The organism is Janthinobacterium sp. GW458P (genome assembly GCF_002127585.1).
Classification (GTDB): Bacteria; Pseudomonadota; Gammaproteobacteria; order Burkholderiales; family Burkholderiaceae_D; genus Janthinobacterium.
Genome location: NZ_NEGZ01000009.1, coordinates 1 through 113,306, shown reverse-complemented (window position 1 = coordinate 113,306; position 113,306 = coordinate 1). Strand labels below are relative to the sequence as shown.

98 protein-coding genes, 1 tRNA gene, 1 rRNA gene and 1 pseudogene are annotated in these 113,306 nt (G+C 62.5%); 36 read left to right on the top strand and 65 right to left on the bottom strand.

Annotated elements, in window-relative coordinates; translation table 11 throughout:
- Nucleotides 1-168, bottom strand: a 168-nt coding sequence (locus tag CBW50_RS08760) for a DUF4124 domain-containing protein (RefSeq protein ID WP_139842445.1), incomplete at its 3' end; no start/stop codon positions are given.
- Between the two features lie 184 nt (nt 169-352).
- Nucleotides 353-1,768, bottom strand: a complete 1,416-nt coding sequence (gene glnA, locus CBW50_RS08755) for a type I glutamate--ammonia ligase (protein ID WP_070219258.1) — start codon at nt 1,766-1,768, stop codon at nt 353-355.
- Between the two features lie 385 nt (nt 1,769-2,153).
- Here glnA and CBW50_RS08750 point away from each other — a divergent pair, with 385 nt between their 5' ends.
- The 3 genes from CBW50_RS08750 to CBW50_RS08740 all read left to right on the top strand — a co-directional run bounded on the left by CBW50_RS08750 (nt 2,154) and on the right by CBW50_RS08740 (nt 3,403).
- Nucleotides 2,154-2,615, top strand: coding sequence for a rhodanese-like domain-containing protein (locus CBW50_RS08750; RefSeq protein WP_086145165.1), 462 nt, complete (start codon nt 2,154-2,156; stop codon nt 2,613-2,615).
- A 156-nt stretch (nt 2,616-2,771) separates the two neighbouring features.
- A complete protein-coding gene (locus CBW50_RS08745; protein WP_086145164.1) occupies nt 2,772-3,122 on the top strand; it encodes a type II toxin-antitoxin system RelE/ParE family toxin in 351 nt (116 codons plus the stop codon).
- A complete protein-coding gene (locus tag CBW50_RS08740) occupies nt 3,119-3,403 on the top strand; it encodes an XRE family transcriptional regulator (protein ID WP_086145163.1) in 285 nt (94 codons plus the stop codon). The genes CBW50_RS08745 and CBW50_RS08740 overlap by 4 nt, the downstream gene beginning before the upstream one ends.
- 13 nt (nt 3,404-3,416) lie before the next feature.
- On the opposite strand, the gene CBW50_RS08735 is transcribed toward CBW50_RS08740, so the two are convergent.
- Entirely contained in the window at nt 3,417-4,775 is a 1,359-nt protein-coding gene (locus tag CBW50_RS08735; RefSeq protein WP_086145179.1) for a TAXI family TRAP transporter solute-binding subunit, read from the bottom strand.
- A 131-nt stretch (nt 4,776-4,906) separates the two neighbouring features.
- Between CBW50_RS08735 and CBW50_RS08730 the strand changes: the two genes are divergently transcribed.
- Nucleotides 4,907-5,512 (top strand): glutathione S-transferase family protein, encoded by a 606-nt coding sequence (locus CBW50_RS08730; protein ID WP_086145162.1) that lies wholly within the window; start codon nt 4,907-4,909, stop codon nt 5,510-5,512.
- Between the two features lie 7 nt (nt 5,513-5,519).
- Here the strand turns inward: CBW50_RS08730 and CBW50_RS08725 are convergent, their stop codons facing one another.
- From CBW50_RS08725 to CBW50_RS08695, 7 genes are all read right to left on the bottom strand, one after another.
- Complete coding sequence (locus tag CBW50_RS08725; protein ID WP_139842444.1) at nt 5,520-5,906, bottom strand: hypothetical protein; 387 nt, start codon at nt 5,904-5,906, stop codon at nt 5,520-5,522.
- Nucleotides 5,907-5,963: 57 nt separating this feature from the next.
- On the bottom strand, nt 5,964-9,092 hold the full coding sequence (locus CBW50_RS08720; RefSeq protein WP_086145160.1) for a transglycosylase domain-containing protein: 3,129 nt from the start codon (nt 9,090-9,092) through the stop codon (nt 5,964-5,966).
- Between the two features lie 364 nt (nt 9,093-9,456).
- Nucleotides 9,457-10,242 carry a molybdopterin-binding protein gene (locus CBW50_RS08715; RefSeq protein ID WP_086145159.1) on the bottom strand — a complete coding sequence of 262 codons (786 nt, stop codon included), beginning with the start codon at nt 10,240-10,242 and terminating at the stop codon, nt 9,457-9,459.
- Nucleotides 10,243-10,273: 31 nt separating this feature from the next.
- Entirely contained in the window at nt 10,274-11,101 is an 828-nt protein-coding gene (locus CBW50_RS08710; protein ID WP_086145158.1) for an EI24 domain-containing protein, read from the bottom strand.
- A complete protein-coding gene (locus tag CBW50_RS08705; RefSeq protein ID WP_086145157.1) occupies nt 11,101-12,141 on the bottom strand; it encodes a sterol desaturase family protein in 1,041 nt (346 codons plus the stop codon). The genes CBW50_RS08710 and CBW50_RS08705 overlap by 1 nt, the downstream gene beginning before the upstream one ends.
- The gene (locus CBW50_RS08700) at nt 12,138-12,983 is read right to left on the bottom strand and encodes a polysaccharide deacetylase family protein (protein ID WP_301178801.1); all 846 of its coding nucleotides are present in this window, start codon (nt 12,981-12,983) and stop codon (nt 12,138-12,140) included. Before CBW50_RS08700 ends, CBW50_RS08705 begins: the two co-directional genes overlap by 4 nt.
- A gap of 8 nt (nt 12,984-12,991) precedes the next feature.
- Nucleotides 12,992-13,963 carry a cytochrome D1 domain-containing protein gene (locus CBW50_RS08695; protein ID WP_086145177.1) on the bottom strand — a complete coding sequence of 324 codons (972 nt, stop codon included), beginning with the start codon at nt 13,961-13,963 and terminating at the stop codon, nt 12,992-12,994.
- Nucleotides 13,964-14,160: 197 nt separating this feature from the next.
- Between CBW50_RS08695 and CBW50_RS08690 the strand changes: the two genes are divergently transcribed.
- The 3 genes from CBW50_RS08690 (at nt 14,161) to CBW50_RS08680 (ending at nt 15,489) form a co-directional block, all read left to right on the top strand.
- On the top strand, nt 14,161-14,517 hold the full coding sequence (locus tag CBW50_RS08690; RefSeq protein ID WP_034760263.1) for an FKBP-type peptidyl-prolyl cis-trans isomerase: 357 nt from the start codon (nt 14,161-14,163) through the stop codon (nt 14,515-14,517).
- Between the two features lie 200 nt (nt 14,518-14,717).
- Complete coding sequence (locus CBW50_RS08685) at nt 14,718-14,972, top strand: acyl-CoA-binding protein (protein WP_070219266.1); 255 nt, start codon at nt 14,718-14,720, stop codon at nt 14,970-14,972.
- Between the two features lie 46 nt (nt 14,973-15,018).
- Nucleotides 15,019-15,489 (top strand): GNAT family N-acetyltransferase, encoded by a 471-nt coding sequence (locus CBW50_RS08680; protein ID WP_086145156.1) that lies wholly within the window; start codon nt 15,019-15,021, stop codon nt 15,487-15,489.
- A 91-nt stretch (nt 15,490-15,580) separates the two neighbouring features.
- Here the strand turns inward: CBW50_RS08680 and proX are convergent, their stop codons facing one another.
- The 4 genes from proX to CBW50_RS08660 form a co-directional block, all read right to left on the bottom strand.
- The gene (gene proX, locus CBW50_RS08675; RefSeq protein ID WP_099374729.1) at nt 15,581-16,639 is read right to left on the bottom strand and encodes a glycine betaine/L-proline ABC transporter substrate-binding protein ProX; all 1,059 of its coding nucleotides are present in this window, start codon (nt 16,637-16,639) and stop codon (nt 15,581-15,583) included.
- Between the two features lie 12 nt (nt 16,640-16,651).
- Nucleotides 16,652-17,758 (bottom strand): glycine betaine/L-proline ABC transporter permease ProW, encoded by a 1,107-nt coding sequence (proW, locus tag CBW50_RS08670; protein WP_086145155.1) that lies wholly within the window; start codon nt 17,756-17,758, stop codon nt 16,652-16,654.
- Entirely contained in the window at nt 17,755-18,987 is a 1,233-nt protein-coding gene (gene proV / locus CBW50_RS08665) for a glycine betaine/L-proline ABC transporter ATP-binding protein ProV (protein WP_086145175.1), read from the bottom strand. The genes proW and proV overlap by 4 nt, the downstream gene beginning before the upstream one ends.
- A gap of 589 nt (nt 18,988-19,576) precedes the next feature.
- Nucleotides 19,577-19,861 carry a polyhydroxyalkanoic acid system family protein gene (locus tag CBW50_RS08660; RefSeq protein WP_086145154.1) on the bottom strand — a complete coding sequence of 95 codons (285 nt, stop codon included), beginning with the start codon at nt 19,859-19,861 and terminating at the stop codon, nt 19,577-19,579.
- Nucleotides 19,862-20,059: 198 nt separating this feature from the next.
- On the opposite strand from CBW50_RS08660, the gene CBW50_RS08655 reads away from it, so the two are divergent.
- From CBW50_RS08655 to CBW50_RS08640, 4 genes are all read left to right on the top strand, one after another.
- Nucleotides 20,060-21,457 carry a hypothetical protein gene (locus tag CBW50_RS08655; RefSeq protein ID WP_086145153.1) on the top strand — a complete coding sequence of 466 codons (1,398 nt, stop codon included), beginning with the start codon at nt 20,060-20,062 and terminating at the stop codon, nt 21,455-21,457.
- A gap of 79 nt (nt 21,458-21,536) precedes the next feature.
- Nucleotides 21,537-21,824, top strand: coding sequence for a protealysin inhibitor emfourin (locus tag CBW50_RS08650; RefSeq protein ID WP_086145152.1), 288 nt, complete (start codon nt 21,537-21,539; stop codon nt 21,822-21,824).
- Nucleotides 21,825-22,156: 332 nt separating this feature from the next.
- Complete coding sequence (gene fdxA / locus CBW50_RS08645) at nt 22,157-22,480, top strand: ferredoxin FdxA (RefSeq protein ID WP_010395176.1); 324 nt, start codon at nt 22,157-22,159, stop codon at nt 22,478-22,480.
- Nucleotides 22,481-22,753: 273 nt separating this feature from the next.
- A complete protein-coding gene (locus CBW50_RS08640; protein ID WP_086145151.1) occupies nt 22,754-23,974 on the top strand; it encodes a polyhydroxyalkanoate depolymerase in 1,221 nt (406 codons plus the stop codon).
- A gap of 67 nt (nt 23,975-24,041) precedes the next feature.
- On the opposite strand, the gene CBW50_RS08635 is transcribed toward CBW50_RS08640, so the two are convergent.
- The 3 genes from CBW50_RS08635 to CBW50_RS08625 all read right to left on the bottom strand — a co-directional run bounded on the left by CBW50_RS08635 (nt 24,042) and on the right by CBW50_RS08625 (nt 28,193).
- The gene (locus CBW50_RS08635; protein WP_086145150.1) at nt 24,042-24,719 is read right to left on the bottom strand and encodes a DOPA 4,5-dioxygenase family protein; all 678 of its coding nucleotides are present in this window, start codon (nt 24,717-24,719) and stop codon (nt 24,042-24,044) included.
- 42 nt (nt 24,720-24,761) lie between these two features.
- Entirely contained in the window at nt 24,762-27,326 is a 2,565-nt protein-coding gene (locus CBW50_RS08630) for a TonB-dependent siderophore receptor (RefSeq protein ID WP_172404715.1), read from the bottom strand.
- A gap of 126 nt (nt 27,327-27,452) precedes the next feature.
- Nucleotides 27,453-28,193 carry an ABC transporter substrate-binding protein gene (locus tag CBW50_RS08625; RefSeq protein WP_086145148.1) on the bottom strand — a complete coding sequence of 247 codons (741 nt, stop codon included), beginning with the start codon at nt 28,191-28,193 and terminating at the stop codon, nt 27,453-27,455.
- A 330-nt stretch (nt 28,194-28,523) separates the two neighbouring features.
- Here CBW50_RS08625 and rsxB point away from each other — a divergent pair, with 330 nt between their 5' ends.
- Nucleotides 28,524-29,282: an electron transport complex subunit RsxB gene (gene rsxB, locus CBW50_RS08620; RefSeq protein ID WP_086145147.1), complete on the top strand. Its 759-nt coding sequence runs from the start codon at nt 28,524-28,526 to the stop codon at nt 29,280-29,282.
- Entirely contained in the window at nt 29,279-29,926 is a 648-nt protein-coding gene (nth, locus tag CBW50_RS08615) for an endonuclease III (protein ID WP_086145146.1), read from the top strand. The genes rsxB and nth overlap by 4 nt, the downstream gene beginning before the upstream one ends.
- A gap of 57 nt (nt 29,927-29,983) precedes the next feature.
- Here the strand turns inward: nth and proB are convergent, their stop codons facing one another.
- The 5 genes from proB to rplU all read right to left on the bottom strand — a co-directional run bounded on the left by proB (nt 29,984) and on the right by rplU (nt 33,415).
- Nucleotides 29,984-31,102, bottom strand: coding sequence for a glutamate 5-kinase (proB, locus tag CBW50_RS08610; protein ID WP_086145145.1), 1,119 nt, complete (start codon nt 31,100-31,102; stop codon nt 29,984-29,986).
- A gap of 27 nt (nt 31,103-31,129) precedes the next feature.
- Nucleotides 31,130-31,540: a hypothetical protein gene (locus tag CBW50_RS08605; protein ID WP_086145144.1), complete on the bottom strand. Its 411-nt coding sequence runs from the start codon at nt 31,538-31,540 to the stop codon at nt 31,130-31,132.
- 13 nt (nt 31,541-31,553) lie between these two features.
- On the bottom strand, nt 31,554-32,663 hold the full coding sequence (obgE, locus tag CBW50_RS08600) for a GTPase ObgE (RefSeq protein WP_086145143.1): 1,110 nt from the start codon (nt 32,661-32,663) through the stop codon (nt 31,554-31,556).
- A 114-nt stretch (nt 32,664-32,777) separates the two neighbouring features.
- Entirely contained in the window at nt 32,778-33,050 is a 273-nt protein-coding gene (rpmA, locus tag CBW50_RS08595; protein ID WP_070219281.1) for a 50S ribosomal protein L27, read from the bottom strand.
- Between the two features lie 53 nt (nt 33,051-33,103).
- Nucleotides 33,104-33,415: a 50S ribosomal protein L21 gene (gene rplU / locus CBW50_RS08590; protein ID WP_038500602.1), complete on the bottom strand. Its 312-nt coding sequence runs from the start codon at nt 33,413-33,415 to the stop codon at nt 33,104-33,106.
- A 304-nt stretch (nt 33,416-33,719) separates the two neighbouring features.
- Here rplU and ispB point away from each other — a divergent pair, with 304 nt between their 5' ends.
- Nucleotides 33,720-34,709 carry an octaprenyl diphosphate synthase gene (gene ispB / locus CBW50_RS08585; RefSeq protein WP_086145142.1) on the top strand — a complete coding sequence of 330 codons (990 nt, stop codon included), beginning with the start codon at nt 33,720-33,722 and terminating at the stop codon, nt 34,707-34,709.
- A gap of 51 nt (nt 34,710-34,760) precedes the next feature.
- On the opposite strand, the gene arsH is transcribed toward ispB, so the two are convergent.
- From arsH to CBW50_RS08570, 3 genes are read right to left on the bottom strand one after another with little or no spacing between them, the layout of a single operon-like run.
- Nucleotides 34,761-35,486: an arsenical resistance protein ArsH gene (gene arsH, locus CBW50_RS08580; RefSeq protein WP_086145141.1), complete on the bottom strand. Its 726-nt coding sequence runs from the start codon at nt 35,484-35,486 to the stop codon at nt 34,761-34,763.
- Nucleotides 35,487-35,909, bottom strand: a complete 423-nt coding sequence (gene arsC, locus CBW50_RS08575; protein WP_086145140.1) for an arsenate reductase (glutaredoxin) — start codon at nt 35,907-35,909, stop codon at nt 35,487-35,489.
- The gene (locus tag CBW50_RS08570; protein WP_086145139.1) at nt 35,906-36,280 is read right to left on the bottom strand and encodes a helix-turn-helix transcriptional regulator; all 375 of its coding nucleotides are present in this window, start codon (nt 36,278-36,280) and stop codon (nt 35,906-35,908) included. Before CBW50_RS08570 ends, arsC begins: the two co-directional genes overlap by 4 nt.
- A gap of 133 nt (nt 36,281-36,413) precedes the next feature.
- Between CBW50_RS08570 and CBW50_RS08565 the strand changes: the two genes are divergently transcribed.
- From CBW50_RS08565 to CBW50_RS08555, 3 genes are all read left to right on the top strand, one after another.
- Complete coding sequence (locus CBW50_RS08565) at nt 36,414-38,507, top strand: AsmA family protein (protein ID WP_086145138.1); 2,094 nt, start codon at nt 36,414-36,416, stop codon at nt 38,505-38,507.
- 54 nt (nt 38,508-38,561) lie between these two features.
- Nucleotides 38,562-38,638: transfer RNA gene (locus CBW50_RS08560), tRNA-Pro, on the top strand.
- A 127-nt stretch (nt 38,639-38,765) separates the two neighbouring features.
- Complete coding sequence (locus CBW50_RS08555; RefSeq protein WP_086145137.1) at nt 38,766-40,160, top strand: GntP family permease; 1,395 nt, start codon at nt 38,766-38,768, stop codon at nt 40,158-40,160.
- 1 nt (nt 40,161) lies between these two features.
- On the opposite strand, the gene CBW50_RS08550 is transcribed toward CBW50_RS08555, so the two are convergent.
- The 4 genes from CBW50_RS08550 to CBW50_RS08535 form a co-directional block, all read right to left on the bottom strand.
- A complete protein-coding gene (locus CBW50_RS08550) occupies nt 40,162-41,565 on the bottom strand; it encodes a sodium:solute symporter family protein (protein WP_086145136.1) in 1,404 nt (467 codons plus the stop codon).
- Nucleotides 41,566-41,696: 131 nt separating this feature from the next.
- Nucleotides 41,697-42,500 (bottom strand): 3-oxoadipate enol-lactonase, encoded by an 804-nt coding sequence (pcaD, locus tag CBW50_RS08545; protein WP_086145135.1) that lies wholly within the window; start codon nt 42,498-42,500, stop codon nt 41,697-41,699.
- A 12-nt stretch (nt 42,501-42,512) separates the two neighbouring features.
- A complete protein-coding gene (catC, locus tag CBW50_RS08540) occupies nt 42,513-42,803 on the bottom strand; it encodes a muconolactone Delta-isomerase (RefSeq protein WP_086145134.1) in 291 nt (96 codons plus the stop codon).
- 9 nt (nt 42,804-42,812) lie between these two features.
- Nucleotides 42,813-43,922 (bottom strand): muconate/chloromuconate family cycloisomerase, encoded by a 1,110-nt coding sequence (locus CBW50_RS08535; RefSeq protein WP_086145133.1) that lies wholly within the window; start codon nt 43,920-43,922, stop codon nt 42,813-42,815.
- 102 nt (nt 43,923-44,024) lie between these two features.
- Here CBW50_RS08535 and CBW50_RS08530 point away from each other — a divergent pair, with 102 nt between their 5' ends.
- Entirely contained in the window at nt 44,025-44,939 is a 915-nt protein-coding gene (locus CBW50_RS08530; RefSeq protein ID WP_086145174.1) for a LysR family transcriptional regulator, read from the top strand.
- A 6-nt stretch (nt 44,940-44,945) separates the two neighbouring features.
- Here the strand turns inward: CBW50_RS08530 and CBW50_RS08525 are convergent, their stop codons facing one another.
- The 10 genes from CBW50_RS08525 to CBW50_RS08480 all read right to left on the bottom strand — a co-directional run bounded on the left by CBW50_RS08525 (nt 44,946) and on the right by CBW50_RS08480 (nt 56,904).
- Entirely contained in the window at nt 44,946-45,329 is a 384-nt protein-coding gene (locus CBW50_RS08525) for a hypothetical protein (RefSeq protein ID WP_086145173.1), read from the bottom strand.
- Nucleotides 45,330-45,385: 56 nt separating this feature from the next.
- On the bottom strand, nt 45,386-46,726 hold the full coding sequence (locus CBW50_RS08520; protein ID WP_086145172.1) for a PepSY domain-containing protein: 1,341 nt from the start codon (nt 46,724-46,726) through the stop codon (nt 45,386-45,388).
- A gap of 8 nt (nt 46,727-46,734) precedes the next feature.
- A complete protein-coding gene (locus CBW50_RS08515; protein ID WP_226936060.1) occupies nt 46,735-48,849 on the bottom strand; it encodes a TonB-dependent receptor in 2,115 nt (704 codons plus the stop codon).
- A gap of 77 nt (nt 48,850-48,926) precedes the next feature.
- Nucleotides 48,927-49,325, bottom strand: coding sequence for a DUF2946 domain-containing protein (locus CBW50_RS08510; protein ID WP_226936058.1), 399 nt, complete (start codon nt 49,323-49,325; stop codon nt 48,927-48,929).
- Between the two features lie 47 nt (nt 49,326-49,372).
- Nucleotides 49,373-49,969 (bottom strand): membrane integrity-associated transporter subunit PqiC, encoded by a 597-nt coding sequence (locus tag CBW50_RS08505; RefSeq protein ID WP_226936056.1) that lies wholly within the window; start codon nt 49,967-49,969, stop codon nt 49,373-49,375.
- Entirely contained in the window at nt 49,966-51,603 is a 1,638-nt protein-coding gene (locus CBW50_RS08500; RefSeq protein ID WP_086145131.1) for an MlaD family protein, read from the bottom strand. Before CBW50_RS08500 ends, CBW50_RS08505 begins: the two co-directional genes overlap by 4 nt.
- Nucleotides 51,596-52,927 (bottom strand): paraquat-inducible protein A, encoded by a 1,332-nt coding sequence (locus CBW50_RS08495; protein WP_086145130.1) that lies wholly within the window; start codon nt 52,925-52,927, stop codon nt 51,596-51,598. Before CBW50_RS08495 ends, CBW50_RS08500 begins: the two co-directional genes overlap by 8 nt.
- A gap of 89 nt (nt 52,928-53,016) precedes the next feature.
- Nucleotides 53,017-54,378 (bottom strand): amidase, encoded by a 1,362-nt coding sequence (locus CBW50_RS08490; protein ID WP_086145169.1) that lies wholly within the window; start codon nt 54,376-54,378, stop codon nt 53,017-53,019.
- A 64-nt stretch (nt 54,379-54,442) separates the two neighbouring features.
- Complete coding sequence (locus CBW50_RS08485) at nt 54,443-55,675, bottom strand: M20/M25/M40 family metallo-hydrolase (protein WP_086145129.1); 1,233 nt, start codon at nt 55,673-55,675, stop codon at nt 54,443-54,445.
- Nucleotides 55,672-56,904: a urate hydroxylase PuuD gene (locus tag CBW50_RS08480; RefSeq protein WP_086145128.1), complete on the bottom strand. Its 1,233-nt coding sequence runs from the start codon at nt 56,902-56,904 to the stop codon at nt 55,672-55,674. The genes CBW50_RS08485 and CBW50_RS08480 overlap by 4 nt, the downstream gene beginning before the upstream one ends.
- Nucleotides 56,905-57,035: 131 nt before the next feature.
- Here CBW50_RS08480 and CBW50_RS08475 point away from each other — a divergent pair, with 131 nt between their 5' ends.
- The 3 genes from CBW50_RS08475 to CBW50_RS08465 all read left to right on the top strand — a co-directional run bounded on the left by CBW50_RS08475 (nt 57,036) and on the right by CBW50_RS08465 (nt 61,091).
- Nucleotides 57,036-57,974 (top strand): LysR family transcriptional regulator, encoded by a 939-nt coding sequence (locus CBW50_RS08475; RefSeq protein ID WP_034754583.1) that lies wholly within the window; start codon nt 57,036-57,038, stop codon nt 57,972-57,974.
- A gap of 73 nt (nt 57,975-58,047) precedes the next feature.
- Nucleotides 58,048-59,811 carry an allantoate amidohydrolase gene (locus tag CBW50_RS08470; protein ID WP_086145127.1) on the top strand — a complete coding sequence of 588 codons (1,764 nt, stop codon included), beginning with the start codon at nt 58,048-58,050 and terminating at the stop codon, nt 59,809-59,811.
- 5 nt (nt 59,812-59,816) lie between these two features.
- Nucleotides 59,817-61,091 carry a DUF445 family protein gene (locus CBW50_RS08465; RefSeq protein ID WP_086145126.1) on the top strand — a complete coding sequence of 425 codons (1,275 nt, stop codon included), beginning with the start codon at nt 59,817-59,819 and terminating at the stop codon, nt 61,089-61,091.
- Between the two features lie 3 nt (nt 61,092-61,094).
- Here the strand turns inward: CBW50_RS08465 and CBW50_RS08460 are convergent, their stop codons facing one another.
- From CBW50_RS08460 to CBW50_RS08430, 7 genes are all read right to left on the bottom strand, one after another.
- A complete protein-coding gene (locus CBW50_RS08460) occupies nt 61,095-62,330 on the bottom strand; it encodes a Zn-dependent hydrolase (RefSeq protein WP_086145125.1) in 1,236 nt (411 codons plus the stop codon).
- 15 nt (nt 62,331-62,345) lie between these two features.
- Entirely contained in the window at nt 62,346-63,737 is a 1,392-nt protein-coding gene (gene hydA / locus CBW50_RS08455; protein WP_086145124.1) for a dihydropyrimidinase, read from the bottom strand.
- 21 nt (nt 63,738-63,758) lie between these two features.
- Nucleotides 63,759-65,243, bottom strand: coding sequence for an NCS1 family nucleobase:cation symporter-1 (locus CBW50_RS08450; protein ID WP_086145123.1), 1,485 nt, complete (start codon nt 65,241-65,243; stop codon nt 63,759-63,761).
- A gap of 109 nt (nt 65,244-65,352) precedes the next feature.
- Nucleotides 65,353-66,633 (bottom strand): NAD-dependent dihydropyrimidine dehydrogenase subunit PreA, encoded by a 1,281-nt coding sequence (preA, locus tag CBW50_RS08445; RefSeq protein WP_216356326.1) that lies wholly within the window; start codon nt 66,631-66,633, stop codon nt 65,353-65,355.
- Complete coding sequence (locus CBW50_RS08440; RefSeq protein ID WP_086145121.1) at nt 66,633-68,000, bottom strand: NAD(P)-dependent oxidoreductase; 1,368 nt, start codon at nt 67,998-68,000, stop codon at nt 66,633-66,635. The genes preA and CBW50_RS08440 overlap by 1 nt, the downstream gene beginning before the upstream one ends.
- A 44-nt stretch (nt 68,001-68,044) precedes the next feature.
- Entirely contained in the window at nt 68,045-69,547 is a 1,503-nt protein-coding gene (locus tag CBW50_RS08435; protein ID WP_086145120.1) for a CoA-acylating methylmalonate-semialdehyde dehydrogenase, read from the bottom strand.
- An 84-nt stretch (nt 69,548-69,631) separates the two neighbouring features.
- Entirely contained in the window at nt 69,632-70,948 is a 1,317-nt protein-coding gene (locus tag CBW50_RS08430) for an aspartate aminotransferase family protein (protein ID WP_086145119.1), read from the bottom strand.
- Nucleotides 70,949-71,147: 199 nt separating this feature from the next.
- On the opposite strand from CBW50_RS08430, the gene CBW50_RS08425 reads away from it, so the two are divergent.
- The 6 genes from CBW50_RS08425 to CBW50_RS08400 all read left to right on the top strand — a co-directional run bounded on the left by CBW50_RS08425 (nt 71,148) and on the right by CBW50_RS08400 (nt 76,093).
- The gene (locus tag CBW50_RS08425; RefSeq protein ID WP_086145118.1) at nt 71,148-72,605 is read left to right on the top strand and encodes a PLP-dependent aminotransferase family protein; all 1,458 of its coding nucleotides are present in this window, start codon (nt 71,148-71,150) and stop codon (nt 72,603-72,605) included.
- Nucleotides 72,606-72,615: 10 nt separating this feature from the next.
- The gene (locus CBW50_RS08420) at nt 72,616-73,290 is read left to right on the top strand and encodes a TetR/AcrR family transcriptional regulator (RefSeq protein ID WP_086145117.1); all 675 of its coding nucleotides are present in this window, start codon (nt 72,616-72,618) and stop codon (nt 73,288-73,290) included.
- A gap of 118 nt (nt 73,291-73,408) precedes the next feature.
- Nucleotides 73,409-73,924, top strand: a complete 516-nt coding sequence (locus CBW50_RS08415) for a hypothetical protein (protein ID WP_086145116.1) — start codon at nt 73,409-73,411, stop codon at nt 73,922-73,924.
- Nucleotides 73,925-74,066: 142 nt separating this feature from the next.
- Complete coding sequence (locus CBW50_RS08410) at nt 74,067-74,336, top strand: hypothetical protein (protein ID WP_086145115.1); 270 nt, start codon at nt 74,067-74,069, stop codon at nt 74,334-74,336.
- A gap of 159 nt (nt 74,337-74,495) precedes the next feature.
- Entirely contained in the window at nt 74,496-74,918 is a 423-nt protein-coding gene (locus CBW50_RS08405; protein WP_086145114.1) for a VOC family protein, read from the top strand.
- A gap of 11 nt (nt 74,919-74,929) precedes the next feature.
- The gene (locus CBW50_RS08400; protein ID WP_172404714.1) at nt 74,930-76,093 is read left to right on the top strand and encodes a dipeptidase; all 1,164 of its coding nucleotides are present in this window, start codon (nt 74,930-74,932) and stop codon (nt 76,091-76,093) included.
- On the opposite strand, the gene CBW50_RS08395 is transcribed toward CBW50_RS08400, so the two are convergent.
- The 7 genes from CBW50_RS08395 to xapA form a co-directional block, all read right to left on the bottom strand.
- Nucleotides 76,090-77,301, bottom strand: coding sequence for a nucleoside deaminase (locus CBW50_RS08395; RefSeq protein ID WP_086145112.1), 1,212 nt, complete (start codon nt 77,299-77,301; stop codon nt 76,090-76,092). The two genes, CBW50_RS08400 and CBW50_RS08395, sit on opposite strands and share 4 nt — an antisense overlap.
- Before the next feature lie 7 nt (nt 77,302-77,308).
- Entirely contained in the window at nt 77,309-77,719 is a 411-nt protein-coding gene (locus tag CBW50_RS08390) for a cytidine deaminase (RefSeq protein ID WP_086145111.1), read from the bottom strand.
- Nucleotides 77,720-77,825: 106 nt separating this feature from the next.
- Nucleotides 77,826-79,148: a thymidine phosphorylase gene (gene deoA, locus CBW50_RS08385; protein WP_086145110.1), complete on the bottom strand. Its 1,323-nt coding sequence runs from the start codon at nt 79,146-79,148 to the stop codon at nt 77,826-77,828.
- 116 nt (nt 79,149-79,264) lie between these two features.
- Entirely contained in the window at nt 79,265-81,616 is a 2,352-nt protein-coding gene (locus tag CBW50_RS08380; RefSeq protein WP_086145109.1) for an aldehyde dehydrogenase family protein, read from the bottom strand.
- Between the two features lie 42 nt (nt 81,617-81,658).
- A complete protein-coding gene (deoC, locus tag CBW50_RS08375; RefSeq protein ID WP_086145108.1) occupies nt 81,659-82,618 on the bottom strand; it encodes a deoxyribose-phosphate aldolase in 960 nt (319 codons plus the stop codon).
- The gene (locus CBW50_RS08370) at nt 82,615-83,808 is read right to left on the bottom strand and encodes a phosphopentomutase (protein WP_086145107.1); all 1,194 of its coding nucleotides are present in this window, start codon (nt 83,806-83,808) and stop codon (nt 82,615-82,617) included. The genes deoC and CBW50_RS08370 overlap by 4 nt, the downstream gene beginning before the upstream one ends.
- 117 nt (nt 83,809-83,925) lie before the next feature.
- Nucleotides 83,926-84,765 (bottom strand): xanthosine phosphorylase, encoded by an 840-nt coding sequence (gene xapA / locus CBW50_RS08365; RefSeq protein ID WP_086145106.1) that lies wholly within the window; start codon nt 84,763-84,765, stop codon nt 83,926-83,928.
- Nucleotides 84,766-85,115: 350 nt separating this feature from the next.
- Between xapA and CBW50_RS08360 the strand changes: the two genes are divergently transcribed.
- From CBW50_RS08360 to CBW50_RS08330, 7 genes are all read left to right on the top strand, one after another.
- A complete protein-coding gene (locus CBW50_RS08360; protein ID WP_086145105.1) occupies nt 85,116-86,273 on the top strand; it encodes a carbohydrate kinase in 1,158 nt (385 codons plus the stop codon).
- A 12-nt stretch (nt 86,274-86,285) separates the two neighbouring features.
- Entirely contained in the window at nt 86,286-87,206 is a 921-nt protein-coding gene (locus CBW50_RS08355; RefSeq protein WP_086145168.1) for a pseudouridine-5'-phosphate glycosidase, read from the top strand.
- 78 nt (nt 87,207-87,284) lie between these two features.
- The gene (locus tag CBW50_RS08350) at nt 87,285-88,187 is read left to right on the top strand and encodes a LysR family transcriptional regulator (protein ID WP_086145104.1); all 903 of its coding nucleotides are present in this window, start codon (nt 87,285-87,287) and stop codon (nt 88,185-88,187) included.
- Nucleotides 88,188-88,667: 480 nt separating this feature from the next.
- Nucleotides 88,668-89,663: a BMP family ABC transporter substrate-binding protein gene (locus CBW50_RS08345; RefSeq protein WP_086145103.1), complete on the top strand. Its 996-nt coding sequence runs from the start codon at nt 88,668-88,670 to the stop codon at nt 89,661-89,663.
- A gap of 81 nt (nt 89,664-89,744) precedes the next feature.
- Nucleotides 89,745-91,274 (top strand): ABC transporter ATP-binding protein, encoded by a 1,530-nt coding sequence (locus CBW50_RS08340; RefSeq protein WP_086145102.1) that lies wholly within the window; start codon nt 89,745-89,747, stop codon nt 91,272-91,274.
- Nucleotides 91,271-92,350 carry an ABC transporter permease gene (locus tag CBW50_RS08335; RefSeq protein WP_086145101.1) on the top strand — a complete coding sequence of 360 codons (1,080 nt, stop codon included), beginning with the start codon at nt 91,271-91,273 and terminating at the stop codon, nt 92,348-92,350. Before CBW50_RS08340 ends, CBW50_RS08335 begins: the two co-directional genes overlap by 4 nt.
- A gap of 4 nt (nt 92,351-92,354) precedes the next feature.
- The gene (locus CBW50_RS08330) at nt 92,355-93,326 is read left to right on the top strand and encodes an ABC transporter permease (protein WP_086145100.1); all 972 of its coding nucleotides are present in this window, start codon (nt 92,355-92,357) and stop codon (nt 93,324-93,326) included.
- Nucleotides 93,327-93,839: 513 nt separating this feature from the next.
- On the opposite strand, the pseudogene CBW50_RS29875 reads toward CBW50_RS08330, so the two are convergent.
- Nucleotides 93,840-94,424, bottom strand: a pseudogene (locus tag CBW50_RS29875) (NUDIX domain-containing protein); the annotation flags it as partial.
- Between the two features lie 85 nt (nt 94,425-94,509).
- On the opposite strand from CBW50_RS29875, the gene CBW50_RS08320 reads away from it, so the two are divergent.
- On the top strand, nt 94,510-95,274 hold the full coding sequence (locus tag CBW50_RS08320; protein ID WP_086145098.1) for a DeoR/GlpR family DNA-binding transcription regulator: 765 nt from the start codon (nt 94,510-94,512) through the stop codon (nt 95,272-95,274).
- Nucleotides 95,275-95,310: 36 nt separating this feature from the next.
- On the opposite strand, the gene CBW50_RS08315 is transcribed toward CBW50_RS08320, so the two are convergent.
- From CBW50_RS08315 to puuE, 10 genes are all read right to left on the bottom strand, one after another.
- Nucleotides 95,311-96,381 (bottom strand): S1/P1 nuclease, encoded by a 1,071-nt coding sequence (locus CBW50_RS08315; RefSeq protein ID WP_086145167.1) that lies wholly within the window; start codon nt 96,379-96,381, stop codon nt 95,311-95,313.
- Nucleotides 96,382-96,383: 2 nt separating this feature from the next.
- Nucleotides 96,384-97,613: a phospholipase D-like domain-containing protein gene (locus CBW50_RS08310; protein ID WP_086145097.1), complete on the bottom strand. Its 1,230-nt coding sequence runs from the start codon at nt 97,611-97,613 to the stop codon at nt 96,384-96,386.
- A 16-nt stretch (nt 97,614-97,629) separates the two neighbouring features.
- On the bottom strand, nt 97,630-99,339 hold the full coding sequence (locus CBW50_RS08305; protein WP_226936052.1) for a bifunctional UDP-sugar hydrolase/5'-nucleotidase: 1,710 nt from the start codon (nt 99,337-99,339) through the stop codon (nt 97,630-97,632).
- Between the two features lie 113 nt (nt 99,340-99,452).
- Entirely contained in the window at nt 99,453-102,896 is a 3,444-nt protein-coding gene (locus CBW50_RS08300; RefSeq protein WP_086145096.1) for a TonB-dependent receptor, read from the bottom strand.
- Nucleotides 102,897-103,689: 793 nt separating this feature from the next.
- Nucleotides 103,690-105,189 (bottom strand): adenosine deaminase, encoded by a 1,500-nt coding sequence (locus tag CBW50_RS08295; RefSeq protein ID WP_086145095.1) that lies wholly within the window; start codon nt 105,187-105,189, stop codon nt 103,690-103,692.
- A 43-nt stretch (nt 105,190-105,232) separates the two neighbouring features.
- Nucleotides 105,233-106,546: a guanine deaminase gene (guaD, locus tag CBW50_RS08290; protein WP_086145094.1), complete on the bottom strand. Its 1,314-nt coding sequence runs from the start codon at nt 106,544-106,546 to the stop codon at nt 105,233-105,235.
- A 9-nt stretch (nt 106,547-106,555) separates the two neighbouring features.
- Nucleotides 106,556-107,629: a xanthine dehydrogenase accessory protein XdhC gene (xdhC, locus tag CBW50_RS08285; RefSeq protein WP_086145093.1), complete on the bottom strand. Its 1,074-nt coding sequence runs from the start codon at nt 107,627-107,629 to the stop codon at nt 106,556-106,558.
- A gap of 9 nt (nt 107,630-107,638) precedes the next feature.
- A complete protein-coding gene (xdhB, locus tag CBW50_RS08280; RefSeq protein ID WP_086145092.1) occupies nt 107,639-109,984 on the bottom strand; it encodes a xanthine dehydrogenase molybdopterin binding subunit in 2,346 nt (781 codons plus the stop codon).
- A gap of 10 nt (nt 109,985-109,994) precedes the next feature.
- On the bottom strand, nt 109,995-111,461 hold the full coding sequence (gene xdhA, locus CBW50_RS08275; protein ID WP_086145091.1) for a xanthine dehydrogenase small subunit: 1,467 nt from the start codon (nt 111,459-111,461) through the stop codon (nt 109,995-109,997).
- Between the two features lie 109 nt (nt 111,462-111,570).
- Nucleotides 111,571-112,524, bottom strand: a complete 954-nt coding sequence (puuE, locus tag CBW50_RS08270; RefSeq protein WP_086145090.1) for an allantoinase PuuE — start codon at nt 112,522-112,524, stop codon at nt 111,571-111,573.
- 120 nt (nt 112,525-112,644) lie between these two features.
- Between puuE and uraH the strand changes: the two genes are divergently transcribed.
- Nucleotides 112,645-112,998: a hydroxyisourate hydrolase gene (gene uraH, locus CBW50_RS08265; RefSeq protein ID WP_086145089.1), complete on the top strand. Its 354-nt coding sequence runs from the start codon at nt 112,645-112,647 to the stop codon at nt 112,996-112,998.
- Nucleotides 112,999-113,204: 206 nt separating this feature from the next.
- On the opposite strand, the gene rrf is transcribed toward uraH, so the two are convergent.
- A 5S ribosomal RNA gene (gene rrf / locus CBW50_RS08260) occupies nt 113,205-113,306 on the bottom strand; the annotation flags it as partial.

Here is a 113,306-nt window from a genome sequence, read left to right as displayed (position 1 = left end):
GGCCAGCGGCGCCGTCCTGCGCGGCGGCTCCGTCATGGCGCCGGGCAAATCGAGCAGCTTGCAGCCGGCGCCGGCCCGCTTGTCCGTATAGGTCTTGTGTCCCTGCGCATCGGCGCACACGTACAGCTGTCCGTGCGCCTGTGCCGCCGCGCCCAGCAATCCTGCCATCAACGCCATTCTGTAATGCTTGGTCAATCTTCACTCCTGTCGGCTCCTGCCGCATCGATCCTGGGCCGACTATACAACACCGCACCGGCGCCGCATGGGCGCAAAGCATAAAAAAACGCGGGCAAGACCGATCGCCTCACCCGCGTTTTTTACTCACTACCGGCAGGTTGCCGGCATGGCGCCATTACAGCGAGTAGTACATGTCGAACTCCGCAGGATGCGTGGTCATGCGCATGCGCTGCACGTCCTGCATTTTCAGTTCCAGGTATGCATCGATCATGGAATCGCTGAACACGCCGCCACGGGTCAGGAACTCGCGGTCCTTGTCCAGGGCTTCCAGGGCTTCTTCCAGCGAAGCGCAGACGGTAGGGATCAGCGCGTCTTCTTCCGGCGGCAGATGGTACAGATCTTTCGAGGCGGCTTCGCCCGGATGGATCTTGTTGGCAACGCCGTCCAGGCCGGCCATCAGCAGTGCGGCGAAGCACAGGTACGGGTTCGCCAGCGGATCCGGGAAGCGCGCTTCGACGCGGCGGCCTTTTGGATTGGCCACGTGCGGGATGCGGATCGAGGCGGAACGGTTTTTCGCCGAGTACGCCAGTTTGACCGGCGCTTCGTAGCCTGGCACCAGGCGCTTGTACGAGTTGGTGCCCGGATTGGTGATCGCGTTCAGTGCCTTGGCGTGCTTGATGATGCCGCCGATGTAGTACAGGGCGAAATCGGACAGGCCGGCATAGCCGTCGCCAGCGAACAGGTTTTTGCCATCTTTCCATACGGATTGATGCACGTGCATGCCCGAACCGTTGTCGCCAACGATAGGTTTCGGCATGAAGGTGGCGGTCTTGCCATAGCTGTGCGCCACGTTCCACACCACGTATTTCAGGTTTTGCGTCCAGTCGGCGCGCTCGACCAGGGTCGAGAACTTGGTGCCGATTTCATTCTGACCGGCGCCGGCCACTTCGTGATGATGTACCTCAACCGGGATGCCCAGCGATTCCAGAATCAGGCACATTTCCGAACGCATGTCCTGGAAGCTGTCCACTGGCGGCACGGGGAAGTAGCCGCCCTTGACGGTAGGACGGTGGCCGCTGTTGCCGCCTTCAATGTCCTTGCCGGTCGACCACGAACCTTCGTCCGAACCGATCTTGACGAAGCAGCCCGACATGTCGATCTTCCAGCGCACGCTGTCGAAGATGAAGAATTCCGGCTCAGGGCCGAAGTAGGCGGTGTCGCCCATGCCCGACGATTTCAGGTAGGCTTCGGCGCGTTTCGCGATCGAGCGCGGGTCGCGGTCGTAGCCCTTGCCGTCCGACGGTTCGATCACGTCGCACTGCATGAACAAGGTCGTTTCTTCCATGAACGGGTCAATATTGGCCGTGTTTGGATCCGGCAGCAGGATCATGTCGGACGCTTCAATGCCTTTCCAGCCAGCGATCGAAGAACCGTCAAAGGCGTGGCCCGACTCGAATTTGTCCATATCGAAGTGCGACACGGGAACCGTCACGTGCTGCTCTTTACCACGGGTATCGGCAAAGCGGAAATCAACGAATTTGACTTCGTTTTCTTCTACCATCTTCAAGACTTCTGCGGCTGTCATTGCCATGCGTATCTCCTAAATGAATGTGGGGTGAGCCGACCTAAGTGCGTCTGGGCTGATGAAGCGAAGCAAACATTGCGTGCCACCAAAACTCATAAGGATCATAGCAGATTCCATGCCAGCCCCAGGAGAGACCTGGCCGCCAGGGGCAAAACCCGGCTATCCCCATGAAAGTTTTCCTGCCCACGATTTTCAGGCAAGGTTTGCGTCAAATCAAGAATGCACTATGCAAGTGCAAAAAACGAATAACGCACCATTATCGTGCATTTTGTGCGCATTCTTGAAAAATGCCTCGTTGTGGTGCATCGGGTCTGCACCGTGGTTTCCCGTTTGCGGGGCGCGGACGGCGCACTATAATCGACCATACCATCCCACTTTCTTCGAGGACGCCATGACCACCGCCGCCGACATCCTGAATACCGCCCGCAGCCGGGCCAATGAGGGCACGCCGTATGCCGGCGCCGTCACGCCGCAGGAAGCGTACGAACTGCTGCAACGCGATGGCGCCGTCAAGCTGATCGACGTGCGCACGAATGCCGAGCGCGACTGGGTTGGCCGGGTGGACATCGCCGATACCCAGCATGGTGCGGTGCAGTGGGCCACCTACCCGGGCGGCGTGCCGAATCCCGATTTTATGCAGCAACTGGCCGCCCAGGCCGGCAAGGACGAGGTGCTGCTGTTCCTGTGCCGCTCCGGCGTGCGCTCGCGCCATGCCGCCAAGCTGGCGACCGAGCACGGCTACAGCAACTGCTTCGACATCCTCGAAGGTTTTGAAGGCGACAAGGATGCGGACGGCCACCGCAAGCAGATCGGCGGCTGGTGCAAGGCAGGCTTGCCGTGGCTGGGCGCCTGACGCTGGCCGCTTGACTATCTGAACCGTGTTTGATCTGGCGGGCCACGCGATGGCCCGCCATCGGCTACAACCATCCATGCGCGCCCGATTTTTCAACTGCGGCGCCGATTCTCCTTGAAATAATGTACCTTATATAGTACAACGTAGAGGTGCGTCATGGATGCTTCCGGCTTGCGGCAGATTACCCTGCTGTTCTACGCGAACGGCAATGGCGGCGAACCCGTACGCGACTGGCTCAAGTCGCTCCCCATCGAGGAACGCCATGTCATCGGACAAGACTTGATGCATGCGCAATGGCGCTGGCCCGTGGGCATGCCCCTGTGCCGCCATCTGGGGCAAGGTTTATCGGACATTCGCAGCAGCTTGCCCGGCAAGCGCATCGCGCGCGTGCTGATCTGCCATCACGGCGATTGCCTGGTGGCGCTGCACGGCTTTATCAAGAAAACCCGGACGACGCCGGACGACGACCTGGCGCTGGCCCGCAAACGCGACAAGGAACTGACATGAACGCCACCGCCCCCCACCTCGGCAGCAGTCTCGACGACTTTCTCAAGGAAGAAGGCATCTTCGAGAAAACGCAAACCCGCGCCATCAAGGAAGTGATCGCCTGGCAACTGACGCAGGCGATGCAGGAACAAGCGATGTCGAAGACGCGCATGGCGGCCCTGCTGCAGACGAGCCGCTCGCAGCTCGACCGCCTGCTCGATCCCGGCAGCGACGTGACGCTCTCCACCCTGGAGCGGGCCGCCGCGCTGCTCGGGCGCAAGCTGTCGGTCACCCTCGTTTAAGCGAGTTAAGCGCTCAGGCCGGCTCTCCCGACTCCGGCGCCGCTATCGAATATTCGCCCATCAGCGTCAAGATGCGCTTGCGCACGAAATTGATGTGGCTGCGCAAGCCATACAGGCCATCGGCAAACGACAGGGGTATCGAGATCTGGTTGACCATGTCCTCGATCTGGTCCAGCCGCTTCAATTGCTCCGCATATACTTGCGCGCGTTGCGCTTGCGGCACGTCTTCCAGCGCCTGCTCCACCGTGCGCAGCTGGCCATACCAGCGGTACACGCGCGAGCGGATGCGCCACACGTACAACGGCGGCACGACGCGCGACAGGGGCAATATCAAGGCACCGAGCGCCACCACCAGCACCCACATGCGATCGAAGAAATTGGCCAGCCAGAAACTCATGTAGCGCTGCAGCACGGGCGCGCCATCCTTGTAGAATTTCAGCGCTTCGGGCGCGACGGGAATTTCCGTATAGCGCGCGGACGGGAACTGCCCCTGCTGCTGGAACCAGCCCGTGCCGCCGTGAATACTGGCCGCCGCCTGCACGAACAGGTCGACCAGGGCCGGATGCAAGTCTTCGCGCGCCACCAGGGTGGCGGTCGGCGCGATCAGGTGATAATCCTGCGCGGGGATGTTCTGCCCCAGGTCGACGATACCGCGCGGCAAGACCACATGCGTGAGGAAGGGCAAGCGCCGCGTGTACGCCTCCGCTTGCGAAAAATCAAACAGCTTGATGCCCGGCGTCTGCAGCAGCATCTGGATCAGCGGCGCTTCCGGCGCCGAGCTGAACACGAGGCCGTCGATGCGCCCTTCCAGCAGCGCCACCGTGGCGGGCGTATTTTGCAAGTCGCTCACCGTCAGCTCCTTCGCCTCCACGCCATTGACTGACAGCAACTGCCGGAACAGGCTGGGCACGCCCGTGCCTTCCGGCCCCAGATTGATCTTCATGCCCTTCAATTGCGTCAGCTCCGTCACCATCTTGTCTTCGCGCAGGAACAGCCACACGGGTTCCGTAAACAGGCTGCCCAGGGAAATCAAGCCATGGCGCTCGGCATCGGCGTGCTCGGTCGAGCCGCTTTGCACGAAGGCGATATCGGTCTTGCCGTTATTGAGGCGCTGCAGGTTGTCCTGCGAACCCAGCGATGGTTGCAGGGTTACCTTGATGCCGTGTTTGGCCAGGGTGGCCGCGTATTTCTTGCCGAATTCTTCATACGCGCTATTGTCCTGCCCCGTCGACAGGCTCACCTGGCGCGGCGGCGCCGGGTCGACCAGCCAGTAAGCAAGCGCGCAGAATGCGCCGACCAGCAGCAAGGTGGGACCGGCGGTGGCGAGGAAATCGCGCACGGAAAAGCGGCTGAACGCGAGGATTTTGGACATGTGGTGGCGCATAGGTTTCATGGGTGGCTACGATGCCAAGAAAACCTCAACTATGCAAGGCACTTTCACAGGCGCGGCGTGGCCAAATCCGCTACAGTAGCAGATCGATCACCTGCCCTCTGGAGCCCCGCATGCTGAAAATTCTTGGAAAAGCCGCCTCGATCAATGTCCGCAAAGTCTTGTGGACGTGCGAGGAACTCGACCTGCCCTACGAACGCGAAGACTGGGGCAGCGGCTTTCGCGCCACCGACGACCCGGCCTTCCTGGCCCTGAACCCGAACGCCATGGTTCCCGTGCTGCTGGACGGCGACCTGGTGCTGTGGGAATCGAACACGATATGCCGCTACCTGTGCGCCCAGGCGGGCCGTGAAGACTTGCTGCCAAGTAATCCCCGTGCCCGCGCGGAAGTGGAAAAATGGATGGACTGGCAAATGGGCGATTTGAACAACAGCTGGCGCTACGCGTTCATGTCGCTGGTGCGCCACAGCCCCGCGCACCAGGATGCGGCGCAGCTGGCGGCCGGTATCGCGGGATGGAACAAGATGATGGGCGTGCTGGAGCAGCAGTTGCAGCGCACGGGCGCGTTTGTGTGCGGCGAGCAATTCACTCTGGCCGATATCGTGCTGGGCCTGTCCGTCAAGCGCTGGCTGATGGCCCCGATGCAACGTCCGGCATATCCGGCCATTGCCGCGTATCACGCGCGCCTGGAAGATAAAACGGCTGCGTTTGCCGGCTAATGCATTCCTAGTCCAGCTCGATTGCCTCGACCGTGCCGCCGATGACATAACAGTCGCCATCGCGGCGCACTTCGTCCAGCGAGCCGGGATCATCGTGCGTATAGGTGCCGTCGACATCGACGCACCACACATCGCCAAAACGCAGCAGCTTCACGCCGCAGCAGATGCGGTTGATGAAATTGCCCGGCGTCCGGACCAGCACTTCGCGCACCGCGCCCACCGTGATGGCGACCTGGCGCCAGACGTCGCCGTCCAGCGCATGATTTCTTGCGTACACCACGATACGCACGGCTTGCACGCCCTGCGGTCCGTACACCTGCTCGAATGATACGAGCGCGCCATCGTCAAAGCGATGATATTGCGCAAAGAGCTGCTGCGTTCTTTCCATAGCCACTTTCTCTTCCATAAAAAAACCGGCCCATTCAGGCCGGCTTTTCATTGCAGCAACGATTTAATTCGTACACTGCTTCGCCACGCCCTCGGCCGGCGCGGGCGGCTCGATCAGCGGCATCAAGCTCGGCGCCAGCGACACGAGCAATTGCACCGGCAAGGCGCTGGTGAAATCGTAGTTCTTCGATTCCGGGCCCCGCACATACGCCGTCATGCTGCCATAGAAGCGCTCGCCGATATTGAAGACGAACGTGGCCGAGCGGTTCACATAGCGCGACTCGATCAGGCGGCCGCCGGCTCCATACACGTCGAAGCGCTGGTCGCCCGTGCCCGTCTTGCCGCCCATCGGGATCGGCACGCCGTCGGCGCCGACAAACGCCGTCTTCGCCCGTTTCGCCGTGCCGTCGGACACGACTTCGCGGATGGCCTTGGCGACAGCCTTGGCCACGTCCGGCGACAGCACCTGTTCCGCTTCCACCTTGCTGCCCCGCTTGACCATGGTGTCGTACGGCGTGTTGGCGGCGAAATGCATGGAATCGATGCGCACGCTCGGCTTGCGCACGCCATCGTTGATGATGATGCCCATCAACTCGGCCAGCGCGGCGGGACGGTCTGCCGAAGCGCCCAGGGTGGTCGCATACGACGGCACCAGCGAATCGAACGGATAGCCCATCTTCTTCCACTGGCGGTGGATTTCCAGGAAACCTTCGACTTCCAGCAAGTTGGCGATGCGGCGGTCCTGCGCGTGCTTGCGGTGCGTGTTGAACAGCCATTTGTAGACTTCCTGGCGCTCCTTCTCGCTGGCCGCCACCATCTGCGACAGGGTGGAACCTTCGTGCTGGCGCAGGTACGCCACCATCCACAGTTCCAGCGGATGCACATTGGCCAGATAACCGCGGTCGGCCAGCGACCAGTTTTCCATCGCGTACTGCTGGTACATCCTGGCCACGCGCTCGGGCGGCACTTCGTTTTGCGACGGCAGGTTGGCGTTGAGGAAATCGCCGAATTCCGCCACCGTGCCCTTGGGATTGATGGTGCGGAAGATGTTCGCCAGGCGCACAGGCGTCGGGCGGATGCTGGCCAACAGAATCTTTTCCTGCTCGTCGACGCTCTTGCCGCGGTACTTCTGGTAGAAGCGGTGCAGGAATTCACGCCCTTCCTTGTCGGCAAACCGGCTCAGGTACTGGGCGCGGCGCGGATCGTCCGCATCCGCCAGCAGCGAGGCCGAGGAATCGGGGCGCGAAAACATGTAGTAGCGGGCCACGTCGCGCATCAGGCGCACGAACACCAGGTTGGTCGACTGGCGCAAGGCCTGCTGCACCGTCATGATGCGGCTGTCGTCGAGCTTGGAGAAGTTGCCGAAATGGTGCAAGCCGCCGCCCGTGAAGAAGCCTTCGCCCGGATTGCCCGAGTATTTGCGCTCCATGGCGGCCGCCAGCATGGCCGGCAGCTTGCGCGCCTCGCCGAGCGGCAAAGGTTTCAGATAGGCAATCGCCCACTGCGACAGCATGTCCTTCGGATCGACGGCGATCTTGCCCAGCTCGGCCGCGTCCATGCCCTGGTAGCGCTGGTGCAGCTGGTCGATGATGTCCAGGTACGTCACCAGGGTGCGCAGCTTGGCCGTGGAACCGAGGTCCAGCTTGGCGCCCTCGTTGATGTCGAGCGGCTGGTCGAAATTATCCGTCTGCACGCGCAGCAAGTTGGCCTGCTCACCCTTTTGCAGCAGGGTAAAGCTGTACACGACGTTGGCCGGGTCGCCATTGCCCAGCATGCCCTTGCCCGTCAAACCGGCCGCTTTCGCCACTTCCGGGTCGCGCAGCTCGCGCAAGACCTTGGTGACGGCGTTTTGTGCCTGCGCATCGAGCGTGCTGACCACTTTCAGGTCCAGGCGGTCCAGGTTGTACAAGCGCGGATCGCCGAGCATGCTGGCCAGGTGGTTGCGCACGGCATTCGAGGCCTTGCGCGTGACGAACGAGGTCGACGCTTCCGACTGCACGCCCGACGCCGCTGACGGGCGCAGCTTTTCGGCGATGGCGGCATCGCGCAGCTGCGCCGAGATCACGCCCGCCTGCGCCAGCAGGCGCAGATGGCTGTTGGTCAGCACTTCCAGGTCGGCGCCGCCGGCTACCAGGTAGTGGGACGGACGGCGCTGCGCGATCAGCAGGCTCAACGCCTGCTTGTAGGCCAGCGCGCTGCCGGGTTGATCCATTTTTCCACTGAGCAAAGTTTTCACTTCGGCAAACGGGCGGCCATACCAGACCCACATGCCGTCGCCGATGCCGTTGACCTCGCCAAAGCCGCTCTTTGCCGACAGCGGCACGGTATTGAGATAGTTGACGACGATCTTGCGCCGCGCTTCCATGGTGTTTTCGCCATCCTGGTACGAGCGCAGGCTGGCCGACATCATCTGCAGCAGCTTGTCCTGCATGGAGCTGGTGCGGCCGTCTTCCGAATGCCGGTACTTTTCGATCTGCGTGGCCAGGGTGCTGCCGCCGCCGCCCCGGTGGCCGCCGAACAGGTTCAGCGCCTTGTCCAGAATCGCCTTGCTCAGGCGGTCCCATTCGACGGCGGGATTGCGCCCGGGCGTGCCAGGATCGAGCAATTCGCGGTTTTCGATGAACAGCAGGCTTTGCACCAGCGCCGGCGGCGCATCGGCAAAGCCGTCGAACATGCGCTCGGGATAGCTGGCCGCGAACAGGGGCGCGGCGCGGCAATCGAGGATGCTCAATCCCGCGCGGTTTTTCTCGTGATAGGTGGCAAAGATGCCCATGTCGACCAGTTGCACCATTTTCGGCGACATGCGCGCCTGCGCCGTGACCGCATAGTCGCGCGCATTGAGCTTGGTGATGAAGTCGGGCAGGCTGGCATAGCCGAGGCGCTCGTCATAAGGGCCATGCTGCGGATAGCGGATGGCGCCGGCAGGCGCGGAGCCAGGCTCGACCTTGTATGTCAGCTGGCGGTCCAGGCGCGAGAAAAACTCCGCCTGCAGGGCCGAGGTGCGCACTTCGCGCATGACGAACCAGGCCACGCCGGCGATCAGCGCCAGCACAATGATCAGGAAAATGGGCCAGATGCGCGAACGGCGCTTCTTCGGCGGGCTTGCCGGCGGCGGCGCCTCGGGGCCGGCTTCGGCCGCCGGGTCGGTGGGGAGCCGCTCTTGCGCGGCCAGGTTGACGCCTGTGTCTTTCATGGGATGCTGGGGTAAGGTTGGGTTTGGACGGCGCGGAAAATGCGGCAGCGATACCGCTCCGCGCAGGATAAGACGAGGGCCAGACAGGCCCGGTCACAACAAAGCTTGCTTAACATGATGTCCATACCGGTGAATCAAAAAAACGCTCTACTGCACAGGCAGGCAACCCCGTGTCTGACACGCGGAGTCCCTGTTCACCATTCCACCACATCGGCATGAAAACGACTGACGAGCGCGCACAAAAATCTTGCTTCATTGAAGATTTTCGCAAAAAAACAACGACCGGGACTGTCCACTGTCGAACATGGGCCTAAGGCGGGCTGGGCGATGGCGAAAAAGCCGCCGGCGCCGGGCTGGCAGCAGCTCAGATGGTGACGTATTCCGCCTGCATGGCGTCGAGCGCGGCGCACATGTCCGCGAAGGCGGCCGCCGCTTGCTTCGGCTCGCCCTTGACGCCCAGTTCGATATGCCGGCGCGTCTGTGCGTCGCCCACGCTGGGCAGGCTGAAAACCTTGATCAACGGAAACTCCGCCTCGAGGCGCACCATCAGCGGCGTCAGCAGCGATTCCGCCGTTTCATACACGAGCAAGGCATGTTCCGCATGCGGCACCTGGTTGAACAAATGGCTGTAATGCGTGTCGAGCACCCATTCGATCATGGGCCAGGACATGACGGGAAAACCAGGCACGAAATAGTGCTCGCGCACGGCAAAGCCGGCAATCTTGTTGTACGGATTCGGAATCAGCTCGGCGCCTTCGACAAATTCCGCCATTTTCAGGCGATGCAGGTTTTCCGGCGAGTTCAGGTCCGCCGGCGCGCCCGCCTCTGCGCCCATTTCCGTGATCCGTTGCTGGATGTTCGCCTTGCCCTGCGGATGCAGCACCAGCGGCAAGCCCAGCGCATCGGCCGCCGCCTGGCGCGTATGGTCATCCGGCGTGGCGCCGATGCCGCCAAAGCTGAAAACGATGTCGCCGCTGGCAAAGCTGCGCTTGAGCAAGGCCATCAGGCGCGCCGGCTCATCGCCCACGTATTCCGCCCAGCTCAGCTGCAAGCCGCGCTGCTTGAGCATTTGCACCACTTTCGGGAAATGCTGGTCAGTGCGCTTGCCCGACAGGATTTCGTCGCCGATGATGATCAATCCGATAGCCATGAAATTTCCTTCTTTGATTCAATAGTTAAGCTCAGGCATCCGCCGGCGCCACGTCCGTCATGCCGCGCTGGCCCCGCAGGCGCGCCAATGCTTCCAGGCAGTAATACTGGAACCACAGGCCCGTAAAGATAAAGATCAGCACATACAGCCAGATGGCGAACGCCGCCAGGAAGGGGAAAAACACCACCGACATCGCGCCGCCCATCCACAGCAGGCCAGGCACGGCGCCGGCCGCGCCGGAGACCATGCCGATGGCCAGCAGGGGCCAGCGCTGCGTGCGCATGACGGCGTGGCGCTCGTCCACGCTGGCATAATCGGCCATGGCGTCATACGCCATCACGCGGTAGGTCAGCCAGCCCCACAGCACGGCTTGCCCCGCCAGTGCGGCGGGCGGAAACGCGTACAGGGGCAGCAGGATGACCCAGGCGACGATGAACAGCAAGAAAGTGGCCAGCGAGGTGCCGACGCTGCCAAGCAGGCTGCCGCCATGCTTCTTTTCCAGCTGCGCAAAGTGCCGCCCGCCCACGTGGCGGCCGATGGCCGGCATGGCGAACAGGCCCATGAAGATCAGCGCCGTCAGGATCATCAGCGGCAGCAGCATGAACATGGCGATCAGGGGTACGATGACGGCTTTGAGCACGCCCAGGCCGAAGGTGGCCAGCACCTGGCCGCTGGTGCGGAAGAAATCGTACTGCGTAAACAGCGCATGCAGGCTGTCGATCAGCGGCTGCAGGCCCACGTACAGCAGGGCGCCCCACACCACCACCGACAGGATGAACGGCACTGCGCTCAGCAGCAGTATCCTGCCGTGCCATTGCGACAGGAAAGCACGGCCATACGAATTCAACACATTGCGCATCAGCGGCGTCCTTTTCGTTTAATTCTTGCAAATTCCACCATGCGGCGCAGGCCCAGCCATTGCTGCTGCCAGAAGCCGCGGCCATAGTTGCGCCCGGGGCGGCCCACGCCTTGGCTGTCGATGCGGGCCAGCTGGTCGCGCACGCCCGTGCGCGCATAGCCGGCCGAGAAATTCGCGGTACCCAGCAGCATATCCCAGATCGGCAAGACCACGCCGAAGTTGCAACCGCCCAGGCTGCCCTTGCCTGCCGACTCATGCCCCACGCCAATGGCGTGATGCGTGCGGTGGAAACGGGGCGAAATCAGCAGCCGCTCGCCGATGCGGCCGAAGTGTATCCTCACATTTGCGTGCTGCAAGCTTTGCAGGATGCGCGAAATCGACACGAGCAGCACATACTGGCCCGGCGGCACGCCGATACCGAGCGCCACCAGCGCCATCACCACGTCGCGCAGGAAGTCGTCGAGCAGGTGGTTGCGGTCATCGCTCCACAAGTTCATGTTCTGCTGGCTGTGATGCAGGCTGTGCAAGCCCCACCACCAGCCGAAATGGTGCGAAGCCCGGTGGTAGCAATAGTCGACGAAGTCCAGTATCACAAAATAAATGATAAAACTGAGCAGCGGACTGATGCCGGGCAACAGTGATTCCAGGTTCAATGGATGGATATTGTCGAAACGCAAAGCGCCCGCCAATGCATCCATCAGCGGATCGAGCGTGAAGAAGACCAGCACGGAAAACAGGCCGATGCGGTGCAGCACGGTATAAATAAAATCGTTCCAACGGGCACGCGGGTCGGTGATCTTTTGCGCGGGAATCAAGGCTTCGAGCGGACGCAGCACGAGAAACAGCAGCAGCAGTTCGCACAGGCCGATCAGCAGCCATTCCGTGCCTTCGAACGCCTCTTCCGTGAATTCGCCAAAACCCAGGTGGTAGACGAGGGGATTCACCACAGTCTGGAACAGCCAGCCTTGCGCCACGCCAAACGCGTCGACCACGGCGTCGATGGCCGGCGTGACGAAGTTGAGGATATCGGCGGCGATCATGGCTGGCCCTTCTTCTGCGCGTAGGCGGGATGCGCGCGCAGGGTGGCAAAACAGAAACCCTTGTCTTGCAGGCCAGAAATCAGGGCATCGAGGTTGGCGGGCGCCCACGGCTCCTTGCGCGACCAGATGCCCATGTGCGCAATGAAAATGTCGCCGCTGCGCAAGTTCGCCAGCGCTTTCTTCAGCAGCATGGCGTTCGGGTACTTATCGCTGGGCAGTTCATCGCCCGAATACCCGGCCGGTGCCCAGCCCGCGTGCTGGTAGCCGCAGGCGCTGCCGGCCGCCAGGGTGCGCGGCGACGTGTAGCCGCCCGGCGCGCGCCAGAACGGGTCGAGCTTGCGGCCCGTCAGTTCCTGGAAGCGCGTATCGACGCGGCGCAATTGCTCGCAGAACTGCTTATCGGTGAAGGAGGCCAGCTTGCCGCCGTCCTTGCCGAACTGGGGCTTGACCTGGATCAAGCCGTTGGCCAGATCCTTCTTCCAGTACACGTGGTCAAACGTATGCGTGCCGAACGCATGGCCTTCGGCGACCCTGGCTTTCCAGTACGGCGCCCACGACGGGTCCAGCGAGTAGTCGCCGCGCGTGGTCTTTTCGTTGGCCAGGAAGAACGTGGCCTTCACATGGCGTTGATTGAGCACGTCGGCAATCAGTTGCGCTTGCGACTGGCTGCCCGTGTCGAAGGTCATGTAGATCGTGCCCTTGCAGGCGGCAGGCGCTGAAGCTGCGGCTGATACAGGAACAGGTGCGACAGGGGCGGCGGCATGCGCGGTCGACAACATCGCGCTGGCGCACAGCAGCATGGCGGGCACATGGCCCGCAAAAGTGAGGCGTTGCATCATCACACCCGTCATCACATGCGTGGCGAGTGGGTGGCGAAATACACGCCATGGGGCGAGCGGCCCACCGGTATCGTCTTGATCACCTTGCGCGTGGTCAAATCGATCACGGCCACTTTCTTGATCCAGCGCAAGGTGACCCACATGGTCTTGCCATCGGGCGTGATTTCCATGCAATCGGGGCCACCGGGCACGTTGATGGTGCCCACGTTTTCCAGGGTTTGCTGGTCGATGATGTTGATGGTGTTCGACACGCGGTTCGACACGAACGTCATGCGCTTGTCACCGAGCGCGCGGAAATTATGCGTGCCGGCGCCCGCCTTGATGCGCTTGACGGTCTTTTGCGTGCGCCAGTCGATCACTTCCACGTAATCGCTGCCCATGATGCCAACCAGCAAATATTTACCGTCGGGCGTCATCGTGATGCCGGCCGGCGCGGGACCGACGGGCATGGTCCATTTCACCGTCTGCGTGGCCAGGTCGATGGCGCTGACCTGGTTGCTGCCCTGCTGCGTAATGAACGCCATGCTGCTGTCGGCCGTGAAGGCCATGTGGCTGGGCAGCTTCGGCAGCGCGATGCGCTTGGCCAGGGTCAGGTTCTTGCCGTCGTAGCGGTACAGGTCGATGCGGTCCAGACGCAGCGAATTCGAGATGAACCACTTCTGATCCGGCGAAAAGCCGATCTGGTAGGGGTCGAGGATGTTGCTGATGCGGCGCTGGATCTGGCCCGACACGGGGTCAAGGAAGATCAGCTCGTTGCCGACGGAGCTGGCGACGATCAGCGACTTGCCGTCCGGCGTCTCCATCAGGTGATGCGGTTCCTTGCCGACGGCAAAGGTGGACAGGGGAGCATAGGTTTTCTGGTCCAGCAGTTGCACCGTGGCATCACGGGAATTGAGCACGACCACCACTTCGGCTTGCGCCGTAGACATTGCGGAAACCAGGCACAGCGAGGAAAAAACAAGGCGGCGTAGACTGCGGAACATGGCAAAAATCACTGTTAAATACAAAACAGGCATTTTACGTGGAAACACTGTATTGATTGTATTAAATCCCCCCTTAAATACGACCATCGGTCACATCGTGCCGCAATTTTCCCTTTTTCCTGCGCCGGGCCTGGAATGGCGCTTTGCAACTCATTGCTCTACAATCTGAAGCTTTCATCGCCTACACAAGGATAATCATGACCACCACCACTACCGCTTCCGGCCTGCAATACATCGATACCGTCGTCGGCGAAGGCGCTGAAGCGCAAGCCGGCAACAATGTTGTCGTGCATTACACGGGCTGGCTGCAAAACGACGACGGCAGCGCCGGTTCGAAATTTGATTCGAGCAAGGACCGCAACGACCCGTTCGAATTCCCGCTGGGCGCAGGCCGCGTCATCCAGGGCTGGGACGAAGGCGTGCAAGGCATGAAAGTGGGCGGCAAGCGCCAGCTGATCATCCCGGCAGCACTGGGCTATGGCGCACGCGGCGCCGGCGGCGTGATTCCACCGAACGCCACCCTGATTTTCGACGTCGAACTGCTGGGCGTATAAGCACCGACCAGGCTGCGTTCGCATGACCGCGCCCGGCGCCGCCCCTGTTCACGCAGCGGCGGCGCTTTTGTTTTGAGTATGTCCTCTAATGCACGGCGCGCTTTTTTCACTATGATGTCAGGCACTGCAGCACGCACGGTGGCCACTCCGCCGTGCCTGCCGCACTTTTCCAGCGATTCCCTCAGCACACAGGAGCCATCATGAGTTTACAAGAGCAATTCGACCAAGCGCAGCTCGATTCCAAGACCCTGTCCGAGCGTCCGGACAATATGACCTTGCTGAAAATTTACGCCTTGTTCAAGCAAGCGTCGAGCGGCGACGCCACCGGCGAACGCCCCGGCATGACCGACTTCGTCAACCGCGCCAAGTTCGATGCCTGGGCGGCCCTGGCCGGCACGTCGAAGGAAGATGCGCAACAGCAATACATCGACCTGATCGAAGACTTGAAGGACTGATTCTTCCCTGCCCCGGCGCCCGCCGGGGCAATGTTATTATTTCCGCATGACACTATCACCGCTTTCCCTTGTTTCCCTGGCGCACGCCGCCGACCTGCCCCGTTTGTTCGACGTCTGGCACCTGTCCGTGCGCGCCACCCACGATTTCCTCGCCGACAGCGATATCGATTTCCTCTGCCCCTACGTGCGCGATGAGCTGGCCAGGGTGGCCGCCGAAGGCCTGCTGCACGTGCTGCGCGATGCCGATGGCAGCGCTTACGCCTTCCTGTGCGTCGAGCATGCCAAGATCGAAATGCTGTTCGTGCATCCCGATCAGCGCGGCAGCGGCGCCGGCCGCACGCTGGTCCAGTACGCCATCACGGCCTTGGGCGCCAGGGTTGTCGACGTCAACGAGCACAACACGCAAGCGCACGGCTTTTACCGCCACCTGGGCTTTGTCGGGGAAAGCCGCTCGGAATGCGACCCGTTCGGCAAGCCTTTCCCCATTTTGCACCTGAAACTGGCCGAAAACGGCTGAAAACTCACCAAAAACCACCAAAACAGGCCGTTAACGCAAAAGTGGCTACCAAATCGGTAGCCACTTTTTTTACGCCGGTATCAGCCGTAAATTACTTTTTCGCTGCCGCCAGCGCCTGCGCGATCCAGCCGTCAAACGTCTGCTGGTGGTACTTGATCCAGCCGGCCGTATGGCGGGCAATATCGGCCTGCGTGTTTTCTCCGCGGCGCATGCGCTCGTTCTGCGCATTGATGTCGGCCACGGGCAATTGCATCACCTCGAACAGCTTGGCCGCGGCCGGATTTTTCTCCGCCCAGGCTTTGTTCGATACGATGCGCGCCGTGTTGACGGCAAAACCGTAGTCGCTGCCATCGTCGAGGCGGGTATTTACCTTATCCGGATTGGCCGAGAACGGCACTTTGAGCCAGACCACGTCCTTGCCCGGCACCAGCACGCCGCTGACCCAGTATGGCGTCCATGTGTAGTACAAAATCGGTTCGCCACGCTTGTAGCGGCCCAGGGTATCGGCGATCAGGGCCGCATAGCTGCCCTGCACGTGCGTCACCGTCTCGCGCAATTTGTACGCATCCATGTGGTTCTCGATCAGTGCTTCGCAGCCCCAGCCGGGGTTGCAACCCGTCAAGTCGGCCTTGCCGTCGCCATCGTGGTCGAACAGCCTGGCCAGGGTGGGATCGCGCAACTGGTCGATATTCGTGATGTTGTACTTCTCGGCAGTGGCCTTATCGATCAGATAACCTTGCGCCGCAGGACCCGCATACTGGCCCGTGCGCAGCAGCTTGGCGTCGCCGCCCGCATTGTTATAGAAATCCTTGTGCATCGGGTCCCAGTGCACGGCCATGAAGGTGGCGTCGCCGTTGGCGATGGCGATATGCGCCGTCGGATACTCCACTTCCTTGATCGGCTGCACTTCATAGCCGAGCTTTTCCAGGGCCTTGTCGACCAGCATGGTCTGGAAGGTTTCTTCCGCGATCGAGCTTTGCAGCGGCTGTACCTTGACGCCCTTGCCGGGCAGCGCATCGGCCGTTGCGGCCGGCGCCTGCGCCATGGCCAGGCTGGTGGTCAGGGCCATGGCGGCGATGGCCAGGGCGGAAAACAGCTGGAACTTGCGTTGCGATTTTTGCGTTTCTTTAAAATGTGCGATTTGATGCATGTAAATCCTTTCTTATTGTGCGTTGGCCAGCGTTGCTTGCTGTTCAACATTATTTTTCTCCGTATTGCCGCGCACCAGGCGCAGCACGAAACCGGCAGGACCCGTCTGGTACCAGTGGCGCACGCCGCGGCGTGGCTGGCCCATCGCTTGCGTCAGGCGGTCCAGGGTGATGGCCAGCAGCACGATACCGAGGCCGCCGACCGTTGCCAGGCCCATGTCCAGGCGGCCGATGCCGCGCAATACCATCTGGCCCAGGCCACCGACGGCGATCATCGAGGCGATCACGACCATCGACAGCGACAGCATCAGCGACTGGTTGATACCGGCCATGATGGACGGCATGGCCAGCGGAAACTGCACGCGGGTCAGCAACTGCCACGGCGAGGCGCCGTAGGCGCGGGCCGCTTCGATCAGGTCGGGACGCACCTGGCGGATGCCGAGGTTGGTCAAACGCACCAGCGGCGGCAGGGCAAAGATGATCGTCACGATCACGCCCGGCGCATTGCCGATACCGAACAGCATGACCACCGGCACCAGATAAACAAAGGCGGGCGTCGTCTGCATGGCGTCGAGCAAGGGGCGCAGGATATTCTGCGCGCGGTCGCTGCTGGCAAGGAAAATACCCAGCGGCAAGCCGATGGCCAGGCAGAACGCCAGCGACGTCAGCACCAGCGACAGGGTGGTCATGGCTTCCGGCCAGATGCCCAGCATCGACACGAGCAGCAGCGCCAGCACGGTGCCGATGGCCAGGGTGCGGCTCGTGAATTGCCACGCCAGCAAGCCGATGATGGCGATTACCGTCAGCGACGGGGCCGCCAGCAGCACGCCTTCCACGCCGGACAGCACGCTGTCGATGGGTGCGCGCACGGCCTGGAAGAAGGGGCGGAAATGCGCCACGACCCAGCCCAGGCCCTGGTTGATCCAGCTTTCCAGCGGCAGCGAGCCGTCGAAAATCTGCGTCAGGTGAAAGCCGGCCGCATGTTCCGGCTGCACGGCGGGCGCGGCGGCGTCCAGCCAGGCGGTGCTGGCGTCGGTGGGCGGCGTCAGCGCCCAGGGATTGATCTGGGCGGCCGGCTGTTCAACAACAGCTTCTACTGTGGAAACGGTGCTTGGGTTCATGCTTGTCCTTTCTGTTGTTGTTCGGCAATGGCTGGCGTGTCGCGGTCGAGGAACTTCAGCAAGGTCGTCTTGCTGATGGCGCCGCGGAAGCTGCCGTCATTGGCTACCACAGGGACGGCGTAAGGCAGTTGCGCCACCTGGCCGAACAGGCCGGCGACTGGCTCGTCTGCATTGATGGTCTGCACGTCGGGCAAATAGGCATGCGCCAGGCCCAGCGGTCCGACATGGCCGTCGAGCGCACTGCGCAGCGAATCGGCCGAGACGACGCCGAGGAACTTGCGCTGCGGATTGACGACATACGCAAACGCGCGATCCTGCTCTTCCAGCATCGACAGCGCGGCGCGCGAACCGCGGCTCGGCGACTCGGACACGACGATCTGGCTCTTACGGGCAATATCGCTGGCCTTGAAGACGGCCGCCGCATCGACGCCGCGCACGAAGTTGCGCACGTAGTCGTTGGCCGGTTTGCGCAAAATCTCTTCCGGCGTGCCCACTTGCACCACGTGGCCGTCTTTCATGATGGCGACGCGGTCGCCGATGCGCATGGCTTCGTCGAGGTCATGCGAAATGAAGACGATGGTGCGGCGCTTGATCTGCTGCAAACGCAGCAGTTCCGATTGCATTTCTGTACGGATAATCGGATCGAGCGCGGAAAACGCCTCATCCATCAGCAAAATCGATGGATCGCAAGCCAGCGCGCGGGCCAAACCCACGCGCTGCTGCATGCCGCCCGACAATTCGTCGGGATAGCTGGCGCCGTAGCCGTCCAGGCCCACCTGCTCCAGCGCTTGCTGGGCCAGCGCATGGCGCTCGGCTTTCGGCATGCCGGCCAGTTCCATGCCGAAGGCAGTGTTGTCGAGCACGGTAATTTGCGGCAGCAGCGCGAACGACTGGAACACCATGCTGATGTCCTTGCGGCGCAGGGCGCGCAGCTGGGCGTCCGGCAGGGTATTGATGTCGTTGCCGTCGATCAGGATGCGGCCGGCGGTCGGCTCGATCAGGCGGTTCAGCATGCGCACCAGGGTCGACTTGCCGGAACCGGACAGGCCCATGATGACGAAGATCTCGCCCGCTTCAATGGTAAAGGTGGCGTCGAAGACGCCGATGGTGCAGTCGGTCTTGGCCAGGATGTCCTGCTTGCTGGCGCCCTGACGGACGAGTTCAAGTGCTTCTTCTGGCTTGTCGCCGAACACTTTGAACACATGGTCGATAATGATTTGTTTTGCCACGATGTGGTTCTCCCTCGATTTGACGAATGGATTGAAACCCAGCAAGCTGCCAGCTTGCGGCGGGAATCAGCAAACCCTGTTGCGTCGGCTGCGCCACGGCGCGCAATGCGCACGGGAGCGACAATAAACAGGGGGTGACACGCGATGACCAGCCGATGGCCTAAGCCGATGCCGGGGTGCCGTGTGCGTGCTAAAAGAGGCTGTGGTTCAGGACTTTTAACAACGCTAGCGCCATGCAAATACATGGCACCAAATGTATTTGACCGAAAAAACGATCAAGGTACTTTTAACTGGATGCAGGTGTAAAACCTGAAGAATGATTCACCACTCAGCGAGTGGGGAGTACTGCGAAGCAGAAGGTGAAACGCGGTGTAGCTGTTGTAAATATGACTCAAGTATAACGCAAAAAGTCACAAAAGTCCAATGGCTTTCCAAATAGAAATGTGCTAGCAATGTTCGCCAGCGCACGGTAAAACGTCAAACAGGGGCTAAAACGGCGAAAAGCGACGTGGTGTCATCGTCTTTTCGCCCGCCGCCGCACGCCTTCCCTAGCACCAAACCCGGCGCCAGACAAGTTGCCGGTCATGCATCAGACTTGCTCGGTAAACACCTTGCGCATCTTTTCCGCGATCTTGCCTTCGATCGTGGGGGCAAAGGCGCTCAGCAGGAAGCCCAGCTTGATTTGCAGCTGCGCCTGCTCAGTTTCCAGTGTCAGCGAACCATCGACGCCGCTGCGCTCGAAGCGCAGCACGTCGCCATCCCAGGCGCAGGCCAGGTCGTATTCCTGGGCCAGCTTGTCGGCCACTTGCTGCGCCGCTTCACGCGCTTTTACCGCTGTCAGCTTATGTTGCTGAACTATATTTATATCCGCCATCAAACGATCCTTTTATTAAAAACGGGGGCAATACGGCCAGCATCATACCAGCCGCCATGCGGCGACCCCGGCCACGAATAGGGCCAGTACGCGGAAAAAAACCGCCCTTTCCCACGCATCGCTTGCGCCGCATCAAACCGCAGCCACCAAAGCAGGCCGACTATTTCAGTTCCAGTTGCGAGTTCTTGGAGAACCACCATGGACCAGAAAGTCATCGTGCCGGTCGAAGCCGTGCTGACCAAATGCGTGTCGCTGCCCGTCGGCTACGTTCCCACCCCCTCGGCGCCATACCGCCAGCACCGCAAGAATGCGCAGCTGACCCTGCAGCCGGGGCCGCCACGCCTGATCGAGGCGACAGCGCGCAATCTGGCCGCCGTGCCCGTCGGTTCGCGCGTGCTGATCTGGAAGCAGGACCCGTCCGTCAGCGACCTGGGCACGCGCAAGGCCTTCCTGCCCGGCCTGATACTGCAAGGCCCGCGCGACGCGCGCATCACGTTCGGCGAGCCGGGCATCGCCCAGGTCAGCCCGAACGCCTTCGGCGACTTCATCGTCTCGCCCAATACCGACCAGTTCGATGCAGTGCACACGTTTTCCATCGTGCGCATGACGCTCACCATGTACCAGCGCGCGCTGGCCAGCAACGGCACGGCGCCGCCGCTGCCGTGGCAATGGAACAGCGCCAGCAACACGGCGCCCCTGCGCGTGTTTCCGCACGGCTTGCCCAATGTCATGAATGCCTATTACAGCCGCAGCGACAAGGCCCTCAAGTTCGGCGACTTCGTCCCCAGCGGCGCCACCGAGCGCGTCTACACCTGCCGCTCGCTCGACATCGTCTCGCATGAAACGGGGCACGCCGTGCTCGATGGCCTCAAGCCAAATTGGCTGCTCAGCAACAATCCGCCGCAAACGGGCGGTCTGCACGAATCGTTCGGCGACCTGACGGCCATCTTCCTGGCCCTGTCGCAGCTGGACCAGGTGGAAGCCGTCATCGCGCAAACGAAATCCGACCTGCACGACAAGACCTTCCTGGCCGACCTGGCGGAACAGTTCGGCCTGGCCCTGGGCCGGCCCAACGGCTTGCGCAATGCCGACAACGACATCAAGCTGTCCGAGGCGGGCACGGAAGTGCATGCCATCTCGCAAGTGTTTACGGGCGCCATCTACGACATCCTGGCCGACATCTTTGCCCACGAACGCCAGCCCCAGCTGGAAGACGACGCGGCCGTGCTGCACCGCTGCGGCGACTACCTGCGCAGCCTGGTCCTGCGCGCCCTGGTGGCGTCGCCCGACCAGGCTGCCACCTATGCCGACGTGGCCGGCCACATGCTGACCATCGCCCAGTCCGACGGCAACGACGCCTACCTGGACTTCATCCGCAACAGCTTTACCGTGCGCGAAGTGCTCAAGGCCAATGCCATGACGGAGGGCGGCCAGATGACGTTCGCTCCCGATGTCGTCGACGAAGACGGCGCCGTGCAGGACAGGCGCGCCTGCTGCGGTACCATGAACCATGCGGAATACAGCGAATCGGACCAGTTGCTCGAAGCGGAGCGCGAAGCGCTGGCCGCCTGGTGCCGCAGTTACGGCCCCCGCTAAGGGCCGCCACATGCGGCGACACTGGCCCGCGGCGGCAGGCCGCGTCGCGGCCCCACCATCATCCACAGCAGGGAGCACCATGAAAATTTCAGCGCGCAGCAGCGGCGGCTATGCCGGCCTGAGCGAACATTATGAAATCGATACGCAAGTCCATCCGGCCGGCCCCCGCCTGGAAGCGGCACTGGCCAGCAGCGGCTTTTTCACGGACAACCATGCCATGGGCGAGCAAGTGGGCGCCGACATCCCCCAATGGCGCATCACAGTCGAGGCTCCCACCGCGCGCCGCACGCTCACCTTTGCCGAAGACGGCAGCGCTGAAAATGCGCGTTGGCAACAGCTGGTGGCGCAAATCCGGGCCAGCGCCTGACTTTTTCTGTCGCTGAATTGGTGCCTGTCTTGATTTGAATAAAGCAAAAACGCCACACGGCCAGGCCCTGCGGCGTCCACCCTGCTCCCAGCCGCGGCAGGCGACTGTCGCTTTCTTGCCGCGTTCTCCATGCCAACGTCCCGGATAGTCGCTGAAATGCCCATTCTGCGCGCCAGCACCGCCGCCAAAAAATGAATTTGCTTATACGTATTGTATATAAGCGGGATTTGTGAGAAATAGCGAATTGCCTTAAAATACAATGCTTTGCTTTAGTATGCGCCGCCGAGGTTCCTGCAGGCGCTACAGCACCTCCCCATATTGATAGGACTGTTATGACCCACGTTGTCACCGAATCCTGCATCGCCTGTCGCTATACCGACTGCGTCGATGTCTGCCCGGTAGATTGTTTCCGGGAAGGCCCGAACTTCCTGGCAATCGATCCGGACGAATGTATTGACTGCGCAGTCTGCGTGGCAGAGTGCCCGGTGAACGCGATTTTCGCGGAAGAGGATGTGCCGGGCGACCAGCAAGCCTTCATCAAGATCAACGTCGATCTGGCCCGCAACTGGCCGTCGATCACCAAGACGAAGGCGGCATTGCCGGAAGCCGAGCAATACAAGGACGTCAAGGACAAGCTCGACATGCTGGTGCGCTGAGCGCGCAGCATACCCGGCCTGGCGCGCAGCGGGGCATGCCCCCGTGAGCGCCGGCACATGGCCATCGATACGAAAAAGGCAGCGGCAACGCTGCTTTTTTGCTTTTCAAACATGTTTAATCATCTGGCCACGCGAGTGTGGCGCGAATGAACACCGGCACGCAAACTGTGGCCCTGTGCGCGGTAAAGCACATTTTGTCCTCAACAAATATCGTAAAATTGGATTATGATATTTGAGCCGATATTGGCGCTTGGAATTAAACAAGGACTCTATATGCTTTACCAACTGCACGAACTGCAACGCTCTTTCCTCACTCCGGTGATGCAATGGGCAGACATGTCCTCCAAGTTATTTACCAACCCGGTTTCTCCACTGGCCCACACCCCGTTTTCGCAACGCATCGCAGCCGGCTACGAGCTGATGTACCGCCTTGGCAAAGACTACGAAAAACCACAATTCGACATCAAATCCGTTCTCGTCCAGGGCGAGAGCGTCGACATCCGCGAACACGTTGTCGTCACAAAACCGTTTTGCCGCCTGATCCACTTCAAAAAAGAAAGCACAGGCTTGCAACAGCCCAAAGTTTTGCTGGTTGCCCCCCTGTCCGGTCACCACTCGACCCTGCTGCGCGATACCGTGCGCGGCTTGCTGGCCGAGCACGATGTCTACATCACCGACTGGACGGACGCGCGCATGGTACCGCTGACGGAAGGCCCGTTCCACCTGGACGACTACATTTATTATGTGCAGGAATTCATCCGCCTGCTGGCGCCGGACCTGCACGTCATTTCCGTCTGTCAACCGACCGTGCCCGTGCTGGCGGCCATTTCGCTGATGGCGACGGCCAAAGATCCGCACATGCCGAAAACCATGACGATGATGGGCGGCCCCATCGATCCGCGCCGCTCGCCCACGCAAGTGAACAACCTGGCGACGGAAAAGAAATTCTCGTGGTTTGAAAACACCGTCATCTACGCGGTGCCGCCGAATTACCCGGGCTTTGGCCGCAAGGTGTATCCGGGCTTCCTGCAGCACGCCGGCTTCATCGCCATGAACCCGGGCCGTCACGCGCAAAGCCACCGCGAGTTCTACATGCACCTGGTGACGGGCGACGACGAACCGGCGGAAGGCCATCGCCAGTTCTACAACGAGTACAACGCCGTGCTGGACATGCCGGCCGAGTACTACCTGGAAACCATCAAGACCGTGTTCCAGGAATTCAGCCTGCCGAAGGGCACGTGGAAAGTGGGCGGCCAGCTGGTGCGTCCGCAGGACATCACGAATGTGGCGCTGTTCACCGTGGAAGGCGAACTGGACGACATTTCCGGCGCCGGCCAGACGCAAGCCGCACACGACTTGTGTTCCGGCATCCCTGCCGACATGCAGCAAGATTTCGTGGCGCCGAAATGTGGCCATTACGGCATCTTCTCGGGTCGCCGCTGGCGCGAGATCATTTGCCCGAAAATCGGTGAATTCATCCAGAAGCATTCCTGATCCGGAGTGTTCCAGCAAAAACGCCACGCCAGCTTCCACTGGCGTGGCGTTTTCTTTTATGCCCGGCTCATGCGCGCTCGATTTTCACCGACGGGCGCGTATTGACAAAGATCTGCTCGACTCTTGGCTCGCCCGGCCCCGGCTTCTTCATCGCGTAGCCATTCACGGGCTGCGAACGGTTCACCCACAGCGCGTAATACAGATGGTCGGCGCGCGGATCTTCCGTGTTGGGATGGATCAATATCGTCAATCCCAGGCTGTTCAACTGCAGCCACGGCACGATCACGGGCAGCAAGTCATTCGTAAAACCAAAGTAAAACGACGGCGTCACGTGCGGGCCGCGCGGCTCCAGGTTCCAGTCGCCCAGTTCGATCCGGAAGCGCTCGGCCGCCCACTTGCGTATCAGCGCCGCTTTCTGGTAGCTGTCTTCGTCAAAATAGATATGCGCGTGATAACTCTCGATATCCGTATAGGCGCGCGGTGCCGACGGCAAGGTTTCCTCGCCGGGCCGCACGCTGACGGGACGCGGCGTGGGCGCCGTGTCCGTATGCTCGCCCCACGGGCTTTTCCCGGGCGCTGGTGTCGCGCGTTTGACGCCGCCGTCCTGCGCCAGGGCCGTGCCCGCCAGGCCCGAGGCGGCCAACGCCGCCACCAGGCCGCCGCCGCGCAAGACCGTGCGGCGCTGCGGCGAGAGGAGATTGGCCCATTCCAGGTCGATGGCCGCGTGTTGATTTTTGTCAGACATAAGATTTCCTGTTATTGATAATAGCTAGAGGGATGCGGCAAATCAGAATGACAATGTTGCGCGGGCGTAGTAATAGCCACCGAGCACGCCCAGCGGGCCAGAGTTGTCGTAAGCCCCCGTGTACTGCGCCAGATTCGCGGCGCTGCGCGCCTCGCGCGGCAGCTGGTTCGGTTTCTGGTCAAAGACATTGTTGGCGCCCACGGTCACATTGATGCGCTTGCTGATGTCGTAGCCGACGCTGACATCCGTCACGAAGGCCGCTTTCAGCTGGTAGTCGCCGCCCGTGACGGCGTTCAGGCGCTTGAGCTTGCCGTAGCGCGTCTCGCGCAGGTTGAAAGTCCAGCCCGCTTTTTCGTATGCCAGCGTGAGAATTTCCTTGTCGCGCGGAGCCCGGTACAGCAAGTCGTACTCGGCCGATTTGCTCAGGGTGCCGATGTTCGGCAGCCCTTGCAGCACGGCGGGAAGGTCCGCCTTGCCCACCAGGCTCGTGTGGTTGAAATTCGCCGCCGCCGTCCAGCGCAGCTTGCCGTCGGCCACGCGCAGCACATCTTCCGCCGTGACATCGACGCCGCGCGTGCGCGTGTCGCCCACGTTGGCAAAGTAATGCGCGACGAGGCCATTGCCCACTGTCAACCCAGCCGAACGCAGCAGGTTTTCAATGACGCCCGCCTGCGCCGCCGTCAGTGGCCGGCCGCTGCCGTCGAGCGCCACGCCCGAGCTGCGGTCGATGCCGATGTTCGACGACACGCCCAGGCGGTCGCTGACCTTGATTTGATACGCATCAACGGCCAGGCGCAGGGTGGGCGTAGGATTGAAGGTCAGCCCGGCGGACAGGTTCGTCGACTTTTCCGGCTTCAACGCTTGCGCGCCCAGGGCCCGCGCAGCGGCCGAATTCGGCTGCGCCAGGGTATAGGGCACGCCCGCATGGTCGGAGGTGTTCGAATATGATTGCGTCACCAGGCTGGGGGCGTGGAAGCCGTTGCTGACGGTGCCGCGCACGGCCACGGCGGGCGTGACGTCATAGCGGGCCGACAAACGGCCCGTCGTCTTGCTGCCGAAATCGGAGTACTTTTCGGCCCGCAAGGCCGTGTCGAGCAGCCATTGCGGCGTCAGTTTGGCGCCCAGGCCGATATACGCCGCATAGCTGTGGCGGGCCGTGTCGGATGCATCGACGGGCAGGTAGCCGGCCAGGGCCGACGAGCCGCTGCCCTGGTACGACGCAGGCTCGCCCGGGCTGCGTTGCTGCGTTTCATGCGAATACTCGAGGCCGACGCTGAGGTCGGCCGGTTCCCTCAGGCCCAGCTGCACGGGGCGGCGCGCGTCCGCATTCGTCGTCGAGCGGCTGTAGCGCTGATTGCCGATATCAAAATCCGTCTTGCCTCCCGGATAAGCCAGCGAGTAGTTGGCCGAGTGTTCCACGCCCACGTCGATAGCGTCGCGGCCATACGTCGTGCTCAGGTCCCAGGACCAGCCGGCCGTCTCGCCCTTGATGCCGCCCGTCAAGGAAAAGTCGTTTTCGCTCGTCGTTTCATACGGCGTGAAGCCGTCGGGATACACGGACAGCAAGCCCTTGTTGTTATTGAAAATGGTATTGGGCAGGCGGAAATTCTGCGCCGAGCGGGCATTGCGGTGCGCATACGTGCCGAAGCCATACAGCTGCACCTCGTTCGACACGTCATAGCCGAGGTTGGCGCTGAGCGAGGCGGTCGTGCTCTGCGGCACACCCGTATTGCGCCAGGGATTGCTGTTGCGCGTTGCTTCGGCCGGGTTCGGCGAGGCGCCGGCCGGCAAGCTGTGGTTCGCTCCCAACTTCACCAGCTGGCCATCGCTGTTGCGCACGGCCGGATACGACAGGTAGCCGGGATTCAGGCCGAAATTGCGCACGGCGATGCCCTGGCGCTGGACTTCGGCGCCGAAGTGGGCAAAGCCGTGCTCGCCCAGGCGGGTGCCGCCATCGATGCGCGCGGAACCGTTGCTGCCGTCGCCCGCATAGGTGGAGCCGAGCTGCGTGCTGAAGCTGCCCTTGTCATCGGCTTTCAGGATGATGTTGATGACGCCGGCGATGGCGTCGGAGCCGTAGATGGCCGAGGCGCCGTCGCGCAGGATTTCCACGCGGGCAATGGCGCCCGTGGGAATCAGGGCCAGGTCGGTGGCGACGGAGCCGGGAAAACCATCCTCATTGACGATGGCCGTCGTATGCCGGCGCTTGCCATTGACCAGCACCAGCGTATGCGACGGGTCGAGGTTGCGCAACTGGCCGGCGCGCACGATGCTGCCCAGGTCAGGCTGCACGCGGGCCGGCAAGTTAAACGATGGCAAGGCCGTGTCCAGCGCATCAAGCAGGTTCAACTTGCCCGTCGCCAGCAATTGCTGCGCGCTGATGACGTCGATGGGCGCGGCGCTGTTGGCCACCGTGCGGCCCGTGCCGCGCGCGCCCGTGACGATGACGGCGTCGAGCGGGGCGGCGGCCAGCGCCGCAGCGCCATCCGGCGCCGCCTGCGCATGGGCCGCTCCGGGCGCCGCCAGCACGAGCACGGCCACCGAGACGGCGTGCGCCAGTTGCCGCAAGCGCGGTGCAGGATCTTGCTTGTGAATCAGTTCCAGCATACGAAAACATCCTTTCAAAGTCATCAGCACAGTGGCTGCAGACTAAAGGATGGCCAAACAAACAAGAACGAATGGTTTCGTATTTAGATATTTCGTTTTGGCAACTAACAACAGTGCGGCGGGACGTCAGGGAGCGGGCGGCGCGGTGGCCAGGCTCTGGTCGAGGCGCTTCCAGTAGTCGCGCTCCAGCCTGGCCGTATCGATTTCGCGGGCCGCGTCATTGAAGCGCTTTTGCTGCGCCGCGCCGTCTGCCGTACGCTGGAAGCACACATGCACGGGGCGCTCCTTGAACACCGTGTCGACGATGGCGATGCGGTCCCGCTCGGCCTTGCTGAAATTACGCCCCATCAGCAGATGCTGCAACACGTGGCGCTCGATGACGATCACGCGATAGCGCCTGATCAACAGTTTTTTCAGATTCGTCGCGTCGTTCAAGCCCTCTTCCGTCTTCAGCTCGCCGCGCGCCACCATGCCATCGAATTGCTCCCCGTTCGAATAGCCGGCCACGGTGCCGATGCGCAACTTGCCCAGCTCGGCCAGCGTGGCGCCGGGGGCGCCATCTTCCTTCAGGTAGGCCAGCACGCTGTGGGTATTGCCAACAGAAACAGAAAAATGACAGAGTTTTTCCCGCTCGGGCGTGCGCCAGACGGCCAGCAGGCCAGCGTAGCGGGGACTGGCCAGGCCGAACTGCATGGCGCGCTTCCATGGGAAATACTCATACTTGACCACGTAGCCAAGACGCTCGAAGACGGCGCTGACCATGGCGCCCGACATGCCGTCGGCAGGCAGGCTGGCGGAAATGAACGGCGGCCAGTCTTCCGCGGCAAAACGCACGATGCGTGTAGCGGAAGCGCCGGGCGCCGCCATGGGGGAAGCCGCCTGGCCATGTGCAAGGGCAAGCGAAGATGATACGAATAAACAGAAGGGCAAACCAACTGTCCGAAGGAAACGCATGCTCTGCTCCTATGGCCCGGCGCGCTCCGGCTGACAGGCGCGCATACAGGACTGGCGGTCGGCTTTCTTGATCTTTCTTGATAAAAATCATGCTCCCATAAAAAAAAGGAAATGCAAAGTTGTTTATTTGCACTTTGACATTCCTACGGGAAATAAAATACGATTGCGGCGCGTCCGCAACAGGCAGTCGCGCCGCACGCTATCCCCTGCCGGGAGGCAGGTTTTTACTTGTGCGCGCGCCGGATGGCCGATAATGGCGTTTTACCGTGGAAGAAGACCGTGCCGCACCCTGCCCCTCCCTCACTTGCCGACCAGATCGAAGACCTGCTGCCGCAAACGCAATGCACCAAATGCGGCTACAACGGCTGCCGCCCGTATGCGGAAGCGATCGCTGCCGGCAGCGCCGACATCAATCAGTGTCCGCCCGGCGGTGCGCACGGCATCGTGCGCCTGGCCAACTTGCTGGGCAAGAAAGTCATTCCGCTCAATCCCGTCAACGGCCTCGAACGTCCGCGATCTGTCGCCTACATCGATGAATCGCTGTGTATCGGCTGTACCCTGTGCATCCAGGCCTGTCCCGTCGACGCCATCGTCGGCGCCGCCAAGCAGATGCATACGGTGGTGACCAGCCTGTGCACGGGCTGCGACCTGTGCGTGGCGCCCTGCCCCGTCGACTGCATCGTCATGTACCCCGTCAGCGGCGACGCCACGGGCTGGGATGCCTGGAGCCAGGCGGAAGCGGACGACGCGCGCGCGCGCCATGATTTCCGCGCGCAGCGCCTGCGCCGCGAAAGCGAGGAAAACGAAGCGCGCCTGGCCGCCAAGGCCGTCGCCAAGATGCGGGAAGTGACGCAGGAAACACCCGTCACGCCCGACGAACAGGCGGAAAAGGAGCGCAAGCGCGCCATCATCGCCGCCGCCATGGAGCGCGCGCGCGCCAAGGCCGCCGCCAGCACGGATACCGCCCCGCCAGCCCCCTCGACACCGAAAAAAGACGCATGAACGCCGCCAAACGCCTGGAAATCTTTAAGCGCTTCCGCGCCGCCAACCCGTCCCCGAAAACGGAACTCGACTACACGACGCCGTTCGAGCTGCTGATCGCCGTGCTGCTGTCGGCGCAGGCGACGGACGTGTCCGTCAACAAGGCGACGCGCCTGCTGTATCCGGTCGCCAATACGCCGGCCCAGATACTGGCCCTGGGCGTCGACGAGCTGGCCAGCTACATCCGCACCATCGGCCTGTTCCGCACCAAGGCCAAGAACGTCATCGCCACCTGCCAGATCCTGCTCGAGCAGCACGGCGGCGAAGTGCCGCGCGACCGCGCCTCGCTGGAAGCCTTGCCCGGCGTGGGCCGCAAGACGGCGAATGTGGTCATGAACACGGCGTTTGGCGAACCGACCATGGCGGTCGACACGCACATCTTCCGCGTCTCGAACCGCACGGGCATCGCGCCGGGCAAGAATGTCGATATTGTCGAACAGAAACTGCTCAAATTCGTGCCCAAGGAATTCCTGCACGACGCCCACCACTGGCTGATCCTGCACGGCCGCTACACGTGCACGGCGCGCAAGCCGCAATGCTGGAACTGCATGATCGCCGACCTGTGCGACTACAAGGACAAGTCGCCGATGCCGGCCGTCGTATAGGCAAAAAAAAACGGCCCGCGAGGGCCGTTTTAGCAGGTCACCGCCGCAGGCTGGCGCCTACAGCAAGACCATATTGTCGCGGTGGATCAGCTCATGGCCTTCCATGTAACCGAGAATCGCTTCGATCTCGGTGGACGGCTTGCGCATGATGCGGCGCGCTTCGCCGCTCGTATAGTTGGACAGGCCGCGCGCCACGGGCATGCCATCCACGTCGACGCAGGTGATGACGGCACCGCGGCCGAACTCGCCATTCACGCCCGTCACGCCGATCGGCAGCAGGGACTTGCCCTCCTGGCGCAGCTTTTGCACGGCGCCCGCGTCGAGCACGACGGCGCCGGCCGTATGCAGATGATCGGCCATCCACTGCTTACGCGCCGTCAACTGCCCCGTTTGCGCCCGCAACTGCGTGCCGATCGCTTCGCCCTGGGCGAGGCGGCTGAGTACGTCACTGTCGCGGCCCCAGGCGATGATCGTATGGGCGCCGGACTTGGCGGCGCGCTTGGCGGCGAGGATTTTCGTCAGCATGCCGCCACGGCCCAGGCTGCTGCCTGCGCCGCCGGCCATCGCTTCCAGGGCCGGGTCGCCCGCCACGCCTTGCGTGATCAGGCAGGCGTTCGGGTCCTTGCGCGGATCGGCCGAAAACAGGCCATGCTGGTCCGTCAGGATGACCAGCGCATCGGCCTCGATCAGGTTGGCCACCAGGGCGCCCAGGGTGTCGTTGTCGCCGAACTTGATTTCATCGGTGACGACGGTGTCGTTTTCATTGATGATGGGCACCACGCCCAGGCGCAGCAAGGTGGTCAGGGTGGAGCGGGCGTTCAGGTAGCGTTCGCGGTCGGCCAGGTCGGCGTGCGTGAGCAGCACCTGCGCCGTGCCGAGGCTGTGGGCGCGGAAGCTGCTTTCATAGATTTGCGCCAGGCCCATCTGGCCGACGGCCGCGCAGGCCTGCAATTCGTGGATATCGGTGGGACGCTGCTCGAAACCGAGGCGCAGCATGCCTTCGGCGATGGCGCCGGAACTGACCAGTACCACTTCCTTGCCCAGCGCGCGCAAGCCGGCGATCTGCGCTGCCCAGCGGGCGATGGCGGCATGGTCGAGCCCGCGGCCATCGTTGGTGACCAGCGAGGAGCCGACTTTGATGATGATGCGGGTAGCGTTTTGAATCACGGAATCCATGGGGCGGCGCTCTTCACTTTATAGACGTCAGCGCGCAGGACGCAGCAGCAGCAAGGCCAGCCCCGCCGTCAGCTCGATTGCGCACATGAACAACACAAAACCCTGGGGCAAGCCGAAGCTGATGGCCGCGAACAGACGGCCGGCGGGCTGCGCCAGGACCAACATTGCAGTGATATCGCCGAGGATGGGCGGTTCGCCCTGCCGTGCCGCGAACAGCGCCAGCAGCGCGGTAGCGCCCCAGACACCGACATGGGAAGCGTAGAACTGGCTGTAGCCGTTGACGCCGTTGAGAAAGATGCCCATGCCGGCCGCCATCTCGTCGGCGAACAGCAAACAGGCGACCGCGCTCAGCCCGTAAGCATACGCGATCAGATGCAATACACGGCGCTGCCACGCTTGCTTGCGCGCGGGCGCGACAGCGATCGTCTGTACCGGCATCAGGGTAAGGCTCTTAGTCGAGAATCTTGAAACGCGGGTCATCCGGGTCGATCGACGAGATACCGCGTGCTTCTTCGGTCATCTGCGTTTCTTCGGCACGGCTTTCGCTGTGTTTCTTCTCTTCCAGATGTTGATAAATCGCATTGACCAGTTCCGGGCAACCCTGATGGTTCAGCGCGGAAATCTCGAAAACGGGACCTTTCCAGGCGAAACGCTTGAGGAAGTCCTTGACGAGCTTCTTGCGCTCTTCTTCCGGCACCATGTCGAGCTTGTTCAACACCAGCCAGCGCGGCTTGTCGACCAGCGACTCGTCGTACTTTTTCAGCTCCTTGACCAGCGCCTTGGCTTCCTTGACAGGATCGACGTTGGTTTCAAACGGCGCCAGGTCGACGATGTGCAACAGCAGGCCCGTGCGCTGCAAGTGGCGCAGGAATTGATGGCCCAGGCCCGCGCCTTCGGAAGCGCCTTCGATCAAGCCGGGAATGTCGGCGATCACAAAGCTCTTCTCGTGCGACACGCGCACCACGCCCAGGTTCGGGTGCAGGGTGGTAAATGGATAATCGGCAATTTTCGGGCGCGCGTTCGAGACGGCCGAAATAAAGGTCGACTTGCCGGCGTTCGGCATGCCCAGCAGGCCCACGTCGGCCAGGACTTTCAGTTCCAGGCGCAGTTCGCGGCGTTCGCCTTCCTTGCCCTCGCCTTTTTGGCGCGGTGCGCGGTTGGTCGAGGACTTGAAGTGGATATTGCCCCAGCCGCCTTCGCCGCCCTTGGCCAGCAGTTCGATCTGGCCGTGTTCGGTCAGATCGGCGAGGATTTCGCCGCTCGCGTTGTCGATGATCAAGGTGCCGACCGGCATGCGCAGGTGGATGTCATCGGCGCCCTTGCCATAGCAATCTGCGCCACGGCCAGGCTCGCCATTGCGAGCCTTGTGCATTTTGGAGAAACGGAAATCGACGAGCGTGTTGATATTGCGGTCGGCGACGGCCCAGATGGACCCGCCCTTGCCGCCATCGCCGCCATCGGGACCGCCGAAAGGCCGGAATTTTTCACGGCAGAAAGATGCGCAGCCGTTGCCGCCATCGCCCGCGATGACTTCGATTTTTGCTTCGTCGATAAACTTCATAATTTTGCCGCCATAAAACTAAAAAGGCTCTACCTTGGGCAGAGCCTTTCGATTGAAGGCTTGCGCCTTACATCATGCGATCATGGCGGAGCGAACTGGCGCTCCGCGAATGAATTACGCTGGTACTGCTTCGTTTGGTACAACGGTCACGAATTGCTTCGAGCCGGCACCTTTGACAACGAACTTCACTTTGCCAGCGATCAACGCGAACAGAGTGTGGTCCTTGCCCATGCCTACGCCTTCGCCGGCGCGCACTGGGGTGCCGCGTTGACGAATGATGATGCCGCCAGCATTGATAGCTTGGCCGCCGTAGACTTTAACGCCCAGACGCTTTGATTCTGAATCACGGCCGTTTCGCGTTGTGCCGCCGCCTTTTTTATGTGCCATTTAAGACTCCTTGATAGCTGATTATGTAGACAAACTGCGTCAAACAGCGGCGATTAGCCGTTGATCGAAACGATTTGGATTTCGGTAAAATTCTGGCGATGGCCTTGATGCTTCTGGTAGTGCTTACGACGACGCATCTTGAAAATTTTGACCTTATCATGGCGACCATGCGCCACAACCGTAACCAGTACCGTTGCACCTTCGACCAATGGCGCACCAAATTTAATGGTGTCGCCCGCGCCTACTGCGAGAACTTGATCGATGGTGATTTCGGAACCAATGTCTGCCGGTATCTGTTCTACTTTAAGTTTTTCGCCAGCGACAACTTTGTATTGTTTGCCACCGGTTTTTATGACCGCGTACATGATTTGAAACCTCATCAAATGTTGAAAGAATTTGTCCCACTGTCACGCAAAGCAAGCCGTACACAACAGGGGGAACCAGCGATTATACACGGACTGAGAAATTGCGTCAAAAACTATTCACAAAGCTTGACGATCGTGGTATGTCGACAACCTGGACACGATGTCAGGCTTGCGCAAGGCGGACAGCAAAACGCGCGGCAATGACAATCAGAACAATCAATTGCTCTACAGTCATAGGCAAACGTCACGCACGCGCAAGCCATGTCGTATAATCGCGGCACCCACAATCTATTGCAGGTTCGCCTTGTCTGACGCTAACAAACACGTTAACCAACACACCATCGTGCAAACGATTGCTGCCGATATGGACGCAGTCAACACGGTGATCCGCCAAAAACTGCATTCCGATGTGATTCTGATCAATCAGATCGCTGAATACATCATCAGCGCAGGCGGCAAACGCATCCGCCCCGTGCTGATCTTGCTGGTGGCCAACGCCCACGCCTATCGCGGCACGGCGCACCATGAACTGGCCGCCGTGGTCGAATTCATCCATACCGCCACCCTGCTGCACGACGACGTCGTCGATGAATCGTCGATGCGCCGCGGGCGCCAGACGGCCAATGCCCTGTTCGGCAATGCGGCCTCGGTACTGGTGGGCGACTTCCTGCACTCGCGTTCGTTCCAGCTGATGGTGTCGCTCAATAATATGCGCGTCATGCAAATCCTCTCCGACGCCACCAATGTGATCGCCGAAGGCGAAGTGCTGCAGTTGCTGAACATGCACGATCCGGACGTGACGCAAGAAAGCTACCTGAACGTCATCCGCTCGAAGACAGCCAAGCTGTTCGAAGCCTCGGCGCAACTGGGCGCCCTGATCGCCGGCGCCAGCGAAGACGATATCGAGGCGGCTGCCGAATACGGCCGCTCGCTGGGCACGGCCTTCCAGCTGATCGACGACGTGCTCGACTATGCCGGCGACGCCGCCGAAATCGGCAAGAACGTGGGCGACGACTTGCGCGAAGGCAAGCCGACCATGCCGCTGATCTGGCTGATGGAAAACGGCACGCCGGAACAGCGCGAACTCGTGCGCAGCTGCATCGAGCAGGGCGACGAACAGCATTTCGACGCCATCCTGACGGCCATTACCAGCAGCGGCGCCCTCGACTACACGCGCCAGCAGGCGGAAATCGCCGGCCAGCGCGCCGCCGACGCCATCGCCGGCTGGCCCGACAGTGTCTACAAGCAATCCATGCTGCAACTGTGCTCGTTTGCCGTGGACCGCAATCACTGATCGCGTTTGACCTGCATCAATAAAAAAACGGCGCCGATGGCGCCGTTTTTATTACTGCCGTTCATGCTCCATGGCCGCATTCGCCAATTCCTGCACGATGGCCGGTGCCGCTTCCAGCCGTTCGCTGTAGCGGCTGCCCAGGTAATCGCGGCGGTCGCGCACGAGCAAGGTAAATTTGTACAGCTCCTCCATCACGTCGACCAGGCGTTCGTAATACGGCGACGGCTTCATGCGCCCGTCATCGTCGAACTCCTGGTAAGCCTTGGCCACCGAGGACTGGTTCGGAATGGTGACCATGCGCATCCAGCGCCCCAGCACGCGCAAGCCGTTGACGGCATTGAACGATTGAGACCCGCCCGACACTTGCATCACAGCAAGAGTCCGGCCCTGCGTGGGGCGCACGCTGCCCGTTTCCAGCGGCAGCCAGTCGATCTGCGATTTAAAGACGCCCGTGACGGCGCCATGCCGCTCGGGGCTGCACCAGACTTGCCCTTCCGACCACAGCGACAGTTCGCGCAACTCCTGCACTTTCGGATGCTCGGGCGGGACGCTGTCGACCATGGGCAAGCCGTGCGGGTCGAACACGCGCGTGTCGGCGCCGAAATGGCGCAGGATGCGTTCCGCTTCCAGGGTCAGCAGCTTGCTGTACGAGCGCTCGCGCAGGGAACCGTACAGCAGCAAAATGCGCGGCGCGTGCGTGGACACCTTGACCGGCGCCAATTTATCCAGGCTGGGCACGTCCAGGTGCGCGGCATTGATATTCGGTAAGTCGTTCATTCAGGCCACCGGCTTGCCGTCGGCGCCCACCACGGCCTGGCCGTCTTCCTTGGTAAACGCGCCTTGCTGGGGCAATGGCAGGATTTCCAGCACTTTTTCCGACGGCCGGCACAGGCGCACGCCCAGTTCCGTGACGACGATGGGGCGGTTGATCAAAATAGGATGGGCTTGCATGGCGTCCAGCAGGGCCGCGTCGGGCAAGTCAGGATTGGCCAGGCCCAGCTCGTCGTACAGGGCGCCCTTGTCGCGCATGGCCGCGCGCACGGACAGGCCCGCACGCTTGATCAGGCCGGCCAGCTCCTCACGCGAGGGCGGGTTCTTCACGTAATCGATAATGACGGGCTCGACGCCTGTGTTGCGGATCAGGGCAAGCGTGTTGCGCGAGGTGCCGCAGGCCGTGTTGTGATAGATCGTGATCGTCATGTCGTAGTTTCCTTCGGTAAAGTAGTCAGGTCCGGCACGCAGCAAGGCGTGCCAGCGCAGCAATTCTCGGTCAAAAAGGCCAGCAAGCCGTTCATGCCCGCGTAATTGGCCGCATAGATGATGGAACGCCCTGCCTTGCTTGCCGTCACCAGATTGGCATGCGCCAGTTCCTTCAGGTGAAACGACAGCGACGACGGCGCGATGGCCAGCGCGTCGGCGATTTTCGTCGCGGCCATGCCATCGGGCCCCGCCTGCACCAGCAGGCGGAACACGGCCAGCCGCGATTCCTGCGCCAGCGCGGCCAAGGCGGCGATGGCGCCGCCGCTCGTCAGTGCAGCCAGCTCGGTCCTTGTGGTGTTTTCATTTTCCATATTTCAATAATAGTCGAATTATTGAATCATTTCAAGCGACGGCTCCTGGCGGCGTCTCTTACGTAACCCAGCGCACCGACCGATATGCGCAATCGGTCTACCTTGATGAAAAATCACTGCGATCGGCATCACCATGACACGCTCGACACTCCTGAACATGCTCGGCTGGAGCCTGGCCGCCCTGCTGGCCCTGATCGCTCTCCTCGTCATCGTCGTGCTGACCTTCGACTGGAACCGCGCCCGGCCTTACATCAACGAGAAAGTGTCGGAAAGCACAGGCCGCAGCTTCGTCATCGGCGGCGACCTGCAGGTGGCATGGAAGCAAGGCCTCAAGACGGAGCCGGGCTGGCGCCGCTATGTGCCGCGCCCTGTCATCAGCGCCCAGGATGTACGCATGGGCAACCCGGACTGGGCCACGGCCGGCCCGCAACTGGCCAGCGCCAGGCGCATCGACGTGGCCCTCCACCCGCTGGCCCTGCTGCAGCACAGGCTGGTACTGACGGACCTGGCGCTCGACGCACCGCAGATCGCCCTGCAGCGGCGCGCCGATGGCAGCAACAGCTGGACCTTGAAGGACAATGGCCCGTCGGCCTGGGAAGTGGACATCCAGCGCATGGCCTTCGCCGACGGCGCCATCCGTTATCTGGACGAGGGCATCGCGCTGGACGTACAAGCCAAGGTCAGTTCGACGGCGCCCGATGCCACGCCGGGCGATGCGCACGGCAATGCCCCTGTGCACAAATACGGCATTGCATTTACCCTCAGTGGCAGCTACCGCAAGGCGCCCGTGACGGGCGGCGGCAAGGCGGGCGCCGTGCTGTCATTGACCGACAACAACACTGTCTATCCCGTGCAGGCCCACGCCGTGCTGGGCAAGAACAAGGCCGGCATCGATGGCACCCTGACGGACCCGCGTTCGCTGTCCGGCATCGATCTGCAGCTGAACCTGGCGGGCGCCAGCATGGCCGACCTGTATCCATTGACGGGCGTGCTGCTGCCGGAAACGCCGGACTACGCCACCAGAGGCCGCTTGCTGGGCAAGAAGGATGGCAGCAGCTGGAACTGGACTTATCAGAATTTCAAGGGCACGGTGGGCCAGAGCGACCTGGCCGGCACCCTGCAATATTTGCCGCGCCAGCCGCGGCCCCTGCTGCGCGGCGAAGTGACGTCGCAGCAGCTGCGCCTGGAAGACCTGGGCCCCACCATCGGCGCGGACAGCAATGCGCAAAAACAGGCGCGCGGCAAGGCGCCCGTGCAGCCAGACAATAAAGCGCTGCCCGTGGAACAGTTCAATACGGCGAAATGGGATGCGCTCGACGCCGACGTGAAATTTACCGGCAAAAAACTGGTGCGCACGCACGATATCCCGCTCAACGATATCGTCGCCCAGATCCACATGAAAGACAAGGTGCTCAGTTTGACGCCGCTCAACTTCGGCATGGCCGGTGGCGACATTACCTCGAACATCACGCTCGATGGCCGACAAAAGACCATCGCCGCGCAAGCGAAGGTAGCGGCGCGCCACCTCAAGATACGCGAACTGTTTCCCAAGCTGCAATCGATGCAGGCGAGCTTCGGCGAAGTGTATGGCGACGCGGCCCTGACGGGTCACGGCAACTCCGTTTCCGCCATGCTGGCCAGCGCGAATGGCGAGCTGGCGGCCACCGTCAGCGAAGGCTCCGTCAGCCAGTTCATGCTGGAACTGGCCGGCCTGAACCTGGCCAACGCCGTCTTCGTGAAAATCTTTGGCGACAAGCAGGTGCACCTGAACTGCCTGGCCAGCGATTTCGCCGTCACGAATGGCCAGGCCGACGTACGCCGCTTCGTGCTCGATACGGACACGGCCGTGGTGAACGTCACGGGCAACGTCAACCTGGCAAGCGAAACCCTGAACCTCGACGTGCGCCCCCGCACCAAGGGCGCCCGCATCATCACCCTGCGCACGCCGCTGTACGCGAAAGGCACGTTCAAGCACCCGGACGTGGGCCCGCAAAAAGGCCCGCTGGCCCTCAAGGCGGGCGCCGCCGTGGCCCTGGCGACCGTCGTCACCCCGCTGGCAGCCCTGCTGCCCTTGGTCAACGTCGACAAGGCCCCCGACACGGACTGCGCCGCCGTCATGGCGCAAGCGAACGCCACGCGCAAGGCCCCCACCTCCCCGGCGACGCATGCGCCGGCAAAAAAAGTGAGCGAAGCGGAAATCAAGAAGGCGCAACAGGAAAAGAAATAGACCTTGATGCAGCCGCTTGCAACCCACTCCGCCATCTGCTGTAATGAAGGAAAGCGGGGTGTGGCTCAGCCTGGTAGAGCGCTGCGTTCGGGACGCAGAGGCCGGAGGTTCGAATCCTCTCACCCCGACCAGCCGTTTTCCTCACTGTGCCGGCTCGAACTGCTGGCACCTTGACCTGCGCGTTGGCAGCTTGCTGAGAAGTATGATATTAATTGCATCATTAGTATCCTGATCACTTCTCGCGCAAGGGCCTGACCGATGTCTTTCCTGATAGTTCTGGCCGCACTGGCCTTCCTCATGCTGGCCGCCTACCGCGGCTACAGCGTGATCCTGTTTGCGCCCGTCGCCGCGCTCGGTGCCGTGCTGCTCACCGATCCGTCCGCCGTGCCGGCCGTGTTCAGCGGCATCTTCATGGAAAAGATGGTGGGCTTTATCAAACTGTATTTCCCCGTCTTTCTGCTCGGCGCCGTGTTCGGCAAGCTGATCGAGCTGTCCGGCTTTTCACAGTCCATCGTCATGGCGGCCATCCGCTACATCGGCAGCGCGCGCGCGAATGCCGTGATCGTCGCCGTGTGCGCCGCGCTCACTTATGGCGGCGTGTCGCTGTTCGTGGTGGTGTTTGCCGTGTACCCGTTCGCGGCCGAACTGTATCGCCAGAGCAATATTCCCAAGCGGCTGATGCCGGGCGCCATCGCCCTGGGCGCGTTCTCGTTCACCATGGATACCCTGCCTGGTACGCCGCAGATCCAGAACATCATTCCCACCACCTTTTTCAATACGACCGGCTGGGCCGCGCCGTGGCTGGGCACGATAGGCGCCGTGCTGACGGTGATCATGGGCCTGGCCTTCCTGGAATGGCGCCGGCGCTCCGTCATGGCGACGGGCGAAGGGTATGGAGTGGAAACGGAGCAGGCCAAGACCGGTGGGGGCAACTTGCCCCACCCGCTGCTGTCGGTAGCGCCTCTGGTGCTGGTGGGCGTGGCCAACTTTGCGCTGACCAAGCTGATTCCCCACTGGTATGGCGCCAGCTACGTGCTCACCGCCGAGGCGCTGCCGGGCTTGCATGCGCCCGTGTCCACGTCGATCGCTTCCGTGACCGGCATCTGGGCCGTGGAAGGCGCCTTGCTGCTGGGAATCTTGCTCGTGTGCATTACCGCTTTCGGGCGCATCCGCGCCGCCTTTGCCGAAGGCACCAAGGCGGCCGTCGGGGGCGCGCTGCTGGCGGCCATGAATACGGCGTCCGAATACGGCTTCGGCGGCGTCATCGCGGCGCTGCCCGGTTTTCTTGCCGTCAGCAACACCCTGCGCAGCGTGCCCGATCCGCTCGTCAACGCGGCCGTGTCCGTGACGACCCTGGCCGGCATCACGGGCTCGGCCTCGGGCGGCATGAGCATCGCGCTGGCCGCCATGTCGGACAGTTTTATCCAGGCCGCGCAACAGGCGCATATCCCGCTCGAAGTCATGCACCGCGTGGTGGCCATGGCCAGCGGCGGCATGGACACCTTGCCGCACAACGGCGCCGTGATTACCCTGCTGGCCGTCACGGGGCTCACGCACCGCCAGTCCTACCGCGACATTTTCGGCATCACCGTCATCAAGACGGTGGCCGTATTCCTCGTCATTGCCATCTATTACATGACGGGGCTGGTCTAACCTAGAGGCGCGACGACGATGCCGGCTTCGCCACAGCTTGCGCCGGCTTGAACAGGTGGCTGATGCCCATCGTCAGCAGCGGACCGGCCAGCGCCAGGTAGGAGCTGTCCACGCCATACGGATTGCCCGCCAGGAACCAGCCGATGGTGGCGATCACGGAGACGATCACGCCGACGAAGGCGCCGCGCGGGGTGCCGAATTTCGGCGCGTAAAAGGCCATCAGCACCAGCACGGCCAGGGTGGCGCGCAGGGCCTTGCCGAGGAAGGCGATCATCAGCAGTTTTTCCGCATACAGCGCCAGCACCAGCGGCAGCAGGCCGGCCACGACGATGGCGATGCGCAGGAACATCAGCGATTTCGCGTCATTCTTCGCCTTGTTGTACCACGGGTCATAAAAATCCTTCATGGCCAGGGTGGCCGATGCCAGGGTGGTGGCGGAAATGCCGCCGAACAGGGCGCCGGCCAGGCCGACGATCATGATACTGGCGGAAAACGCCGGCATGTGCGCGATCAATGTCGGAAAGGCATCGATCGACTTCATGCCCGGATACAGCACGGCGCTGCACATGCCGATCAGGGCCGCCATCAGGCCGAACGGAATCATCAGCGAGGACACGTAATAGCAGGCGCGCTTGGCCACGGCCGGATTGTCCGTGCTGACCAGGGCCTGGATCACGTATTGCGTGGCGAAGATGGAACCGATGCCGCCGATCATCCAGGCGAAGATCTGGCCCCAGCCGATCTCGACCCAGTTGAACATCTTGGCCGGCAGCTGCGCCTGCAGCGCGCCGATGCCGCCGGAGGCTTCCAGCGCATATGCGAGCGCCAGGATCACGCCCAGGTATTTGACGATGGAGTGGGCAAAATTGGTGTACACGACCGAGCGCATGCCACCCAGGCTGACATAGATCACCGTGATGGCGCCCACCAGCAAAATAGCCACGGTTTTATTGATATGCAACACAGCGGCCAGCACGGCGCCGCCGCTCGCGTACAGGGCCACGGCAACGATGCCCAGCGCTACGATGGTGAGGACGGAAGCCGCATAACGCACGGGCTCGCCGTAGGTTTGCGCCAGGATGCCGGAAATCGTCGACTGCCCGCTTTCCTTGTATTTCTTGACCAGCACGATGGCCAGCAGCAAGAAGCCCAGCGACAGCGCCACCAGGTTCCACGCGGCGGAAATGCCCAGTTCATAACCCTTCTGGGCCGTGCCGATGCTGACGGAACTGCCGATAAATTCCGACAATAACAGCGCGCCGATCAGGTAAGCGGGATAATTGCGCCCACCCGCCGTCATGCCCTCGGCGCTGTTGGCATGCTTGCGCACGCTGTAGGTAATGTACGACATGAGGGCGAAATAGCCCACCGTGATCGCAGCGATGATGATCAATCTGTTTTCCATCCGTCTACTCCAAGTCTGCTTTTCTTATTATTATTTTTCAAGAAAGCTTCCCCTGCCGCATGCCGGACCAGCCGGTGACGGTGCTCAGAGGAAAGTCAAATTCCTGCCATACCGATACGGTACAGCAAGCCTCACAACAAAAAGGTCCGCAACTGTGCCGTAAACAAGTCGGCCGCCTCGACGTTCGAGATATGCGAGGCGGGCACGCTTGCCAGGCGGCTGCCGGCGATCCGCTGCTGCAGCCAGCGCCCGTCGTCGACAGTGGTCACGAGATCGTGCTCACCAGCAATAATCAGGGTCGGCACGGCTATCGTTGCCACTTGCGCGCGCAAGTCCGCCTGGGCCAGCGCTTCGCAGCAGGCCGCATAGCCGCCGGCATCCTGGCTGCGCAACGTGGCCGTCATGCGCGCCACCGTGTCCGGCTCGCGCGCAATCAACTGCGGCGTAAACCAGCGCGCGGCGGCGCCATCGGCCACCGCGGCCATGCCGTCGCGGCGCACTTGCTCCGCCCGCAGCTGCCACGGTGCGGCGGCGCCGATGCGCGCCGCCGTATTCGCCAGCACGAGCTGCGTCAAGCGCCGCGGCTGGTGTATGCCCAGCCACTGGCCAATCAAGCCGCCCATGGAAATGCCGCAGAAAGCGGCGCGCGCGATATCGAGGTGGTCGAGCAGCGCCACCACGTCCAGGCCCAGCCGCTCGATGCCGAACGGCGCGCCGCCGCCGGCGGACTGGCCATGGCCGCGCGTGTCGTAGCGCACGACAAAAAAGTCGCCGGCCAGCGCGGCCGCCTGCACGTCCCACATGGACAAATCCGTGCCGAGGGAATTCGACAGCAGCAGGCAGGGTTTGCCGCGCTCGCCATCGGTACGGTAATGCAGGCCGATACCGTCCACCTCGCACGTTTTCCCGGCAGTGTCGTTGCCTGTATGCGTCATCACATGCCTCCCTCAGGAATCGTCGCCGCGCACCGACGAAGGATGGCGGCACAGCGGCATCACGTCGATCTGCATGTAAGGGAACAGCGGCAGCGAGGTCAGCAAATTATGCAGCTCGTCCACGCTGTCCACGTCGAAGACGCTGACGTTGGCGTACTGGCCGGCGATGCGCCACAGGTGGCGCCACTTGCCCTCGTGCTGCAGGCGCTGCGCCAGTTCCTTTTCCGTTTTCTTGAGCTGCGCCGCCTGCTCGGCGGGCATGTTCAACGGCAGGTTCACGTTCATGCGTACATGGAATAACATGACTTCTCCTTATTGACGCTGCATGGAACGCAGCTTGTCCATATCGATCTCGACGCCCAAACCCGGGCCCGTCGGCACCTGCAGCATGAAGTCGCGGTACACGAGCGGTTCGCGCAAGACTTCCTGCGTCAGCAGCAGTGGCCCGAACAATTCCGTGCCCCAGGCCAGTTCGGCAAACGTCGAGCAGACATGGGCCGTGGCGGCCGTGCCGACGCCGCCTTCGAGCATGGTGCCGCCGTACAGGCCGACGCCCGCCAGGCGCGCCACGGTAGCCACTTCCAGCGCGGGCAGCAAACCGCCCGACTGGGTGATTTTTACCGCATACACGTCGGCCGCGTCGGCTTGCGCCAGCGCCAGCGCATCGGCGGGGCCGTGCAAGGCTTCGTCGGCCATGATGGCCACGTCGAAGCGCTGCTTCAGGCGCGCCAGCGCGGCGCGGTTGCCCGCCTTCACCGGTTGTTCGATCAGGTCGATGCCGCCCGCTTCCAGCGCGGCGATGCCGCGCACGGCGTCCATCTCGCTCCAGGCCTGGTTGACGTCGACGCGCACGCTGGCCCGTTCGCCCAGCGCCCGCTTGATCTCCAGCACGTGGGCCACGTCGTCCATCACGTCGCGCATGCCGATCTTCAGCTTGAAGATGCGGTGGCGGCGCAGTTCCAGCATCTTTTCCCCCTCGGCGATATCGCGCGCCGTGTCGCCGCTGGCCAGCACCCAGGCCACCGGCAGCGCATTGCGCACGCGGCCGCCCAGCAATTCCGACAGCGGCACGCCCAGGCGGCGCGCCTGCGCGTCGAGCAGCGCCGTCTCGATCGCGCACTTGGCGAAGCGGTTGCCCTGGATGACCTTGCGCACCAGGGCCATCGCCTTGGCCACTTCGCTCGCTTCCATGCCGACCAGCAGGGGCGCGATATAGGTATCGATATTCGTCTTGATGCTTTCCGGGCTTTCGCCGCCGTAGCTCAAGCCGCCGATGGTGGTCGCCTCGCCCCAGCCCGTGATGCCGTCGGCGCAGCGCAGCCGCACCAGTACCAGCGTCTGCGTATTCATGGTAGCGACGGACATCCGGTGCGGGCGGATGGTTGGCACATCGACCAGGTAGGTCTCGATATTTTGAATCATATTTATTCCGTATAATTCTGTGGAGTAAGCATACGATATGCCCCCAATGCGGCCACGTCCAACACCAAGTTGGTATCAAACCTATACCTGAAAGGTATGAAGATGGAATTACGGCACTTGCGCTACTTCATCGCGGTAGCAGAGGAAAAGAACTTCACGCGCGCCGCGGCGCGCCTGCATATCGCGCAGCCGCCGCTGAGCCGGCAAATGCAGCAACTGGAAGAGACGCTGGGCGTGACGCTGATCGAAAAGGGCTCGCGGCCCTTGCGGCTGACGGAAGCGGGCGAGTTCTTCCTCGCCCACGCGCGGCCGCTACTGGACCAGGTGCGCGACCTGAAGGCCATGACGCAGCGCATCGGCAAGCTCGAACGGACCTTGTCGATCGGCTTCGTCGCCTCGACGCTGTATGGCGAATTACCCGATATCGTGCACCGCTACTGCGAACGCCATCCAGAGGTGGACGTGACACTGTACGAAATGACGACGGTGGAGCAGCTCAAGGCCCTGAAGGAGGGCCGCATCGACGTGGGTTTCGGACGTCTGAAAAGCGAAGACCCCAGCATCCGCCGCATCCTGCTGCGCGAAGAGCGCATGATGGTGGCCCTGCCTCCCGGCCATCGGCTGGCGCACGGCGAGGGAGGTCTGTGCCTGACGGAGCTGATGCACGACACCTTGCTCGTCTATCCGAAGTCGCCGCGGCCCAGCTTTGCCGACCAGGTGCTGGCCATGTTCAGCGAAGCCAATATCACGCCAGGTCCCGTCACGGAAGTGCGCGAACTGCAGATTGCAATGGGGCTCGTCGCCGCCGGCCAGGGCATCTCGATCGTGCCGGAAAGCGTGCAGGCCATGCATCACCGGAACGTCGTGTACCGCAAGCTGGACGACAAACATGCTTTTTCACCGATTCTGTTCAGCGTGCGACATATGGATCGCTCGCCGGAACTGGACGACCTCCTCGCCGCCGTGTATTCGATCTACGATGAACACGGCATTACCCACGTCAAGGAAAGCCTGTAGCGGTGACTACGCCGCGTCGGCCAGCAATTCCGGGCGCAGCGCGCGGATGCGTAGCTCCGTGAAATAGCCGCCCGCCTCGTTGTAGCGCAGGTAGTGGCGGCCACAGTCCAGGCAGCGCGCCACCTGGCTCAGGTTCGCGGGATAGTAGCGCGGCGCGATGGGCGCATCGGCGCTGTCATAGCGCGTACCGTGCGGGTGATACTCGTCAAACGTGGGTTCCTCGTACGGATCTGCGCGCAGGGTGCCGATTTCTTCAAACCGGTCCAGCTCCAGCGAAGTGGGCAGGCGTTGCCAGGCATCGAGCGGGACGGCGCAGCAGCTGCATTTTTGCGTGACGCCGGCCGACATGGCGGCCAGCGTGGACAGGGCGGGGAAGTCGATGAATATCATGTTCAGCCAAGGCAAAGGGGCGGCCCTTGGCAACGAGCCTGGCCGCACCCCTTATTCTAGCGCAGCCACATACGGCCGACACGCGGCCCACACTTTGCCAGCCACAGTTCCAGCAGCACCAACATGCCGGCGGAAATGAGCAGCAGCGGCATCAGCGCGCACATGCCGGCCGCCACCAGCCAGGCCAGCACGGACGGCGAGGTCCAGGCGCCCGGCAGCAGCTTGGGCAAGCCCAACGAGTCCGGCAAGCGCCGCTTGAAGAACATCACCCAGCCCGACACGAGTGAAAACAGCACGCTGGCGCCAAACAGCAACAGCAAGGCCTGGTTCCACCAGCCGAATTCGCCACGGTGGAACGGGATGCCGATGGCAGTCGCCTTGCCGAACGCCGTCTGCGCCTCCCAGCCCGCGTAATACAGGGGCTTGCCGCTGTAGGCATCGAATTGCAGGTCGAAGCGCAAGGTGGGCTGGCTGCGGTCGGCCATGGTGGCGCGCCACACATCGTCCTGGCTGGCCGGCGCCGTCAGCTGCACGGCGATGGCCGGCGCATGGCTGCGCGCCACCCGCCACGCATCCTGCCAGTCGAGCGGAGCGCCCTCCTCGATTGAGTGCAGGCCCCGCGGCACGGGCGGCGGCGCCTGGCCGCTGACGTCGCGCAGCGTGCGAATGCGCCCGCCCGCCTGCTGGCTCCACGTCAGGCCCGTCGTCAGGATCACGATGCTGACGATGCCGAGCGCGACGCCGAGAAAGGCATGCCACTGGCGCCAGCCATTGCGCCCCCGCGCGCCCCGCTTCGGCAAGCCCGCTTGCGCGCCGCGCGGCCACCACAGCACCACGCCCGTCACCAGCATTACCATCAGCCAGCTGGCCGCCAGCTCGATCATCCAGCGCCAGCCATCGTTTTGCAGCAGCCGCGAATGCAGTTTCTTCGCCCAGTTGCCGAAGCGTTCGCTGCTGGCCAGGCTGCCCAAGACGCGCGCATCGTAGGGATTCACATACACGATGACGGCTTGCGCGGGCAGGCCGAATTTTGGCTTGACCGGTGCGGCATGTCCGCCATGGCCCGCATGTTCATCCTGCGCGCCGCCGGGCGGCGCGAACGCCACCTGCACTGCGTCGTCCTGTTGAAACGGCGGCACCACGTGCTGCACCGCCCAGCCGCGCGGGGCCGCCCGTTCCGCCCCCGCCACGGCGGCGTCCAGCGGCAGCATGGACGCTTGCGGCGCCACGTGATCGAGGTGCTGGTACAGCCTTGCCTCGATCTGCGGCGTGAACACATACAAAATGCCCGTCAGGGTAGCCACCAGCGCGAATGGCGAGGCAATCAGCGCGGCCCAGAAGTGGATGCGCCAGTACAGGCTTTTGCGCCGCGCGATGAGAAAAGTTGCGTCATCCATGGCCATCCTCACAGTGCGTTATAGGTATAGGACAGGCCCAGCATCACGCTGCGCGGCGCGCCGGGCGTGTACTGATTCTGGCTGTTCGGCGCATAGCTGCCCGTGCCCGCATAACTGCTGCTGGCCGAATCGGCATAGCGTTTATCGGCCACATTGCGCACCTGCGCCCACGCTTCCAGCCCGCGCGCGACCTGATAGCTGGCGCGCAGGTTCAGCAAGGCGTGGCCCTTGTACTCCACCGTGTTGGCGTTGTTCATCCAGTAGCGGCCCTGGTGCACGGCTTCGACTGCGATACGCGCACCCGCCACGGGTTTGTAGCCGATTTCGACTGAGGTGACGTCGCGCGGCGCCTGCGGCATGGCGCGGCCGCTGTAATCGAGGGTACTGGAGACCTGGTAGCGCAGGTAGCGGTGGCGCGCGATGGCCGTGGCGAAGCGCGCATCGAACAGGCCGCTGTCGTAGTTCAGGCCCAGCTCCAGGCCTTCGCTGCGCGTGCGTCCCGCATTGCGGTTTTCGCTGTTCCCCGGCGAGAGCGTGTAGCTGACGATGGTGTCGCGCCCGTCGAGGCGGTACAGGGCCGTGTCGAGTTTCAAGCGGCCCTGCAAAAAGGCCCAGCGCAAGCCCAGTTCATAGTTGTTGTAGACGGACGGCTGCAGGTCGGCGATGCCCGTCTTGCCATACAGCTGGCTCACTTCGGGCGGCGTGAAGCCCTGGCTGACGTTCGCATACACGCTGCCCGCACGACCGATGGCATAGGTGGCGCCCAGCTTCGGGCTCACATGCGAAAAACTGCGCGACTCGTCGGGGGCGCCGTAATTGACGCTGCCGCCGGGCGCCAGCTTGTTGTGGTAATCGTAGCGGATGGCGTCAGAGCGGCCGCCCAGCACCACGCGCGTGCCCGCCAGCGGCGTCAATTCCCACTGCGCGAAGACGGCCGTGTTCAAAATGTCCGTCTGGTAGACGCGCACGCCCTGCGGATTGGACGCGTTGGCCAGCGTATAGCGCAGGTAGCGGCCCGTGGCGGCATCGCGCACGATGGAGAGATTGTCGCTGACAAAGGGATTATCGCTCTTGTCGACATACACGCCGGCGACCAGGCGCGAACGCAACCACGTGAACTCCTGCTGGTGTTTCACGTCCAGCCCCAGCGAATCAACGTGATTATTGTTGATGACGCCCTTGCACAGCATGCCCGCGCAACTGCCGATGGAGTAGGCGGGAATCTGCCCGTGGTCGTTCTTGCGCGTAAACACGGTGACGGTACTCGTGCCATTGGCAGTCGTCGCGCCCTCCCATGCCAGGTTCATGCGCGTCGTCTTGTCCTTGCGGTAGGTGAAGGTATTGAGACTCTTGCCGGGATTGCTGCGGTAATCGTTCTCGAACAGGCTGCCCGTCATGGCTGCATCGAGATCCGTGTGCACGATGGTGGCGCGCAGCTGCGACGCGGGGCCGAGCGCATAATCGGCGCGCAGCGAGAACGAATCCTTGTCGCCATAGCTGTACTCTTGCCAGTTATCGCGCGAACGGCGCGAACTGTAATGGGAAAAGCGCAGTCCCAGCGGCCCCCAGGTATCGCTGGCGGCCGTATCGTAGCGGGTGAAGCCGCCCACGTTGTCGCGCCGCACGCCCGCGCTTGCCGTCGGCGTGGCGCTGGCACCGGCCGTGAGGAAATTGACGGCACCGCCGACGGCATTGCTGCCGTACAGCGACGAGGCGGCGCCCTTCACCACTTCCACGCCGCTGGCCCCCGCCATGTTCATCTCGTTGAGCGAGTTGTGGTTGAAGACGCCCAGCGGGCGGATAGGAATGCCGTCTTCTAGGTACTGGTAGACGGCATTCGTGCCGATGGGCTGGCGGATGCTCATGCTGTGCTGCTCGTTGCCCAGGTCATTCCAGTACACGCCGGCGATGCGGTTGAGGATATCGCCCATGGTCCTGGGCTTGTCGCGCTCCAGGATTTTGGCGTTGACGACGCCGATCGCCTGCGGCGTCTCGGACAGCCACGATTGCGCGCGCGAGCCGGAAACGACGACCGTGTCGATGGCGTGGTCAAATTGCTGCGCGTGCACGCAGGGATAGGCCAGGGCGATGGCTGCCGCCAGCATCAATAATTTCTTGTTCATGTGATTCTCGTTTAAGTGTGCGGATGCGGGACGTCACACCGCAAGGTGGACAGCGCCAGCATTGAAAATGCAAAAACTTAAATGAGACCGGGCGGCGCGCGCGACTGCGCGGTGGACCAGATGAACAGCGGTGACGGGGACTGGTAGTACAGGGCCGGGAAGATGGCCGTGCCGCTGGCCACAAGCAACGGCAGCACGGGACTGGCCGGCGGCAAGCCGACGGAACCCGCATGCGTGGAACAGAAGGCGCAATGCTCCATCTGCATGACCTTGTCGCCGGACTTGCCGTCGACACCGCCATCATCGACCTGGACAAAACGGATGCCGGCCACCGAGCATATTTCTGCCCAGCCGGAGCCGGATTCCTGCTTGGCGCTGGCGACGGCCTGGGAAATCGACGGCGCGAGCGCCGCCAGCAGGATCGCGAAACAGGCGATCCAGGCGGCAAAGCGGCGCGTGAACAAGGTCATTCCCATGGCCGCATTTTACCAGCGGCTGCCGGGAGTGGGTAGCGGAAAGCGGTTCAGGCGGCCGGACAGGCGGCGTTGCCGTTGTCAAAAGCACGCACGACGCTGGCCGCATCGGCGGCGATGCGGTTCACGGCGCGGCGGTGACCGAGCACCAGTTCATCGTAGCCGGCGCCCACCTTTTCATTGGCGATCGTGCGGCAAGTGACCACCTTGTTGCTGGCCAGCTGGCGCACGCTCCACACGGCATCGATTAGCGCATACTGGCCCATCACGGACTCGAAACGCTGCACATTGGTGCTGATGCGATACACGGGCAGCTTGTCCGGGTATGGCGTGCGGAACACATCGATGGCGCCCAGGTCGTTCGTCACGGCCGTCGACAGGGCCTGGCCGATCTCGCCGGCCAGCGGCCCCGCCCAGCGCCGCTGCTCCAGCAGTTCGATGCGGCCCGATGGCGCCGTCACCACGAACTGGTTGCGGCTCACCTGCTGCGGCACGCTGACGGCCAGCACCTCGACATAGTATTTGACGGGCTTGGCCGGCTGCGCGTCGGCGCCGCCGCTGAGCGTGTAGAAATGCTCGGGCTGGGGCGTGGAGCAGGCGCCCAGCAGGATGGCCGCCAGCAGCGCGGCAAACATCGGCTTCATCATTTTTCATCTCCTTTTTTGCCACGAATCAGGGCCTCGGGGTGGCGCTCCAGGTAATCCGACAGGGCATTGAGCGATTGCAGGGTCTGCGTCAGCTGCTGCAAGGCCTGGCGCACGTCCGACTGCAGCGGCGAATCCTTTTGCAGCACCTGTTCGGCCGTGCCGAAGGTCTGCTTCGCCGCCGTCAGGGTATCGCGCATTTCCGGCACCACCTGGCCATCGAGCTGCTTGAACAGGGTATTTGCCTGCTTGATCGTGACGTTCAGGTTGTTGCCGATCTCCGCATACGGCACCTGATCGAGCTTGCGGGCGATGCTGGCGATCTGCGTCTGCAATTCATCGAGGGTATTGGGCACGGTCGGCACCTCCAGCGGATACCTGTGCGGATCGAGCGCCACCTTCGGCGCCTTCGGGAAGAAGTCCAGCGCAATGTACAGCTGGCTGGTCAGCAGGTTGCCCGTGCGTAGCTGCGCGCGCAAGCCGCGGCTGACCATGCGTTCGAGCAGCTGGTGGCCGGCCGAGCCTTCCGCATCGTCGACGGCCGCCTTGAAGCGCATGCCCAGGCGGGCCGGATACAGGTTGACGGTGACGGGCATGCGGAAGTTCTTCTTCATGGGGTCGAACTCAATGCCGACCGAGCGCACCTCGCCCAGCACGATGCCGCGGAAATCGACCGTGGCGCCGGGCTGCAAGCCGCGCAGCGATTGGTCGAAATAGAACACGGTGGTGATCGCCTCGCCGTCGGGCTCGCGCATGGCGCTGGCCTCGTCGGCCGCCAGGCGGTAACTGGTGCCGGCCGGCGCCGGTTCGACGGGCTTGCGGCCGTTTTCCGCCTCGAAGGCGATGCCGCCCACCAGCATGGCCGCCAGCGATTGCGTATTCAATTTGAAGCCGTTGGAATCGAGGCGCACGTCAACGCCGCTGGCATGCCACCAGCGCGCATCCTTGCCGACGAACTGGTCGTACGGCGCATTGACGAAGACCGACATGGTGATGCCGTTGCCGTCCTTGTCCAGCGCGAAGCTGACCACCTTGCCCACCCGCAGGCGGTGGAAGAACAGGGGCGAACCCACGTCGACGGAGCCCAGGCTATCGGCATGCAGGGTGTACAGCTTGCCCTTCTGGTCGCCGGCCACGGCGGGCGGACTCTCCATGCCGACGAAGTTTTCCTTCTTCTGCTCCGACTTGCCCGTGTCGACGCCGATGTAGGCGCCCGACAGCAAAGTGCCCAGGCCCGTCACGCCGCTGGCGCCGATCTGCGGGCGCACCACCCAGAAGCGCGAATCGGCGGTGGCGAAGCGCCGCGCTTCCTTGCTCATGTCGATCGTCACGAGCACCTTGCTCAAGTCGTCGCCCAGGGTGATGGCGCGCACCTGGCCGATATCGACATCCTTGTACTTGACCTTGGTCTTGCCCGGCTCCAGGCCTTCGGCGCTCTTGAAGCTGACCGTCACCGTGGGCCCCTGGTCGAGGATGGACTTGGCGGCCAGGCCGGCGCCGATCAGCGCGGCCAGCAGCGGGATGAGCCACACCAGCGACGGCAGCCAGCGGCTGGCAGGGTCCACATCAGGTTCGGGCAGCAGCGCTGCTGCTGGCGCGCCGGTTGCGGCAAGGTCGCCCGCTTCTTTGTCAGACATGCTGTTCTCCAATCACTGTATTGTTTCCGGTATTTGCCACCACCACGGGTTCTTCCTCGCCAGGCACCTGTCCGTCGACGGGGTCCCAGATCAGGCGCGGGTCGAACTGCATCGCCGCCAGCATGGTCAGCACCACCACGGCGCCAAAGGCCAGCGCGCCGGGGCCGGCCGTGATCACGGCCAGCGACTTGAAGCGCACCAGCGCCACCGTCAGGGTGACCACAAAGATGTCGAGCATGGACCAGCGGCCGATGAATTCGACCATGCGGTACAAAATGGTGCGCTGGCGGGGCCGCCAGCGCGAACGCCGCTGCGCCGTGAACGCCAGCAGCGCCAGCACGCCCAGCTTGAGCATCGGCACGACCACGCTGGCGATGAAAATGATGATGGCGAGACCTTTCGAGCCGCTGGTCCAGAACAGCACGACGCCGCTCATGATGGTGTCGTCCTGCGCGCCGAACAGCGATTGCGTGACCATCACGGGCAGCAGGTTGGCGGGAATGTAGAGGATCATGGCGGCGATCAGCAAGGCCCAGGTGCGGTTGATGCTGTCCGGCTTGCGCACGTGCAGGGCCGTGCCGCAGCGCACGCAGGCCAGGTGCCTGCCCTTGCCCACAGGCGGCGCCACCAGACCGCAGGCATGGCAGGGCACCACCTTCTCACCGGGCGAGAAAGCCTTGTAGCGGATGCCGGGCAGCGCCTGGCGCGTCAGCTCGTCGCCCAGGTTCCACAGGGCCTTGGGGTCGAAGGAGACGACGATGGCCAGCAACAGGGTCAGCGCACCAAACGCAAACAGGCCTGGTTGCGGCACCACCGTGGCCAGGCTGGTCATCTTGACAACCGTGATCAGGATGCCGATCATCAGCACCTCCGTCATGCCCCACTCGCGCGCCGTCTGCACGGCGCGCAGCACGCGGTGAAAGCCGGGTACCTTCACGCCGCCGCGCAAGCCCAGCGCCACATACAGCAGCGAGCCGAGTTCGATGGCGGGAAAGAGGATGGTAAACAGGAAGACCATCGTCGCCACGATGTGCATCTGCTCGGACCACAGCACGCGGATGGAACCGAGCAAGGTAGCACTGGAGGTCAGGCCATTGACGTCGAGTTCGACGATGGAGAAAAACTGGGCAATCAGGAAGACGAACGCGGCGCCGAGGGTCAGCGCCACCACCTTGCTCAATTCGGCCGATGCGCCGCGCGCGTGGGCGCCGCGATACAGCACCGAGCGGCAACGGAAGCAGCGCGCCTTTTCGCGCGGACGCAACGCACGTTTGCGGTACAGCACGCCGCAGTCATGACAGCTAATCAGGTCGTATCGGTGCACAGTGTGAAGTTTGCCGGCGCCCGCAGCGCGACTATCCCATGTCAATGCCAGCCATCATGACAGAATTGGCATTTTCCTGCACTACGGCACTATTCTTTTCCACTCGCCCGCAACAACGCCTCCACGGCGCGGCCGATCTGCAACACTGTATCGTCGGCGCCGGCCAGGCCGCAGATGCCCAGGCCCACGGGCAGCTCGCCGTCGGCATGGCAAGGCAGCGACAGCGCGCAGCCGTCGAGGAAGTTGATCACGCTGGCGTTGCGCAGCACCAGGCCGTTCGTGGCAAAGAAGGTGGCGTCGTCCGCTTCCAGCGGCGCGAGCTGCGGCGCCAGAATGGCCACGCTGGGCATCAGCCAGGCGTCGAACGGCGCCAGGCGCTGTTTCGCGATGGCGATCAGGCGTGCGCGCGCATCGAGCACGTCGATGTAGTCCGCCGCGCCCTGCTGCTGGCCGCGGCGGATACGCGCCGCCACGCGCTGGTCGTACTGTGCGCCCTTCTCTTCCAGTAACGCCCTGTGCCAGTGCCAGGCTTCCGCCGCCACCAGGCCGCCGCCGCCATTGATCGTCGGCAGCTCCAGCAATTCGGGAAAGTCAAACCGTTCCACCAGGGCGCCGGCTTGCCGCAGCTTGTCCAGCGCGGCGTCGAAAGCCTGCTGCACCTGCGGCTCCACGTGCGTACCGACGTAGTCCAGGGTAAAGCCGAAGCGCAGGCCTTTCAATGCCGGCGCCTGCGCGCCGATGTCATGGCCCGACAGCGCTGCGTACAAAATGGCGCAGCAATCGACACTGTGTGCGATGGGCCCGGCCGAGTCGAGGGAGCGCGACAAGGGTACCGTGCCGGCCAGCGACACGCAAGCTGCCGTCGGCTTGAAGCCGGTCAGGCCGCAAAAGGCGGACGGGATGCGGATCGAGCCGCCCGTATCCGTGCCCAGCGCGCCCGCCGCCATGTCCAACGCCACCGTGACGGCCCCGCCCGAGGTGGAGCCGCCCGCCACGCGCGCGCCGTCGTGCGGATTGCGCGGCGTGCCGTAATGGGGATTCAAGCCCAGGCCGGAAAATGCAAATTCGCTCATGTTGGTGCGCCCCAGCAGGATGGCGCCGGCCGCGCGCAGGCGCGCCACGGCAAGCGCATCGGCCACGGCGGGCGGCGCGCCGGCCAGCGCCAGCGAGGCGGCGCTGCTGGTTTGCCCCTTGACGTCGAACAGGTCCTTGATCGAAATGGGGATGCCGGCCAAGGGCGAGGCAACGATGCCGGCGGCGCGCGCCGCATCGCTGGCCCGCGCTTCCATCAGCGCCTGTTCGCCATCGAGGCTGACATAGGCAAAACCGCCCTGCGCCCGGTGCGCCTCGGCGCGCGCCAGCATCTGCTGCGTCAATGCCACGCTGGTGATGCGGTTGGCGGCCAGGTCGGCCGCCAGTTCCCTTATCGTCTTCTTGCCAGTCACATCCATGCTGCCTCCCCCGATTTCCCAGGCATGCATCTTACCGGATGCCAGCGGCATGGTCGCCGCCCTGTCAGCCGGCCAGGAAGTCGAGCAGGGTCAGGGCGACGATCTTGCTGGCCTTGCGCAAATCATCGAGCGCCAGGCGCTCGTCGGCCTTCTTCGCGTTCGACTCGGGCACCGTGCGCGGGCCGGCGCCATACAGCACGGCGGGGATGCCCCGCTCGCCATACAGGCGCGCATCGGCATACAGGGGCGTGCCGACGGCGGGTATCGTCTCGCCGAGGATGGCTTGCGCATTCTTTTGCAGGCTGCCGACCAGCTGCTCGGAACCGGGCAAGGGCCGCAGCGCATGCGACAGCAGCAGGCGGCGGATCTCGATGCGGATGCCGGGCTCGCCCCGCACGGCGTCTTCGATCAGCGCGCGTACCTGCGCTTCCACCGCCACCGGATCTTCCTCCGGGATCATGCGGCGGTCCATCTTCATGACGACCTTGCCCGGCACCACATTCGTATTCGTGCCGCCGTCGATGCGGCCCACCAGCATGGTGGGCGAGTCGATGCCGGCAACTTTCGATTTGATCTTCTTCAGTTCCGGCAACTGGCCGTAAATGGCGTTAAGGATCTTGTTGGCCGCCTGCAGCGCATCGTGGCCCGTTTCCGGCATGGAGCCATGTCCCGCCTTGCCGTGCACGGTGATCTCCAGCTGCAGGCAGGCGTTGTGCGCCGTGACGATGCCGTAGCTGAAACCGGCGGCGATGACGAAATCGGGCTTCGTCAGCTGCTGTTCCAGCAGCCAGCCCGGCCCCAGCAAGCCGCCGAATTCCTCGTCGTAGGTAAAATGCAGTTCCAGCTGCCCCTTCAGGGGTATGCCCAGCGCTTCGAGGGCGCGCGCGGCAAACACATAGGTGGCGAAATCGCCTTTCGACACGGCCGTCGCGCGGCCGTAGATATAGCCGCCGTCGATCTGGCCGCCGTATGGCGGATACGTCCAGTTGTCGCCGGGCGGCACCACGTCGCCATGCGCATTCAGGGCCACCGTCGGTCCGCCTGCCGCATACGGCCGGCGCACGATCAGGTTGGTGATGCTCTGCATGCCGTACGCTTCGACCTGGTCCGCTGGCACGGCATGCTGTTCGGCGTTCCAGCCATACGCCTGCAGCAGTTGCGCGACCAGCTCCGCATGGGGCGCGTTGTTGCCGGGCGGCGTATCCGTCGGCTGCTGCACCACCTGCTGTAAAAAGGCGACCTCCTCATCGAAGTGGTCATCGATCCAGGCCGTGATTTTTTCCGCTTGCGTAGTCATTTCTCTCCTTGCATGGTCTGTTGCAGCCAGGCGCCCAGTTCACTGCGCTCGGCGTCGGTCATATTCGTCAGGTTCCCGATCGGCATGGCCTTCAATTCGATGGCCTGCTTGTAGATTTGCGCCGCGTGCTGGCGAATCTCCGTTTCATTATCCAGCATCATGCCGGCCGGCGCCGTGGCGAAACCCGCTTGCGTTGGCTGTGCCGAATGGCAGGTGGCGCAGCGCTGGGCGATGATGGCATGCACGGCCACGAATTGCGCTGCCGGGTCCACCGCCGGCGCGGTCGCCGCGACCACGGGTGCCTTGGGCGCGATGGCCACGGCCACGCCCACCAGCAGGGCCACGCCGAGGGCCGGATAGCGCCACTCGACACGGCCCTTGTGACGCAGGTTGAAGAAGTGGCGGATGAAGACGCCGGCTGCCATGATCAGCGCCAGCACCAGCCAGGCATGGTCGTTGCGGTAGGTCATCGCGTAGTGGTTGCTGATCATGATGAACAGCACGGGCAACGTAAAATAATTGTTATGCACGCTGCGCTGCTTGGCTTTCAGGCCATGTTCGGGATCGGGCAGCTTGCCGGCGGCCATGGCTTCGACCATCTTGCGCTGGCCGGGAATGATCAGCATCAGCACATTGGCCACCATGATGGTGCCTATCATGGCGCCCACGTGGATGTAGGCGGCGCGCCCGCTGAGCAAATGCGTGAGCACGTACGCGGCGCCGACGATCAGCGCAAACACCGTCACGCCGAACCACAGTTCATATTGCGCCAGCTTCGAGCGGCACAGCAGGTCGTACACGGTCCAGCCGATGACGAGGGTGGCGATGCCGATGCCGACGGCCTGGCCGCTGCTGATATCGGCCACGGCCTTGTCGATCATCATGGCCTGCGCATTGAAATAGTAGGCGATGGTCAGCAGCGCAAAACCGGACAGCCAGGTGGAATACGCTTCCCACTTGAACCAGTGCAACTCTTTCGGCAGTTCGGCAGGCGCCACCAGGTATTTCTGCGGATTGTAGAAGCCGCCGCCATGCACGGCCCACAGTTCGCCCGAGACGCCTTTCTTCGCCAGCTCGGAGCCGGGTGCGGGCGGACGTATGGAATTGTCGAGCCAGACGAAATAAAAGGAAGCGCCGATCCAGGCGATGCCCGTGATGACGTGCAACCAGCGGACGATCAGGTTCAGCCATTCAAGGCCATACGGGATCAGGTAAGCGAAGACTTCCATACATTTCCTTGAGTCAGACTGAACCAATATTCATGCCAATCTACACAAGATAAACGGATTTGCCGCCCGCCACATGAAAACTATCGTATATTTGACATATTCAAATTGATATACAACAAAGCCGCCGCCACATGTCCAGCCTGCCGCAACACCTCGACCTGCACCTGATCCGCATCCTTTACCTGCTGCTGGTGGAAAAGAATGTCTCGCGCGTGGCGCTCAAACTCAATCAGCCGCAGCCGTCGATTTCCGCCTCCCTGCGCAAGCTGCGCGAATTGACGGGCGACCCGCTGCTGGTGCGCGGCGCGCGCGGCATGGTGCCGACCCAGCACGGCGAAAGCCTGCTCAATCCGGCCAAGCGCATCCTCGACCAGACGGAAAGCCTGTTCGTCAAGAAGACGCCGTTCGTGGCGCAGGAAGAAGCGCGCACCTTCCATATCGCCGCGCCCGATTACCTGGACAGCCAGTTCCTGCCCAACGTCGTGGCCTTGCTGCGCCGCGGTTCGCCGAAAAGCCGCGTCGTGCTGCATAGCCTGGGGCCGGGCATCGACCATATCCGCCAGCTCTCCGACGGCGGCCTGGACCTGGTGATCGCCAACTGGGACGAGCCGCCCGCCCATCTGCACATCTCGAAGCTGTTCGAAGACCCCATCATCTGCGCCATGCATGCGGAAAACGCCTATGCCCGCCGCACGGCCAGCGATGCCATGACCCTCGACGATTATCTGAGCCTGCCCCATGTGGCGCCGTCGCAGATGATGCCCGGCTACCACGGCGTGATCGACTCCTTCCTCGAGCGGCAGAACCTGCAGCGCAACGTGGTGGTGGAATCGGCGTATTTCGGCCTGATTCCCTACATGCTGACGCAGACGGACCTGGTACTGACGACGGGGCGGCAATTCATGCGCTTCTATGAAAAGACCCTGCCGCTGAAAACGTACACCGTCCCCCTGAAATTCCCGCCAATGCGTTTTTACCAGCTGTGGCACCAGCGCGTGCACCAGGCGCCCGAACACAAATGGCTGCGCGACCAGGTCAGCGCGGCCGCCAAGGCGCTGGTGCAGCGATAGCCGCTATCAGCGCGCGCATATAATGGATGCCGGAACAGGGCGCTATCATCACCGCTTGCATGATCGGAAAACCATGACCACCCTTTCAGACCTGAACGCCGGCAGCCAGGCCGATTTTATCGCGCACTTGCATGGCATCTACGAACACTCGCCCTGGATACCCCTGCGCGCGGCTGCCGCCCGGCCGTTTGCCAGCCTGACGGCCCTCAAGACGGCGCTGCAGCGCGTGCTGGCGCAAGCCTCGCCCGAAGAGCAGCTGGGCCTGATCCGCGCCCACCCTGAACTGGCCGGCAAGGCCGCCATCGCAGGCCAGCTGACGGCGGAATCGACGCGCGAACAGGCCAAGTCCGGCCTGAACCTGTGCAGCCCCGAGGAATTTGCCACCCTGCAACACCTCAACAGCGAATACAACGCCAAGTTCGGCTTTCCCTTCATCCTGGCCGTCAAAGGGCCGACCGGTGAAGGCTTGACGCGGCAGGACATCATCGCCACGTTTGCGCGGCGCCTGAAGAACCGGCGCGCCGACGAACTGGCCGAGTCGCTGCGGCAAATCAAGCGCATCGCCGAACTGCGCCTGAACGAGCTGTTCGACGTACGCCTGGAGTTTGGCCCAGCCATCATGCAGCAGGCGGAAACCCTGGCCGGCTGGAGCGACAGCGATTACAACCTGACCTGCGCCTACCTGACGCCGGCGCACCGCAAAACGGCGGCGCAGCTTGCCGACTGGATGCGGGACGCAGGCATGCAGGTGGAGATCGACGCCGTCGGCAATGTCGTCGGCCGCTATCTGTCCGACAATTCCGGCGCCAAAACCCTGATGACGGGATCGCACTACGACACCGTGCGCAACGGCGGCAAGTACGATGGCCGCCTGGGCATCGTGCTGCCGATCGCCGTCGTGCGCCACCTGCACGAACGGGGCGAAAAGCTGCCGTTTCATTTCGAGGTCGTCGGCTTCGCCGAGGAGGAAGGCGTGCGCTTCAAGAGCACCTTCCTCGGCAGCACGGCCGTCACGGGCAAGTTCGACCTGTCGCTGCTGGAACAGCGTGATGCGGACGGCGTGAGCATGCGCGAGGCGCTGGCCGCTGCCGGCCACGAAGCGGCGGCCATCAGCGCCATCGCGCGCGATGCCAGCGACTTGCTTGGCTATGTGGAGGTGCATATCGAACAGGGCCCGGTGCTGCTGGAGCGCGACCTGCCGCTGGGCATCGTCACGGCGATCGCCGGCAGCTCGCGCTACCTGGTCAATCTTCGTGGCGTGGCCAGCCATGCGGGCACCACGCCCATGAGCATGCGCAAGGATGCGGCCAGCGCGGCGGCCGAAATCATCCTTCTGGTGGAGCAGCGTTGCAGCCAGGGCGAGGCACTGGTAGGCACAGTGGGCCAACTGAACGTGCCCAACGGCTCCGTCAACGTGATCGCCGGTGCCTGCACGCTGTCGCTCGACATCCGCGCGGCCAGCGATGCGGTACGCCAGGCTGCCGTCGACGATATTCTCGATGGCATCGCCGCCGTCTGCGCGCGGCGCCAGATCGACTACCAGCTGGAACTGCTGCTGTCGGCGCGCGCGGCGCCATGCGCGCCATGGTTGATGGCGCAGCTGGCGCAAGCCGTGGAATCCGTCGGCATCGCACCGTATGCGCTGCTGTCGGGCGCCGGCCACGACGCCATGGCCATGGCCGCCATCACCGACGTGGCGATGCTGTTTACCCGCTGCGGCAATGGCGGTATCAGCCACAACCCGCTGGAAACCATGACGGCCGACGACGCCGATATCGCGGCGCAGGCGCTGCTGGCGTTCCTGCGCAACTTCCAAGCCAAGCCCGCGCTGGCTTGAGCGCCATGGACAAGGCCGTCGAACTACGGCGCAGCAAGCGCCTGGCACTGTCCTTCCTGCTGGCCGCCAGCGTCCTGTTTGTCGTCACGGCCTGCCTGCCGCGCAGCCTGTTGGTCGATGCATTGAAAGCGGTGTCGGAGGCGGCCATGGTCGGCGCGCTGGCCGACTGGTTCGCCGTCACCGCCCTGTTCCGCAAAATTCCCATCCCCTTCATTTCACGCCATACGAACATCATCCCCAGGGAAAAAGACAGGATTGCCGTCAATCTGGCCACCTTCGTCCGGGACAAGTTCCTCGATACGGCATCGCTGCTGGCCCTGATCGAGAAGCACGATCCGGCCAGGATGATAGGTGAATGGCTGACGGCACCGGCCAATACCAGCCTGCTGGGCAGCTACCTGACAAAGCTGCTGGGTACAGCTCTGGACATGACGGACGACGAGCGCATACGGCCCTTCATGAAAAAGGCGTTCGACGCGGCGCTCGACAAGGTAGACCTGTCGCAATCGGCAGCAGCGTTGCTGGAAGCGCTGACGGCCGACGGACGCCACCAGGCCCTGCTCGACGATATCATCGACAAGCTGGTGACGGTGATGCGCGAACCGCACAGTCGCGAGCTGATTGCCGACAGCATCATCAGCTGGCTCAAAACGGAACATCCACGCAAGGAAAAGGTCCTGCCGACATCATGGCTGGGGGAGCATGGCGCGGAACTGATCGCCGGCGCCCTCGACGCCACCTTGCGCCGCATTGCCCAGGATCCCGCTCACCAGCTCAGACACAAGGTCGACGAGGCCATGCAACAGCTGGTCTTGCGCCTGAAAACCGATCCCGCCTTTCTCGCGCGGGGCGAAGCGATCCGCGCGCAGCTGCAGAATGACACGCTGCTGACGCAGTATCTGTACGGCCTGTGGGAGCAATTGCGCTCCTGGCTGAAACGCGATCTCGAATCCAGCGACTCCGTGCTGCATGCGCGAGTCGCCGGCATGGGCGCCTGGATCGGCAGGGAGCTGGCGCACAACGCGCAGTTGCGCGCCTCGCTCAATGAACGGATGCAGGATGCGGCTCGCTCCATGGCCCCCGATTTTGCGCAGTTCCTCACGCGCCACATCGGCGACACCGTCAAGAACTGGGACCCACAGGATATGTCGCGCCAAATCGAACTACAGATCGGCAAGGATCTGCAATACATCCGCATCAATGGCACTATCGTGGGCGGCGCCATCGGCCTGCTGCTGTTTGGCAGCTCGCAGCTGATCGCGCTGCTACGCGCAATGTAACGCTTAAACGACCACGGCCCGCTCCAGCATCGCATGCAGCAGCACATTGCAGCCCGCTTCCAGGTGCTCGGGCCTGGCATCTTCGATTTCATTGTGGCTGATGCCGTCCTTGCACGGCACGAAGATCATGCCGGCTGGCGCCAGCCTGGCAGCGTAGATGGCGTCGTGGCCGGCGCCGGACACCACGTCCATCACGGAGTAGCCGAGTTTTTCAGTCGCATTGCGCACGGCGCCCACGCAGTCGGGGTGGAACGGGCATGGCGGGTAATAGGACACCCTTTCCAGTGAAATTCCCAAGCCTGTTTTTTCGCGCGTGGCGTCGATGAAAGCCGTGATCTCGCCATGCATGGTATTGAGCAGTTCGTCGTTCACGTTGCGCAGGTCGATGCTGAACTTGACCTCGCCGGGGATCACGTTGCGGCTGTTCGGGAAGACCTGCACCATACCCACCGTGCCGCGCCCGTACGGCGGGTAGCGGTTGGCAATGGCGACGACTTCCTGCATGATGGTGGTGGCCACCTGCAGCGCATCCTTGCGCAAGCCCATGGGCGTGGGACCGGCATGCGCTTCCATGCCCGTCACCACGCAGTCGTACCACGACAGGCCCATCACGGCCGGCACCACGCCGATGATTTTATCGGCGTCTTCCAGCACGGGTCCCTGCTCGATATGCGTTTCAAAATAGGCGCCGATGGGATGGTCGCCCGGCACCTGCTCACCCTTGTATCCGATGCGCGCCAGCTCCTCGCCCACGGTCTTGCCTTCCGTGTCCTTGGCTGCATACGCCGTCTCGAGCGAGAAGGCGCCGCAAAATACGCCCGAGCCCATCATCACCGGCACGAAGCGCGAACCTTCCTCGTTGGTCCAGAAGGCCACCTCGATCGGCGATCGCGTCTTGATCTTCAGATCGTTCAGGGTGCGTACCACTTCCAGGCCCGCCAGCACGCCGTAATTGCCGTCGAACTTGCCGCCCGTGGGCTGCGTATCGATGTGGCTGCCCGTCATCACGGGCGGCAAGGTATTGTCGGTGCCGTCGCGGCGCATGAAGACATTGCCGATCTGGTCGATCGTGATGCTCATGCCCGCCTCCCTGCCCCAGCGCACCACCAGGTCGCGGCCTTCCTTGTCGAGGTCCGTCAGGGCCAGGCGCTTGACGCCGCCCTTCGCCGTCGCGCCGATACGCGCCAGTTCCATCAGGGCCGCCCACAACCGTTCGCCATTGATGCGTAGATCATCCATTATTGTCTCCTGAATTCATGCGGTGGTGGCGGTAAACGCCGGGCGTTCGATATAGCGCCCTGCACCCTCGACGGCCGTCAGTTCGCCCTGGTGGAACACCACCTTGCCGGCGGCAATCGTGGTGCGGGGAATGCCGCGCACGGTGCGCCCTTCGAAGACGTTGAAGCCCCCTTTGGCGAACTGCGTGGCGGCGGAAATGGTGCGCGTGCCTTGCGGGTCCCACAGCACGATGTCGGCATCGCTGCCTGCGGCGATGACGCCCTTGCGTGGATACATATTGAAGATTTGCGCCGCATTGGTCGATGACACCTTGACGAATTCGGACGGCGTGAGCATGCCGGAATTGACGCCCGCATCCCACACGACGGCCATGCGTTCCTCGACGCCGCCGCAGCCGTTCGGGATGCGCGTAAAGTCGTTCTTGCCGGCCCCCTTCTGCTCGGCGCAAAAGGTGCAGTGGTCGGTGGCCGTCGTGTGCAAGTTGCCGCTTTGCAGGCCGTGCCACAAGGCCGCCTGATGGTGCTTGCCGCGGAACGGCGGGCTCATGACGTGGCCCGCCACATAATCGAAATCGTCGCTCTGATAGACGCTGTCGTCGATCACCAGGTGGCCCGCCAACGCTTCGCCATACACGCGCTGGCCGTTGGCGCGCGCGCGCGTGATGGCGTCGAGCGACTCGGCGCACGAAACGTGCACGATGTACACGGGGGTATTCAAGACATTGGCGATGGCGATGGCGCGGTTGGCCGCCTCGGCTTCCACGGCCGGTGGGCGCGACAGCGGATGCGCCTGCGGCCCGGTAATCCCCTTCTTCAGCAAGGCTTGCTGCAATTGAAAAACCAGCTCGCCATTCTCCGCATGCACAGTGGGCAGCGCTCCCAGTTCCAGCGAGCGGGTAAAGCTCTTCACCAGGGTTTCATCATCGGCCATGATGGCGTTTTTATAGGCCATGAAGTGCTTGAAACTGTTCACGCCATGCTCACGCACGAGGATGCCCATCTCTTCATGTACCTGTTCGCTCCACCAGGTGATCGCCACGTGGAAGGTGTAGTCGCCGGCCGCCTTGGCCGACCACGCGCGCCACTGGTGATACGCCTCGATCAGCGATTGCTTCGGCGCGGGGATAACGAAGTCCATGATGGTGGTGGTGCCGCCCGCCAGTCCCGCCGCCGTGCCCGTGAAAAAATCGTCGGCCGTCACGGTACCCATGAAAGGGAGGTTCATGTGCGTATGCGTGTCTATCCCGCCCGGCATCACGTACAGGCCGCCCGCGTCGATCACGGTAGCGCCGGCCGGCAGCGCCAGATTCTCGCCGACGGCGGCGATGGTGTCGCCCTCGATCAGCACATCGGCGCGAAACGCGCGGTCGGCGTTGACGACGGTCCCTCCACGTATCAGTATGGTCATCTTGTCTCCTTCTCGAAAAGATCAGGACTGCGGCGCCTGCTGCGCGTGCGCCACCACTTTGCCCTTCATCATGACGCCGTAAACGACCGCGGCGATGGCCACGCCCACGAACCAGGCATAGGTGTAGACGGCTTTGAAGCCTTCGCCCACGCCGGGAAACGCCGTGGGAAAGGCTGCGTTCAAAAAGCCCGGGATATTCGGCAGCACGGCGATGACAAAGGCGATCAACGCCGCCATGTTCCAGCCACTGCCGTACGAGTAGACGCCATCGTCGCGGTACAACTGCCTGACGTCGAGCTGCGTCTTGCGCACAAAGTAATAGTCGACGATGAGGATGCCGGCGATGGGGCCCAGCAGGGCCGAGTAGCCGATCAGCCAGGTAAAGATATAGCCCTGCGTCGATTCAAGCACCTTCCACGGCATCATGACGATGGCGATGAAGGCCGTGATGTAGCCCCCCATCTTGTACGAAATCTGCTTCGGCGCCAGCGAGGAAAAGTCGTAGGCCGGCCCCACCAGGTTGGCCGCCAGGTTGACGCTGACGGTGTCGATCAGGAGGATGATCAGCGCGATCAGCACGGCGGCGCCCGTCATGCGGCTGGCCAGGTCGACGGGGTCCCAGATGGCCTTGCCGTACATGACGACCGAACCGGCGGTAACGATCACGGCCAGCATGGCCAGCAATCCCATGGGCACGGGCAGGCCGACCGACTGGCCCACGATCTGGTCGCGCTGCGTCTTGGCGAAACGCGTGAAGTCGGGAATGTTCAAGGCCAAGGTGGCCCAGAACCCCACCATGGCGGTGAGCGACGGCCAGAAGACGCTCCAGAACTGGCCCGCCTTCTTGCCGCCGGGGATGAATTGCGATGGCTGGTCCAGCAGGCTGGCGACGCCGCCGGCCTTGCTGTGCACCCAGTACAGCAGCACGAAGCAGATGAGGATTTTCAGCGGCGCCGTATAGGTTTCGAGTTTACGAATCGATTCCATGCCGTGCAGGATGTAATAAAACTGGATGGCCCAAAAGGCCAGGAAGCACAGCAACTGGCTGCCGTTGATGCCCAGGCCCGCTATCTTCTCGCCGCCCAGTTCATGCCCCATCAGCACGCCCATCAGGGTGTAGATCATCTGCCCGCCGAACCAGGTCTGGATGCCATACCAGCCGCAGGCGACAATGGCGCGCATCAGCGCGGGCAGGCGCGCGCCCATGGTGCCGAACGAGGCGCGCGCCAGCACCGCATACGGAATGCCGTACTTGGTGCCCGCATGACCGATCAGCAGCATCGGCAAGAGCACAATGGCGTTGGCGAGAAATACCGTGAGCACGGCCTGGTAACCGGACATGCCGCTGTCGATCAGGCTGGCCGACAGGGTGTAGGCGGGAATGCACATCACCATGCCCACCCACAGCGCGGCAAAGTGATACCAGCGCCAGGTGCGCTGCGCCGCCGTGGTGGGCGCCAGGTCTTCATTCCAGAGTTGCGTGTTGCCTGAATAGTCGTGGTTCACAGGGATGCTCCATCGGTTGGGAGGTTGGGCGTTTTAGAAACGGCTGCGGCCTAGCTTACTGCAAAGTTAGGCAACTGTTTATAAAATATGCGTACGCAAGAAGCGTGCCCTATGCCGTCTCCGCCAACGCTCTTGGGTTGCGTGGATCCTGAGTCCAGTTCATGTACGGCTTGCCTGTCGTCTGCGGCACCATCGTGATGCACCCCTGCACCGGACAGGTGATTTCGCACAGGTTGCAGCCTACGCATTCCTCCTTGATCACTTCATATGTGCGCATGCCGGCGGCGTCGATCAGTTGCGCAATCGACTGGTGCGACGTGTCTTCGCAAGCCACATAACACTTGCCGCATTTGATGCAGTCGTCCTGGTTAATCTGTGCGATCACCTGGTAATTCATGTCCAGGTATTTCCAGTCCGTCATGTTGGCCACGGCCTTGCCGGAAAAATCGCTGATGCGTGCATAGCCCTTCTCGTCCATCCAGCGCGACAGCCCATCCTTCATCTCTTCGACGATGCGGAAACCATGCAGCATGGCGGCCGTGCACACCTGCACGCAGCCGGCGCCCAGGGCGATGAATTCGGCCGCATCACGCCAGTTGCCGATGCCGCCGATGCCGGAAATGGGCAAGCCCCGCGTCTGCGGATCGCGGGCGATTTCCGCCACCATGTTCAGGGCGATGGGTTTCACGGCCGCGCCGCAATAGCCGCCGTGCGTGCTGGCGCCGCCCACGATGGGCAAGGCCACCATGCGGTCCAGGTCCAGCGAGGTGATGGAATTGATGGTGTTGATCAGCGAGACGGCGTCCGCGCCGCCCGCCTTGGCCGCGCGCGCCGGCATGCGCACGTCCGTGATGTTGGGTGTGAGCTTGACGATGACGGGTAACTTGCTGTGTTTCTTGCACCAGGCGGTGACCATCTGCACGTACTCGGGCACCTGGCCCACGGCCGCTCCCATGCCCCGTTCCGGCATGCCGTGCGGGCAGCCGAAATTGAGCTCGATGCCGTCCGCCCCCGTCGCCTCGACCTTCGGCAAAATATCGGCCCAGTAGTGCTCTTCGCAGGGCAGCATCAGGGAGACGATCATGGCGCGGTCGGGCCAATCCTTTTTCACTTGCGTGATTTCGCGCAGGTTGATCTCCAGCGAACGGTCGGTGATCAGCTCGATGTTATTGAAGCCGACCACTTCGCGGTTCTTGCCGTACAGGGCGGAATAGCGCGACGAGACGTTGACGGCGGCAGGGTCTTCACCGAGCGTTTTCCACACGACGCCGCCCCACCCCGCCTCGAAGGCGCGCACCACGTTATACGCCTTGTCGGTCGGTGGCGCTGATGCCAGCCAGAAGGGATTCGGCGCCTTGATGCCGCAAAATTCGATGCTGAGATCAGCCATTATGCAGCCTCCACTTTATTCAACAAATCGGAATGAATGGCCAGTGCGGCCAGCTTGCCATGCTGGACGGCCTGCACCGTCAAGTCCTGCCCCGGCGCCACGCAGTCGCCGCCCGCATAGATCCCCGGCAGCACCGTGCGAAAGCCTGCGTCGACGCCGATCTTGTCGCCTTCGCGCTGCAGCAATGACGCCATCGGGTCATCCAGCACCTGCGTATCGAGGCTCTGGCCGATGGCCTTGAAGATGGCGTCGGCCGCCACGTCGAACGTTTCGCCCGTGCCCGCCAGGCGCGTACCCTCCATCCGCGTTTTCTCGAAACGCATGCCCGCCACCTTGCCCTCGCTATCGAGCAGCACCTGCTGCGGCTGGGCCCACGTCAGCATGCGCACCTGGTTGGCCTTGGCGATCTCCTGTTCATGGTGGGTGGCCGTCATGGCGTCGAAGCCGCGCCGGTACACCAGGGTGACTTCCTCGGCGCCCAGGCGCTGGATCTGCACGGCCATGTCGATGGCCGTATTGCCGGCGCCAATCACGATGGCCCGTTTCGGCACGGGCAGCGCGGCCAGATCGTCCGCCTGGCGCAGCGCGCCGATATAGTCGACGGCGGCCAGCAATCCCGGCGCCTCCTCGCCCGTCAAGCCCAGCTCGCGGCTGGCGCCCAGGCCCAGGCCGAGGAAGACGGCGTCGTACTGCGCATGCAGGTCGCGCAGCTGCAGGTTCTCGCCCAGCGCCTGGCGACATCGGATGGTGATGCCGCCTACGCCCAGCAGGAAGTCGATTTCCTTTTGCGCGAAATCGTCCGTCAGCTTGTACTTGGCGATGCCGTATTCATTCAAGCCGCCCGCCTTGCCTTCCTTTTCAAAGATCACCACGTCGTGGCCCAGCATGGCCAGGCGGTGCGCGCACGACAGGCCCGCCGGCCCCGCGCCGACGATGGCGACGGTCTTGCCCGTGCTTGCCGCCCGTTTGAACGGGTGGCCGGCAAAGTGCATGTGGTCGACGGCGTAGCGCTGCAAGAGGCCGATCTTGACGGGCTGGCCTTCGGCGTCATGGTTGCGCACGCAGACATCTTCGCACAGGATTTCCGTCGGGCAGACGCGCGCGCAGCTGCCGCCCAGGATGTTCTGTTTCAGGATGCCGGCGGCGGCGCCGTTGATGTTCTTGTCGTGGATATTGCGGATGAAGCTGGCCACGTCGATTTCCGACGGACAGATGCGGCTGCACGGTGCGTCGTAGCAATACAGGCAGCGGGCGCTTTCGATGGCGGCCTGGCGTGCGCTCAAGGGAGGCGCCAGGTCCGTAAAGTGGCCCGCCAATTCATCACTGGGCAGCGCGGAATGCGGTAAATAGTTCAGGGACTCGATCATCGCGGTTTCCTTTTTTTGTGCGGCCGATGTTGAATGTAAAACCCTTACTTCATCTGGGGAAAAGCAAATTCCACACCAGCGCTTGCCGTGTTCGGCCAGCGCTGCATCACGGCCTTGTGGCGCGTGTAGAAACGCACGCCTTCGGGGCCATACGCGTGGTGGTCGCCGAACATGCTGCGCTTCCAGCCGCCAAAGCTGTTGAAGGCCATCGGCACGGGCAAGGGGACGTTGACGCCCACCATGCCGACCTGGATCTGGCGCACGAATTCGCGCGCCACGCCGCCGTCGCGCGTGTAGATGGCCACGCCGTTGCCATACTCGTTGGCGTTGATCAGCTCCACCGCCTGCACCACGTCAGGACACCGCAGCACGCACAGCACGGGGCCGAAAATCTCTTCCTTGTAGATGCGCATGTCGCGCGTGACGTGGTCAAATAACGTACCGCCGACAAAGAAGCCGTTCTCGCGGCCCGCCACCACATGGTTGCGTCCATCGACCACCAAAGTCGCGCCCTGCTCCACGCCGGAGGCGATCAGTTTTTCGATGCGCTGCTTGGCCGCCAGCGACACGACCGGTCCCATTTCCGCACCATCTTCCATGCCGTCGCGCACTTTCAGTGCGGCCGTGCGCGTTGCCAGTGCATCGATCAACTTGTCGCCCGCGTCGCCCACGGCCACCACGACGGAGATCGCCATGCAGCGTTCGCCCGCCGAACCGTAGGCCGCGCCGATCAGCGCGTCGACCGTCATCTCCATGTCCGCGTCGGGCATCACCACCATGTGGTTCTTCGCGCCGCCCAAGGCTTGCACGCGCTTGCCGCTGGCGCTGCCGCGTGCATAGATGTATTCGGCGATCGGCGTCGAGCCGACAAAGCTGATCGCCTGCACCACGGGGTGGTCAAGCAGGGCATCGACCGTCACTTTATCTCCCTGCACCACGTTGAAGACGCCGTCGGGTAAACCTGCATCCTTGAGCAATTTCGCGTGCAGCAGCGAGGCCGACGGATCGCGCTCGGACGGTTTCAAGACGAAGGTATTGCCGCAGGCAATCGCCACCGGGAACATCCACATCGGCACCATCACGGGAAAATTAAATGGCGTGATGCCGGCCACCACGCCCAGCGCCTGGCGCATGGACCAGGCATCGATGCCGCGCGAAATCTGGTCCGTGAATTCGCCTTTCAGCAGTTGCGGTATGCCGACGGCAAACTCCACCATCTCGATACCGCGCGCCACTTCGCCCTGGGCATCGGCAAAGGTCTTGCCATGCTCACGCGTGAGCATGGCGGCAAATTCGTCCGTGTGCTGCTGGCACAGCTGCAGGTAGCGGAACAGGACCCTGGCACGCGTCAGCGGCGGCGTGGCCGACCACGAGGGGAAGGCGGCGGCGGCAGCCTGCACGGCCGCGTCCACGTCTTCCACGGTGCCCAGCGCCACGCGCGCCACGGGTTCGCCCAGTGCCGGGTTGTACACGTCGCCGTAGCGGCCGCTTTGCGTGTCGACTTTGGCGCCGTTGATGTAGTGGGTGATGGTGTCGAGGTTGTTCATTGGTTTTCCATTTTTAAACCCAGAGGCAAAGACTGGGGTCGGACCCTCAGGGTCCGACCCCGGCTCTTGTTTTGGGTTTGCCGTTCAATCGAGATTTTTGAGTACCGTCGCCAGCTTGCCAAACAGCTCGTCGACATGCTGTTTTTCCAGCACCAGCGGCGGTGACAGGGCGATGATGTCGCCCGTCGTGCGTATCAGCACGCCGTCGGCAAAGGCCTGCTTGAAGGCGTTGAAGGCGCGCGCGCCGGGTTTGCCGGCGATGGGATCGAGTTCGATGCCGGCGATCAGGCCAATGCTGCGCAGGTCGATCACGTGCGGCGAGCCTTTCAGCGAATGCACGGCGTCGCTCCAATACGCCTGCATCGCTTTAGCGTGCCCCAGGATGTCCTGCTCCTCGAACACCTGCAAGGTAGCCAGCGAGGCGGCGCAGGCCAGCGGGTGGCCGGAATACGTATAGCCGTGGAACAGCTCGATGCCTGGCGGCGCATCCATGAAGGCATCGTGGATGTATTTTTTGCTGAATACGGCGCCCATCGGCACCATGCCGTTGGTCAGGCCCTTGGCCGTCGTCATCAGGTCCGGTTCGACGTCGAAATAGTCGGCCGCGAACGGCGTCGTCATGCGGCCGAAACCCGTGATGACTTCATCGAAGATCAGGAGGATGCCGTGCTTGGTGCACAGTTCGCGCAAGCGTTTCAGATAGCCTTTCGGCGGGATCAGCACACCCGTGGAACCGGCCACCGGTTCGACGATGACGGCGGCAATCGTCGAGGCGTCGTGCAGGGCGACGATGCGTTCGAGCTCGTCGGCCAGGTGAGTGCCATATTCGGGCTCGCCCACCGTGTAGGCGTTCCTGTCCAGGTTGTGCGTGTGCGGCAGGTGGTCGACGCCCGGCAGCAAGGGGCCGAAGGTCTTGCGGTTGCCGCCGATGCCGCCCACGGAAATGCCGCCGAAACCGACGCCGTGATAACCGCGTTCGCGGCCGATCAGGCGCGTGCGCGCGCCCTCGCCGCGCGCCCGGTGATAGGCCAGCGCGATCTTCAGGGCCGTGTCGACGGCTTCGGAACCGGAGTTGGTGTAGAAAACGTGGCCGAACTTGTGGCCCGTGTAGTCCATCAGTTTTTCCGCCAGGTCGAAGGCGGCCGGATGGCCCATCTGGAAGGTGGGCGCGAAGTCGAGCTGGCCCACCATCTCGCGGATGGCACCGACGATTTTCGGCTGCGCATGGCCGCACGGCACGCACCACAGTCCCGCCGTGCCATCGAGGATGGCGTTGCCATCGACGTCCTTGTAGTACATGCCTTCGGCCGACACCAGCAAACGCGGATGGGCCTTGAAATCGCGGTTATTCGTAAACGGCATCCAGAATGCCGACATCGATTCCGGCCTTGTTTCGTTCATGACCTTCTCCTTGGGATGGGCTGGCGCTGGGCCAGGATCGTTTTTGACGAAGCGCAAAATAATTTACCAGTTGGCAAAAAGCTGATGTAATAATAGACAGGCCATCCCCAATGGCACAGATACACAAACGGCAAAGTATCCCAACCGTACAGGTCGAAAAACCACTACAGTTTTGTGCAAGGCAGCAGAAGGAGCCACCGTGAAGCACAGCGACAGCACAGACGAAGCCCCCGAGCAAGCTAGCGGCTGGCCCGTGCTGGACATCGACCGCCAGAAAAAGGGCGGCCTCGTCGAGCAGATCGTCATCGCCATCAGCGTCATGGTGGGCAGCCGCGCCCTGCGCATCGGCACGAAAATGCCGTCCGTGCGCCAGTTTGCCCGCTGCAATGGCGTGTCGACGTTTACCGTCGTCGAATCGTACGATCGCCTGGTCAACCTGGGCCTGCTGTCGTCGCGGCGCGGTTCCGGCTATTTCGTCGCGCGCCACGATATCGCCGCCTCGCCCCAGGCGGTCGTGCATGCGAGTCCCACCGCCATCGATGCGCTCACGCCGGACCTGTACTCGGGCGTGTCCGACGCCCTGCCCGTGGGGGCAGGCTGGCTGCCGCCCGAGATGTATGGCGAAGCGACCGTGCTCGACGCCGTGCGACAGGCCATGCGCATTCCCGCCAGCCGCCTGCGCGGCTATGGCCACCCTCTCGGCTTTCCCTCGCTGCGCCAGCACCTGGCAACATGCCTGTCGGAAGAGCTGTTCCAGGTGCAGCAGGACCAGGTCTTGCTGACGCATGGCGCCACGCATGCTTTTGACTTGATTCTGCGCAGCCTGACCAAGCCGGGCGACACGGTGCTGGTGGAAGACCCCGGCTACAGCAACCTGCAGTCGCTGATACGCCATCATGGCTGCCTCCCCGTGGGCATCGCCCGCGGCGAGGCGGGCCTCGACCTCGATGCGCTGGCCGTTGAAGCCGCGCGCACGCAGCCGAAACTCATGTTCGTCAACACGGTGCTGCAAAATCCGCTTGGTACTTCCTTGAGCCAGGCACAAGCCCACCGCCTGCTGGCGCTGGCCGAGCAATTCGATTTCTGGCTGGTCGAGGACGATATCTACCGCGAACTGGCGGCGCGCGGCGAAGCGTCGCTGGCGGCCATGGATGGTTTGCGCCGCGTGATCCGCGTGGGCAGCTTTTCCAAGACCCTCTCGCCCGTGCTGCGCGTGGGGTCGATTTGTGCTTCGCCCTCGCTGGTGGCAGAACTGGTGCGCGTAAAAATGCTGGCGGGACTGACGACGTCGGAAATCAACGAGCGCGCCGTCTACCACGCCGTTTCCGCGCGGCCGTACAAGCGCATGGTGGAACGGCTGGTGGCGCAGCTCGATGCGGCCCGCGAGCGCAGCATCGACTGCCTGGCGCAGGCCGGCATGGCGCCCGTGGCGCGGCCCCGCGGCGGCATGTTCGTCAGCGCCGGCTGGCCTGATGTGCAGACGCCGGAATGGAACGGCAAGCTCATCGCCGACATGGCCTTGAAGGCCGGCATCCTGCTATCGCCAAACGAATTTTTCATGCTGCGCGCGCCCGAGACGGTGTGGTTCCGCTTCAACGTGGCCTACACCGACACCCCCGTGCTGCAGGCATTCCTGCAATCGATCCGACCTCGCTAGAGAACCCGCCATGGCCAGCGACAAATCCCTTGCCCTTCCCGTGAAAAATGCCGGCGGCCGGCGCCTGCAAAACCGCGACCGCCTGGAAGCGGACATTCTGGAACAGGCCGTGCGCGTCTTCGCGGAAAACGGCTATGAAGGCGCCTCGATCGCCACCATCGCCGAACGGGCAGGCCTGTCGAAGCAAAACCTGATGTATTACTTTCCCTCCAAGCAGCTGCTGTACCAGCGCGTCCTCGACGATGTACTCGACGACTGGCTGGCGCGCATGGAATCGCTGGCCAATGAACACGACGGTCCGCGCGACGTGCTGCGCGCCTACATCGGCGCCAAGCTGCGCTTTTCGCGCGAACAGCCGTGGGCCTCGCGCGTGTATGCGCTGGAAGTGATCAATGGTGCGCCCCTGTACGGCGACCAGATACGAGAAAGAGTCGTGCCCCTGCTGCGCAAGGATATCGCCGTCTTCGAAGCGTGGATCGCCGCCGGCAGGATCGCGCCCGTCAACGCCACGCATCTGATGTTCGCCATCTGGGCCATGACGCAGTCGTATGCGGATTTTTCGGCGCAAATGGCCCTGGTGCTGGAACGCAAGCAGCTCACGCGCAAGGATTACGATGACGCCGAATCGCTGATCGTGCACATGGTGCTGGCCGCCATCGCCCTGCCAGTGCCGCCACCTGGCTGAGGCAGCATCGCAGCCTGGCCGCACGCACTACATGTGATGAAATTTCCAACAAACAATCTTCCAGTGATAGCATGGCGCGCTGGAGCTTTTGCAATATTTCACGGGATAAGGAACAGGCATGAAACAATGGTTATCGGCGCGCACGGCGTCACTGCTGGGCAAAGGCGTTGCTGCGGCGCTGCTGGCGCTGGCATCGGGAGCGCAGGCACAGACATTTGGCATGATCGAAAACAAACCCTTGAGCGAAACCTGGCTGAATGCGGGGTTTTACTCGTATCATTTTCAACGCGATAAGAATCTGAACGACAGCAACCCGGGCCTGGGTGCCGAATACCGTTTTTCCACCGTGGCCTCGGCCACGGCCGGCCGCTTCTACAATAGCGACCGCGCCTACTCGAATTATCTGGGCGTGTACTATCAACCCATCCAGATGGGGCCATTTCGCGTCGGCGCCGTCGTCGGCGGCTTCAGCGGTTATCCGAAAATGCGCGACGGCGGCTGGTTTCCCGCCCTGGTGCCCACTATCAGCTATGAATACCAGCGCGTGGGCGTGAATATCGCCATCGTGCCCTCCTACAAGGACCGGCTGTATGGCGCCCTCAGCTTCCAGCTGAAACTCAAGGTATTCGAATAGCCGTCTGTCCGCACCTGTCGCCGTTCGCTCCGCCATTCCTGCCATTCGTCGCACACGCCACGCCCGCCAGCGAGGTTTTGCCTATAGTGGCTTCATCGCCAGCATGCATGCGCAGCGGCACCCACGACGACAGGAGAACAGTATGAAAGACATCAATCCGGCACCGGGCAGCACTTCCTTCAGCGCTTTCTGGAACGAGTTGTGCGCATATGCACGCCAGGGCCTGGCCGCCTTGCGCGCCATGCCCTGGCCCATGCTGCTGGCGTGCTGTCTGGGCCTGGCGTTCGTGATCACCATCTTGCCGCTGGCGATCATGCTGTTTGCCCTCGTCATGCTGCTGAGATGGGCAAGCAACAGCGACGACGCAAGCGCGGACACGAAGACGGCGAACGCTCAGCAACCACCGCAATAAAATTTGCGTTGTGGCAGGAGTGTCATGATTGTTTTATGGCACTATGGATGCGCGCAGCATTGACGAGTGTCAATACCATCCCTATGGATGGTGTGAACACGGAACGCCGCGCATCCCGGATGATCGAAGCTACTCCCCACCTGCCATAGGAGTTTTCAGATGACCAATACTGCAAAAGCGACAACCGCGACCACCATCCCCTGCCTGCGCTACCGCGACGCGCCGGCTGCCATAGAATGGCTGTGCAAGGCGCTGGGTTTTGAAAAACAATTGATCGTGCCCGATGGCGAAGGCGGGGTCGCGCACGCCCAGCTCAGCTTTGGCAATGGCATGGTCATGGTGGCGCCCGCCATCGACAGCGACTATGGCCGCCTGATGAAGCTGCCAAGTGACGTCGGCGGCGCGAATACGCAGAACTGCTACCTGGTCGTCAGCGATGCCGATGCCGTCTACCGCAGCGCCCGCGAAGCGGGGGCGGAAATCGTCCTCGACATCAAGGATGAGGACTACGGCGGACGGGGCTTCACCTGCCGCGACCCGGAAGGCCACATCTGGAGCCTGGGCACCTACGATCCATGGTAAAACGGAGAACAATGATACTTAGCGCCACCACCGCCGCCAGCCTTGCGCTGATCGGCGGTTTCCTGTCCGCTCCCGGACTGGTCGACCAGCATCTCAATCAAGTCTATTCGCAAGCTGCCAAGCCGCCGACGGCCGCTGCCCTGGCCTTGCACCAGCGCCTGTGGGTCGCCGATCTGCATGCGGACAGCCTGCTGTGGCAGCGTGACCTGAACCGCTCCGGCAAGCATGGCCACGTGGACTTTCCCCGCCTGCAGCAAGGCAATGTGGCGCTGCAGGCGTTTTCCGTCGTCACCAAGACGCCGCGCAAGATGAATATCGACCGCAACGCCGGCGACACGGACAACATCACGACGCTGGTGGTAGCGCAGGGCTTGCCGCCGGCCACCTGGACCAGCCTGCTGGCGCGCGCGACCTACCAGGCCGACGAACTGCACCGCCTGGCCGACAGCAGCAAAGACAGGATGCGCGTGATTGGCAGCCGCACCCAGCTGCGCAGCTTCATCGCCGCACGCGAAAAGGATCCGGGCCTGCTGGCCGGCTGGCTGACGCTGGAAGGCGCACATGCGCTTGAGGGCAAGCTGGACAACCTCGACACCTTGTACAAGGCCGGCTACCGCATGGCCGCGCCCACGCATTTCTTCGACACGGAACTGTCGGGCTCCCAACATGGCATGAAAAAGGGCGGCCTGACGCCGCTGGGCGAAGAATGGCTGCGCGCCATGGAGCGACGCAAGATGATCGTCGACCTCGCACACGCCTCGCCGGCCACCATCGACGACGTGCTAAGGCTGGCGAAACGCCCCGTGATGGTGTCGCACACGGGCGTGCGCGGCACCTGCGCCAATGGGCGCAACCTGAGCGACGCACAATTGAAACGCATCGCCGCCCAGGGCGGCCTGGTGGGCATAGGTTTCTGGAATACGGCCGTCTGCGGCAAGGACGTGGCATCCATCGCGCGCGCCATCAAGTACACGGTAAAACTGATCGGCGCCGAACACGTGGCCTATGGTTCGGACTTCGACGGTGCCGTCACCACGGCCATCGATGCAGCCGGCCTGCCGCGCCTGACGCAGGCGTTGCTCGACGCGGGCCTGTCGGAAGCGCAGATCCGCCGCGTGGCCGGCGAAAACGTGCGCGATTTCCTGCTCAAAAACCTGCCCGACGACGACGTCTAGGACAAGGCCCTGAGCAGCGCCTGGTCCGCCACCTGGCGCGGCCGGATGCGTATCAGCTTGCGGTACAGCGGCGGCATGGCGTCGCACAGCGCCAGCAGCGCGTCTTGCGCCATGGCCGGGCGCACGTACTGGAATTGCGCGGGATTATTCTCCGGCAGCGCCCCTTCCATGGTGGAGCCGTAGGCGCCCAGGGTCATGAAACTGGCGGCGCCGTCGTCCGGGCCGACGGCCAGCACAAAGGTGCCGTGCTTGGGGTGGCCCAGATAGCTTTTGATTTCCTCCTGCAGCGCCGGCGCCGCATTCGCCATCAGTTCATAGCGCAGCTGCGCGTACTGGCGCGTGCATTCCATGAACGGCGTGCGGATGGCCGATTGCGTCAATTTTCCCGGCATGCACAGCAGCAGGTTGCCGAAGGAATCGAGCAAGGCAGCCGCGTCGCCCTGGCCGCCATCGCGCTGGTCCTGCTCCATGGCCGCCTGCAGGAAGGGCGCCAGGCCCGCATCGGGCGCATGCGGCGCGCAGCGGTAGGTCAGGGCGTCGGGATAGCGGCGGCGCAGGGCGCGCACCACGGCATGCTCGGACGGCAAGGTGGCGGGATCGCGCAAGTGCACGTCGTCGCCGGCGTTCAGCAACTGCATCACCTGCGCCGATGTCGCTTCGAACACTAGCGAGCACAGTGCCTGCGTCGCCTCGTGGACGCTCTTGCCGATAAAAAAAGATTTGGGTGCGGCGCCGGACGGCGCGCGTGCATACTCGGTGGCGCCGCGCACGGCCGGATAGCAAAAGCTGTGGCCCGCCTGGGCGCGCAACGGCGCCGGCAAGGCTGTAAAGGTAGCGGCGCCATCGTAATTGATGCCCGCATTGGCATCAGGCGCGGCCACCACCACATTGAAACCGGCGGCCAGAATGGCGCCCGTGCACATGCAGCACGGGTCGAGCGAGGTGACGATGGTCAGTTCACCCGGCGGCGGCAAGGGCGTGCCCTTGGCCCGCTCCGCAAAATACCAGTCCACCAGCTGGCGCTCGCCATGCGCGGTGGGGTCAAACACCAGCCCCTGGCGCACGACGTTGTTGTGCATCGATTGCAGCACGTTGCCGGCGCCATCGAGCAGCACGCCGCCCACGCCGAAGGTGCCTTGCGTCTTGGCGGCCATGGCTTCGGCCGCGGCAATCGCCACGGCGGCCTGGATGTCGATCGTCTTGTTCAAACCAGCCCTATGGTTTCATGTCCAGGTCGGAACTGCCGAAACCGTGCGGCAGCAGCCAACCCGCCGTCACTTCCATCACATCGTTTTTCAGGTTCGTCAGGATCACGGGCAGGTCGGCGCCGCCCATCTCGAAGATCACCTGGCGGCAGGCGCCGCACGGCGAGATCGGTTCGGCCGTGTCGCCCGTGACGGCCAGCTTGGCGAAGTCGCCCGGCTTGCAGCCATGCGCGATGGCGCTGAAAAACGCCGTGCGCTCGGCGCAATTGCACAGGCCATACGCGGCGTTTTCCACGTTACAGCCACGGAAGACGCGGCCATCCTTGCACAGCAGCGCCGCGCCCACTTTAAAGCGCGAGTAGGGCGCGTAGGCCAGTTCACGGCCGGCGTTGGCTTCGGCGATCAGTTCTTGGTTGTTCATTTTTTCTGCAATACCTTTGAAATCATTAAGGCCGGGGTCAGCCCCTCAACACCGCCGACACATAGTTCAGCGCTATCGCAAACGGGGGTCTGACCCCAGTTGTACATTACGGTCGAATGGTACGGTAAATCACCGGATTGGCCGTCAACGCCAGCGCGCTGATGGCATACGCATCCTGGATTTCCTTGACGGCTTGCTGCGCCGCCGCTTCCGTGCGCGCGTGCACCATGGCCAGCGGCTGGCCTACGCACACTTGCTCGCCCAGGCCCACGAGGTCCGTCAGGCCGACGGCGAAATCGATGCTGTCGCTCGGGCGGCGGCGGCCACCGCCCAGGGCGACCACGGCCAGGCCGATGCCGCGGCAATCGCGCACATTGGCAAAACCGGCGGACAGCGCCGGCGCCGGCACGATGAACGGCGCCTTTTCCAGGTGCTTGTCCGGGTTCTCGATCAGATCCGCCGGGCCGCCCAGGGCCGCTACCATGCGCGCAAAGCGTTCGGCCGCCGCGCCCGAATCGAGGGAGGCGATCAGTTTCACGCGCGCTTCCTCTTCGGTGGCGGCCAGGCCGCCCAGCACCAGCATCTCGGCGCACAGCGCCAGGGTGACTTCGTGCAGGCGCGCGGGACGCGAACGGCCCGTCAGGTAATCCATGGCGCCGCGCACTTCCAGCGCATTGCCGGCGTATGGCGCCAGCGACTCGTTCATGTCCGTCAGGATCGCCGACGTCTGCATGCCCGCGCCATTACCCACGGCGACGATGCTCTCGGCCAGTTCCACCGACTTGTCGTAGGTGGGCATGAAGGCGCCGCTGCCCACTTTGACGTCCATCACCAGCGCGTCCAGGCCCGCCGACAGTTTCTTCGACAGGATGGAGCCGGTGATCATGGCCACCGATTCCACCGTGGCGGTGACGTCGCGGATGCTGTAGAAGCGCTTGTCGGCCGGCGCCAGCTGGGCCGTCTGGCCGATGATGGCCACGCCGATCTCCTGCACCACCTTGCGGAACAGTGCATTGTCCGGCACCGTGCAATAGCCGGGAATGGCGTCGAACTTGTCCAGCGTGCCGCCCGTGTGGCCCAGGCCGCGGCCCGAGATCATCGGCACGTAGCCGCCGCACGCGGCGACCATGGGCCCCAGCAGCAGGGAGACCACGTCGCCCACGCCACCCGTCGAATGCTTGTCGACGACGGGACCCGGCAGGTTCAGCGAGCGCCAGTCCAGCACCTGGCCGGAATCGCGCATGGCCAGGGTGAACGCCACGCGCTCGTCCATGTTCATGTCGTTGAAATAGACGGCCATGCCGAGCGCCGCGATCTGCCCTTCGCTGACGCTGCCGTCAGTGATGCCGCGCACGAAAAACTGGATTTCCTCGGCGCTCAGGACGCCCTTGTCGCGCTTCTTGCGGATGATTTCCTGGGTCAAAAACATGGAATAACTCCAATAAAAATAGGTTTGGGGTCAGTCCCTGCGGGATCGGGATACGCCCATTGGCGTATCCCCCCGACGGGTCTGACCCCAGCTTTGCGATGCCAATGATCAGGCAGTTAAACGCCGTAAGGAATCCACACGTTTTTCACTTGCGACGCATGCGCCAGCACGGCACGGCCGCCGCTTTGGGCGGCACTGTACCAGTCGCGGCCCTTGGCGCCGCCGACCCAGGTGCGCTTCAGCGTGCCGGCCGACAGGCGCTCGACTTCCGCGCACCCCTCAAGCGAGCCGTCATGGCGCCAGACGGCGTCGATGTCGGCGTGTGTAGCCAGGGTGCGCGCCAGTTCATCGGCGTTGCCGCTGATGATGTTGACGACGCCGCCCGGCAGGTCGGACGTGTCGAACACCTGGTACAGGTCCAGCGCGGACAGCGGATGCGCTTCGGACGGCACCACCACCACGCGGTTGCCCAGCGCGATGGCCGGCGCCACCAGCGAAATGAAGCCCAGCAAAGGCGCTTCATTCGGGCAGACGATGCCGATCACGCCGATCGCTTCGTTCAGCGCCACGGTGATGCCCTTCGTCGGCGGCTGGTGCGCCAGGCCGTCGTATTTGTCGGCCCAGGCGGCGTAGTAGAACAGGCGTTCGATCGATGCCTGCACTTCCTTCTCGGGATTTTTACTGCCGGTCATGGCGGCGATGCGGGCGGCGAATTCGTCGGCGCGCGCAGCCAGGTTTTCGGCGATGTAGTACAGCACTTGCGCGCGGTTGTGCGCCGTGGCGCTGGTCCAGCCGGACGCCTTATGCGCCGCTTCGACGGCGTTGCGGATATCCTTGCGGCTGCCTACGCCCACTTCGGCCAGCAGGGCGCCATTCGCGCCAAATACGGGCGCGCTGTAGGCGCTGTCGGGACGCGCCTGCTTGCCGCCGATGTACATCTTGGCCGTGCGGTCGATGGCGAACGGATCGGCTGCCGCCGGCTTCACGTTGGCCTTGGCCTTCGCTTCCACCACCGGCAAGGCCGGGCGTGCATCTTCGGCCAGGGCCGTCATGTATTCCAGCATGCCTTCGCGGCCGCCTTCGCGGCCGAAGCCCGATTCGCGGTAGCCGCCGAAGCCGCAGGCCGCATCGAACTGGTTGGCGCTGTTGATCCACACCACGCCAGCCTTGATGGCGGGCGCAATATCGAGGGCCAGGCTGATCGACTCGGTCCACACGCTGGCGGCCAGGCCGTACACCGTGTTGTTCGCCAGCTGCACCGCTTCAGGCGGCGTGCGGAAGCTCATGGCCACCAGCACGGGGCCGAAGATTTCAGCCTGTGCCACGGCGGCCGACGTCGACGCGCCCGTGATCAGGGTCGGAGGGAACCACGAGCCGTCAGCCGGCAATTCGCACGCCGGTTGCCACACGTCGCAGCCTTCGGCACGGGCCGAATCGACGAGCGCGGCGATGCGCTGGCGCTGCACGGGGTCGACCAGCGCGCCCACGTCCATCGATTTGTCCAGAGGCGAACCGAGGCGCAGGTTTTCCATCCGGGCGCGCACCTTGTTCAGGAAGCGCTCCTGGACCGATTCCTGCACCAGCAGGCGCGAGCCGGCGCAGCACACTTGTCCCTGGTTGAACCAGATCGAATCGACCAGGCCTTCCACGGCGCCGTCCAGGTCCGCGTCTTCGAAGACGATGAACGGCGACTTGCCGCCCAACTCGAGGGACAGCTTCTTGCCGCTGCCGGCCGTCGCCTCGCGGATCAGACGGCCCACTTCCGTGGAGCCCGTAAACGCGATCTTGTCGACGCCAGGGTGGTTGACGATGGCCGAGCCCACTCTGCCGTCGCCGGTGACGATGTTGACCACGCCGGCCGGCACGCCCGCCTGCACGCACAATTCGGCGAACAGCATGGCGGTCAGCGACGTGAATTCGGCCGGCTTGAAGACGACCGTGTTACCGGCCGCCAGGGCCGGAGCGATTTTCCAGGACAGCATCAGCAGGGGGAAATTCCACGGCACGATCTGGCCCACCACGCCCACGGCGCGGTAGTCGGCGAATTCTTCCGACTGCAGCTGCGCCCAGCCGGCGTGATGGTAGAAATGGCGCGCGGCCAGCGGCAGGTCGATATCGCGCGTTTCGCGGATGGTCTTGCCATTGTCCAGGGTTTCCAGCACGGCGAACAGGCGCGAATGCCTTTGCAGCAGACGGGCCAGCGCATACATGACCTTGGCGCGGCCGTGGCCGCCCATGCCTTGCCACACGGGCAGCGCGCGGCGCGCCGCTTCCACGGCGCGTTCCACGTCCGCGTCGCTCGCTTGCGTCAACTCGGCCAGCTGCGTGCCGTCGGCAGGATTGGTCGAGGCGAACAGTTCGGCCGGCTCGCTCCAGGCGTTGTCGATGAAGAGGCCGAACTTGCGCTGATGGCCGTCGAGCCACGCTTGCGCTTCTTTTTGACTTTCGGGAGCAGGGCCGTAGTCCATAGTAGTGAGAATCTCGTTAATTGTAGGCATGACGAATGTTCTTTAAGGTTGTGCGTGACGATGATTGGCCGAATAGCTGCCGGTGACGTAGTGCTCGAGCTGGCGCTCGATGTCGGTCAGCAGGCTGGAAGCACCGATGCGGAACAAATGCGGCTGCAGCCATTCGTTGCCCAGTTCTTCCTTCATCAGGGTCAGGAACTGCAGCGCGCTCTTGGCCGAGCTGACGCCGCCGGCCGGTTTGAAGCCCACCTTGAAACCCGTCTGTTCATAATATTCGCGCACCGTGCGTACCATCGTCAGGGCCACGGGGATGGTGGCGTTGACGCTTTCCTTGCCGGTCGACGTCTTGATGAAATCGGCGCCCGCCATCATGCAGACCCACGACGCCTTGGCCACGTTTTCCATGGTCAGCAAATCACCCGTGGCAAGAATCGCCTTCACGTGCGCTTCTCCGCACGCCTTGCGGTAGGCCAGCATTTCGTCGTACAGCACTTGCCAGTTGCCGTTCAGGACATGCTGGCGCGTGATGACGATATCGATTTCCGAAGCGCCCGCGGCGACCGACAGTTCGATCTCGCGCAGCTTCGTTTCCATGTTTGTCAGGCCGGCCGGGAAGGCGGTCGACACGGCGGCGATGGGCAGGCGGCCCTGGATGACTTTCACGGCCGGCTGGATCATCTCGTGGTACACGCACACGGCGCCGGTGCTCAGTTCCGTCAGGCCCAGTGCGGCCATCAGGTCGGCGCGCAGCGGGCGCATGGCCTTCATGCACAGGCGTTCCACGCGGCCCGGGGTGTCGTCGCCGCCCAGGGTGGTCAGGTCGATCATCTGGATGGCTTTCACCAGCCAGGCGGCCTGGTATTCCTTTTTCACCGCACGGCGGTTCGCCAGGCTGGCGGCGCGGCGGTCTGTCGCGGCGCGGTTGACGCGGATCTGGTTGATCCAGCCCAGGTCGAGGCCGACCGCCTCGTTACGCTTGAAGTCGGGGTGCATGAGTGTCATAACAAGCTGGTTCCATTAGCAAGTGGTGGTACGCCAAGGTGCTTGGCGAGGGTTTGGCCAATATCGGAGAACGTCTCGGAAATTCCCAGCGCGCGCGGGGCGACGCCGGGGCCGAAGAAGATCATCGGTATATGTTCGCGGGTGTGGTCGGAGCCGTGCCAGGTGGGGTCGCAGCCATGGTCGGCGGTGATCACGACCAGGTCGCCTTCCTTGAGCTTGGCCATGAATTCCGGCAGGCGCGCATCCATTTCGCGCAGCGCGTCGGCATAGCCTTCGACGTTGCGGCGGTGGCCGAACGCCTGGTCGAAATCGACGAAGTTCACGAAAGTGAGCGACTTGTCCTGCACTTCATCGGCCGTCTTCAACAGCGCTTCGAACAGCGCCATGTTGTCGACACCCTTCACGACTCTGGAAATACCCTGGGTGGCGAAAATGTCGCTGATCTTGCCCAGGCCGACGACTTCGCCGCCCGCATCCTTGACGTGGTCGAGCAGGGTCTTGCTTGGCGGCGCCACCGCATAGTCGTGGCGGTTGGAAGTGCGCGTGTAGTTGCCGTTGCTGCCCGTGAACGGGCGGGCGATGACGCGGCCGATGTTGTACGGCTCGACCAGCTTGAAGGCCATTTCGCACACTGCGTACAGGCGCTCGAGGCCGAACGATTCTTCGTGCGCGGCGATCTGCATCACCGAGTCACCCGAGGTATAGATAATCAGCTTGCCGGTGGCGACGTGTTCGTCGCCATGCTTGTTGATGATGTCCGTGCCCGAGGCATGGCAGTCGCCGAGGAAGCCGGGCACGCCGGACAGGGCTTTGAGCTTGTCGGTCAGGTCGGCGGGGAACGATGGCGTGGTGCGGGGAAAATATCCCCAGTCGAATTCGACGGGCACGCCGGCGATTTCCCAGTGGCCGCTCTGCGTGTCCTTGCCGGTGGAGCGCTCGCGGGCCGCGCCGTAGGCGCCGGTAAAACCGTCGCGCTGGTCGAAGCCCGTGGCCCATTCGCCACTGGCCAGGTGCGCGGCGGCGCCCAGGCCCAGGCGTTCCATATTCGGGAGTTTCAAGGTCTTGCCGCTTTTGGMGACACTGCTGGCAATGTGGCCAAAGGTATTGGCACCTGCGTCGCCATACTTGGCGGCGTCTGGCGTCGCGCCAAGGCCGAAGGAATCAAGCAGGAGGATAAATGCGCGTGACATGATAAGGCTCGCTTTAGGAGTGATGCGAAGATGATGCGAACAGTGCAGGCCGGATTTTCCCGGCCTGCCGCGCGGCAGCGCCGGTGGCCGGCGCGCCGCTACTGCATAAAAAAGTGCTTAGGCTTGCGGTTTTTCAGCGACTTTGGAGAGGAAAGCCAGGATCAGCTTGACCAGGTCTTTCGCGCCGATGGCCGCGTATTTCAGGGTTTGTTCGTGCGACAGGGCGAAAGGCGACATGCCTTCGGCCAGGTTGGTGATGACGGACACGCCCACCACTTTCAGGTCGCAATGACGGGCCGACACCACCTCCGGCACCACGGACATGCCGACCGTGTCGGCGCCCAGGCGGGCCATCATGCGGATTTCGGCGGCCGTCTCGAAGTTCGGGCCCGGGTAGGCGACGAACACGCCTTCGTGCAGGGTGATGCCGTTCGACGCGGCCGTGTCCTTGACCAGTTTGCGCAGGTCCGCATCGTAGGCATTGGCCATGCTGAAGAAGCGCGGGCCGAAGCGGTCGTCGTTCGGACCGACCATCGGCGTGCCTGGCAGCAGGTTGATATGGTCGCTGATGGCCACCAGGCTGCCGGCGTCCACTTCAGGGCGCAGGGAACCGGCGGCGTTGGTGACGAACAGCATTTCGCAGCCCAACAGCTTCAGGGTGCGGATGGCGCTCGTCATCACGCCCATGCCATAGCCTTCATAGAAGTGGCCACGGCCCTTCATGCAGACGACGGCGACGCCCGACAGGGTGCCGACCACCAGTTCACCCGCATGGCCGTGCACGGTGCTGATCGGGAAACCCGGCAATTCGTCAAAGCTGATGCTGACGGCGTCCGTCATCTGCTCGGCCAATACGCCCAGGCCGGAACCGAGGATCATCGCCACGCGCGGCTTGAAATTTTCAGGAGCGCGGGCACGGATGATTTCGGCGGCGTGGAAAGGGGCGTTGTTCGACATGGTTATCCTCGTAATGACTAATGATGATGGTTGCTGCCTGCGCGGCGGCAACGTGCCGCAGCCCAGGTATCGGGTATGTATGGGTGTTGCTGGACTATCCAGATGCGTATTGTCTCTATTTGCCGCCACTATGCATCAAACGGAATATGTATGGCAAATACCATTTTTCTTGCCCATTTATACAATTCAAATATAAATGGCCGATATTATAGTCGAGGCTAGCCCAGGCCTGCCATGCCCTGGAAATGCATGCATACAAGCTCCATACGAAGGTTTTTCATGCGCGCTTGACACCAGTAAAACAAATGTTTACAGTTTCGAACAAATGTTTACACCTTCAGCGAAAACTTGTGACCGATACCAATAAAAAAGACCAGCTCTATGCGCTGATCCGCAACAACCCCTTCATTTCGCAGCAAGACCTGGCGAGCGAACTGGGCTTGTCGCGCTCGGCCGTCGCCGGCCACATCGCCGGATTGATACGCGAGCGGCGCCTGCTGGGACGCGCCTACGTGCTGCCCGACAGCCGCCCCGTGCTGTGCATAGGCGCCGCCAACCTCGACCGCAAGATGCGCACCCTGGCGGCCCTGCAGATGGGCACCTCGAATCCCGTGCGTTCGGAAGAAGTGTTTGGCGGCGTCGGCCGCAACATCGCGGAAAACCTGGCCCGCTTGTCGATTCCCGTGGCCCTGCTGACGGCGCTGGGCGACGATGCGGCCGGCCACGCGCTGCAGACGCACGCGGAAGACGCGGGCATCGACATGCGCGGCAGCTTGCATTTGAGCAACACCAGCAGCGGCACTTATACCGCCGTGCTCGACGAACATGGCGAAATGCTGCTGGCGATGGCCAACATGCAACTGTACGAACAGCTGACGCCCGCCTTCTTGCACAGCCGCCAGCCGCAGCGCGCCGCCGCCGCCCTCACCGTCTGCGACCTGAACCTGGGCCACGACAGCGTGCAGGCACTGCTGGCCGACGCGCGCCAGGACGCGGCCCGCGCGACGCCGCTCGTCATCGTCGCCGTCTCGCTGCCGAAGATGGCGCACCTGCCGCAGGACCTGACGGGCTTGCATCTGCTGATCCTCAACCGGGGCGAGCTGGAAACGCGCGTGGCGCGGGCCTTGCCGACGGCGTTCGAGGTGCGCGCCGCCTGCCGCGAAGTACAGCGCCAGGGCGCGCGCCAGGTGATCGTCACCTGCGGCGGCGAAGGCGTGTATTTCACCGATGGCGACAGCCTGGATGCGCCCATCGTGCACCTGGCCGCGCGCGAAGTGGATGCCGTCGACGTGACGGGCGCCGGCGACGCGTTTTCCGCCGCCGTCTGCTGGTCGCTCTACCACGACAGCAGCGATTTGAAACTGGCATGCCGGCGCGGCCTGAAGCTGGCCGCCATGACCCTGGAATCGGCTGCCACCGTCTCGCCCCAGATTTCGGCCGGCGCGCTCGACGACATCGACGACGCCGACTTGGCGCCGCCTCCCCCTACCCTCTTTCAACAGGATTGACACATGACGCAACTGAATAATTTCCTCTCATTCTCGCAAGAAGTCCTCGACGCGCGCGCCGCCGGCAAGGCCATCGTGGCGCTGGAATCGACCATCATTTCACACGGCATGCCGTATCCGCAAAACGTGGAAATGGCGCGCGAAGTGGAACAGATCATCCGTGACGGCGGCGCCGTGCCGGCCACCATCGCCATCATCGACGGCAAGATCTGCGTGGGCTTGTCGCCGGAGCAGCTGGAATTGCTGGGCACCTCGCCCGACGCCATGAAGGTCAGCCGCCGCGACCTGCCGTTCGTCTTGTCGCAGCGCAAACTTGGCGCCACCACCGTGGCCGCCACCATGATCTGCGCGGAAATGGCCGGCATTGCCGTGTTCGTCACGGGCGGCATCGGCGGCGTGCACCGCGGCGCGGAAACGAGCTTCGACATTTCCGCCGACTTGCAGGAACTGGCGCACACGTCGGTGGCCGTCGTCTGCGCGGGCGTCAAATCCATCCTCGACATCGGCCTGACCCTGGAATACCTGGAAACCCACGGCGTGCCCGTCATCAGCGTGGGCCAGGAAGGCTTTCCCGCCTTCTTCACGCGCGAAAGCGGCTTCAAGGCCGATTTCCGCCTCGACACGGCCACGGAGCAGGCTGCCTTCATCGGCACCAAGTGGCAGCTGGGCCTGAAAGGCGGCGTCATCGTCAGCAACCCGGTGCCTGCCGCGCAAGCCATGCCCAAGGAAGAAATCGACGCCATCACCGCGCAAGCGCTGCAGGAAGCGGACGCGGGCGGCGTGAAGGGCAAGCAAGTCACGCCGTTCCTGTTGTCGCGCATCAAGCAACTGACGGACGGCCGCAGCCTGGCGACGAACATCGCCCTCGTCAAGCACAATGCCCAGGTGGGCACGGCCCTGGCCATTGCCATGCAGGCAGTCGTGGCACGATAATAGGACTGCCGTAAAGAAGCGCGCAGCCTTCAGGCTCGCGCGCCGTTCCCGTTTAGCATCAGGTAATGCAAGGAAAGCATGTCCATCGATCTGAAACAGTTAAAGTATTTTCTTGCCGTTGCCGAGGAGAAAAGCTTCAGCCGCGCCGCCGAGCGCCTGCATATCTCGCAGCCGCCCCTGAGCCAGCAGATCATGAAACTGGAAAGCGAGCTGGGCGTGCGTCTGTTTGCGCGCACCACGCGCACCTTCGAACTGACCGTGGCGGGCAAGGCGCTGATGAATGAGGCGGCCGAGCTGCTGGCCAAGATGCGCATGACCATCGACACCATCCGCCAGATCGACCGGGGCGAAGTGGGCCGCTTGCGCGTGGGCATCGTCGGCTCGGCCATGTGGGGCCCCATCCCCAGCCTGCTGGAAGAATTCCAGACCAAATTCCCTCGCGTCACCTGGACCCTGCACGAATACGGCCCCACCGTGCAATACGAAGCGCTGCGCGCCAAGCAGATCGACGTGGGCTTCTGGCGCGAACCGAAACTCAATGACGACGACTTGCGCCATGACAATTTACGCCAGGAACTGTGTTTCCGCGAAAACGTCTGCGTGGCCGTCAATGAGCACCATCCGCTGGCGAAAAACACGACGATCGAACTGATCGATATCGCCCATGAACCGATGCTGACCCTGAACCTGGACAAATCGGCGTTTCCCCGCTATTTGGTGCAATGCTGCATCAATGCCGGTTTCGAACCGGTGATTTTCCAGGAAGCAAGCGAACCGCAAACCTTGCTGGCCATGGTGGGCGCGGGGCTGGGCGTGACCCTGGTGCCGGAAACGACCAGCCGCATCGGCTGGCCCGGCGTCGTGTTCCTACCGATCAAGACCAATCCGCCATCGGCCAATCTGTACATCAGCTACACCACGCTCGACGACGCTCCCGTCGTGCGGGCCTTCCTGAATATTATCAATCCCCCGGCTAATTGAGGCAAAGCCTCAAGCATCACCAGGCAACGCCCCCCCAAAAAAAGCCGCAAGACCGGGGTCGCCCCCGGAGGGTCCGACCCCGGCCCTTGGTTTTGGGTTAGCATGTCAATTTATATGGTATTCATATAAATAGTTAAACAAAAACGTATTTGTCATACATATCTGGCATGATGCATAGTGATTCGGACGCCCATCGCGGCGCCGGTCCTGCGCTTGCCCTGCCCGTCTGTTGACGGCGCATCCCAGCCCGCTCCGGCACCCCATTCGATGTTGTAAATATAAAAGAGACGGGGCGCGGCTGTTGCATGAGCATGACACTGAGGACCCAAAAGCATACAAGGCCAGCAATGATCTTGTGCGATACCGTGCAATGTTGATAAGGAATTATCACCTCGTGCATCAAAAACAGGCTAAATCAGCCCCAAATTATATGTTTCACCTATAAAAAATATACAATATCGATCTTCCAGGAGCCAATTCATGAAACTTACACAATTTAGTTTGACGATCGCAGCCGTATTTCTGACTGCTCAAGCGTCCGCGGCTACCCCAAAACTGGGTGTCGTGTATGACGCGGGCGGCAAGTTCGACAAGTCGTTCAACCAATCCGCTTTCGAAGGCGCATCGCGCTTCAAAAAAGACACGGGCATTTCCTTCATCGAAGTCCAGGCATCGAGCGATACGCAAGCCGAGCAAGTCATGCGCGGCCTGGCCCGCAAGAAACTCGACATGATCGCCGCCATCGGCTTTGCGCAAACGCAAGCCGTGCAAAAGGTCGCCAAGGAATTTCCGAACGTGAAATTCGTGCTGATCGACGGCCAGGCCGCCGGCAGCAACGTCAATTCCGTCGTCTTCAAGGAAGAAGAAGGCTCCTACCTGGTGGGCGTGGCTGCCGCCATGGCCAGCAAGAGCAAGAAAGTCGGCTTCATCGGCGGCATCGATATTCCCCTGATCCGCAACTTCGCCTGCGGCTACGCGCAAGGCGTCAAGGCCGTGAATGCAAAAGCGGAAATCACGCAAAACATGGTCGGCACCACGTCCGGCGCCTGGAATGACCCGGCCAAGGGTGGCGAACTGGCCCGCTCGCAATTCGAGCGCGGCGTCGATGTCGTCTTCGCCGTCGCTGGCGGCAGCGGCATGGGCACATTGCAGATGGCCAAGGAAAAAGGCAAGCTGGCCATCGGCGTCGATTCGAACCAGAACCATTTGTATCCAGGCAGCATCCTGACCTCGATGGTCAAGCGCGTCGACAACACGGTCTACGACAGCTTCATGGAAGTCAAGAACGGCACCTGGAAAGGTGGCGTCAGCTATAAAGGCCTGAAAGAAGGCGGCGTGGATTGGGCGCTCGACGCGAACAACCGCAAGCTGATTACGCCGGAAATCGAAAAACGCGTGTTGGGTGCGCGTAAGGACATTATCGATGGCAAGATCAAAGTGATCGATTACCGCGTCGGCAGCAGCTGCCCGGTTTAATTTTTCTCCGTATCTTTTAGCGCGCCGCCGGGGCCTGTCTCCGCGCGGCGCGTTTCCATGAAACTATCCAGTTATGAACCTATGCAGCCAGCAGTAGAATTTCGCAGCATTTCCAAGCAGTTTGGACATGTGAAGGCGAACGCCGACGTCAGCTTCTCCATCGCCAAGGGCAGTATCCACGGCCTGGTGGGAGAGAATGGCGCCGGCAAATCGACCTTGATGAGCATCCTGTACGGGTATTACCGTGCCGACGGCGGAGAAATCTTGCTCGACGGTAAAGTACAGCCTATCCGCAACAGCCAGGAAGCGATCAAGCTCGGCATCGGCATGGTGCACCAGCACTTCATGCTGGTCGAAAACTTCACCGTCCTCGACAATATCATGCTGGGCACGGAAGGCGGTTTTCGCCTGGCCAGCCACCGCACGGAAGCGGAAGCGAAATTGCGCGAGATTTGCGCGCGCTACCGCCTCGACGTGGACCCGCTGGCGAAGATCGAAGACCTGTCCGTCGGCGCGCAGCAGCGCGTGGAAATCCTCAAGCAGATTTACCGCAGCGCCAATATCCTGATCCTCGACGAGCCGACGGCCGTGCTGACGGCCCAGGAAACAGCCTCGCTGTTTGAAATCTTGCGCCTGTTCAAGGAGCAAGGCAAGACCATCATCCTGATCACGCACAAGCTGCAAGAGATCCTGGAAATCACCGACAACGTCACCGTCATGCGCGGCGGCACGGTGGTGGGCGCCGTGGCAACGGCCGGCACCTCGAAAGAGGAACTGGCCAACATGATGGTCGGCCGCCCCATCCAGAGCCACTTGCCGCGTGCACCGTACAATCCGGGCGCCACGGTGCTGGAAGTGGCTGATCTGCAACTGGCCGACGCGCAGCAGGTCAAATTGCTGGCCGACATAGGTTTCAATTTGCGCGCCGGCGAAATCGTCGCCATCGCGGGCGTTTCCGGCAATGGCCAGAGCGAGCTGCTGGAAATCCTCTCGGGCATGCGCTTGCCGACGTCCGGCAAGCTGCGTTTCCTGGACAAGGACTTGCCGTTTGCCAAGCGCCACGATGCGGACGGCTTGCCGCTGGCCTTCCGCGAGCTGGGCATCGCCCACATTCCGGAAGACCGCTTGCGCGATGGCGTGGTGAAGAATTTTTCCGTCATGCAAAACACCATCCTCGGCTACCAGGACCGCCTGAAAAACCGCTGGGGCCTGTTCAACTTCAAGGCCATCGGCGCGCGCTGCGCGGAACTGCTGAAAACTTTCGACGTGCGTCCGGCCAATCCGGACCTGCGCATCGGCTTATTGTCGGGCGGTAACCAGCAAAAGGTGGTGATCGCGCGCGAAGTGCTGGCCAAGCCGAAACTGATGCTGGTGGGGCAACCCACGCGCGGCGTCGACATCGGCACCATCGAAAGCATCCATACGCAATTGCTGGCCCTGCGCGACGCGGGCGTGGCGATCCTGCTGGTGTCCGTCGAACTGGAAGAAGTGCGGGCGCTGGCCGACCGCATTCTCGTCATGTGCGGCGGACGCATCACCGGCGAACTGAAAATTGAAGAATTCGATACCACCCGCATCGGTCTGCTGATGGGGGGAATGCATAAATCATGAATAACGACTTGCCACGCTGGGCGACAGCCTTTGTCATGCCCATGTTAAACCTGCTGTCGGCCTTGCTGGTCGCGGCCCTGGTGATTTATATGCTGGGCGAAGACCCGGCCGAATCGCTGGGTATTCTCGTCAACAGCGCCGTCCTCAATCCCGAAGGCCTGAGCTACACGCTGTTCTACGCCAGCACCTTCATTTTCACGGGCCTGTCGGTTTCCGTGGCGATGCAGGCCGGCCTGTTCAATATCGGTTCCGAAGGCCAGATGTATATCGGCGGCCTGGGCCTCACCGCCGCCATGCTGGCCTTCGACCAGACCCTGCCCGCCTGGCTCTTGATTCCGGCCGCCATGATCGGCGCGGCCCTGTTCGGCGCCCTGTGGGGCTTCCTGCCCGGCTACCTGCAAGCGAAGCGCGGCAGCCACATCGTGGTCACCACCATCATGTTCAATTTCATCGCCGCCAGCCTGATGAACTTCATTATCGTGAAGTACCTGATTCCGCCGGGCGAGCAGAATACGGCCAGCCGCGTGTTCGCGGAAAGCGGCGAAATGCCGCGCCTGTCCACCTGGTTCCCGTCACTGGGCGACACGCCGCTGAACATCAGCTTTATCCTGGCGATCGCCGCGCTGGTCATCTATGGCGTGATGGTCTGGCGTTCGTCGTGGGGCTTCAAGCTGCGCGCCACGGGCCTCAACAAGCATGCGGCCCACTATGCGGGCGTGTCGATCAGCAAGATGATCATCGTCGTCATGCTGATCTCGGGCGCGCTGGCGGGCCTCGGCTCCGTCAATTCCATCATGGGCTCGACGCATTATCTGTCGCTCAACTTCGTCGGCGGCGCCGGCTTCATCGGCATCGCCATCGCCCTGATGGGGCGCCAGCATCCGGTCGGCATCTTTTTGTCCGCCGTGCTGTTCGGCGCGCTGATCCAGGGCGGCTTCGACCTGTCGCTGGAAAAACCGAATATCCCGACGGAAACTTTCATTTTCATCCAGGGCTTGATCATCCTGTTCTGCGGCGCCATGGAAAACTTCTACGCACCGGCCATTTCCGCCCTGCTCAAGCGCACCAAAGGCTAACACCATGACACTCGACGACTTTCATTTCGCCAGCATCCTGGTATCGACCGTGCGCAATGCGCCCGTCCTGATCTTTGCCGCCATGGCCGGCCTGTTTGCCGAACGCAGCGGCATGATCGACATCGGCCTGGAAGGCAAGATCCTGGCCAGCGCGTTTGCTTCCGCCGCCGTCGCCTACACGACGCAAAACCCGTACTACGGCATGGCTGCGGGCATGCTCGTCTGTGTCGCCCTGGCCCTGCTGCAGGCGTACGTCAGCATCACGCAAAAGGGCAACCAGCTGGTGGCCGGCATGGCGATCAACATCGCCATGAGCGGACTGACGTTTGTTCTGGCGCAATTCTTCTTCCAGCAAGGCGGCCGCACGCCCGACCTCGGCTCGGCGCGGCTGTTCGACGTCGTCTTGCCAGGCACGCAGTACGTGGAACACATCCCCTTCATCGGCTGGGTGTATGCCCATCTGATCGGCGGCCATTCCATCCTCGTCTACGTGGCGTTCCTGCTGATTCCGCTCGTGCACTGGCTGCTGTACCACACGCGCTTCGGCCTGCGCCTGCGCGCCTGCGGCGAAAACCCGCACGCGGCCGACTCTGCCGGCGTGAGCGTGGAAGCGACGCGCTACCTGGCCATGCTGGTGGCCGGCATCCTGTGCTCGTTCTCGGGCGCGTATCTGGCCATCGTGCAAAGCGGCTTCTTCCTGCGCGACATGTCAGCCGGCGCCGGCTACCTGGCCCTGACGGCCATGGTGTTCGGCAACTGGCGCCCCGTCTACACCTTCCTCGGCTGCCTGATGTTCGGCTTCTTCGCCGCCATCCAGATCCAGATTGAAGGCGTGGACTTGCCCGTCGTGGGCCGCATCCCGGGCTCGCTGATCCAGATGGTGCCGTATGTCGTCACCGTGATCGTGCTGGCGGGCTTGATGGCGAAATCCATCGCGCCGAAGGCTATCGGCATCCCCTTTGTAAAATCACGTTAAGAGCACCTGAGAAACTACCCATGGCGTCGTTGCCTTGCCTCGTCGTACATTCGTACTGCCTTCGGCAAGACGCCTAGCCCTGGGCATTTTTCAGGCGCTCCCTGAAATGACAAAAAGCGAAGCCCGCTGGCTTCGCTTTTTTTATGCCTGGGCAATCTCGTCCAGCGAGAAAAACACGGCCAGCCCCAGGCTGCGCGCCACTTCCACCATCTGGTCGGCCCCCTGCGAAGCGCCACCGAGGCGCAGCACGGCATCGCAATGGCTTAATAAACGCGTCGCATGCGCGTGGAACAATTCCTCGTAGACGGCGTCGCCCACCCGGCTTGAACCGGCCAGCGCCAGCATGGGCAGGGCCAACCATTCACCGAGCACAGGCATGTGTCCCTTGGCATACAGGGGCAGGCAGACGGCTTCCATGGCCGCCACATTGCGCGCCATCAAGCCCGGATCGTCGCCCGTGCCCGAGCGGTAGGGGCCGGCAATGAGGATTTGCAGGCCAAGTTTGCGCGGCATCAAGTGCAGCTGCGCATGCTGCAGCAGCATGATGGTCTTGCCGTCGCAGATGCGTCCGTCCGCCACCATCCGCATGGCTTGCGCCAGGGGCAACTCCAGCACCTCAATATCTTCCCCCTCGTGCGCCAGGCCGCCGCCGTCGCCGATGCGGCTGGCCGGGTCGTATTCGGCGACAAAGAAATGCAGGCGCTCCGTCACCGAACCGGGACTCATGAAGGCCTGGAATATCTTGTGCACCTGCCCCACCCGGTAACCGGTTTCCTCTTCCACCTCCGCGCGGATGCGCTGCTCGGCGCTGGCCTCTTCCAGCAATCCGGCCGCCGATTCGATGAGGAAACCGTCGTGGCCCTCGCGGTAGGTGGGAAAACGGAACTGGCGGATCAAAACCACCGTGCGCTTGACCTTGTTGTACAGCAGGATGGTGGCGCCATCGCCGCGGTCATAGGTTTCCCGCGTCTGCGTCTGCCATTGGCCATCGCGGCGCAGATAGTCGAACGTGGTCTTCTGCAATAGATACCAGTCGTGCGACAGAGTTTGCACCTGCTGGATGCGGACCCGTTCCTGTCTCGAATTGTCTTCGTGCATATCCTCTCCTTGTGCTTGCCTTCGTCGACTTTATCATGCAAACTCGTGCAATATCAAGAAAATACAAGAACACTCAAGAAAAACCATGCTGACACATCAACGCAAACAATACCTGCTGGACTTGCTCCAGCGCGAAGGCCAGATCGTCGCCAAGGCCGTCAGCGACGCCCTGGGCTTGTCGGAAGACACGATACGGCGCGACCTGCGCGAGCTGGCAAAAGAAGGGTTATTGGAACGCGTGCACGGCGGCGCCCTGCCCTTGCTGCCCCGTTCGCCCGCGCTGGCGCCGTTTGCGGGGCGCGAACAACTTTCGCCGGAAGCCAAGCCCGCCATCGGCCGCGCGGCGGGCGCGATGATACAAACGGGACAAGTGGTGTTCCTCGATGGCGGCACTACCGCCGTGCAGCTGGCGCGCCAGTTGCCGCGCGACTTGCGCGCCACCGTCGTCACGCACAGCCCGTCGATTGCCGTCGAGCTGGTCAACCACCCGTCGATCGAGGTACTGATGCTGGGTGGGCGGCTGTACAAGCACTCGATCGTGGGTGTCGGCGCGGCGACCGTGGAAGCGATCGGCCGCATCCGCGCCGACCTGTATTTCATGGGCGTGTCCAGCCTGCATCCGCAAACGGGCATCACCACCGGCGACTATGAAGAAGCGTGCGTGAAACGCGCCCTGAGCGAGGCGTCAAGCCGCACTGTCGTGCTGGCCTCGCCGGAAAAGTTCAACACGGCTTCGCCATTTCAAATCGCGCCCTTGAGCCAGGTCAACGATATCGTCGTGTACCGCGACATGGAAGAGGCCCTGGTCGCGCCCTTCCGCGAGATGGGCATCGCCATCACCCAGGCATGAAAAAAGCGGCCCGTGGGCCGCTTTTCATTCTTCATCCTATTGCGGCCAAACCGCCTGCAGCACGGCAGCGAGGCGATAGCCGGCCTCGGTCAGCTGCTGCTTTGCCAGCGCCGAGCTGGGCACGGGATAATTATCGGGCACCGTCAAGCTCCAGACGTTGTAGACATCGCCCTTGCGGCTGGTCTGCTGCGTGGCCGGGCCAGCGACCACGTCCGCGAAAGCAATCTTGGACGCCGCCAGCGCGGCGTCAGCCCACTGATACGGCCAGGTGGCGGGATCGCCAGTATTGCCGCTCACCGCAGGCGCACTGGCGATCACGGTACGGGCGAACTGCTGCGGCGTGCGCGTGCTCAGGCGGCGCATGGCGTAATCGACCACGGTCGTGTCCCAGTACGAATGCAGGGGCCTGGTGGGCGACTTCGGATAGCTGCTGGCCGGTTTGGCCGTGCCGTCTTCTGTGGGCAGCGGCGCGGGGATCACGGCGTCCGACAGCGCCGTCATCTTCGCATCGTCGAGCAGCAAGTCGTTGCCGCCGCGTGCATTGAAAACGGCGACGTCGTCGATCTGCGCCTGTGTGGCAGGCACGAAGAACTGGCCATCCTTGCCGAGAAACGCATTACCCACATGCAAAGGCTGATGGATATCGCCCACCAGGTGCGTGATCAGGATCAGCGCTTCGCGCTGGCTGAAGCCGTGCGGATTGCTGGCCGCATCAGCCTTGCCTTGCAGCACCAAAATCGCCCGCTTGAGCGTCTGCACGATATCGTCATCGGCCGTGCCGACGCCATGGTCGTGGTAATGCGCATGTTGAAAAGGCACGTTCGTGTAATGGTATTCGCCATGCTTGGGGTTCGCCGCGACATAGGTCAACATTTCCGGCGATTGCGGGCCGCAATACGTGCCCTTCACGCAATCGGGCCAGTTGGCGATCTTTTCCAGGCTTTCGCCGGGCAGCAGCAACTTGGCGAGATGCGCCTGGGCCGCGCTGCCCTTGAGCAATTGATCGGCGATGGCGCCCACGGCGCGGTGGCCGTCACTGCCCCAGGCCAGCACGTTGCCGGAAACGAAAGCGGCGCCCAGCGCCAGCACGCAGAGTAATTTTTTCACGCTCACTCCTTGCCTTGTGGCGCGGCCTTGGCCGGCTTCGGATATTGCTTGTTGATGTCGATCGGCTGCGCATACGCCGAGCCCCACGTCTGCTCATGCAGCGCGGCGATGCGTTGCGCCATCGCATCGTTGCGCAGCACCACTTCCAGGTTGCGCGACAAGTCGAAATAACCGCCCGCCCAGTTGCTCGTGCCGACCCAGGCCAGCTTGCCGTCGATGCTCATGGTCTTGCTGTGGATCACGCGCGCAAATGGAATGAAGCCCGTCGAGGCGACAGGAATCGTCACGATGCGGATTTCCACGTTCGGCAGCAGGGCCAGGCTTTTCAGGTAGGCAATGGCGGGCGCTTCCGTATTCCAGCTCGATACCATCAGCTTGATCTTCACGCCGCGCTGGGCGGCCGCGCGCACGGCGTTGTCGATCACGGCGTAGTACGGCCGCGTGCGGTTCGGGCCATACGACAGGGGCGCGTAGTCGAGCAACTGGATGCGCACTTCGCTTTTCGCTTGCGCCAGCAAGGCGGGCAAGCCCGTTTCCGAGTCGCCCACGCCGGCCGGGTTGTACGCATTCGGGCTGGCCAGCAGGAACGCGTTTTGCGCGTAATTGGCCGGCACGACCTTGCTGTTGAGCACTGTGGCGCGGCTGCCTTGCGACGTCAGCGCCTGGGCTTGCCAATCCTGTTCGAAAATCGCCTGCACCTGGCTGACCATGGCCGGCTCGGTGATTCTCAAACCCGTTTCATGGATGTGCTCGAACGAGCGCCAGTCGAAATTCTGGCTGCCGATGTAGGCAACCTGGCCATCGACGGCCAGGTACTTCGCGTGCACGATGCCGTTGCCCGTGATTTTATTGAAATCGATGAGGCGCAAGTCCAGGTTCGGAATCGCCTTGATGCGGGCGATGGTCGCCGCTTCCGACAGGCCCACGCCCTTCTGGTCCAGCAGGAAGCGGATCTTCACGCCGCGCTGGCCGGCGGCCGTCAGGCTCTCCAGCACCTTTTCAAAGGCCGTGCCCGGCTTGCTGACGGCATAGAACTGGGCGATGACGATCTCTTTTTGTGCACCATCGAACAGCTCGCGCCACACGGCGACAGGCTCGCGCAGATCGGGATTGGTCAAGCTCGTTTCCACGGGCGAGGTGTGCACCAGCTCAAAGCCGGGTATCGTGAAATCGGCGTGGGCCGTGCCCGCGAACAGGGTAGTGACGAGCAGGGAAACAGATAAGCGACGCATGGTTATTCCTTGTAGATTATTTGACGCGCACGATGCGGCCGGCCGCCGTGGCGCTGCCAGCGGGCTTGCCGGCACGCGCGCGGGCGATCAGGTAGTCGCTGAAGGCATCGATGTCGCGCACGCCCGTGTCCAGGCGACGCGTACCGGCCGCCAGCACGGTAAAGCGATCGCCGCCACCGGCGAGGAAACTGTTGGCGGCGACTCTGTATTGTTGATTATCGTCAATAGGGCTGCCATTGAGCATGATGCTGCCTGGCAGCACGCGCTGGCCCTGGGGCCGCGTGCTGTCCCAGCGATAAGTAAAACCTTCGGACACTTGCAGCAGATTATTGTCTTCCGCTTCGGCGCCCGGCCATTGCTGCTCGAGCAAGGTGCGGATTTGCGCGCCGGACAGGCTGACGACGATCAGCGTATTGCCGAACGGGACAACTGCCTGGTTCTGGCCCACGTTCGTCATCAGGTCGGCGCCCGCTTCCAGGTCCTTGCGGATGCCGCCATTATTCATCAGGCCGATTTGCGCGCCGGCGGCGCGCGCGCCGAACAGGGTGCTGTCGGCCACCAGGTCGCCCAGCGCGGAAGCGCCGCTGCCCTTGGTGCTGCGGCCCACGTTCGGCACGGCGATGGCGGCCACGGGACGCGACAATTCGGCCGCACTGCGCTGCTTGACCGATTCCAGGTAAGAAGCCACGGCCGGGTCCGGCTGATACATGCCTGGCAACATGACGACATTTTGCGCGCTGGCATCGATCACCGCATTCTTGACGGGATCGACCTTGAGCTTGATGCGCGTTAACATGTGTCCGCCCATCTGTGCTTGCGTCACCAGCCGGCCATCGACGCGGCACAGATAGCCCTGGTGCGAATGGCCGCTGATGACCAGTTGAATCGCCGGGTCGAGGCGCTTGACCACGTCGACCACTTCGCCTTTCAGGTGGCTGCAATCGGGCTGGTCGACGGCCTCCTTTGTCTCGCCGCCCTGGTGCAGCAGCACGACGAACACGCCCACGCCTTGCGCGCGCAGCTGCGGCAAGGTGGCGTTGATGGCGTCCGCTTCATCGCCGAATTGCAGGCCGGCAATGCCGGCGGCCGTCACCACGGATGGCGTATCTTTCAGCACGGCGCCGATCAAGCCCACCTTGACGCCATGCGCCTCTTCGATGCGGTAGGCGGGCAGCAGGGACTTGCCCGTCTGCGTGTCGATCACATTGGCCGCCATATAGGTATAGCTGGCGCCCTTGAAGTCGGGCGTGAACTTGCACGCCTTGTCGGCGCGCGAGGACTCGCAGCCGCCGCGCTGCTGGCGCAGCAATTCCGCCTTGCCCTGGTCAAATTCGTGGTTGCCGACGGAACTGGCCTTCATGCCCAGCATATTCATGGCGACGATGCTCGGTTCGTCCGCCCACAGCGCCGACATGGCGGGGCTGGCGCCGACCAGGTCGCCATTGCCGACAAAAATCAGCTGCGTATCTTCGCGCCGCCACGCCTTCAATGCGCCGGACAGGGTATCGATGCCGCCCGCCTGCACCGTCTGGCTCCCGGCATCGGCGGCGCTCGTGTAGGTGAATTTGCTGCGGTCGAGGTTGCCGTGAAAATCGTTCAGGGCGACCAGGTTCACTTCAATCGGGCCGCTCGGCGCAGCCTGTGGCGCGGAAGCGAAATTGCTGCAGCCGGACAGGATGAGGATCAGGGCCGCGGTGGCGACCGGAGTGCGTAGGAAGTGAGCCATGGAATCGATATTTCTTGAAAAAGGGAAAGAGTAAACCATCTTGTCTATAAAAAAAACGGCTGGTGTCGCCACCAGCCGTTTTTTACTTGCCAAGCTACGAGGCCGCTACGAGATTAGAACTCGTACTTGACCGTGGCCTGGATCGCCCATTGGGACTCGCCTTTGTTTTGACGCACTTCATAGTTTTCCACTTTGTCGCGGACTTGGTAGATGTAACGGCCTTGAGCATCGAGACCTGCGAAGTCAACAAAGCTGCGTGCCTGACCGCCACCGGATTGGAAGCCGATTTCATTGATGCGGCCCCACTTGCGGTTGATCATGTTACCCACGTTGAAGAAGTCCATCGTGAACACGCCTTTGTTGCCTTTGAAGAAACCAGGCACTTCCTGGCTGATGCGCATGTCGAAGCTGTTGGTCCATGGTGCGAAGCTGCCATTACGGGAAACCACGCCACCAGCGGATTTTTTCAAATCCGGATTGCTGTTGACGAAAGCCCAGAAACGGTCTTCGTTCGCATGATTGGTGGCAGTGTCGTTACGGAAGACCACTTCACCCGAACCTGGTTTCGACGGGATGTACATCAAGTCGTTACCCTGCACGCCATCACCGTTCAAGTCATTGTTGACGGTCCAGCTGTACGGCTTGCCCTTGCGACCTTCATAGAACAGACCGAAAGTTGTTTTATAGGTGCCGAAGAAACGTTTTTGCCAGTTGATCATGGCATTGAAACGGTCTTTCACCAGATAGCTCGAGTTCGATGCCACTTCTTCATTCGGATTGAAGATACCGCGGGCATTGAAGTTCGAGTTCGAGACCGACGACGTCAGTGGCGACACTTCCGTTGCGTCCGTGTAGGTGTAGGCAACCGACCAGCCGAGGCCTTTGGTCATTGGCTGGCTCAGCGAGAGAGTAACCAGATTACCCTCGCCCTTGTCCGTTTTCTTGGCAACGAGCACGTTGTTGTAGGACGTATTTTTCAAGGCACGGGACACGGCGCCCGAGCAAACAGGACTGGCCGACGAGCTCAGCGAGCCGGTGGCAGTCCAGCAAGCCGTATTGTAAGCGTTAGCCGAATAGTACAGATTACGTCCATCCGCGCCCTTTGCCGTCGGCGTACCCAGGTTCAGGTGCTCGTAGTAAATCGCATCTTTGTTCTTGGTGCGCAGGTACTCGGCGCCGAAAACCAGACCCATCCATGGCAATTCGTGCTCGAATGCCAGGTTGGCTTTCCAGATCGATGGTTGGCGCAAGTTTGGTGCCAGGAAATCGACGTTGGCGGCAGCATCGCCCAGATTGGTTGGCTGCTTGTCAGGATCGGGAGTGAACAGGCCACCATTGACTGAGCAAGGCTTGAAGCTGCCGCCGCAGCCGACGACACGGGTAGCCATGCCCGAGTTTGCAAATGGATTCGACATCCACACGGTCGCCGCCGCACCTTGGAACAGGCCGGCACCGCCACGAATTTGCGTCGGGCGAGCACTGTCAAACGTGTAGTTGAAGCCGACGCGCGGCTGTACCAATGTCTGGCCATCGATGGTCTGGGTATTGTCCAGGCCAAAACCGCCGGTTTGTGCTGTACCGCCCAAGCCAGTGCGGCCACCCGTGGCAATGCCTGCCACCATCGGCGCCGATGCGGCGGCATTAAGGGTAGGACGCTCGCCAATGGCGGCTTTGTCCATGCGCACGCCATACTGGAGAGTCAGGCGCTTGTTGACAGTCCAGACATCTTGCAGGAACAAGCCATAATTTTTCAGGCTGAAATCGGCAGCAGCGCCATCAATGCTAGCGCCCGCTACTGGAATCTGTACCTGATAAGAGCTGGGACGGCCGATACGGAAGTTTTCCAGGATGGCTTGCTGGATGATTTCCGGGGAGGAAGCCGTCGCGCCACCGCAGGTCACACTGCCGAACGAATACTTGTAGGTTGCCGAGCTGTTCGTGCAATTGAAGGTGTAGTTACCATTGATGTTTTGCGCAAACAGGTTATACACGTCGTTCTTGCTGTAATCGCCGCCGAATTTGACTTCATGGTCGCCCAAAGCCCAGTTCGCGCCCAGATAGGCATCCTTGGTCTTGGTCTTCAGCACATTCAGCTGACGGCTCATTTCCGTACCAAAGTTCAGGAAACGGTTATCGGTCGGTACGCCAGCCGGGCTACCGGCAGGATTGGCACCGCTAAATTGCAGACCGATTGCAGGCAGGCGCGAGTTGTTCGATGGCGTGCTGTCATAGTCGCGCGACGAAACCTTGAACTCGGTCGAGAAAGTCGGCGTCCAGTCTGCAAACCATTGGCCAACCACTGTTTCAATCTTTTTATTCTGGGTATACCAGTAGGAATTGAGCGACAGGCCATTCGACGACACGCCCGGGAACATCGGCTCGGATTGGTCTGTTTTCGAATAGCGGACCATGGCACGATGGTTATCGTTGATATTCCAGTCCAGTTTCAACAGGGTATCGTTCACCAGCAGCTGGGTACCCGCTGGTATCGCGTTGGTGCCGATATCGAGACCGTAGTTATTCTTGGCGATCGCCTGAGCAGCGGCAATCGCGGCATCGCTGATACCGACATTGGTCTTTCCACTGCCCAATGGGCCAAACGATGGCGCAGTGCGCGTGCTTTCCAGACGCTCTTTATTAGCGAAGAAGAACAGCTTGTCCTTGATCAGCGGGCCGCCTACGGTAACACCCTTGGTCGTTTCACGGAATGGCTCCGGGGCGCTATAGGTATCCGTGGTATTGTCATAACGGTCACCTGCCATCTTGTCGTTACGGAAAACGAAATAGGCGCTGCCTTTGAATTCGTTGGTACCCGATTTGGTCACGGCATTGATGTTGGCGCCCGTGTAACCTTTTTGCGTCACGTCATAGTTGGCGACGTTCACTTGCACGGACTGGATCGCTTCGATCGAGATCGGCTGCTTGGCAGTCGGGCTGCCGTTCGATTCCAGGCCGAAGGTATCGTTGACGGCTACGCCGTCGATGGTCATCGAGTTGTAGCGCGAGTTCTGACCGGCAACGGACAATTCGCCGCGCTCTTTGTCGGTTTGCGAAACACGCGGGTCGGAACGGGCGTAATCTTGCAGATTGCGCTGGATCGACGCCTGCATGGCCAACTCGCTGGCACCGATGTTGGTGCCCGCACCCATATTGCTGCGGTTAAAGATCTGTGCGCGTGCGCCCGTGCCGGTGACGTTCACGGTTTGCATCTGGGCGCCCAGGGTGGCGTCCACGTTGGCCGTTTCCGCCAGCTGTACGTACACGCCTTCGCGTTTTTCCACTTCACCATTCTTGGTAATGGTAATGGTGTATGGACCGCCGGCGCGCAAGCCGCGCGCGACGTAACGGCCTTCCGCATCGGTCGTCACATTGCTGACGGAACCCGATTCGGTATGCACGATGGTAACGGTGGCACCAGCTGCCGGCTTGCCGTCATTGGCCGAGATACGGCCGCCGATGGAAGACGTAGTGTTCTGTGCGAACGATGGTGCCGCCGCCAGTGCAATAGACAGGCTTAACGCGATTTGCGTTAGCCGAAGTCGCTTGTGATTGATCATCTTTAACCCCAGAAAAGACTATTATTTTTGAAAATCCTGGATTGCCCTGCCGTCCGGCTACGCCGCACAGCAACACAAACACAACATTTCCTCTTTACGATGCTGCAACTGTTACGCCGGCGGGACTGGCTGCGGTCCTGACAAGACCATCACAAAACGCCGCTCCACACATCACAGCTTTTTCTATTCAGACAATAACGGCGGAAAAAACTGCGACCGATCCGTACGACCCAGGGCGCTAGCTCCTGTGTCATTCACCCGACATGCTGCCCCGGCTAACATGGCAAGCCGCGAGTGTAATTGTTAAATATTTCAAGACTGTGACACGGCGGCAAAATGCAGAGGAATGTCGTCATTTAGTTGCGCGACTGCTTGTTTCACTCTGCATCTCACCTTTATTTACTGCAAATACCCATCTTCATACGCTATCAGCCATATGAATTGTGACTTTTTAATATCACATTCATCCCACTATGCATCATCAAAAAATGGATGACAAATACGTTTTTTTTTACATATTTATATGTTTTAAGTATAAATAGCATGGAGTAACTAGCTGGATTGATATCGTGCTGACAGCGTCCGGGCTTATGGCGCGAGATTATAAATGAGCAATATGTACTTGAAATTGATTCATCCATGAAATTGGACAAAGTCGTGCATCTGCCGTTAATTGTGTCGCATGGCCGCCACAAAATTAACAAAATAACAGCATGGGGATTGGGGAGAGGGAATGGAAAACGGCCGGAAGATCCGGCCGTTTTGAGAGTATCAGTCGCGAACGTCGCGCAACTTACGGTTTGACGCGCTTGTTCCCCTGCTCGGCGGCGGCAATCTGCGCTTCAAAACGGGCGAAACGGGCATCGAGTGCTTTCAGCAAACGTTGCTTATCCGCTTCGGCCAAAAACGAATAACGCAGGCTGTTGTACGACAATTTCTTGATTTCCGCATAATCGGTCTTGTACTGGCTGGCAAACAGCACGTATTCATTCGACAGGGTATTGCGCGACACGCCAGCGTCATCGGTGGAGATCACGAAGGGCACGCCATACTTGCGGTACAAGGTAATCGGATGGGCCTGGCCCTTGATGCCGAGAATGTAATCATTGCTGGTCAGATTTACTTCCACGGGAATATTACGTTCGCGCATCTTTTGCATGGTCGCCAGCGCATTGTTTTCGTACGCGATATCCATGCCGTGGCCAATCCGGTTGGCGCCAGCCACGTCGACGGCTTCGGCGATATGGAAAGCCATGCCTTCGGGCGGCACCATGCCCAGCGCCAGCTCACCGGCGTGCAGGGCGATCTTGACGTTCGGATATTTCGTCTTGAGAAACTTGAACATTTCCATGTGCAGGCTGTAGTCGCGCATCGACACATTCACGCTTTCCTGGCCCACGATATTCACGCCCACCAGCAGCGGATTCAGGCTGGCGGCCTTGAACGCCGCCACCATGGACGAAAACACTTGCGACGGCGACAGGAAGCGCAGCACATAGGCCTGGTAGCGCATGGTGAAGTGCGCATCGTCGATGCCGGCGCTGCTGGCGTTCACGTTATCGTTGTAGGCGGTGATGCTTTTCTGGAAGCTGGCGTCCTGCTCCAGGCTGGCTGTCCACTTGGCCAGCACGGCTTGCAAGGCGGCCGGCGGCAAGCCTGGTGCCAGCACCTGCTGGTCGAACTGCGCGTTCTGCACGAACGGCGACAACTCGAAGATGGTTTCGATGTAGCTGAGGTTTTCCGCGATGGCGCGCTGCTTCAGGGTTTTCAGGCCGTCGGCCGTATTCGTCGATGCCACGGGACCGAAGTACCCGAAGGTGTCAAAAAAGGTACGGTCCGGCGGCGTCTGGACGGCACCATGGTTGTAGAAATCCTTGGTCGACCAGCGCTGCAGCAATTCCGCGTACAGGCCCGCGTCGGCAAACACTTCCGTGGACGACAGGCAGCTGCGCTGGCCGGCCGGTTTGGCCCGTTCGGCTGCCACGACGTCCTTGCTGCTTTCGATGCGGTAGCTTGTCTTGTTGACGCAATAGTTTTCCTTGTCGACCCAGTCGAGGAATTGCTCGGCGTAAATGGCGCCCGAATAATGGTGATGCAGGTCGCCGCCCTTGGGCATCATGGAAAAGAACAGGCTCAACTCGGCTGTCTTGGGCTGCGCGCCCGACACCAACGCGGCAAAATGGCGCGCGGTGGCCGCTTCGTTGGAAGACGGGCTGGCGGCCTTGGCGGCATGCGCCGTTCCGGTCAGTGTCAGCGCGGCGGCAAGCGCCAGGCCAGTGAGTTTTATTTGCATTCGCATTCTCGCTCAGGAAAATTCGTGTTGAACAACGGGTAGGTCAGCCCTGCCGCACATGCACGCATTGTCCGCCCGAATAGGTGGCGGCCACGGCGCGGTCGTCACCGAGCAGCGCAAAGGCGAACAGCAATTCCTCCAGGCTCTGGCAGGCGGCCGTACGGCGCGCCAGCAGCGGCGTCGATTTTTTATCGAGCACGATGAAGTCCGCTTCCGTGCCCGCCGTGAAATTGCCCAGAATGCCGTCCAGCTGCATGGCGCGCGCGGCGCCCAGGGTCGCCAGGTAAAACATGCGCAAGGCGGGCAGGTAGCTGCCTTTCAAGCGTGCTACTTTATAGGCTTCGTTCATGGTTTGCAACATCGAGAACGAGGTGCCGCCGCCCACGTCCGTCGCCAGCGACAGCAGCAGGCGCGCCGCGTCGGCCCGCTCGAAATCGAACAGGCCGCTGCCCAGGAACAGGTTTGATGTAGGACAAACGGCGGCCGCCGACGCCGTCTCGGCCATGCGCGCGCGGTCGCGCTCATCGAGCCAGACGCAATGGCCGAACATGGCGCGCGGACGCAGCATGCCGTACTGGTCATACACGTCGAGGTAGCTGCGCGCCTGCGGGTGCAGTTCGCGCACCCAGCGGCACTCATCCTCGTTTTCCGACACGTGCGTCTGCAAATAGGTATCCGGATAAGCGCGCGCCAGCTCGCCCGCCAGGTGCATCTGCTCGTTCGTCGACGTGGGCACGAAACGGGGCGTGATCGCATACAGCGAGCGGCCATGCTTGTGCCAGCGGCGTATCAGCTCTTCGCTTTCGCGCGCGCCCGACTCGGCCGTGTCGCGCAGGAATGCGGGACAATTGCGGTCCATCATGACCTTGCCCGCCACCATGCGCAGACCGCGCGCCTCGCTGGCGCCGAAGAAGGCATCGACCGATTGCGGATGCACGCTGCCATACACCATGGCCGTCGTGGTGCCGCAACGCAGCAGTTCATCGAGGAAAAACTCGGCGACATCGCGCGCATGCCCGGGATTCTCAAACGCGCGTTCGGTGGGAAACGTGTACGTTTCCAGCCACGGCAGCAAACCGGGCGCGGGCGAGGCGATCATTTCCGTCTGCGGAAAGTGCAAATGCGTGTCGATAAAACCGGGCACGATCAGCTTGCCCCGGTAATCGACGATGTCGCTGCCGGGCGGCAAAGTCGCCAGCAGCTGCGCGTAGTCGCCTGCCGCCACGACCTTGCCGTCGGCCACGATCAGCAAGCCATCGGCATGCCAGGCGTGCGCCTCTTCGGTGAAGGCGGGATCGGCGTGGAAGTGCAGCAAGCTGGCACGGTAAGCTTGCAATGTGGCAGGGACAATCGGCATGACTTCTTTCTATAAAGGATGAATGACCGCGCGCTGCTTGCGTCGCGGTGGCGCGCTGGCCGAGACCAGCCGCAGCGGTGCGGCCAGGGCCGCGCTGGCGGCTTGCTCCCACACCATCAACAATTGGCAGGCAACGGAGGCGGCGATCACGGCCGGCACCTTGCTGCGGATGCCGGGCATGCCGATCGGGCACACCATGGCGGCAATGCGCTCGTCCGGCACGCCGCGCGCCTGCAGGCGGTGCTCGAACTGCTTGCGTTTCGTTTGCGAACCGATCAAGCCGAACCAGCCCGCATCGTCGCGCTCCATGATGGCTTGCGTCAAGCGTTGATCCAGCGCATGGCTATGCGTCATGACGAGAAAACTGCCGCCCGGCGGCGCCATGGCGACAAATTCTTCGGGCATGTCGGTGGCGGCGATGCGCACATTATCTGGCAACCCCGCGGGCAACGCTGCGGAAAACATGTCTTCGCGTTCATCGACCCAGGTGATATTGCAGGGCAAGTGGGCCAGCGCGCGCACGATGGCGGCACCCACGTGGCCGGCGCCGAACAGGGTCAGATGGGCGCGCGGCGCCAGGCAGGGGTCGACCAGCCAGCGCCGGCCGCTACCGTCTTGCGCCACATGCGTACCGCGTTCGCGCGAAAACGTGTCGGCCGCCTGCGCCGCCGTCCCGGCAATCAGGCTGCCAGCCGCATCGAACAGCACCGAGACGGGTTCGCCGTCGAGCGCCGTCACCCGCCAGCTGTCTTGCTGGCGCCGTTCGCGCAAGGTGTGCAGCACTGCCGCCAGCCGGGCGTCGACGGGTTCAAAGGCAAGATAGACGACGCCGCCGCAGCATTGTCCCAGGCTGGGACCGAGCGCAAAGCGCTCCAGCCGCGCATGCGTGTCTCCCGTCGCCAGCATGGTCTTGGCGATTTCCACGGCGCGCAATTCCAGGTGGCCGCCGCCGATGGTGTCGGCCTGGCCATCGAGGCTGACGCGCATCTTCGCGCCCGCCTCGCGCGGCCCGGAACCTTCGACCAGGGCGACCGTCACCAGCACGGATGCTTGCGTGTCATTTGCCGTTAGCCAGTCGCTCATCATCTGCTCCTAGGCACCGGCGCAAACCGCTTGCACGGCCATGACCGCCTTGAGGATTTCCTCGCTGGTAGCCGGCGCATTCAGTGGCGGCTGCACGGCATGATTTCCCACGCTGGAAATGGCGTCGCGGATGGCAAAGAACACGGAAAACGGCAACAACAGCGGCGGCTCGCCGACGGCCTTGGATCGGTGGATGCTGTCTTCCACATTGCGGTTCTGGAACAGTTTCACACGGAAATCTTCCGGGCAATCAGAGATGCCGGGAATCTTGTACGTCGATGGCGCATGCGTCATCAGCTTGCCCGCCGCATTCCACCACAGCTGTTCCGTCGTCAGCCAGCCCATGCCCTGGATAAACGCCCCTTCCACTTGACCCAGATCAATGGCGGGATTCAATGACTGGCCTGCGTCGTACAAGGCATCCGCGCGCAGCAACTTCCACTCGCCCGTCAGGGTGTCGACCACCACTTCGGCCACGGCCGCGCCATACGCGTAGTAGGAAAACGGATGGCCCGTCATCGTCTTCGCATCCCACGACAGGCCGGGCGTGGCATAGAAGCCGTCCGACCACAGTTGCACCCTGGCCAGATACGCCTTTTGCACCAGTTCGGCAAACGGCACCATATGGCCATTGACGTGGATATGGTTGTCGACGAAGCGCACACTGACAGCGTCGCCGCTGTACAGTTTGACCGCGTAATCGGCCAGGCGTTCACGGATCTGCCGCGCCGCATCCTGCGCCGCCTTGCCGTTCAGGTCGGCGCCGGTAGACGCTGCCGTGGCCGACGTGTTCGCCACCTTGCCGGTGTCGGTGGCCGTGGCGCGTACCTTGTCCAGGTCCAGGCCCAGCTCGTGCGCCACCACCTGCATGACCTTGGTATTGATGCCCTGCCCCATTTCCGTGCCGCCATGGTTGACCAGCACGGAGCCATCCACGTACACGTGCACGAGAGCGCCCGCCTGGTTCAGATGCGTGACGTTGAAGGCGATGCCAAATTTCAAGGGCGTGAACGCCAGGCCCTTCTTCAAGACAGGACTGGCCTCGTTAAAGGCATCGATGGCGCGGCGCCGCGCCCGGTAATCGCTGCTGTCTTCCAGTTCGGCAACGAGTTCATGGATGACGTTATCGACGATTTTCTGCCCGTACGGCGTGACGTTGCGTCCTTCCGCATCGTTGCGGCCATAGAAATTGAGCAGGCGGATATCGAGCGCGTCGCGTTGCAAATGGCGAGCGATCTCATCGATGACGTACTCGATGGCGATGGCGCCCTGCGGCCCGCCGAAGCCCCGGAATGCCGTGTTCGACTGCGTATTCGTCTTGCCGCAGGCGGCGCGGATATCCACGTCGGACAAATAGTAGGTGTTGTCGAAGTGGCAGACGGCGCGCGTGGCGACGGGACCGGACAAGTCGGCCGAATACCCTGCGCGCGTGGTCATGTCAACCCTGGCGGCAAGGATTTTACCGTCGTCGTCGTAGCCCACTTCGTATTCATAGTAAAAACAGTGGCGCTTGCCCGTCACCAGCATATCGTCGTCGCGGTCGGCGCGCAGTTTCACGGGACGCTTGAGTTTGGCCGCCGCAATCGATGCCGCCGCCGCCCACAGGGCCGACTGCGATTCCTTGCCGCCGAAACCGCCGCCCATGCGCCGGCATTCGACCGTGATGTTGTGCGAATGCACGCCCAGCGCATGCGCCACCACGTGCTGCATCTCGCTCGGATGCTGGGTGGAACACAGCACCAGCATGCCTTGCGCTTCCTTCGGGATGGCGTAGGAAATCTGTCCTTCCAGATAAAACTGTTCCTGACCACCCACATACAGCTGGCCCTTGACCACATGCGGCGCCTTCTCGAATGCGGCCTGGTAGTTGCCGCGCGTCAGCTGCATGGGCGGCAGCACATACGATTGCGCCGCCTTGGCCGCCTGCGGCGTCATGATAGCGGGCAACTCGTCATACGACACTTGCGCCAGGCGGGCGGCACGGCGCGCATGGTCGTGCGTATCGGCCACAACAATAAAGATGGGCTGACCTACATATTGCACCAGATCAAAAGCCAGGATGGGGTCGTCGTGGATAATGGGACCGCAATCATTGATGCCGGGAATGTCTTGCGCCGTGTAGACGGCGACGACACCGGCAGCTGCGCGCACGGCCGATAAATCCATGGCCGTGATGCGTGCGTGCGGCTTTTGCGACAAGCCCAGCGCCGCATGCAAGGTGCCTAGCAATTCGGCGATATCGTCCGTGTAGGTGGCCTGCCCCAGCACATGCAGTTGCGCCGATTCATGGGGGCTGGGCTTGCCCACGGCGCTCCAGGCGGCCGCTTGCAGTTCGGGCGTGGCAGGATGGTTCATGCGGCTCCTTTCAGGCGCGGCAAGCGTAGGCGTTAAGGGCCGCAGGGGGCAATGGCGCACCGGGACGGGTTTCCAGCCAGAAGCGGCGCAACAGGTTTTGCGCCGTCGTCATACGGTAGGTGTTCGATGCGCGCATGTCGGACAGGGGCGCGTAATCGTCGGCCAGCAAGCGCATGGCGATGAGCAGATTGTCTTCCGTCCACGCCTGTCCACGCAGAAACGCTTCCGTTTGCGCGGCCCGCTGCGGCGTGGCCGCCATGCCGCCGAAGGCGATGCGTGCGTCAACAATGCGCTCGCCATCGAGTTCAAAGGCAAACGCGGCGCACACGGCCGAGATATCCTGGTCGAAGCGTTTCGCCAGTTTATACGTACGGAAATGCACCTCGGCACGCGGCAAGGGCACGCGCACGGCTTCGACGAATTCGCCGGGCTGCAAGTCTTTCTTTTGATAGCCAAGATAAAAATTTTCCAGCGGCATGATTCGCTGGCCGGCAGGGCCGCGCAGCACGATATCGCTGCCCAGCGCAATCAGCCACGGCATCGAGTCGCCGATGGGCGAACCGTTGGCGACATTGCCGCCCAGGGTACCCGCGTTGCGGATCGGCAAGGAAGCGAAGCGCTGCCACAGTTCCGACAATTCGTCCGGATAATGCCGGCACAGCGCCGCGTAGGCATCGTTGAGGCTGGCGCCGGCGCCAATGTGCAGCTTGCCGTCAACGATGCCGATGGTTTTCAGCGCGGCCACGTTGCCCAGATAAATGATATCGCCCAGGTCGCGCAGCTGCTTGGTGACCCACAGGCCAATATCGGTGGAGCCGGCCAGCAGGCAGGCCTGTGGCTTTGCTGAGCGCAGCGCCACCAGTTCCTCGATGTTGCGCGGCGCGTGGAAATGCTGGCCGCCATGTTCATACGTGGTGGCGCTGCCGCGCTGCAGCGCCTGCAATTGCTGCGCCAGGGCATCGCGGTCAAACGTGACATGCGGCAATTCGCCCATGCGCCTGGCCGCGTCGATGATGGGCCGGTAACCGGTGCAGCGGCACAGATTGCCCGACAGCGTATCGTCGATTTCGCAGCGCGTGGGCGTGGCGCCGTTTTTCTCCAGATACATGCCCCACAGCGACATGACGAAGCCGGGCGTGCAAAAACCGCACTGGGAACCGTGGCATTCGACCATCGCCTGCTGCACCGGATGCAGGGCGCCATCGGGCTGCTGCAAGTCTTCCACGGAAAACAGGGCCTTGCCATCGAGCGTGGGCGTGAGCTGGATGCAGGCGTTGACGGCCTTCATCTCGACTTGGCCGTCCACCAGGCTGCCGATGACCACCGTGCAGGCGCCGCAGTCGCCCTCGGCGCAACCTTCTTTGGTGCCCGTGCAATGCAAATCCTCGCGCAGGTGCTGCAACACAGTCTGCGTAGGGGCGGCGTTGCGTACTTCCTGTACGGCACCACGGTAGTAAAAGCGGATCGGTTCTGACATGCTGGCCTCGGTATAGTCCCAGTATAGGAGATTAACACCGGCATATGGGACAACTATATGCAAAGACTGATTTTACTTATCATCCAATATCAATATCTCTCAGGCACTCTCAGGCAATGCAGGGATGCGTCGCATGCCAGTGTTCGGCAATATCGATGCGGCGCGTGATCCACACTTGCTCATGGCCCTGCACATAGTCGAGGAAGCGCGCCAGTGCCGCCGCCCTGCCCGGGCGCCCCACCAGGCGGCAATGCAGGCCGATGGACAGCATCTTCGGCTGGTTCAAGCCGTTCGGATCGCCTTCCGCGTACAGCACGTCGAAGGCATCCTTCAAGTAATCGAAAAACTGCGTGCCCGAATTAAAGCCCTGCATGGCGGCAAAGCGCATGTCATTCGTATCCAGGGTGTAAGGCACGATCAGCTGCGGCTGCATGGCCGGCATGCCGGCCGCGTCCGTGTACGCCACCTTTTCCCAGAATGGCAGGTCATCTCCGTAATAATCGGCGTCGTAGCGGAAGCCGCCATGCTCGACCACCAGTCTGCGCGTATTCGGCGAATCGCGCCCCGTGTACCAGCCTTGCGGGGCGGAACCCGTCAATTCGCGGATGATCTGCACGGCTACGCGCATGTGTTCGCGCTCCGTCGCTTCGTCCATGTTTTGATAGGAAATCCAGCGCAAGCCATGGCAGGCGATTTCATGCCCCAGTTCCTGGAACGCGGCCACCGCTTCCGGATTGCGCTTCAGGGCCATCGAGACGCCGAATACGGTCAGCGGCAAACGCCGCTCCTCGAACATGCGCAGCAAACGCCATAATCCGGCACGCGAGCCGTATTCGTAGATCGACTCCATGCTCAGGTGGCGCGCGGGAAAAGCGGCCGCACCGATCATTTCCGACAAAAACGTTTCCGAGGCGGCATCGCCATGCAGCACGCTGTTTTCCGCCCCTTCCTCGTAATTGAGGACGAATTGCAGGGCGATGCGGGCCTGGCCCGGCCATTGCGGATGCGGTGGCGTGCGGCCGTAACCGATCAAGTCGCGCGGATAATTTTCATAAGTGCTCATGCGGTGGCTCGCCTATAGGAGACAATGTTGGTTATACGCCCAATCATATAGCCAGCCGCTGACGCAGGTATATGATTTGCACGATAAGCACATTCACTCACCCTATATACAGGATAGCAAATGGGAAAACTCAGCACGCATGTACTCGATATCGCCCACGGCCGGCCGGGAGCCGGCGTCAAGGTGGCCCTGTTTTCGGTCGCGCCGGAAGGAAAAGTGTTGTTGAAGATGGATATAACCAATAGTGATGGGCGCTGCAGCTCTCCCTTGCTGGAAGGCGACAGCATGAAAGCTGGCCAGTATGAGCTGGTGTTCAATGCAGGCGACTATTTTGCCGCCCAAGGCGTGGAACTGCCCTCGCCCCGCTTCATCGATCTGGTGACGCTGTCCTTCGGCATTGCGCATACGGATGAGAACTACCACGTGCCGCTGGTGGTATCGCCGTGGTCGTATTCGACTTATCGCGGGAGTTAAGCGACGTTCAATGACAAAGGCAGCGCGCAGCGCTGCCTTTTTTTCGTCTGCTGAACAGCCGGTCAGACCCGCCATGCCGCAAACTCAGAGGCTGGCGCTGTCGCCAATGGGGGTCTGACCCCAGCCTTCGCTTGGGGCTAACGTTAAAAGCAGCGGACGTAAAAAACCCCCACCGGATCACCGATGGGGGTTTTTTCGAATAACAAGCCTGACGATAACCTACTTTCACACTGGTTGCAGCACTATCATCGGCGCAAAGTTGTTTCACGGTCCTGTTCGGGATGGGAAGGGGTGGGACCAACTTGCTA

Coding starts and splice junctions, on each gene's coding strand:
- CBW50_RS08475 (WP_034754583.1), top strand. CDS start 57,036: ATGTCCAGCCTGCCGCAACACCTCGACCTGCACCTGATCCGCATCCTT.
- CBW50_RS08510 (WP_226936058.1), bottom strand. CDS start 49,325: ATGGGAATGACCTTGTTCACGCGCCGCTTTGCCGCCTGGATCGCCTGT.
- CBW50_RS08570 (WP_086145139.1), bottom strand. CDS start 36,280: ATGGAAAATGAAAACACCACAAGGACCGAGCTGGCTGCACTGACGAGC.
- CBW50_RS08350 (WP_086145104.1), top strand. CDS start 87,285: ATGTCCATCGATCTGAAACAGTTAAAGTATTTTCTTGCCGTTGCCGAG.
- CBW50_RS08410 (WP_086145115.1), top strand. CDS start 74,067: ATGAAAGACATCAATCCGGCACCGGGCAGCACTTCCTTCAGCGCTTTC.
- CBW50_RS08655 (WP_086145153.1), top strand. CDS start 20,060: ATGGACCAGAAAGTCATCGTGCCGGTCGAAGCCGTGCTGACCAAATGC.
- CBW50_RS08345 (WP_086145103.1), top strand. CDS start 88,668: ATGAAACTTACACAATTTAGTTTGACGATCGCAGCCGTATTTCTGACT.
- CBW50_RS08390 (WP_086145111.1), bottom strand. CDS start 77,719: ATGAACAACCAAGAACTGATCGCCGAAGCCAACGCCGGCCGTGAACTG.
- CBW50_RS08405 (WP_086145114.1), top strand. CDS start 74,496: ATGACCAATACTGCAAAAGCGACAACCGCGACCACCATCCCCTGCCTG.
- hydA (WP_086145124.1), bottom strand. CDS start 63,737: ATGACCATACTGATACGTGGAGGGACCGTCGTCAACGCCGACCGCGCG.
- deoA (WP_086145110.1), bottom strand. CDS start 79,148: ATGTTTTTGACCCAGGAAATCATCCGCAAGAAGCGCGACAAGGGCGTC.
- CBW50_RS08440 (WP_086145121.1), bottom strand. CDS start 68,000: ATGATCGAGTCCCTGAACTATTTACCGCATTCCGCGCTGCCCAGTGAT.
- CBW50_RS08750 (WP_086145165.1), top strand. CDS start 2,154: ATGACCACCGCCGCCGACATCCTGAATACCGCCCGCAGCCGGGCCAAT.
- CBW50_RS08400 (WP_172404714.1), top strand. CDS start 74,930: ATGATACTTAGCGCCACCACCGCCGCCAGCCTTGCGCTGATCGGCGGT.
- CBW50_RS08340 (WP_086145102.1), top strand. CDS start 89,745: ATGCAGCCAGCAGTAGAATTTCGCAGCATTTCCAAGCAGTTTGGACAT.
- CBW50_RS08555 (WP_086145137.1), top strand. CDS start 38,766: ATGTCTTTCCTGATAGTTCTGGCCGCACTGGCCTTCCTCATGCTGGCC.
- CBW50_RS08550 (WP_086145136.1), bottom strand. CDS start 41,565: ATGGAAAACAGATTGATCATCATCGCTGCGATCACGGTGGGCTATTTC.
- CBW50_RS08635 (WP_086145150.1), bottom strand. CDS start 24,719: ATGTCTGACAAAAATCAACACGCGGCCATCGACCTGGAATGGGCCAAT.
- CBW50_RS08320 (WP_086145098.1), top strand. CDS start 94,510: ATGCTGACACATCAACGCAAACAATACCTGCTGGACTTGCTCCAGCGC.
- CBW50_RS08465 (WP_086145126.1), top strand. CDS start 59,817: ATGGACAAGGCCGTCGAACTACGGCGCAGCAAGCGCCTGGCACTGTCC.
- CBW50_RS08695 (WP_086145177.1), bottom strand. CDS start 13,963: ATGTTCCGCAGTCTACGCCGCCTTGTTTTTTCCTCGCTGTGCCTGGTT.
- CBW50_RS08490 (WP_086145169.1), bottom strand. CDS start 54,378: ATGGATGTGACTGGCAAGAAGACGATAAGGGAACTGGCGGCCGACCTG.
- CBW50_RS08535 (WP_086145133.1), bottom strand. CDS start 43,922: ATGATTCAAAATATCGAGACCTACCTGGTCGATGTGCCAACCATCCGC.
- xdhA (WP_086145091.1), bottom strand. CDS start 111,461: ATGTCAGAACCGATCCGCTTTTACTACCGTGGTGCCGTACAGGAAGTA.
- CBW50_RS08720 (WP_086145160.1), bottom strand. CDS start 9,092: ATGAAAGACACAGGCGTCAACCTGGCCGCGCAAGAGCGGCTCCCCACC.
- CBW50_RS08420 (WP_086145117.1), top strand. CDS start 72,616: ATGGCCAGCGACAAATCCCTTGCCCTTCCCGTGAAAAATGCCGGCGGC.
- rpmA (WP_070219281.1), bottom strand. CDS start 33,050: ATGGCACATAAAAAAGGCGGCGGCACAACGCGAAACGGCCGTGATTCA.
- CBW50_RS08335 (WP_086145101.1), top strand. CDS start 91,271: ATGAATAACGACTTGCCACGCTGGGCGACAGCCTTTGTCATGCCCATG.
- deoC (WP_086145108.1), bottom strand. CDS start 82,618: ATGACACTCATGCACCCCGACTTCAAGCGTAACGAGGCGGTCGGCCTC.
- CBW50_RS08295 (WP_086145095.1), bottom strand. CDS start 105,189: ATGCAAATAAAACTCACTGGCCTGGCGCTTGCCGCCGCGCTGACACTG.
- CBW50_RS08690 (WP_034760263.1), top strand. CDS start 14,161: ATGACCACCACCACTACCGCTTCCGGCCTGCAATACATCGATACCGTC.
- CBW50_RS08380 (WP_086145109.1), bottom strand. CDS start 81,616: ATGGACTACGGCCCTGCTCCCGAAAGTCAAAAAGAAGCGCAAGCGTGG.
- CBW50_RS08310 (WP_086145097.1), bottom strand. CDS start 97,613: ATGCGTCGCTTATCTGTTTCCCTGCTCGTCACTACCCTGTTCGCGGGC.
- CBW50_RS08710 (WP_086145158.1), bottom strand. CDS start 11,101: ATGCGCAATGTGTTGAATTCGTATGGCCGTGCTTTCCTGTCGCAATGG.
- CBW50_RS08305 (WP_226936052.1), bottom strand. CDS start 99,339: ATGGCTCACTTCCTACGCACTCCGGTCGCCACCGCGGCCCTGATCCTC.
- obgE (WP_086145143.1), bottom strand. CDS start 32,663: ATGAAGTTTATCGACGAAGCAAAAATCGAAGTCATCGCGGGCGATGGC.
- CBW50_RS08485 (WP_086145129.1), bottom strand. CDS start 55,675: ATGACTACGCAAGCGGAAAAAATCACGGCCTGGATCGATGACCACTTC.
- CBW50_RS08625 (WP_086145148.1), bottom strand. CDS start 28,193: ATGGCGGCGCCCGGCGCTTCCGCTACACGCATCGTGCGTTTTGCCGCG.
- CBW50_RS08480 (WP_086145128.1), bottom strand. CDS start 56,904: ATGGAAGTCTTCGCTTACCTGATCCCGTATGGCCTTGAATGGCTGAAC.
- fdxA (WP_010395176.1), top strand. CDS start 22,157: ATGACCCACGTTGTCACCGAATCCTGCATCGCCTGTCGCTATACCGAC.
- preA (WP_216356326.1), bottom strand. CDS start 66,633: ATGGCTGATCTCAGCATCGAATTTTGCGGCATCAAGGCGCCGAATCCC.
- CBW50_RS08735 (WP_086145179.1), bottom strand. CDS start 4,775: ATGTCCAAAATCCTCGCGTTCAGCCGCTTTTCCGTGCGCGATTTCCTC.
- CBW50_RS08745 (WP_086145164.1), top strand. CDS start 2,772: ATGGATGCTTCCGGCTTGCGGCAGATTACCCTGCTGTTCTACGCGAAC.
- CBW50_RS08705 (WP_086145157.1), bottom strand. CDS start 12,141: ATGATCGCCGCCGATATCCTCAACTTCGTCACGCCGGCCATCGACGCC.
- CBW50_RS08505 (WP_226936056.1), bottom strand. CDS start 49,969: ATGATGAAGCCGATGTTTGCCGCGCTGCTGGCGGCCATCCTGCTGGGC.
- proB (WP_086145145.1), bottom strand. CDS start 31,102: ATGGATTCCGTGATTCAAAACGCTACCCGCATCATCATCAAAGTCGGC.
- CBW50_RS08500 (WP_086145131.1), bottom strand. CDS start 51,603: ATGTCTGACAAAGAAGCGGGCGACCTTGCCGCAACCGGCGCGCCAGCA.
- CBW50_RS08565 (WP_086145138.1), top strand. CDS start 36,414: ATGACACGCTCGACACTCCTGAACATGCTCGGCTGGAGCCTGGCCGCC.
- catC (WP_086145134.1), bottom strand. CDS start 42,803: ATGTTATTCCATGTACGCATGAACGTGAACCTGCCGTTGAACATGCCC.
- CBW50_RS08430 (WP_086145119.1), bottom strand. CDS start 70,948: ATGAACGAAACAAGGCCGGAATCGATGTCGGCATTCTGGATGCCGTTT.
- CBW50_RS08525 (WP_086145173.1), bottom strand. CDS start 45,329: ATGATATTCATCGACTTCCCCGCCCTGTCCACGCTGGCCGCCATGTCG.
- CBW50_RS08680 (WP_086145156.1), top strand. CDS start 15,019: ATGACACTATCACCGCTTTCCCTTGTTTCCCTGGCGCACGCCGCCGAC.
- CBW50_RS08630 (WP_172404715.1), bottom strand. CDS start 27,326: ATGCTGGAACTGATTCACAAGCAAGATCCTGCACCGCGCTTGCGGCAA.
- CBW50_RS08685 (WP_070219266.1), top strand. CDS start 14,718: ATGAGTTTACAAGAGCAATTCGACCAAGCGCAGCTCGATTCCAAGACC.
- CBW50_RS08435 (WP_086145120.1), bottom strand. CDS start 69,547: ATGAACAACCTCGACACCATCACCCACTACATCAACGGCGCCAAAGTC.
- CBW50_RS08730 (WP_086145162.1), top strand. CDS start 4,907: ATGCTGAAAATTCTTGGAAAAGCCGCCTCGATCAATGTCCGCAAAGTC.
- CBW50_RS08640 (WP_086145151.1), top strand. CDS start 22,754: ATGCTTTACCAACTGCACGAACTGCAACGCTCTTTCCTCACTCCGGTG.
- proX (WP_099374729.1), bottom strand. CDS start 16,639: ATGCATCAAATCGCACATTTTAAAGAAACGCAAAAATCGCAACGCAAG.
- CBW50_RS08605 (WP_086145144.1), bottom strand. CDS start 31,540: ATGCCGGTACAGACGATCGCTGTCGCGCCCGCGCGCAAGCAAGCGTGG.
- proW (WP_086145155.1), bottom strand. CDS start 17,758: ATGAACCCAAGCACCGTTTCCACAGTAGAAGCTGTTGTTGAACAGCCG.
- guaD (WP_086145094.1), bottom strand. CDS start 106,546: ATGCCGATTGTCCCTGCCACATTGCAAGCTTACCGTGCCAGCTTGCTG.
- CBW50_RS08460 (WP_086145125.1), bottom strand. CDS start 62,330: ATGGATGATCTACGCATCAATGGCGAACGGTTGTGGGCGGCCCTGATG.
- arsH (WP_086145141.1), bottom strand. CDS start 35,486: ATGAACGACTTACCGAATATCAATGCCGCGCACCTGGACGTGCCCAGC.
- CBW50_RS08300 (WP_086145096.1), bottom strand. CDS start 102,896: ATGATCAATCACAAGCGACTTCGGCTAACGCAAATCGCGTTAAGCCTG.
- CBW50_RS08530 (WP_086145174.1), top strand. CDS start 44,025: ATGGAATTACGGCACTTGCGCTACTTCATCGCGGTAGCAGAGGAAAAG.
- CBW50_RS08740 (WP_086145163.1), top strand. CDS start 3,119: ATGAACGCCACCGCCCCCCACCTCGGCAGCAGTCTCGACGACTTTCTC.
- xdhB (WP_086145092.1), bottom strand. CDS start 109,984: ATGAACCATCCTGCCACGCCCGAACTGCAAGCGGCCGCCTGGAGCGCC.
- rplU (WP_038500602.1), bottom strand. CDS start 33,415: ATGTACGCGGTCATAAAAACCGGTGGCAAACAATACAAAGTTGTCGCT.
- arsC (WP_086145140.1), bottom strand. CDS start 35,909: ATGACGATCACGATCTATCACAACACGGCCTGCGGCACCTCGCGCAAC.
- uraH (WP_086145089.1), top strand. CDS start 112,645: ATGGGAAAACTCAGCACGCATGTACTCGATATCGCCCACGGCCGGCCG.
- CBW50_RS08515 (WP_226936060.1), bottom strand. CDS start 48,849: ATGAACAAGAAATTATTGATGCTGGCGGCAGCCATCGCCCTGGCCTAT.
- pcaD (WP_086145135.1), bottom strand. CDS start 42,500: ATGACGCATACAGGCAACGACACTGCCGGGAAAACGTGCGAGGTGGAC.
- CBW50_RS08415 (WP_086145116.1), top strand. CDS start 73,409: ATGAAACAATGGTTATCGGCGCGCACGGCGTCACTGCTGGGCAAAGGC.
- CBW50_RS08650 (WP_086145152.1), top strand. CDS start 21,537: ATGAAAATTTCAGCGCGCAGCAGCGGCGGCTATGCCGGCCTGAGCGAA.
- CBW50_RS08330 (WP_086145100.1), top strand. CDS start 92,355: ATGACACTCGACGACTTTCATTTCGCCAGCATCCTGGTATCGACCGTG.
- puuE (WP_086145090.1), bottom strand. CDS start 112,524: ATGAGCACTTATGAAAATTATCCGCGCGACTTGATCGGTTACGGCCGC.
- nth (WP_086145146.1), top strand. CDS start 29,279: ATGAACGCCGCCAAACGCCTGGAAATCTTTAAGCGCTTCCGCGCCGCC.
- CBW50_RS08715 (WP_086145159.1), bottom strand. CDS start 10,242: ATGGCTATCGGATTGATCATCATCGGCGACGAAATCCTGTCGGGCAAG.
- xdhC (WP_086145093.1), bottom strand. CDS start 107,629: ATGAGCGACTGGCTAACGGCAAATGACACGCAAGCATCCGTGCTGGTG.
- CBW50_RS08660 (WP_086145154.1), bottom strand. CDS start 19,861: ATGGCGGATATAAATATAGTTCAGCAACATAAGCTGACAGCGGTAAAA.
- rsxB (WP_086145147.1), top strand. CDS start 28,524: ATGGCCGATAATGGCGTTTTACCGTGGAAGAAGACCGTGCCGCACCCT.
- CBW50_RS08470 (WP_086145127.1), top strand. CDS start 58,048: ATGACCACCCTTTCAGACCTGAACGCCGGCAGCCAGGCCGATTTTATC.
- xapA (WP_086145106.1), bottom strand. CDS start 84,765: ATGTCGAACAACGCCCCTTTCCACGCCGCCGAAATCATCCGTGCCCGC.
- glnA (WP_070219258.1), bottom strand. CDS start 1,768: ATGGCAATGACAGCCGCAGAAGTCTTGAAGATGGTAGAAGAAAACGAA.
- CBW50_RS08520 (WP_086145172.1), bottom strand. CDS start 46,726: ATGGATGACGCAACTTTTCTCATCGCGCGGCGCAAAAGCCTGTACTGG.